Source organism: Pseudomonas sp. LFM046 (genome assembly GCF_000949385.2).
GTDB lineage: Bacteria > Pseudomonadota > Gammaproteobacteria > Pseudomonadales > Pseudomonadaceae > Metapseudomonas.
Genome location: NZ_JYKO02000001.1, coordinates 5160453 through 5274912 on the forward strand (window position 1 = coordinate 5160453; position 114460 = coordinate 5274912).

The window sequence follows — 114460 nt, forward strand, 5'->3', positions numbered from 1 at the left end:
ACTCGGCCTTCGACCAACTGAACGTCGGCGACAGCCGCACCGACACCTTCCAGGTGCTCAGCACCGACGGCACCGCCACCAGCGTCAAGGTCACCATCAAGGGCACCAACGACGCCGCTGTGCTGAGTTCCGCCGTCGTCGAACTGAACGAAACCAACGCTCCGCTGACTACCGGCGGCACCCTGACCATCAGCGACGTCGACAACCCGGCGACCTTCCAGGCCCAGACCAACAGCCCCGGCAGCTACGGCAAGTTCAGCATCGACGCCGCCGGCGCCTGGACCTTCACCGCCAACTCGGCCTTCGACCAACTGAACGTCGGCGACAGCCGCACCGATACCTTCCAGGTGCTCAGCACCGACGGCACCGCCACCAGCGTCAAGGTCACTATCAAGGGCACCAACGACGCGCCCACCACCGCCCCGGTGACCCTCGCCTCCATCGCCGAAGACAGTGGCCCCCGCCTCATCACCCAGGCTCAGTTGCTGGTCGGCGCGGGGGATGTCGACAGCGCCACCCTTACCGCCAGCAACCTGCAGATCGCATCGGGTGGTGGCAGCCTGATCAATAACAACAACGGCACCTGGAGCTACACGCCGGCGCTCAATGACGACACGTCCGTCAGCTTCACTTACACCGTCAGCGACGGCTCGCTCAGCACCGCCGGTAGTGCGTCACTCGACATCACCCCGGTGAACGACGCCCCGGTCAATACCCTGCCCGGCGCCCAGACCACCCCGAGCGGAACCACCAAGACCATCAGCAACCTGAGCGTCGCCGATGTGGACGCCGCCTCAAGCAACCTGACGGTGACGCTGCAGGTCGCTCACGGCACGCTCGCCGCGCAATCTGTCGTGGGCGGTGCCGCCATTGGGGGACTCAACACCTCGACACTCACCCTCACCGGAACGCTCGCCCAGATCAACGCGACGCTGGCGGCCAACGTCAACTATGTGTCCGCGCTCAACTTCAGCGGCAACGACACCCTGACCATGACCACCAACGACGGTGCCGCCAGCGACACCGACAGCCTGGCCATCGCGGTGACCTTGAGTAACCTGGCGCCAGTGGCGACGACTGACACGCTGATCGTGTCCGACGCCACCCATGTGGTCATTTCCGTCGCCACCCTGCTCGACAATGATTTCGATGTCGACGGCGCCTACCTGAGCATCACGGGCCTCGGCAGTGGCGGACTGCTCAATGCGACCAACCTGCGCTTTGTGGCAGGCAGCAACAACAGCCTGATCGAATTCGACACGGCCACTGATCAGACGAACTTCGGTAGCTTCACCTACACGCTGTCCGACAATAACGGTGGCCAGTCGACCGGGACCGTGAACTTGATCGGAAAGGACGTCCGCCAGAGCACCGACTCAGGAAACGAAAATGACGCGGTCAACCTCGCCGGTAATACCTACCAGGCGTCGTTCATCGATGGGAGAGCTGGCAACGATGGCATTACCGGTGCGGGAGGCGCGGTCGACCGCTTCATTGGTGGCATCGGCAATGACACCCTGATTGGAGGAAACGGCAACGACACCCTTCGTGGCGGCGCTGGCAACGACAAGCTGGACGGCGGCAATGGACTCGACATGCTCGACCTGTCTGATGCAACCAGCGGGGTCACCTTCACGCTGACTCAAAGCAGCAACGACACGTCGGCCGATCTTTCCAACTTCGGCCTGGACAAGGATTCCTACGCAAACATGGAGGGCGTGATTGGCTCCCGCTTCGCAGACGACCTTACCGGCAGCAGCGGCAACGACATCATTCGCGGCGGTGCAGGCAACGACACCCTGAATGGCGGTGACGGCGTCGACCTGCTCGATCTGTCCGATGCGACCGGCCCGGTCACCTTCACGCTGACTCAAAGTAACAGCGGCACGCTCGTCGATCTTTCCAGCGTGGGCCTGGGCACCGACATCTACCAAAACATGGAAGGCGTGATCGGGTCGATCTTCAGCGACACGCTGACGGGCAGCAGCGGCAATGACGTCCTGGTCGGCGGCCTGGGTGCAGACCAGCTCACCGGTGGCGGCGGCGCCGACGTGTTCAGGTTCAACAACCTCAGCGAGGGTGAGGACCGCATCCTCGACTACAGCGCCAATGACAAGCTTGATTTCTCGGCCCTGTTCACTACCGCACCGTCGGGGGATATCGCCAACTACGTCAAGGCGGTGCAGGTCGGTACGGACATCTCCGTGCAGGTGGATGTCGACGGCAGCGGAGCTGCGCCCTTCGTCGAGCTGGTCACCATCACCGGCGTTCAAACGCAGGTAACGGCCACGTTCGGAGGCGCCGACCACATCATTATTCCGAGCTGACGGTCTGCCCCCTCTCCCCGAAAGGGAGAGGGGGCTCAGGCTCGGCCCTTACTTCGCTCTCACCACCAGCTTTTCCGGCGCCTCGCCGAGTGCCTGCCAGTTCGGCCGGTACATGGACTCCACCGTGGGCGGCGGCACGCGGTAGGTGCCGGGGGTGACGGCGCGGGCCAGGTACAGCAGGTGCGTGGTGTTGTACTCGCTCACGTCCAGGGCGGCGACATAGCGGTCGTCGCGGAACTCCTGGTGCTTGATGGCGGCGTTCTGCATGGACTTCTGCCACTCCTTCACCGCACTGCTGGCGTCGTCCAGGCTGGCGGCGCTCTGGGCGAGGTTCTGGTTTTCCAGTTCCAGGCCCGCCGGCAGCAGGTCGACCACCAGGGCATCGGGCACCCGCTCCTTGGCTTCGACCGCGAGGTGCACCAGCACCAGCTCACCGCTTTCCAGGGCATTGAGGTCGAGACGCTGGCCATCCGCGCCGAGGAACTCGCGGTAGATGCTGAGGTTTTCGCCGCCGGCCGCCGGTGCCTTCAGCGGGTAGCCGGATAGCGTCAGTTGCTGGTAGATGGGCGCGTCACCGCCGGAGGCGACGCTCAGGGGCTCAGCCAGCAAGGCGCCGTCCAGTTTCAGGCCAGGCTGCTGATTACTCAGCCCGCGCTGCTGGTCGCCGGCAGTCAGTCGGGCGCTCCAGTTCGGCTCGGGCTTGCCCAGCAGGCCGCGCCCCGCGAGGAACAGGGAATTGCGCTCCTGGGTGGAAAGCCAGCGCTCGGCGGCCACCAGGTCGGACAGGTCGAACAGTCGCTGCTCGCGGGCACTGGCGGCCAGGTCGTGTTCCTCCAGCAGGGCGAGGATCAGGGCCTGGTCCCGCAGCGGGCTGCCGTAGTCGTCCAGCCATTCACGCGTGTCCCGATGCACCTGCAGGCCCAGTTCCAGGGCCTGGTCGGCGCGGGGCGCATCCCCCATCAGCTTGAAGGCCACCGCCAGTTGCACCAGGGGCAGGCCGGAGCGGGCGTCGGCGCGGCGTTCCCACAGGCTGCGCAGGGCACCGAGGGGCGCCTGCTGGCTGCGGGCGAGCACGTAGCCGGCATAGGCCTGCACGGCGAAGCGGGTGTGGTCGACGTACTGGCTGTAGCCGACTTCGATCAGGTTGCGCTCCTGCAGGTAGCGCAGCAGGCGTTCGCTGGCCTTCTTCAGGGCTTCCGGCGGCACCGCGAAGCCCTGGTCACGGGCCCGCAGGAGGAAGTCGGTGACATAGGCGGTCAGCCAGTACTCCTCCTCGCTGTCGGCACTCCAGAGGCCGAAGCTGCCGTTGTAGCGCTGCATGCCCAGCAGGCGTTCGATGCCGATCTCGATGGACCGGCGGCGCTGGTCGTCGGACTCCCCTTCCAACCCGAGGCGCTTCAGCGTGGCCGCGTCGGCGTAGAGCGACGGGTAGAGCCCGCTGGTGGTCTGCTCGGCGCAGCCGTAGGGATAGGCCTTGAGGGCACGAACCTGCTCGCCGAGGTTCAGCGGGGGGCGGCTGGAAAGTTGCAGCAGCGCTTCGCGGCCGCTCGGATCGAAGGCCTCCAGGGTGCCGGCTGGCAGGGTCCAGGGCTCACCCTTGAGCACGGCACGGAATTGCTTGAGCTGCGCCGGATAGGCCGGGCGCACGCCGAGGGTCCATTCACGGCTGAAGGGCGGCAGGTTTTCGCCCGGCAGTTCCAGGCCGTTGACGGTCACCTTGAAGCTGCCCTGGCCGTAGCCGCCCACCGCCCGCACCGGAATGCGCAAGGTGGTGCGCTGGCCATCGGCGAGCTGGATGGGCGCGGTCTGGGCGCCGCCGCTCTGGGTGAGATCGAGCTGGCCACCGCTCTGCAGTTCCACGTCCAGCCGCTGGGGCTTGCCGGAGAGGTTGGTCAGGTCGAGGGCCAGGGTGGTCTGGTCGCCGCCCGCGAGGAAGCGCGGCGCGGCCAGTTCCGCCACCAGGGGCGCGGCCACCACGGTCTTCGCCTCGGCCATGCCGTAGCGTTCGTCGGTCCAGGCCTGGGCCATCAGGCGCAGTTCGCCGTTGAAGTCGGGGATATCCAGGCTGACTTCGCCCTGGCCCTGGTCGTCCAGAGTCACCGGCGAGCTCTGCAACGCGACGATGGTCACGCTGGTCTGCGGGCGCTTGCCGCCGCCGGCCAGGGCCGCGTCACCACCGAACGCCAGGGTGGCCAGGCGCCCCTGCCCTGCTTCGATCAGTTGGCCGTAGACGTCGAGCTGGTCGGCGCCGTAGGCCTTGCGGCCGAACAGGGTGGCGAAGGGGTCCGGCGTGGCGTAACTGGTGATGTTGAGGATGCCCACGTCCACCGCGGCCACCAGCACATGCACCTGCTTCGGCGCGCTGCCATCGGCGTTTTTCGCCTGCACCTGGACCTTCAGCGGTTGCTTGGGCCGCATCTTCTCGGGGGCGGTAAGACTCAGGGCCAGCTTGCGCGGCGCCCGTTCCAGCGGCAGGTGCAGAAGGCCCACGGCACGCTTGGGCGTGACGCTGGCCTTGCGCTCGCCGGGGCGGATCACCAGGGCGCTGACGTAGAGGTCGTGGCGGGCCCAGTCGCTGGCCACGGGGATGTCGAAGCTCTTGCCTTCCGCCGGCACCTCGATGGGTTGCCACCAGAGCGGGCCCTCGGAGGATTCCACCAGCAGGTAGCCGCTGCCGGCACTGGGCGGTGTGACGGTGACCTTGGCGGTATCGCCGGCACTGTAGGCGGGCTTGTCCAGGGCCAGCTTGACCTGGTCCGGGCGCACCGCACCGCCTTCGGCGTTGTCCTGCCAGCGGTAGCCCGCCCAGAAGCGCAGGCTGCTGGTGATGCCGGTCTGCGGGTCTTCCACTTCCACGCGATAGGGGCCCCACTCCACCGGGAAGGCGACCTTGGCGGTGCCGCCGGCGGCCACCTGCACCTGCTCTTCGGAGAGGTTCAGGTACTTCTCGTTGTAGTGATAGGTCCAGCCGTCGTTGTCGGAGTAGTTCCAGTAATAGTCGCGGCGCTCGCGCACCAGGCGCACCTTGAGGTTGTCCGCGGCCAGCTTGTTGCCGGCCGGGTCCGCCACCAGCAGTTCGAATTCGGCGAGGCTGTCGGCGTCGGTTTCTTCACCGTCGAACAGCGGGCGCAGGCCGGGCAGGCGCTCGGCCGGCCACACCGGCTGCACCAGGCGGCGGGTGATCGGGCGGCCGCCGGATTCCTGCAGACTGGCCTGGAGGATCAGTTGCAGCGGCGACTTGGCGTCGGCCCAGCGGGACTCGATGTTCAGCTGGGTCTTGCCGTCGGCATCCAACTGGGTTTCATCCAGCTCGATGTCCTGCTTCAGTTCGTCCTCGGTGATGGAGCCGAACTGGTAGCCCGGCAGCGCCTTCACTGCGTCGCGCAGGGGGCGCACGTAGAGCTGGCCGGTGAGGCGGTTGCCGGAGGCCGGCGCGCCGTAGAGGTAGCGGCCTTCCACCTGGAACGTGGCGCTGTCGGCGGGGGCGAAGGGCTGGTCGCTGCCCTTGAGCTCCAGCGCCATGCGCTCGGGAAGGAAGTCTTCCACGAGGAATTCGTAGAGCTGCGGCTTGCCGTCGCCCAGGTCGAAGAGCAGTTGCCAGCGTCCGGTGGGGGCCTCTGCCGCGAGCGGCAGCTGGTACTGGTAGAAACCGCCCTCGTCAGCTTTCCAGACGAAGCGGCGGCTTACCTGTTCATCGGGTCGGCGGACTTCCACAGTCACCGGCTGATCCTTCACCGCGCGGCCGTCGGCATCCCGCAAGAGGCCGTTGAGCAGCACGGTTTCGCCCGGCCGGTAGAGGTCGCGGGGGCCGAACACGAAGAACTGCAGGGCATGGCTGGCCGGGCCGGCAATGTCGAATTCGGCCAGGTCCAGGGCGGGCGCGGAGAGGCGCAGCAGGCTGGTCTGCCCGTCCTTGCGGGCGAGCAGCACTTCCGCCTTGGGCGCCAGCGGCAGGTCGGCATGGCCCTTGGCGTCGGTCTTGCCCTCGGCGAGTACGCGACCCTCGGCGTTCAGCAGTTCCAGGGCGATATCGGATTGAGCGGCGCCGCCTTCCAGGGCCTGGGTGAAGATGTCCAGGCGGTCCTGGTAACGGTGGGCGGAGAGACCGATGTCGCTGAGGGTGAAGAGGGTCGCCGGGTTCGAATAGGCGTAGCTGCCGGCCTCTTTCATCACCGCCAGGTAGACGCCCGGTTGTTTCAGGGGGTCGAGATTGGCGATGGGCAGCAGCAGGGTCTCGCGGGTGTTGCGGGCGGGCTTGAGGTCGAAGCGGCCGGTGTAGACGAGGTCGGCCATCTTCAGCAGCTCGCGGGATTCCCACAGGTCGAGGGTGCCGCGCTTGCCCCAGCGGGCGAGCAGGTTGGGCAGCCCTTCGGCCTTCACGCGGAAGAAGTCCACATCGACCCGGTCGACGTTCAGTGCGATCACCGGCAGGCCTTCGGCGAGGCGGGTGGGCAGCAGCGAGCCGCGGCTGGCGAAGCCGACGGTGGCTTGCAGGTCGCGGGTTTCCAGGCGGGTGACGTGCTCCGCCGCCAGCTGCGCGTCATTCACCGCGCGCAGGCCGGGGTCGATGGTCAGCACCAGCTGGCGCTGGGGCTCCAGGTGGCGCAGGCGCAGCTCCATCAGGTTGTCGGAGAGCTCCCAGGCGCCATCCACCTTGCCGTCCTTGCTGTCCACCAGGTGCAAGCGCTCGGCGAATGGCTGATCCGGGTCCAGCGGTACGGAGAAGGTCACCGACAGCGTACTGGCGCCGTCGAGCTGGACCTCGGAAACGTCGATGACATTCAGTTCGCGGCCGGCGTAGCGCTTGGCCAGGGCGGCGGTGTCGACGGCCGGGCGGGCCGCCTGCTGGGCAGCAGCAGGTGGCGCTTTACTCGCCGGTTGCTCGGGGGTGGAGGAATCGCAGGCGCTGAGCAGGCTCAGCACCAAGGCCAGAAGCAGTCCTTTGTTCGGCATGGGGCACCCTGAGGGGGGGAAATGGGCAGTCGCAGAATATAGTCGAGCGTCCTTGGGCTGACGAGCGCGGCGGGGCGATCTGAGCACCGCCGCACGCTCTGCCTCAGCGGCTTTCCAGCGAGTGACTCGGTTCTTCGGCGCGGCCCTGGACGCTGGAGCGGCGCGGGGTGATAGCGCCACTGCGTTCCAGGATCGGGTAGGCCAGCGCGGTGACGTGGTAGTGGATGCGCCGGTAGTCGCGCAGCATGCGGTGGAACAGGTCGCCGGCGCAGAGGCGCACGATGATGAAGGGGTTGTTGAAGGCCTGCAGCAGTTGCACCAGGGCATGGGGCGGACGGTCGTGGGCCACCTCGTTGGGCCCATCCTGTTGCAGGCGGGCCCGGGCGTCGGCCTGGTCAAGGCCATCTTTGCGGCTGCGCACCTTGGACAGGGTGGTTTCCAGGCTGTTCTGCGCTTCGCGGGCTGCGCGCATGGACAGCCTGTCGCTGCGGCGTTCGGCGTCGAGCCGGGTGTCTTGCTGGGTCGCTACGCTCATGACTCGGGTCTCCTGTCGCGAGCTGCGCGACGGCGACACGAGTCAGCTACCGGTCAGGTGACGGGCAGCGGCGTGCCGGGTCGCGCGCCCGGTGAGAGCGGCGATCCCGGCGTCATTCGGCGTGCGTGTGGATCAACCGCCGGCGCTCGAGGCGGCCACTGGCGGGGCTGACCCGCCAGGCGAGCACCCTGTCCGGGACGGGAATCGAGACGCAGAAGGCGTGGGGAGTGCGGACGCGCATCCGCGCCACGAAGGCGGATACGCCGGGAGAAATCGAATGCTTGGAGTTCATCAAGCACCTGTACCCGGCGCGCCGGTCACAGGCGAGGAGCGCGGGATCAGCCCGGAGCGCCGCTCGACCGACCATCCCGTTGCGGGCTCCGTCGTGCTGAGGTTGTGTTCATCGACCCTGTCTTCGTGTGAACGGCCGGCCGGCATCTACCGGGCGTACTGTCCATGGCTCGCTTGATTGGGAAGCAGAAGTGCCCTTTGCGCAGGGCCGGCGTTTTATAGGTTCGGCCGCTGGGAGGGTCACTCCGGGAAACGGCGATCCCCGGCAATTCGGATGTTTCATTCAGCAACCCGACAACTTCCCTACACCCAATTACCGCCCGGCAGTCTGCGGCCGGCCCCCGCTATACTGCGCCGCCTGACTGGAGCCCTGCATGAGCCTGTTCCTCGACGCCTGGCGGCATTCCCCAACCCACCGGAAGGTTTGGGCCCTGGCCGCGCCCATGATCCTCTCGAACATTTCCGTGCCCCTGGTCGCCCTGGTGGACAGCACGGTGGCGGGCCACCTGCCCCATGCCCACCAGTTGGGCGCCGTGGCGGTGGGCAGCACGCTGTACATGCTGCTGCTCGGGGTGCTGGGCTTTCTGCGCATGGGCACCACCGGCTTCGCCGCGCAGGCGGCCGGTCGTGCGGATGGCGGTGCGTTGCGTCAGGTGCTGCTGCAGGGGCTTGGCCTTGCGCTGGGCCTGGCGCTGTTGCTGGGTCTGCTGGCGGTGCCCTTCAGCGACCTGGCGCTGGGGCTGATGAATCCCTCTGCGGAACTGGACTCGCTGACCCGTGAATTCTTCCACCTGCGCCTGCTCGGCCTGCCGGCGGCCCTGGCCAACTACGCCCTGGTAGGCTGGTTCCTCGGCACTCAGAACGCTCGCGCACCGCTGGCCATCCTGCTGGGCACCAACCTGGCCAACATCGCCCTGGCGCTGTGGTTCGTCCTCGGGCTGGACTGGGGCGTGGCCGGTGCAGCGCGCGCGGCGGTGATCGCCGAATGGAGCGGCGCGCTGATCGGACTGGCGCTCACCCGAGGGGCGCTGCGCCGCTATCCCGGACGCATCGACTGGCCGGCGCTGCAGCGGTGGCGCAACTGGCGGCCGCTGCTGGCGGTGAACCGCGACATCTTTATCCGCTCCCTGGCGCTGCAACTGGTGTTCTTCCTGCTGACGGTGCAGGGAACACGGATGGGCGACGCCACCGTGGCGGCCAATGCCCTGCTGCTCAATGGCCTGCTGGTGACGGCCTACGCCCTGGATGGCCTCGCCCATGCCGTCGAAGCCCTGTGCGGCCACGCCATCGGCGCCCGCGACCGCCTGACCCTGCACCGCTCCCTGCTGGTCGCCGGGGGCTGGTCGCTGCTCGCGAGCCTGGCCTTTGCGCTGTTCTTCGCCGTGGGCGGTGGGCTGTTCATCGACCTGCAGAGCGACATCGCCGCCGTGCGCGACGTGGCCCACACCTACCTGCCCTACCTGGCGCTGCTGCCGCTGATCGCGGTCTGGAGCTACTTGCTGGACGGCCTCTTCATCGGCGCCACCCGCGCCCGCGAGATGCGCGACGCCATGCTGGTGGCGGTGGTCCTTAGCCTGCCGCTGGGTTGGGGACTACAGTTTCTCGGCAACCACGGCCTCTGGCTGGCCTTCCTCGCCTTCATGGCGCTGCGCGGGCTCAGCCTCGGCGCCCTGGCCTGGAGGCTGCAGCGCCGGGATGGCTGGCTCGCCCCAGCCAACGCCTAGAGAGAAGCGTGAAACCGGGTGGAGCCCCTCCCCCGGCAGGGATGACCATAACCACAACGAACCTGATGACCTGAAGGAGTAACCATGGGACAAGCCGTCGCCGCGTACCTGCATTTCCTGTCGATTTTCGTGCTCTTCGCCCTGCTCACCCTGGAGCACCGTCTGTTCAAGCTGCCCCTGGACCTGGAGCGTGCCCGCACCCTGATGCGCATAGACATGGCCTATGGCGTGGCAGCCGGCGCGGTGCTGGTCACCGGCCTGGCGCGGGTGATCTGGTTCGACAAGGGGCTGGACTATTACCTGAACAACTCGCTGTTCCACGCCAAGATGGGGCTGTTCGCGTTGATCGCCCTGCTGTCCGGTTTTCCCACCTTCGTCTTCCTCAACTGGCGCAATGAGCTGAAGGCCGGCCAGGTGCCGCAGATCAGCCCGGTCAAGGCGAAGGCGGTGATCATGGTGATCCGCCTGGAGCTGTTGCTGGCGTTGATCCTGCCGTTGCTGGCGGTGCTGATGGCGCGGGGTTATGGCGTCATCGGCTCCTGAGCCTGCAACCCACCATTGGAGGTCAGCGTGGGCTAAAGCGGAGCGCCGCCCGGCCCACCCTAACCTCTTGGCAACAGCTGACAGGGGCATAGCCAATGAATTTGCCCCTACAGGATTACGTCCGGGAAGGGTTCGGGGGCGAATACCGGGTTGAAGGACAGCCGCTCGCGGGCCTGTTGCAGGACGGCGGCCACGGCTTCTTCGCCGTCGGCCAGGCCCTGCAGGTGGATGTACTCCACGTGGTGCAGGCCGATGATGCCCAGCACGTGGCGCAGGTACGGGGAGAGGAAGTCCATCTGCTTGGCCTTGGCCCCGAGGTAATGCCCGCCGGAACTCAGCACCACGAAGGTGGGCCGGTCTTCCAGCAGACCCACGCGCTGGCCGTTGTGGATCTCGAAGGAACGGCGGATGCGCACCACATAGTCCAGCCAGAGCTTCAGCGCCGCCGGCACCATGTAGTTGTGCATGGGCGTTGAGATCAGCAGGTAATGGCTGGATTCCAACTCGCCGATCAGTTGCTCGGAGAGGGCGAAATGCTCGTCCGAGCGATCCGCCTTGCCCACCACCGCCTCGGCATAGCCCGCAGAAAGCGGCGGCAACGGATCGCGCACGAGGTTGCGGACAATCACCTCGGCCTTTGGGTGGATGCGCCGGGCCATTTCCCGGGCCAGTTGGCCGCCGGGGGACGCCTGGTCATTGGGGCTGCATTCGAGCAGAAGGACGCGCGGCATGGTGGGGCTCCCGACAGGTTGAAAAGGCTGGAGGGAATGAAAGCGCCGGATGAGGGATTTTGCCAGGGAGTTGGTCGGGTCGTCGTAGGTTGGCGCCGAGCCGGCGCGGCCCAACGCGTAACGGACGCCAGCCGAAATGTTGGGCTTCGCTCAGCGCCAACCTACGGGACCGCTTTGCGGCCCATGAAAAAAAGCCCGGCGCGGGGCCGGGCTTCTTCGATCACCAGGGTGATCAGGACGACAGGTACGAGGAGCGGGTGAGCCCCAGACGCAGGGCATCGATGTAATGCGTGCGCTCGCGGGGGCTCAGCTTGGCGCTGGCCACCTTGTCGCGGTACAGGGCCATCAGCTCCTCGGGGGACAGGTGCACGTAGCGCAGCATGTCCTCGATGGTGTCGTGGGTCTCGATACCGGCGTGGTACACGCTGCCGTCGTCATGCTGGTAGACGTTCACCGAGTCGGTGTCGCCGAACAGGTTGTGCATGTCGCCGAGGATTTCCTGGTAGGCGCCCACCAGGAATACGCCCAGCAAGTAGTCCTCGCCGTCGCGCACTTCATGCACCGGCATGCTGGTCTCGATGCTCTGCTCGTCCACGTACTGGTTGATCTTGCCGTCGGAGTCGCAGGTCAGGTCCTGCAGCACGGCGCGGCGCAGGGGCTCTTCGTCCAGGCGGTGCAGCGGGATGATCGGCAGTACCTGGCCGATGGCCCAGGTGTCCGGCAGGCTCTGGAACACCGAGAAGTTGCAGATGTACTTCTCCGCCAGCTTGTCGTTCAGCTCGTCCAGCACCTGACGGTGGGAGCGCTGGTGCGCCTTGAGCTGGTTGTGCAGGCGGCGGCAGATGGCGAAGTAGGTCTGCTCGGCCAGGGCCTTCTCGGCCAGGCTCAGCTTGCCTTCGGCGTACTGGGCGGCGGCATCGCTCATGTAGTGGGTCGCGCGCCAGTAGGTTTCGGTGACCATCTCGGCGTCGGTCGGGGCGAGCAGTTCGGCCAGCCAGCGGACAACCTCGGGCAGTTCCTCGGCGTTGGCGATCTTCGGCACCTCATCGTTGTGGCGCTCGACGTCGGTCACCTGCATCACCAGCACGGCGTGGTGCGCGGTCATGGCGCGGCCGCTCTCGGAGAAGATGTGCGGATGCGGCAGGCCCTGGGCATCGCAGAACTCCTTGAGCATGCCCACCACCACGCCGGCATAGTCGTCCATGTCGTAGTTGATGGAGCTGGCGTTGCGCGAGTGGGTGCCGTCGTAGTCCACGCCCAGGCCGCCGCCGACGTCGATGTGATCGACCGGCAGGCCGAGGTTGCGCAGCTCGGCGTAGTAGCGGATGGCTTCCTTGAAACCGTGCTGGTAGTCGGCCAGGTTGGCGATCTGCGAGCCCATGTGGAAGTGCAGCAGGCGTACGCCCTGGTCCAGGCCGGCTTTGCGGAAGCGCTCGACCACCGAGAGGATCTGCGCCGCGGAGAGGCCGAACTTGGACTTCTCGCCGCCGGTGTCAGCCCACTTGGAGGACGCCAGGGACGACAGGCGCACGCGCAGGCCCACTTGAGGCGCGACCTTGAGTTCGGCGGCGACTTCGATGACGAAGTCCACCTCGGCTTCCTTCTCGATGACGATGAAGACGTTGTGGCCGAGCTTCTGGCCCATCAGTGCCAGGCGGATGAACTCGCGGTCCTTGTAGCCGTTGCAGACGATGGTGCCGCCCTTGGGCGCCAGGGCCAGCACGGCCAGCAGCTCGGGCTTGGAGCCGGCTTCCAGGCCGATGGAGACGTTCTGGGTGGCGATGATGTTTTCCACCACCGCTTCCTGCTGGTTCACCTTGATCGGGTACAGGGCGGTGTAGCGGTTCTGGTATTCCAGGCGCTCGATGTTGGCGTCGAAGGCGCCGGTCAGCTGGCGTACGCGGTCCTGCAGGATATCGGGGAAACGCACCAGCAACGGCAGGGACAGGCCCGCCTCGCGCAGGTCGCCGACGAGGTCGAAGAAGTCCACCGGCGCGCTGCCGGCGCCTCTCGGGCGCACGGCGACGCGCCCCGCCTCGTTGATGGCGAAATAGCCAGCCCCCCAGTGGCGAATGCCATAGACACTGCGGCTGTCGGCCACGGTCCAGCTGGTGCCATCGTCCTTGCGCGTGCGTCGTGCAGACATCGGTTTCCCCCTATGGGATAGAAAAGGGCCAGGCCGCCGGATCGTGCCGGGCGGGCTCGGACAGGTTAATTCGGTCGTGTGACGTTGGAGTGTTGACCGTTGCGATGACGGTCAGTTTAGAAAGCCGTGGCTCAGCCGCCGGATTTCTTCGCCTTGAAGCCGCGCTTGGCGAGTTCTTCAAGCAACAGGTCCACGTGGTCGCCCTGGATCTCGATCACGCCGTCCTTCAAGGCTCCACCGGTTCCACAACGACGCTTGAGTGCGCTGGCCAGTTCCTTCAGGGCGTCTTCGGCCAGCGGCACGCCGCTGACGGTGGTGACGGTCTTGCCGCCACGGCCCTTGGTTTCACGGCGCACACGGGCAATGCCATCGCCAGCAGGCACGGCGGCTTGCTTGCAGATGCAGGCATCGATGGGCTGGCGGCATTCCGGGCAGTGCCGGCCGCTGTCGGTGGAGTACACCAGGCCGCTGAGGGCGGCAAAGGACGAAGCTTTCTTGACCACCGGCTTTCCTCGTAGGGGTCAGGATAGCGACTGGTCGGCGGGGTGCCGACCGCGAAGCCCCACTCTGGCAGGGGCAGCGCAGCCTGGCCGGGAGGCCAGGGTTGAAAGGCGGCGAAATTTATCAGCATTCGCGGCGAATGCTAAGTACGAAAATGCGCCATTGATCGACAGATTAGCGACCTCGTGCAGCATCTCGCACGAAAGGGACTGGAATATTGCACAAACCCGCGCCGGGCGCGGGTTGCAGAGTCCCTCTGCTGCCAGGAGAAGCTACGTAGGGTGCGCTGTGCGCACCGGAACCTCCGTGCAGGATTGCCGGTGCGCACGGCGCACCCTACGGGAGATCGAGCCGAGGCCCGAACTGCCGAGTCACGACAGCGACGCCAGATACAGCCGCAGCGCCTTGAGGGAGTCCGGGCAGCAAGGGCTCTGGGCCAGGGCCTCGTCCACGGTCATGAAGCGCGCTTCCATCACTTCTTCCGGCTGCAGCTTCAGCGGCGCGTCGGAGACGGCGGAGAACACCGCACCCCAGAGGCGGTTGCCCGGCTCGTCGAAATAGAAGCGGCCGTGATCCCGCAGCGGCACGCCGGAAACGCCCAGTTCCTCTTCCAGCTCACGGGCGGCGGATTCGGTGTAGTCCTCGCCTTCCTGCACCATGCCGCCGGCGGCCACGTCCCAGTAGCCCGGGTAGAGGGCTTTGCTCAGGGTGCGGCGATGCACGCAGAGCTGGCCGGCGGAATTGAACAGCAGGATGAAGGTGCCCCGGGAGATCAGCCCGCGCTCGCGCAATTCGGCGCGGGGCAGGCCACCCAGGGGGCGGTCCTGCTCGTCGACCCAGGCCACCCGCTCGGCATCGGATGCCGCGCGGTGGGCCGCTTCGCGTTCATCCATGGCCATCAACCCTGCTCCAGCAGCTGACGCAGGTCGATCACCGCGGCGTTGGCGCGGGAGATGTAGTTGGCCATCACCAGCGAGTGGTTGGCGAGGACGCCGTAGCCGCTGCCATTCAGCACCATGGGGCTCCACAGCGGCTCCTGGGCGGCCTCCAGCTCACGGATGATCTGGCGCACGCTGATGGTGGCGTTCTTCTTCGCCAGCACATCGGCGAAGTCGACTTCGATGGCGCGCAGGATGTGGGACAGGGCCCAGGCCTGGCCGCGAGCCTCATAGAAGACGTTGTCGATCTGCAGCCAGGGGGTCTCGACGATCTCCTCGCTCACCGCCGGCACCTGGCCGGAGGCCGCGGCGGCTTCGGGGCTGATGTCGGTGTTCAGGCGTACCCGGCCGACGCTGGCAGACAGGCGCTGGGACAGCGAACCAAGGCGGGTGGCGACGTCGCCCAGCCAGTTGTTCAGGTTGTCGGCGCGGGTATAGAACTGCGCGTTGGGCTGGTTCGGGTTGGCCAGGCGGGCCAGGTAGCGGTCCAGGGAGCGGATGCCTTCCTGGTACTCGGACTCGGAGGCCGGCAGCGCCCAGCTCTTGTTGTCGAAGTTGAAGCGCGGCTCGGCCTTGGCCAGGTCCGGGTCCTCGGTGGACTGGGACTGGGAACGGGCAAAGTCCTTGCGCAGGGCACGGGACAGGTCGCGCACCTGGACCAGCACGCCGTATTCCCAGGCAGGCATGTTGTCCAGCCACAGGCCGGGCGGGGCCAGGTCGTTGGAGAGGTAGCCGCCGCTCTTGTCGAGCAGGGTCTGGGCGACGGTCTTGAGGGTTTCCACCGTGGTGTAGCCGCTGACCATCTGGCGGCCGGCGCGGTCGGCGGCGGCCTGGGCGTTCTGCTGCACGGGGAAGAGGTCAGGTTCCTGGCTCCAGTACCAGCCCACGATGACGCACGCGAGCAGGTAGACCACCAGCAGGCTGCCAAGGGCGCGGCTCAGCCAGATCCCTCCCAGGTAGCTGCGCACGTCATCTACCGAATCATCGACGCGATCGCGCGCCTCGCCCATACGCTTCTTCCAGTCCAGCATGGCAGTGTCCTTCAGATTTCGATCAGCACGGAAAAGGTTCGGCCACGCTCCGCAGCGGTCGTGGCCAGGTTCAGCACTATAAGGGAAGCGCGAGCGCGACGCAGTGGTCGCGAGCCAAACCATCATCCGGTGCGCGCGGCTCTCGAGGGGGACCGGCGACCTGCTGACGATCATTGCCGGCGAGATGACGCAAAACCGGGACAGATGGCACTGGCGTACCGTCTACAAGCTGATAGCATGGAGCCATCATCAAGATCGCCTTGAGGCGACACCCCCCACAAGAAGCCGGGCCATGACCGAGCACGACGACCCTAGCCGCGACCGACTCAAGAACCACTTTGCCCAACGGGTGATCTACCAGGCGCGGCACGTGCTGGAAATATGGCAGCGCCTGCAACGCAGCGAGTGGAGCGCGGCCTGCATGGCCGAGCTGGGGGAGGCCAGCCTCAACCTGCAACGCTATGCCGAACGCTTCGAGCAGACCGAACACAGCCGCCTGGCGGTGGCCATCGGCAACTGCCTGCGGGGCGTGGAGGAGAATCGCGGGCGGCTGTCCAGCGACCTGATCACCGAAATCAGCCTGCTGATGCAGCGTCTCTCCCGCACCGGGCTGCGACACGGCGACCAGTTCGAGCAGACCTTCCTGCCGCCCCTGCGCAAACCGGTATACCTGGCACTGCAAAGCGAGGACCGCGCCGGGCGCCTGATCCAGCAACTGGAGTTCTTCGGACTCAACGCCCAGCGCTACGTCAGTGCCAATGCGTTCCGTTCGGCCATGGCCGAGCGGCATCCGTCGGCCATCGTGCTGGAAGTGGACTTCTCCGGACCGGGCAAGGGCCTGGAACTGGCGCGGGAAGCCCAGGCGGGCCTGGAACAGAAGCTGCCGATCATTTTCTTCAGCCATGAAGAAACCGATGCGCCGACTCGTCTCGCCGCCGTGCGCGCCGGTGGCCAGGAGTTCTTCACCGGCGCCCTGGACGCCTCCAGCCTGCTGGAGAAGCTGGAAATCCTGACCCGCACCGCCCATTACGACCCGTTCAAGGTGCTGATCGTCGACGACTCCCGCGCCCAGGCCACCCATACCGAGATGGTGCTCAACTCCGCCGGCATCGTTACCCGGGCCATCACCGAGCCGGTGCAGACCCTGCAGGCCCTGGCCGAATTCCAGCCGGACCTGATCATCCTCGACATGTACATGCCCGAGTGCCTGGGCACCGAGTTGGCCAAGGTGATCCGCCAGCACGAGCGCTATGTCAGCGTGCCGATCATCTACCTGTCCGCCGAGGACGACCTGAACAAGCAGTTGGACGCCATGAGCGAAGGCGGCGACGACTTTCTCACCAAGCCCATCAAGCCGCGCCACCTGATCGCCACGGTGCGTACCCGCGCCAACCGCGCCCGCAGCCTGAAGGCACGGATGGTGCGCGACAGCCTCACCGGCCTGTTCAACCACACCCACACCCTGCAACTGCTGGAAGACGCCAGCTCCAGGGCCCGCCGGGACGGCAAGCCGCTGTGCTTCGCCATGCTCGACATCGATCACTTCAAGAAGGTCAACGACACCTACGGCCACCCCATGGGCGACCGGGTGATCAAGAGCCTCGCCCTCTTCCTCAAGCAGCGCCTGCGCAAGACCGACCACATCGGCCGCTACGGCGGTGAGGAATTCGCGGTGGTGCTGCCGGACACCGACCTGGAAGCGGCGCACCGGGTGCTGGAGGAAATCCGCCGGCGCTTCGCCGAGATCCGCTACCCGGCGCAGCCCCATGACCTGACCTGCACCTTCAGTTGTGGCATCGCCCAACTGACGAACGGCGTCGACATCAACCAACTCTCCAAGCAGGCGGACGAAGCGCTCTACGTCGCAAAGCGCAGCGGTCGCAACCGGGTGGAATTGCACCTGGACTGAGGCCCGGAGTCACAGGACTGTCATCAAACGGCAATATCATCTGGCCATCTCTCAGAGCCCGTTCACGCCCCCGCGACTGTCCAGAGACACCGCGCGCTCCGTGGTCAGGCTGATTGTCTGCCGAGGTCCAGATGCGCCTGAAACCGCTCACCAACCTGATTACCTTGCTGCTGGTCACTGTGTGCCTGGCACTGGGGGCCACCCTCTGGTGGTCACAGCGCGCCTTGGAGCGCCCTTACCAACTGATGGAGCAGTACCTGGAACTGGCCCAGCGCTTCCGGGGCGAGGTGGCGGACAACGTCCAGGCCTACCTCAACAGCGGCGACGCCCTGCGTCACAGCGCCGCCAGCCAGGGCATCGACAGCCTGGAGCAGCGCCTCGGCCAGCTTCCCGCCGGACTCACCGAGAACTTGCTGCCCAGCTTCAACGAACTGCGGGAATTCACCCGCGGCGAACTGCTGGCCGCCGGCAAGCTGGCGGGTGACCCCCAGGGCCTGCTGATCCAGGCCGAGCGGGAAATCGCCGGCTCCCTCGACCAGCTCGCCCAGTACGCCGCCTCCGCCAACACCCCGGCCGCCGGCGACTACCGCGCGCCACTGTTCGCCGCCGCCCAGCACCTCAATCGCCTCAGCCAGGCCCGCGCCAAGCTGGTGGCCAGCGGCCGCGATGAACTGGCTGCCGACGTCGAACGCGAACTGGAAGCCCTGGGCCGCGACAGCGCCCAGCTGGAACAACTGCCCCTGCTGGGCGTGGCCGACAGCGGCAGCTCCGCGTCCGACGACTTCGCCGCCATGATGGGCCTGGAAAGCAGCAGCGAATCCAGCCAGGCGGAAGACCGCGGCGTCACCCTCAAACGCGAGCTGACCGGCCTGCTCAAACGCTACCCCGGCGAGCTGACCCGCACCCGCGAACTGATCCAGCGCCGCGCCGAACTGACCGCCGCCACCGCCCAGCGGGTGGACGCCCTGCAGACCGCCCTCGCCGCCCTGGAGCCCCAGGTGCGCGCCGAGCACGGCCGCATCCAGGCCGAAGTCCGCGTTATCCAGGGCCTGATGATTGGCCTGATCCTGCTGATCGCCCTGTGCATCGACCGCATCCAGCGTCGCCTGACCCAAGTGCTGGGCCGACTGGTCAACGCACTGGGAGCCTGGGCAGCGGGTGATTTCAGCCAGCCCATCACCCTCGGCTCCAGAATCCACGACCTGCGCCTGATCGAGGACTCCCTCAACCGCCTGCGCGACTACCTGGGCGAACTGGTGGGCACCATCCGCCAGCACGCCGAACGGGTGGCGGGCAGCAGCAGCGCCCTGGCCGACCTGAACAATGGCCTGCATGCCGGCGCCGAACACCAGGCAGGCGGTACTGCACAGATCCGCGACGCGCTGGGCGAACTGGAGGCCACCATCCAGCAGGTGGCCGGCGACGCCACCCTGGCCGCCGATGCCAGCCGCGACGCCGGTCGCGCCGTGGAACAAGGCCAGGGGGTGATCGACCAGAGCCTGGCCGGCCTGCACCAACTGGTGGGCGAGGTGCAGAACAGCGCCCAGGCGGTGGAACGCCTGGCCGAGGAGACCGAGACCATCGACAAGGTGCTGACCGTGATTCGCGGCATCGCCGAACAGACCAACCTGCTGGCGCTCAACGCTGCCATCGAGGCGGCTCGCGCCGGCGAGATGGGCAGAGGCTTCGCCGTGGTGGCCGAGGAAGTCCGCTCCCTGGCCCTGCGCACCACCGGCGCCACCACCGAGATCCAGCAACTGATTGCCCGCCTGCAGCAGGCGGCGCGGCAGTCGGTGGATGCCATGCGCGTCCAGGTGGAGCACGCCGAGTCCAGCGCCGAGCAGGCCGAAGCCGCCGATGGCGCGCTGGTGGAAGTGGTCAGCGCCATCCGCACCATCGCCAGCATGGCCGAACGCATTGCCGACGCCACCGCCCAGCAGAGTTGCGCGGTCAGCGAAATCCGCGACCACAGCGAGCAGATCCACCAGTTGGGTGGCGACAACCTGGCGCGCATCGGCGAGAGCCGCAGCCAGGGCGAGCGCCTGATGCAACTGGGCGGGGAACTGCACACGGCGGTGAAGGCCTTCCGCGTGTGAGCCCCGGCGCGACCGATTGTCGCGCCTCGCCGCCGGCAGAGTGCTTCCGTGGGGTGGGCCTCAGCCCGCCATGAGGTCCCGCCCACTTCGCGACCTTCTGGTCATGGGACAAAACCGCTTACAGCCCGGAGCCTGCAGGAAGACGTCGGGGTCCGTTATGATGTGGGCATTTTCCGCTCAAGAGACACCCATGCGCCGCCTGCTGAGCCTGATCTTGCTGCTGGTGGCCCTGCCCGCTGCCGCAGGGTTGCTGGACAACCGCCCGAACCCGACCCTGGGTGCCCCCCTCAATAACAGCGGCGACTTCCTGCCCGTGCGCGAGGCTTTCCGCCTCAGCCTGGTAGAAAGCACGCCCACCTCGGTGAAGCTGCGCTTTACCAATGCCGAGGGCTATTACCTCTATCGCCACCGCTTCCAGTTCCGCGCCGAGCCCGCTGACAGCGGCCTGGGCCAGCCCGTCCTGCCTGCCGGCAAGCACAAGACCGACGACTACTTCGGTGATGTCGAGGTGTACTACGGCGTAACGGACATCAACCTGCCCGTGGACCCGGCGCGCAAGGCGCCCGCCCAACTGCGAGTGACCTACCAGGGCTGCGCCGACAAGGGCCTGTGCTATCCGCCGGAAACCGAAGTGCTGAAACTGGCCGACGGCGCCGCAAGCAGCGGCAGCACAGGCGGCGGTGAACTCGGCAACGCGGCAGGCAAGGCCTGGAGCTGGCATGAGCTGGCACTGTTCTTCCTCGCCGGCCTCGGCCTGACCTTCACCCCCTGCGTGCTGCCGATGCTGCCGATCCTTTCCGGCGTGGTGCTGCGCGGCCAGGCGGGCGGCAGCCGGGGCCTGGTACTGTCGCTGGCCTACGTAGTGCCGATGGCCGCCTGCTTCGCCCTGCTGGGCGCGCTGATGGGCGTGTTCGGTGCCGAACTCAACCTCCAGGCGCGGCTGCAATCGCCTTGGGTATTGGTGCCCTTCGCCGGCTTCTTCACTCTCTTCGCCCTGGCCATGTTCGGCCTCTATGAACTGCGCCTGCCGCGCTTCATCAGCGGCCCGCTGGACACCCTGGCGGGCAGCACCAAGGGCGGCTCGATCTGGAGCGCGGCCCTGATGGGCGTGCTTTCCAGCCTGCTGGTGTCCCCTTGCGTCTCCGCGCCCCTGGCCGGCGCCCTGCTCTATATCAGCGCAAGCGGCGATGCCCTGGGCGGCGGCCTGAAACTCTTCGCCCTCGGCCTGGGTATGGGCGCCCCCCTGGTGCTGTTCGCCACCGGCGGCGGCGCGCTGCTGCCGAAGGCCGGCCAGTGGATGGTGGTGGTGCGCAACGCCTTTGGCGTGCTGCTGCTGGCGGTGGCCGTGTGGATGCTCGAACGCGTTCTGCCCGGCCCGCTGACCCTGGGCCTCTGGGGCCTGCTGGCCGCTGGCGTGGCGCTGTTCCTCGGTGCCCTGGAGTTCATCCCCAAGACGCCCCGGGAACGCCTGACACAACTGGCCGGCCTGGTGCTGCTGGTCTACGCCGTAGCCGCCTGGGCTGGCGCCCTCCAGGGCGAATCCGATCCGCTGCGCCCCCTGGGCCGCACGCACCTCGCTGGTGCGCCGACCGTCGGACCGGCGGCCGGAGAGTGGCAGACCATCAAGACTCCGGCACAGCTCAGCACTGCCCTGGCCGACGCCAAGGCCGCTGGCCAGCCGCTGCTGCTGGACTGGTATGCCGACTGGTGCATTAGTTGCAAGGTGATCGAGCGTGAAGTCCTCACCGCCACGGAGGTTACCTCGCAACTGGGCGGCTACCGCCTGATCCGCTTCGACATGACCGAGAGCAACGCCGAACAGCGCGCCCTGCTCGACCGCTACAAGCTGTTCGGACCGCCGGCCGTCCTGTTCTTTAGCGGCAAGGGTGACGAATTGGCCGATCTGCGTGTCGTAGGTGAAGTCGATGCCAAGGCGTTCGCCGCTCGCCTGCAACAGGCAAGCGCATCGCGCTGACGTATGCAACGTCATATATTTGCCGCAATCACCGGGCATCTTGTCGACTATTGTTGACAACTGGACAGCCATTTCCGCTATCCGGCATAGTGCCGCCTGGCCTCCAACAAGGAACCATCAGCATGGCCACCCTGCTCGTTCTGCATGGCCCCAACCTCAACCTGCTGGGCACCCGTGAGCCCGACAAATACGGCGCCACCACCCTGGCCGAGATCAACCAGGACCTGGAGCGCCGCGCCCGTGCAGCCGGCCACCACCTGATGTACTTGCAGAGCAATGCCGAGTACGAACTGATCGACCGGATTCACGCAGCGCGTGGTGAAGGAGTGGACTTCATCATCATCAATCCTGCTGCTTTCACGCATACAAGTGTCGCCCTACGTGACGCATTGCTCGCAGTGAGCATCCCATTCATCGAAGTGCACCTGTCCAACGTGCACAAACGAGAACCTTTCCGCCATCACTCCTACTTCTCCGACGTTGCCGTGGGAGTGATCTGCGGTCTGGGTGCCACCGGCTACCGCCTGGCCCTGGACGCGGCGCTTGAACACCTTGAACGCCCCTGACCTCACCCCTTGGGAGTTGATGATTAATGGATATCCGTAAAGTCAAAAAACTGATCGAACTGCTGGAAGAATCCGGTATCGACGAACTGGAGATCCGCGAGGGCGAAGAGTCCGTGCGCATCAGCCGTCACAGCAACAAGGCCATGGCCGCCCAGCCGATCTACGCCGCCGCGCCCGCGCCGATGGCTGCCCCGGTTGCCGCTGCTGCTCCGGTTGCCGCCGAAGCCGCCGCTCCGGCTGCTCCGAAGCTGAACGGCAATGTCGTGCGCTCGCCGATGGTCGGCACCTTCTACCGCTCGCCGTCCCCGACCACCGCAGCCTTCGTCGAAGTCGGCCAGAGCGTGAAGAAAGGCGACATTCTCTGCATCGTCGAAGCCATGAAGATGATGAACCACATCGAGGCCGAGGCCAGCGGCGTGATCGAATCCATCCTGGTGGAAAACGGTCAGCCGGTTGAGTACGACCAGCCGCTGTTCACCATCGTTTGAACCGCGGAGAGCCTGCGATGTTGGAAAAAGTCCTGATCGCCAACCGTGGCGAGATCGCCCTGCGCATCCTGCGCGCGTGCAAGGAGCTGGGCATCAAGACGGTGGCGGTGCATTCCACGGCCGACCGTGAACTGATGCACCTGTCCCTGGCCGACGAGACCGTCTGCATCGGCCCGGCTTCGGCCGCCCAGTCCTACCTGAGCATCCCGGCGATCATCAGCGCCGCCGAATTGACCGGCGCTACCGCGATCCACCCGGGTTACGGCTTCCTCGCCGAGAACGCCGATTTCGCCGAACAGGTCGAGAAGTCCGGCTTCGCCTTCATCGGCCCGAAAGCCGACACCATCCGCCTGATGGGCGACAAGGTATCGGCCAAGGACGCCATGAAGCGCTCCGGCGTACCGACGGTTCCGGGCTCTGACGGCCCGCTGCCGGAGGACGAGGAAACCGCACTGGCCATCGCCCGCGAAGTGGGCTATCCGGTGATCATCAAGGCCGCCGGTGGTGGCGGTGGTCGCGGGATGCGCGTGGTCTTCGAGGAAGAAGAGCTGATCAAGTCGGCCAAGCTGACTCGTACCGAAGCGGGCGCGGCCTTCGGCAACTCCATGGTTTACCTGGAGAAGTTCCTCACCAACCCGCGCCACGTCGAAGTCCAGGTGCTCTCCGACGGCCAGGGCAACGCCATCCACCTGGGTGACCGCGACTGCTCCCTGCAGCGCCGCCACCAGAAGGTGCTGGAAGAAGCCCCAGCCCCGGGCATCGACGAAAAAGCCCGCGCTGAAGTGCTGGACCGCTGCGTCCAGGCTTGCATCGAGATCGGCTACCGCGGCGCCGGCACCTTCGAGTTCCTCTACGAGAACGGCCGCTTCTACTTCATCGAGATGAACACTCGCGTGCAGGTGGAGCACCCGGTCACCGAAATGGTCACCGGTATCGATATCGTCAAGGAAATGCTCAGCATCGCCGCCGGCAACAAGCTGTCGATCAAGCAGGAAGACGTGGTCATCCGTGGCCATGCGCTGGAATGCCGGATCAACGCGGAAGACCCGGACAACTTCATGCCCTGCCCGGGCAAGGTGTCCTACTTCCACGCCCCGGGTGGCAACGGCGTTCGCGTCGATTCCCACCTGTACAGCGGCTACGCAGTTCCGCCGAACTACGACTCGCTGATCGGCAAGCTGATCACCTACGGCAAGGACCGCGACGAAGCCATGGCGCGCATGCGCAATGCGCTGGACGAGATCGTGGTCGACGGGATCAAGACCAACATCCCGCTGCACCGCGACCTCACTCGCGACAAGGGTTTCTGCAAGGGTGGCATCAACATCCACTACCTGGAAAAGAAACTCGGCATGGACAAGCACTGATATCGGTGCCTGATCCACGACACAGGGGCTGCCATAGGGCGGCCCTTGTGTTTTTCCGGCCTGTGCTCAAGTAAGCTTGCGCGCCTGCCGCACGTGCACGCTGAATTCTCAAGAGGTCCCGCCATGCCCTGGTTACAAGTTCGTCTCGCCATCACCCCGGAACAGGCGGAAACCTATGAAGACGCCCTGCTGGAAGTGGGCGCCGTCTCCGTAACCTTCATGGACGCCGAAGACCAGCCCATCTTCGAGCCGGACCTCGGCACCACCCCGCTGTGGTCCCACACCCACCTGCTTGCCCTGTTCGAGGCTGATACCGACGAAGCCAACCTGGTGGCGCACCTGGAACTGCTCACCGGCGGCACGCTGCCTGAGCACCAGATCGAGCGCATCGAGGACCAGGACTGGGAACGCAGTTGGATGGACAACTTCCAGCCCATGCGCTTCGGCCGTCGTCTGTGGATCGTGCCAAGCTGGCACGAAGCCCCCGAGAAGGACGCGGTGAACCTGCTTCTGGACCCGGGCCTGGCCTTTGGCACCGGCACCCACCCGACCACCGCACTCTGCCTGGAGTGGCTGGACGGCCAGGATCTGGGCGGCTGCGAAGTGCTGGACTTCGGCTGCGGCTCGGGCATCCTCGCCATCGCCGCCCTGCTGCTGGGCGCGCGCCAGGCGGTGGGTACCGACATCGACCCCCAGGCCCTGGAAGCCTCTCGCGACAACGCCAGCCGCAACGGCATCGACCCGGTCCGTTTCCCGGTCTACCTGCCCGCCGACCTGCCGGCCAAACCCGCCGAAGTGGTGGTGGCCAATATCCTCGCCGGTCCGCTGGTGTCCCTGGCCCCGCAGATCACCAGCCTGGTGGCGAGCGGTGGGCGCCTGGCCCTGTCCGGCATCCTCGCCGAGCAGGCCGAGGAAGTGCGCGCCGCCTATGCGGGCGCCTTCGACCTCGACCCCACGGCTGAAAAAGACGGCTGGGTACGGATCAGTGGCGTGCGCCGCTGAAGCGCGGGAAACTCAGTGGATCGAGTAAAATAGCCTTTCGTTTCGACCGGATCGCCGCATGACCGACAGCTTCGTCACCCAGTGCCCACATTGCCAGACCAGTTTCCGCGTCAGCCGTGCCCAACTGGCGGTGGCCCATGGCGCCGTTCGCTGCGGGGCCTGTCTGCATGTCTTCAATGCGGCGCAACAGCTGCTGGCAGCCAAGGGCCAGTCCCTTGCCACCCCGGCCGAGAAACCCAGGCCTGCTGCCCCCGCACCGGCCGCGACATCCAAACCGGCACCCCAGGCACCGGCCACCCCAGTGCCCAGCGTCGCCACCGTGCTCAAGCAGCCGGCGGCAGCGCAGACACCGCCTCAGGACAAAGCGCCCACCAGCGACACCCTGTGGATCCACGACGACCTGGACCTCGACAGCCTCGACCTGGACGAGGAACTGGCCAAGCTGGAACAGGAAGAACAGCGTCTCTCCCGCGATCTGCTCGGTCCGAATGCCCCGCTGCGCAATGAACCGGCGCGCAACGAGCCGCAACCCGAGCCCCGGCATGACGAAGGCTGGGCCGAAGCCCTGCTGGAAGCCGAGGAGCACAAGCCCAGCCCCGAACCGGAACCGGAACCGGAGCCCGACTTCGACCTGCGCGCCGAGCCGGTGGTCGAACCGGTCAGCCGCACGCCTGTCGAGCCAGCCAAGGCCGCTCCGGCACCGCGCACCGAGCCCAGCCTGTCCATGGACCTGGTGGAAGACGAGCCCGGTCCGGACTTCAGCATCGGTCCGGCCCGTGACGACGCGGCCGACGAATTGAGCGACGAACTCGACGACGATCTGGACGAGCCGGAAGCCGTCGAGCCGCCGCGCCACCAGCACCAGCGCAACGAGCCCGCCCTGCGCGAGGAAGGCCTGCTCAACCTCAACGAAGAGCCGCTGCAACTGGACTGGCAGGAATCCAGGCGCCCCTGGGGCCGCTGGATCGGCTGGGCCCTGCTGAACCTGATCGGCGCCCTGGCCCTGGCCGGCCAGTACGTCTGGTACCACTTCGACGAACTGGCCCGGCAAGACCAGTACCGCCCCTGGTTCGAGCAGATCTGCCCGGAAATCGGCTGCAAGATGCCGTCAAAGGTGGATATCGACCTGATCAAGAGCAGCAACCTGGTGGTCCGCAGCCACCCCGAATTCTCCGGCGCCCTGGTGGTGGACGCGATCCTCTACAACCGCGCCGCCTTCGCCCAGCCCTTCCCGCTGCTGGAACTGCGTTTCGCCGACATTAATGGCCAACTGCTGGCCAGTCGTCGCTTCAAACCCGGCGAATACCTGTCCGGCGAGCTGGCCGGACAGGCGGAAATGCCTCCGCAGACCCCCATCCACATCAGCCTGAACATCCTCGACCCGGGCACCAAGGCCGTGAACTACAGCCTCAGCTTCCACTCCCCCGAATAAGCTGGAAGCGCCGGATTCCGGCGCTTCCAGGCATGGGCTTACCCCCAGCGATAACCGGGTGGCTGTTCAGAATTTGTTCAAAACAGCCTTTATCCAGTCATCGAGAGCGGGTATCATGCCCACCCTTTTTCGAACTCCCCCAAGACTCAACTGAGCAGGTCCCAACAGGGAAGACCTATGTCGTCGGTAAGCATTGGCCCTTATGCCTTGCCCAATCCGGTGATACTCGCCCCCATGGCGGGTGTGACCGACCGGCCGTTTCGTCTGCTTTGCCGCCGCCTCGGCGCCGGCATGGTGGTCTCTGAGATGGTCACCAGCGACGTGCGCCTGTGGAACAGCCGCAAGTCGCGGCTGCGCCTGCTCCACGAAGGGGACCCGGAGCCCCGCTCCGTCCAGATAGCCGGTGGTGATCCGGACATGCTGGCGGAGGCGGCCAGGGCCAATGTCGAACTCGGTGCGCAGATCATCGACATCAACATGGGCTGCCCGGCGAAAAAGGTCTGCAACAAGGCCGCTGGCTCGGCGCTGATGAAGGACGAGGCCCTGGTGGCCGAAATCCTCGACGCCGTGGTCAAGGCCGTCGACGTGCCCGTCACCCTGAAGATTCGGACCGGCTGGGATCGATCGAACAGGAACGGCGTCACAGTGGCGAAAATCGCCGAACAGGCAGGCATCCAGGCCCTGGCCGTCCACGGCCGGACCCGTGCCGACCTGTACACTGGCGAAGCCGAGTACGACACCATCGCAGCGATCAAGCAGGCGGTGTCCATTCCGGTGTTCGCCAACGGCGATATCGATTCGCCACAGAAAGCCAGACAGGTCCTCGACGCCACCGGCGCCGATGCCCTGCTGATTGGTCGAGCGGCCCAGGGGCGACCCTGGATTTTCCGCGAGATCACGCATTACCTGGAGACCGGCGAGCTGCTGCCGGCGCCAGGCTTGATCGAGGTGGAACGGATACTGCTGGAGCACCTTGCCGCACTGCACGCCTTCTATGGCGACGAGATGGGCGTTCGTATCGCCCGCAAGCATGTCGGCTGGTATCTGGCAACCCTGCCCGGCGCCAGGGAGTTTCGCGCCAAGTTCAATCGTTTGGAGTCCACGGACGCGCAGTGCGCCAACGTTCGGGAGTTCTTCGCCGAGCGTCACAACGAAGGGGAAAAGGCCGCATGACGACGATGACCGAGAATTTTTTTGATGGGGCAACACCCGTGAGCGACAACGCCAACCTGAAACAGCACCTGACGGCACCCACCGCAGAGGGCCAGACCCTGCGTGGCAGTGTCGAGAAGGCACTGCACAACTATTTCGCCCATCTTGAGGGCGCCGCCGTCACGGACGTGTACAACCTGGTGCTTTCCGAAGTGGAAGCGCCGCTTCTGGAATCCGTGATGAACTACGTCAAGGGTAACCAGACCAAGGCTTCCGAAATGCTCGGCCTCAACCGCGGCACGCTGCGCAAGAAGCTCAAGCAATACGACCTGCTCTGAAGGGCGGGAGCTGGAAGCCGGAAGCCTGAAGCGGGACAAGCCCCCGACGTTCACGCTTCCGGCTTCCAGTTTCAGGCCTACTCGCTAAATCCTCTCCCACTTGAATGGTTCCGAAATGACCGACCAGACCACCCGCCTTCCCGTTCGCCGCGCCCTGATCAGCGTTTCCGACAAGACCGGCATCGTCGAGTTCGCCCGTGAACTGGCTGCCCTCGGCGTGGAGATCCTCTCCACCGGCGGCACCTACAAGCTGCTCAAGGACAACGCCATCGCCGCCGTGGAAGTCGCTGACTACACCGGCTTCCCGGAAATGATGGACGGCCGCGTGAAGACCCTGCACCCGAAGATCCACGGCGGCATCCTCGGCCGTCGCGACCTGGACGGCGCGGTGATGGAACAGCACGGCATCAAGCCGATCGACCTGGTGGCGGTCAACCTGTACCCCTTCGAAGCCACCGTCGCCAAGCCTGACTGCGACCTGCCCACCGCCATCGAGAACATCGATATCGGCGGCCCGACCATGGTTCGCTCCGCCGCGAAGAACCACAAGGACGTCGCCATCGTGGTCAACGCCAGCGACTACGCCAGCGTCCTCGACGGCCTCAAGGCCGGCGGCCTGACCTACGCCCAGCGTTTCGACCTGGCCCTCAAGGCGTTCGAGCACACCTCCGCCTACGACGGCATGATCGCCAACTACCTGGGCACCATCGACCAGGCCCGCGACACCCTGTCTACCGAAGGCCGTGGCGCCTTCCCGCGCACCTTCAACAGCCAGTTCATCAAGGCCCAGGAGATGCGCTACGGCGAGAACCCGCACCAGAGCGCCGCGTTCTACGTGGAAGCGAAGAAGGGCGAAGCCAGCGTTTCCACCGCCGTGCAACTGCAGGGCAAGGAACTGTCCTTCAACAACGTGGCCGACACCGACGCCGCGCTGGAGTGCGTGAAGAGCTTCGTCAAGCCGGCCTGCGTCATCGTCAAGCACGCCAACCCCTGCGGCGTGGCCGTTGTGCCTGAGAACGAAGGCGGCATCCGCAAGGCCTACGACCTGGCCTACGCCACCGACACCGAATCCGCCTTCGGCGGCATCATCGCCTTCAACCGCGAGCTGGACGGCGAAACCGCCAAGGCCATCGTCGACCGCCAGTTCGTCGAAGTGATCATCGCCCCGAAAATTTCCGCCGACGCCCGCGCCGTGGTAGCCGCCAAGGCCAACGTTCGCCTGCTGGAGTGCGGTGAATGGCCGGCCGATCGCGCCCCGGGCTGGGACTTCAAGCGCGTCAATGGCGGTCTGCTGGTCCAGAGCCGCGACATCGGCATGATCAAGGCCGAAGACCTGAAGATCGTGACCCAGCGCGCGCCCAGCGAGCAGGAAATCCACGACCTGATCTTCGCCTGGAAAGTGGCCAAGTTCGTCAAGTCCAACGCCATTGTCTACGCCAAGAACCGTCAGACCGTCGGTGTCGGCGCCGGCCAGATGAGCCGCGTCAACTCCGCCCGCATCGCCGCCATCAAGGCCGAGCATGCCGGTCTCGAAGTGAAGGGCGCGGTGATGGCTTCCGATGCCTTCTTCCCCTTCCGCGACGGCATCGACAACGCGGCCAAGGCCGGCATCACCGCCGTGATCCAGCCGGGCGGCTCCATGCGTGACAACGAAGTCATCGCCGCCGCCGACGAAGCGGGCATTGCGATGGTGTTCACCGGCATGCGCCACTTCCGCCACTAAGCGGCACCAGGGCGGACGGCCTCATTCGTCCGCCCTGCCCCCGTTCCGGGCGCAATACCTTTCGTAGGGTGGATAACGCTCTTCCTATCCACCATTCGGGCTGCAGGCCCGCCTCCTCAAGGAGAACTCAATGAACGTACTCATCATCGGCAGCGGCGGTCGCGAACACGCCCTGGCCTGGAAAGTGGCCCAGGACCCGCGCGTTGCGAAGGTCTTCGTTGCCCCGGGCAACGCCGGCACCGCGACCGAGGCCAAGTGCGAGAACGTCGCCATCGACGTGCTGGCCCTGGAGCAACTGGCTGACTTCGCCGAGAAGAACGTCCAGCTCACCATCGTCGGCCCGGAAGCGCCGCTGGTGAAAGGCGTGGTAGACCTGTTCCGCAGCCGCAAGCTCGCCATCTTCGGCCCCACCGCCGGCGCCGCTCAGTTGGAAGGCTCCAAGGCCTTCACCAAGGACTTTCTGGCCCGCCACAAGATCCCGACGGCCGACTACCAGAACTTCACCGAAGTGGAGCCGGCCCTGGCCTACCTGCGCGAGAAGGGTGCGCCCATCGTGATCAAGGCCGACGGCCTGGCCGCGGGCAAGGGCGTGATCGTCGCCATGACCCTGGCCGAAGCCGAGGACGCCGTGCGTGACATGCTCGCCGGCAATGCCTTCGGCGACGCCGGTTCGCGCGTGGTGATCGAGGAATTCCTCGACGGCGAGGAAGCCAGCTTCATCGTCATGGTGGACGGCCAGAACGTGCTGCCCATGGCCACCAGCCAGGACCACAAGCGCGTCGGCGACGGCGACACCGGCCCCAACACCGGCGGCATGGGCGCCTACTCCCCGGCCCCGGTGGTCACCCCCGAGGTACACCAGCGTGTCATGGACGAAGTGATCTACCCGACCGTGCGCGGCATGGCCGAGGAAGGCAACGTCTACACCGGCTTCCTCTATGCCGGCCTGATGATCGACAAGAGCGGCGCGCCCAAGGTCATCGAGTTCAACTGCCGCTTCGGCGACCCGGAAACCCAGCCCATCATGGTGCGCCTGGAGTCGTCCCTGGTCCTGCTGGTGGAAGCCGCACTGGCCAAGGCCCTGGACAAGGTCGAAGCCACCTGGGACCCGCGCCCCACCGTAGGTGTGGTACTGGCCGCCGGCGGCTACCCGGGCGACTACGCCAAGGGTGACGTGATCGAAGGCCTGGACGCTGCCGCCGCCCTGGACGGCAAGGTGTTCCACGCGGGCACCGCGCTGAAGGACGGCAACATCGTCACGGCCGGCGGCCGGGTACTCTGCGCCACCGCCATCGGCGCCAGCGTGTCCGACGCCCAGCAGCAGGCGTACCGCCTGGCGGAGAAGATCCGCTGGAACGGCTGCTTCTACCGCAAGGATATTGGCTATCGAGCCATTGCCCGGGAACGCGGGGAAGGGTAAGTAGTCAATAGTTAGTGCTCACCAGGGCGGCCCAGTGGCCGCCTTGGTCATATTCCGCGCAGGAGGGGCTTGGCTATAATCCGGCCACTCACCCACGAAGGGACCTCGACCGTGCTCCGGCTCAGGATTGCCACAGGATTGATTGCCAGCCTGGTGCTGGCCCTGCTGTATCTGCTGCCCGCCCAGGCGGCCGAGGAACGGCAATGGAGCATGCTGCTCGATCCCGACGCGAGCTTGCAGCTCGATGACGTCCGCACCCAGCAAGCCCTCGCCCAATTCAGCCCCGCCGATCTCGAACAGCTCTACACCCCCGGTGGCGGCAGCGCCCTCTGGCTGCACTACCGCCTCCCGCCCAGCCAGCATGAACAGCTGCTGCGGGTCTTCGCGCCCTACCTCGCCTACCTCGATCTGTACGTCCTCAAGGGCGATGAACTGGTCGCACACACCCGCACCGGCAGCCGCCTGCCCTTCAGCGAACGCCCGCTGCCCAGCCGGGACTTCCTCCTGCCGCTCCCCGTCCAGCAGGAGCCCCTGGACCTCTACCTGCGCCTGGCCTCAGAACACGCCCTGCGCCCGACCCTGACCCTGCAGTCCTCGGCGATGATGGCCGCCGACGACACGCGCCCGCTGCTCTACGGCCTGCTGATCGGCGGCCTGGTCATGCTGGTCTTCTACAACCTGATGCGCTACGTGTACTCCCGCGCCGGCGTCAGTCTCTGGCTGGCCGCGGCCCAGAGCTGCCTGATCGTCACCGGCGTCAGCCTGCTGGGCATCAGCGCCCCCTGGCTGGGGGACTGGCAGAGCGCACAGCCGCAGATCGCCAACCTCGCCATGCTGATGGCCATGCTCTGCGCCCTGGCCTTCACCGCAGCCTTCTTCCACAAGGTCTGCCCGACCACGCCGCTGACCGGCCTGTTGCTAGGCGAGATCGTGCTGATCAGCCTCACCGCCGTCCTGCTGCTGATTGTCACCGAACTGCAGTTCAACCAGTTGGTGTACGTCCTGGCCGCCATCGCCAGCCTCAGCATGCTCTACATCTCGGTCCATCACCTGCGCGAGGGCTACCGCCCGGCAAGGTTGTTCTGCCTGGCGCTGGGCCTGTTCAGCATTGCCATCCTCGGTGCCCTGCCGGCCCTGTTCGGCTTCTGGCGCCTGCAGTCCGACTGGCTGGCCTACGCCCTGCTGGCGATCTCCGCCGTCAGCGGCGTCCTCCTCAGCATCGCCCTGAGCGAGCGCCAGCGGCGCATCCAGCACGAAGTCTTCAGCGCTAGCCGCGCCCTGGCCGCCAGTTCCGCAGAGCTCAAGGCCAAAGGTGAGTTCCTTGCCAAGATCAGCCACGAAATCCGCACGCCCATGAACGGCGTGCTGGGCATGACCGAGCTCCTGCTGGGCACCCCGCTGTCGGCCAAGCAGCGCGACTACGTGCAGACCATCCACAGCTCGGGCAACGAACTGCTCACCCTGATCAACGAGATCCTCGACATCTCCAAGCTGGAGTCCGGCCAGATCGAGCTGGACGACGTGCAGTTCGACCTCAATGCGCTGATCGACGACTGCCTCGACATCTTCCGCGCCAAAGCCGAGCAGCAGCGGGTCGAGCTCATCAGCTTCATGCAGCCACAGGTCCCGCGCGTGATCGGCGGCGACCCGACGCGCCTGCGGCAGATCCTCCTGAGCTTGCTGGACAACGCCTTCAAGCAGACCGACGAAGGCGAAATCCTGCTGGTAGTGGCGCTGGACAACAGCACCAGCGAACCGCGCCTGCGCATCGCCGTTCAGGACAGTGGCCGCCCCCTGGAAGCCAGCGAGCGCGACGCCCTGCTCAACGCCGAGCTGCAGAGCAGCGACCTCCTCGCGGCGTCCAAGCTCGGCGGCCGCCTGGGCCTGGTGATCGCCCGCCAGCTGGTGGGCCTGATGCAGGGCGAGTTCGGCATCCAGAGCGGCTCCGGCCAGGGCAGCACCCTGTGGCTGACCCTGCCCCTGGACAGCCAGCACCTGGAGCGCCCCGCCGCCGACCTCGACAGCCCGCTGGAAGGCGCACGCCTGCTGGTGGTGGACGACAACGACACCTGCCGCAAGGTGCTGGTGCAGCAGTGCAGCGCCTGGGGCCTGCAGGTCAGCGCCGTGCCCTCCGGCAAGGAGGCGCTGGCCCTGCTGCGCACTAAGGCGCACCTGCGGGAATACTTCGACGTGGTCATGCTGGACCAGGACATGCCCGGCATGACCGGCATGCAGCTGGCGGCCAAGATCAAGGAAGACCCCAGCCTCAACCACGACATCCTGATCATCATGCTCACCGGCATCAGCAATGCGCCGAGCAAGATCATCGCGCGCAACGCCGGCATCAAGCGCATCCTCGCCAAGCCGGTGGCCGGCTACACGCTGAAGACCACCCTGGCCGACGAGCTGAACCAGCGCCGCAGTGGCGGCGCCATCTCCCTGCCGGGTTCCCAGGTCAGCGAGCCGATCCACGTTCCCAGCGACTTCCGCATCCTGGTGGCCGAGGACAACAGCATCTCCACCAAAGTCATCCGCGGCATGCTGAGCAAGCTCAACCTCGAGCCCGACACCGCCAGCAACGGCGAGGAAGCCCTGAGCGCCATGAAGAACCAGCACTACGACCTGGTGCTCATGGACTGCGAAATGCCCGTGCTGGATGGCTTCACCGCCACCGAAATGCTGCGCCACTGGGAGAACCTGGAACAGCGCCCGCGCACCCCGGTGGTGGCCCTGACCGCCCACATCCTCAGCGAACACAAGGAACGCGCCCGCCTCGCCGGCATGGACGGCCACATGGCCAAGCCGGTGGAACTCTCGCAACTGCGGGAGCTGATCGAATACTGGGTCGCCGAAAAGGAAATGCGCGAACAGCACGCGATGCACAGCTGAGCGCCGGTGGACAACCTGTCATTGATTCGCGAAAGCGGAGCGTAGGTTGGCGCCGAGCGAAGCGAGGCCCAACGTCTAGCCGGACACGTCGTTCGTTGGGCTTCGCAGGCTCAGCACCAACCTACGGGGCCGTGCATGAGCATCACCCCCAGCGCACCGCAAAGATCGGCGGCAGGTGCCCGGCTACCTGGCTCCAGCTGTCCCCCTGATCCTCCGACGTCCACAGGTGCCCGGTGGTGGAACCCATCACCAGGCGCTGGCCAGTGCCATCCACGTCCAGCCCATGGCGGTACACCAGGTCGTAGCAGAGCTCCTGCGGCAAGCCCTGTTCCAGCACATCGAAGCTCTTGCCGCCGTCGCGGGTGCGGGTCACCCGCAGGCGCTGTTCGGCGGGAACGCGGCATTCGTCCTTCACCGCCGGCACGAACCAGGCGCAGTCCGGGTCGGCCGGATGCACCGCGACCGCGAAGCCGAAGGTGGAGGGGCCGGCCTGCTGGATCTCCCGCCAGTTCAATGCGCGATCGGAGCTGACGAAGATGCCGCTGTGATGCTGCACCCAGAGCCGCTCCGGGTCCCCCGGGCAGGCGACCATGCGGTGCGGGTCCTGGATATCCGGGTCCTCGGCGCGCTCCGGGGGCATGTAGGCGGCGCGCATGCCCCGCGTGCGGTGGTTCCAGCTGCCCCCCTCATCCTCGCTGTGCCAGATGCCGCCGCAGGACACCGCCAGGGTCAGGTGTCGGCTGTTGCGTGGATCGACGCAGATTGAATGGATGCCCGGATGGTCATAGCCACCACCAAACCAGTTGGCCCGTTCCGGGCGCTGCCAGAGGCTGTCCACCAACTCCCAGGAACTGCCATGGTCGCGGGACCTGAACAGTCCGCCAGGAATGGTGCCGGCCCACAGGGTGCCGGGCTGGTCAGCGCCACCCGGCTCCAGGCACCAGATCATCTCCACGGAAGGCCCCTCCGTTCCCTCGGCGGCCTGGGGGAAGGCCGGGGAGGGAATCTCCTCCCAGTTCTGCCCGCCGTCGGCGGAGCGCCACAGTTTGGGGCCGAAGTGGCCCAGGTGCAGGGCCGCATAAAGATGGCCGTCGCGGGGGTCGGTCAGCAGCATGCTCACCGGCTCGCCCAGGAAGTCCTGGCGCGCCAGGCGCCAGCCACCGCCTTCAGGTTCGAAACGCAGCAGGCCCTTGCGGGTCGCCACATGGATGCATCGGCTCATGCTCGTTCTCCTTGCGCCGGCTCAGCCGCCGGACAGGGCCTGGACGACGAAGATGTCGCTGGCCGGCCCCACCGGATCGGAAAGTCGGCGGCGGTCGTTCACTTGCTGGGCGTCGACGAAGATCGCCACATGGCGACGCAGGCGCCCCTGGTCGTCGAGCAGGTAGCTGCGCAGGCGCGGATTGGCGGTGAAGGCCTCCTCCAGTGCGGCAGACACGGTGGTGGCCGCGACGTCCAGCTCGGGGACATCGAGATGACGCTGCAGGTTGGGAGTGAAACTGATGTGCGCCATGAACGGCTCCCTGCGCGGCGAAACGCCCCAGTGGAAGAAGGTATAGCCGACCACCGGGGGACGGTTATAGTTGTGCGCCCAATGGCAGCACAGCCTCTACACTGAGCAGGCGGCCCGCCCTGGATGTAACGAACGGATGCCCCCACCATGCTTGAAAGCCTTTCCAGCCTTTACCTGAAGATGCTGGTGCTCTACAGCCCCTTCTTCGTGCTCTCCTGTTTCATCGGCCTGACCCGTGGCTACACGGTGAAGGAACGCAAAAAGCTCGCCTGGAAAGTGGCCCTCGGAACCCTGGTGTCCAGCGCCCTGCTCTACCTCTTCGGCCAAGGCATCTTCAACATTTTCGGCATCACCATCGACGCATTCCGCATCGGCGCCGGCGCCGTGCTGTTCATCTCCGCCCTCGGCATGGCCCAGGGCAAATCGGCGGTGCAGGCGGACAACGTCCAGCAGGACGTGACCATCGTGCCGCTGACCATCCCCCTCACCGTCGGCCCCGGCACCATCGGCGCCATGCTGGTGATGGGTGCGGGCCACGTGCAGTGGGACGACAAGCTCACCGCACTGATGGCCATCGCCATTGCCAGCGCCACCGTCGGCGCGGTGCTCTACCTCTCCGACCGCATCGAGCGCCTGCTGGGTGATCAGGGCCTGCAGATCGTCAGCCGCCTGATGGGCCTGTTCGTCTGCGCCCTCGCCGCGCAGATCATCTTCACCGGGGTGAAGAACTACATGGTGCCCTGACACCGCGCGAACCATGGCCCGGATGAAATCCGGGCACCTTCATGCGCCGTCCCCCGGCGTGCCGATATCCCCGCGCCTTCATCGCCAGCCAGCAGCGCCAGGCGCCGCCAACGAGGCTCAGCTCGAAGCACTGCAACGGTTCGGTCGCACCTGGATGGTGCAGCCGCGCCGGCAAGACAGCCCCGAAGTGTCGCGCCTGAACGAGGACTGCCATTACCCGCGGGTAGTAGCGGCGGGCCGTCGGCGAACACAAGTGCGAAGAGGCACAGCAATTGCTGAGGCCCCATATCGAGACCCGCAAGGCAGAAGTACGCAAGATCACCCGGCACCTGTTGCACAGCGCCCGGCATACGCCGCAGCCCGCCCGAGGGTGACGAGGAAGCCCCTTTGAAAACTGCCCGATACCAGACCAATAAACGCAGTTATTTCAAATACTTGTGAGAATGGAGACCGACCCATGCAACGTCGCAGCCTGATCAAGGCGTTCACCCTTTCCGCATCCATCGCCGCCATGGGCATGTCCTGGACCCTGCAGGCCGCCGAGACCATCAAGGTCGGCATCCTGCATTCGCTCTCCGGCACCATGGCGATTTCCGAGACCTCGCTGAAAGACATGGCGCTGATGACGATCGACGAGATCAACGCCAAGGGCGGCGTGAACGGCAAGCAGCTGGAACCGGTGGTGGTGGACCCGGCCTCCAACTGGCCACTATTCGCCGAGAAGGCCCGCCAGCTGCTGACCAAGGACAAGGTGGACGTGGTCTTCGGCTGCTGGACCTCGGTATCGCGCAAGTCCGTGCTGCCGGTGTTCGAGGAGCTGAACGGGCTGCTCTTCTACCCGGTGCAGTACGAGGGCGAGGAGCTCTCTCCCAACGTCTTCTACACCGGCGCCGCGCCCAACCAGCAGGCCATCCCGGCGGTGGAATACCTGATGAGCGAGGATGGCGGCAGCGCCAAGCGCTTCTTCCTGCTGGGCACCGACTACGTCTACCCGCGCACCACCAACAAGATCCTGCGCAGCTTCCTGCACAGCAAGGGTGTGGCCGACAAGGATATCGAAGAGGTCTACACCCCCTTCGGCCACAGCGATTACCAGACCATAGTCGCCAACATCAAGAAGTTCGCCGCCAGCGGCAAGACCGCGGTGATCTCCACCGTCAACGGCGATTCCAACGTGCCCTTCTACAAGGAGCTGGCCAACCAGGGCCTGGAAGCCACCGACGTGCCGGTGGTGGCCTTCTCCGTGGGCGAGGAGGAACTGCGCGGCATCGACACCAAGCCGCTGGTGGGTCACCTGGCCGCCTGGAACTACTTCGAGTCGGTGGATAACCCGGTCAACGGCAAGTTCGTCGAGCAGTGGAAGGCCTACGCCAAGGCCAGGAACCTGCCCAACTACCAGAGCGCGGTGACCAACGACCCGATGGAAGCCACCTACGTCGGCATTAACATGTGGGCCCAGGCCGTGGAAAAGGCCGGTAGCACCGATGTGGACAAGGTCCGCGAGGCGCTGGCCGGCCAGAGCTTTGCCGCGCCGTCGGGCTACACCCTGACCATGGACAAGACCAACCACCACCTGCACAAGCCGGTGATGATCGGCGAGATCCAGGAAGACGGTCAGTTCTCGGTGGTCTGGCAAACCGAAGGCCCGCTGCGCGCCCAACCCTGGAGCCCCTTCATCCCCGGCAACGACAAGAAGCCGGATTATGCGGTGAAGAGCAACTGAACCGAAAACAATCCGTACATGACCTGGCTTCCCTCACCCCCGGCCCCTCTCCCTCCGGGAGAGGGGCCGGGGGTGAGGGCTGTGTCCGTCGGCGCAGCACCACGCCCATGAACCAGGATCACCCAATGCCTAAAGCCCTCTACCGAATCCTCCTCGCCCTGGCCCTGCTGCTTCCCGTCGAAGCATTCGCCGGCGACGCCAACGACTTCGCCGCCGCCAATCCGGCGCAGCAGGCGAAGCTGCTGGAACGCTGGGCCGCAGAGCCCGACGCCGCACGCCAGCCCTTGCTCGATGCCCTGCAGCAGGGCCGCTTCGCCATTGACGCGAAACTCGCCTATATCGAACAGGGCGGCACCTTCCACGCCGCCGAAGGTAACGCCACCCCCGGCGCCGCACCGAAGAGCCTGCGCCTGAACAACCGCCTGCGCGGCCTGTTGATCGCCGCCCAGGCCAGCCACCAGCTGCTCGCCAGCGAGTCCGCCATCCGCCTGGAAGGTGCGCGCCAACTGCAGAAGAGCGCCAAGCCGGCGCAACTGGCGCTGTTCAACCAGCGCATGGTGGCCGAGGAGGACGCCGGCGTGCGCGACGCCCTCTCCCTCGCCCTGGCCAACCTGCAACTGGCCGATCCGAATCCGGCGATCCGCCTCAACGCCGTGCGCCTGCTCGGCGAAACCGGCGATCCGCTGGCCCGTACCCGCCTCGAAGCCCTGCTCGATCCGGCTGTAGAGACCGACGCTGCCGTGCGCACCGCCGCCGAAACCAGCCTGGTCCAGGTCAAGCGCCGGCTTCTGGTTGGAGAGCTGCTCGGCCAGGCCTTCAGCGGCCTGTCCCTGGGTTCCATCCTGCTGCTCGCCGCCCTCGGCCTGGCCATCACTTTCGGCCTGCTGGGGGTGATCAATATGGCCCACGGCGAAATGCTGATGCTCGGCGCCTACACCACCTACCTGGTGCAGCTGGGCTTCCAGCGCCTGGCCCCCGAACTGCTCGCCCTCTACCCGCTGGTGGCGCTGCCGGCGGCCTTCCTGGCCACCGCGCTGGTGGGCATGGCCCTGGAACGCGTGGTTATCCGCCACCTCTACGGCCGCCCGCTGGAAACCCTGCTGGCCACCTGGGGCATCAGCCTGATCCTGATCCAGTTGGTGCGGGTGATCTTCGGTGCGCAGAACGTCGAAGTGGCCAACCCGGCCTGGCTCTCCGGCGGTATCCAGGTGCTGCCCAACCTGGTGCTGCCCTACAACCGCATCGTGATCATCGGCTTCGCCCTGTTCGTCGTGGCCCTCACCTGGCTGCTGCTGAACCGGACGCGCTTGGGCCTGAACGTGCGCGCCGTCACCCAGAACCGCAACATGGCCGCCTGCTGTGGCGTGCCGACCGGCCGCGTGGACATGCTCGCCTTCGGCCTTGGCTCAGGGATAGCCGGCCTCGGCGGCGTGGCCCTGTCGCAGATCGGCAACGTCGGCCCGGACCTCGGCCAGGGCTACATCATCGACTCCTTCCTGGTGGTGGTCCTCGGCGGCGTCGGCCAGCTCGCCGGCAGCGTGATGGCGGCCTTCGGCCTGGGCGTGGCGAACAAGATCCTGGAACCTTCGATCGGCGCCGTGCTGGGCAAGATCCTGATCCTGGCGCTGGTCATCCTCTTCATCCAGAAGCGGCCCCAGGGCCTCTTCGCTCTCAAGGGACGGGTGATCGACTGATGACTCAACCACTCAACCAGACCCTGCTCGACCGCACCACCGCCACCCTCGGCCCGCGCACCTCGCTGGCCATCGGCCTGGCCGTACTCACGATCGTGCTGGCCCTGCCGCTGTTGCATCTGCTGCCGGCGGACAACCCGCTGCAGGTCTCGGCCTACACCCTGACCCTGGTGGGCAAGATCCTCTGCTACGCCATAGTGGCCCTGGCCCTGGACCTGGTCTGGGGCTACGCGGGGCTCTTGTCCCTCGGCCACGGGCTGTTCTTCGCCCTGGGCGGCTACGCCATGGGCATGTACCTGATGCGCGAGGCGGCGGGTGACGGCCTGCCGGCCTTCATGGGCTTTCTCGCCTGGACCGAGCTACCCTGGTACTGGGCCGGCACCCAGCACTTCCTCTGGGCGCTGTGCCTGGTGGTGCTCGCCCCCGGCCTGCTGGCCCTGGTGTTCGGCTTCTTCGCCTTCCGCTCGCGGATCAAGGGCGTGTATTTCTCGATCATGACCCAGGCCCTGACCTTCGCCGGCATGCTGCTGTTCTTCCGCAACGAAACCGGCTTCGGCGGCAACAACGGCTTCACCGACTTCAAGCGCATCCTCGGCTTCGAGATCACCGCACCAGGCACCCGCGCCGTGCTGTTCCTGGCCACCGTCGGCCTGCTGGTGGGCAGTCTGCTGCTGGGCTGGCTTCTCGCGCGGAGCAAGTTCGGCCGGGTACTCACCGCCCTGCGCGACGCCGAGAACCGCCTGATGTTCTGCGGCTACGACCCGCGCGGCTACAAGCTGTTCGTCTGGGTGCTGTCGGCGGTGCTCTGCGGCCTGGCCGGCGCCTTGTACGTGCCCCAGGTGGGCATCATCAACCCCAGCGAGATGTCCCCCACCAACTCCATCGAGGCGGCCGTCTGGGTCGCCCTCGGCGGACGCGGCTCCCTGGTCGGCCCGTTGCTCGGCGCCGGCCTGGTGAATGGCATGAAGAGCTGGTTCACCGTGGCCTTCCCGGAATACTGGCTGTTCTTCCTCGGCGCCCTGTTCATCCTGGTCACGCTCTACCTGCCCAAGGGCGTGATCGGCCTGGTGAGAAAGGGAGACAAGTAAATGCGCGCAGCCCCGGTACCCGAACTCATGCTCGAACCCGCCTTCGACCCCAACCGCGATGCCGGCAGCGGCCGCGACGCCCTGGGTGTCGGCCATCGCGCCGAAGCCGGCCTGGATGTGCGCCACGGCACCATCCTCACCCTGGAAGACATCAGCGTCAGCTTCGACGGCTTCAAGGCCCTGCGCGAGCTGAACCTCTACATCGGCGTCGGCGAGCTGCGCTGCATCATCGGTCCCAACGGCGCCGGCAAGACCACGCTGATGGATGTGATCACCGGCAAGACCCGTCCCGACACCGGCAAGGCCTGGTTCGGCGAGACCCTCGATCTCACCTGCATGAGCGAAGTGGAAATCGCCCAGGCCGGCATCGGCCGCAAGTTCCAGAAGCCCACGGTGTTCGAGGCGCTGACCGTGTTCGAGAACCTGGAGCTGGCGCAGAAAACCGACAAATCGGTGTGGGCCAGCCTGCGGGCCAGACTGTCCGGCGAGCAGAAGGATCGCATCGACGAAGTGCTGGCGGTGATCCGCCTGGAAGCCTCGCGCAATCGCCCGGCGGGCCTCTTGTCCCATGGCCAGAAACAGTTCCTGGAGATCGGCATGCTGCTGATGCAGGCCCCGCAATTGCTGCTGCTCGACGAGCCGGTGGCGGGCATGACCGATGCCGAGACCGAGTTCACCGCCGAGCTGTTCAAGGGACTCGCCGGCCGGCATTCGCTGATGGTGGTGGAGCACGACATGGGCTTCGTCGGCTCGATCGCCGACCACGTCACCGTGCTGCACCAGGGCAGCGTGCTGGCCGAAGGCTCCCTGGCGGACGTGCAGGCCAACGAACAGGTGATCGAGGTCTACCTCGGCCGCTGAAGACGAATCGTAGGGTGGATGACGCTTTTCTCATCCACCACGCAAGGTACGGTGGCTCGGTGAAGAGCGATCCACCCTACGCAGAGGACATCGACATGCTGACAGTCGACAAGCTTCACCAGTACTACGGCGGCAGCCATATCCTCCGCGGCCTGTCCTTCGAGGCGAAGGTGGGCGAAGTCACCTGCCTGCTCGGGCGCAACGGTGTGGGCAAGACCACCCTGCTCAAATGCCTGATGGGCCTGACCCCGGCCAGGGAAGGCACGGTGAGCTGGGAAGGCCGCGCCATCACCGGTTTCAAGCCGCACCAGCGGGTACACGCCGGCATCGCCTATGTGCCCCAGGGCCGCGAGATCTTCCCGCGCCTGACGGTGGAGGAGAACCTGCTGATGGGGCTGTCACGCTTTCCCGCGAAGGACGCCAGGACGGTGCCCGAATCCATCTACGAACTCTTCCCGGTGCTGCGGGACATGAAGCACCGCCGGGGCGGCGACCTCTCCGGCGGCCAGCAGCAACAGCTCGCCATCGGCCGCGCCCTGGCCAGCCAGCCGCGCCTGTTGATCCTCGACGAGCCCACCGAAGGCATCCAGCCGTCGGTGATAAAGGAAATCGGCGCCGTCATCGGCAAACTGGCGGGGCGCGGCGACATGGCCATTCTGCTGGTGGAGCAGTTCTACGACTTCGCCGCCGAATTGGCCGACCAGTACCTGGTGATGAGCCGGGGCGAGATCATCCAGCAGGGGCGCGGGGAAAACATGGAAGCCGAGGGCGTGCGCGGCCTGGTGACCATCTAGAATCGCGCGAACCAACAGCACCGCGCGGCTAACCCACCTGACAAGAACGGTCCATGAACGCACCTGCCGACACCGCCCTCTTCACCCCCAGCTGGCACGCCGAGCTGGAACTGGCCTATGCGCTGGATGGCGTCACCACACGCCCGGTGCAACGGCGCCACCGGGGTCCGCTGCGGGTGCAGAAACACCTGCACGCCGAAGGCCCGCAGGTGTGCCAGCACATCATCGTCCACCCGCCCGGCGGCATTGCCGGCGGTGATCGCCTGGACATTTGCGCACGGGTCGGCGAGGGCGCCTGGGCCCAGCTCACCAGCCCCGGCGCGGCCAAGTGGTACCGCGCCGCCAGCCCGGCTATCCAGGAAGTCGTGCTCAGCGTAGAGGCCGGCGCCACTCTGGAATGGCTGCCCCAGGAAGCCATCGTCTTTTCCGGTGCCCGCGCCGAACTGGCGACCCACATCGAGCTGGCCGGCGACGCCCGGCTGTTCTACTGGGACATGGTCGCCCTCGGCCGCCCGGCTGCCGGCGAGCGCTTTTGCGACGGCCACTTCCAGGCACAGCTGGATATCCGCCGCGACGGCACGCTGATCTGGCACGAGCGCCAGCGCATCGAAGGCGACGACCGCCTGCTGGACTCGCCCATCGGCCTCGCCGGGCAGCCGGTGTTCGCCACCCTGATCGCCACCGGCGAGATTGACGCCGACCTGCTCGAACGCTGCCGCGAACGGCCCTGCCCCCCTTCAGGCACAGTGCGCGGCGACCTGACCCAATTGCCCGGCCTGCTGGTGGCCCGCTGCCTCGCCCTTGAGGCGCTGCAAGCCCGCGCCTGGCTGATCGACCTCTGGCGCCTGTTGCGCCCGGCCTTGCTCGGCCGCAAGGCCTTGCCCCCGAGAATCTGGAGTACCTGAGATGGACTTGTCGCCCCGCGAGAAAGACAAACTGCTGATCTTCACCGCCGGCCTGGTGGCCGAACGGCGCCTGGCCCGTGGCCTGAAGCTCAACTATCCGGAAGCCGTGGCCTTGATCTCCGCCGCTCTGCTGGAGGGCGCCCGCGATGGCCGGAGCGTTGCCGAACTGATGCACTACGGCACCACCCTGCTCTCCCGCGACCAGGTGATGGAAGGCGTGCCGGAGATGATCCCGGAGATCCAGATCGAGGCCACCTTCCCCGATGGCACGAAACTCGTAACCGTCCACCAACCCATCGCCTGAGGCACGCCATGAGTCTTGTGATTCGCGATGCCGGCGAGGCTGACCTGCCCGGCATCCTCGCCATCTACAACGAGGCGGTGGAGCACACCACCGCGATCTGGAACGAAACCCTGGTGGACCTGGCCAATCGCCGCACCTGGCTGGCCGAACGCAATGCCGCCGGCTTCCCGGTACTGGTGGCGGTGAACGATGCCGGCGAGGTGCTCGGCTACGCCAGCTACGGCACCTGGCGGACCATCGAGGGCTTCCGCCACACCGTGGAGCACTCGGTCTACGTGCGCGGCGACCAGCGCGGCCAGGGCCTGGGCCCTGCGCTGATGCAGGCGCTGATCGAGCGTGCCCGCCAGGCCAGCTTGCACGTGATGGTCGCCGCCATCGAATCCGAGAACACCGCGTCCATCCGCCTGCACGAGCGCCTCGGCTTCGTCACCACCGGGCAGATGCCCCAGGTGGGCCGCAAGTTCGGCCGCTGGCTCGACCTGACCTTCATGCAACTGATCCTGGAGTGAATCGATGATCCCCGGCGAATACCAGATTCAGGACGGCGAGATCGAACTCAATGCCGGCCGCCGCACCTTGACCCTTTCCGTGGCCAACACCGGCGACCGCCCGATCCAGGTCGGCTCCCACTACCACTTCTTCGAAACCAACGGTGCGCTGGCCTTCGACCGCGACAGCGCGCGGGGCATGCGCCTGAACATCCCGGCCGGCACCGCCGTGCGCTTCGAGCCCGGCCAGAGCCGCGAGGTCGAGCTGGTGGAGCTGGCCGGCCTGCGCCGCGTGTTCGGCTTTACCGGCCAGGTGATGGGCGACCTGTAGCCCCCAGTTTGCGCAGGGTGGAAACGCCGAAGGCTTTTCCACCGTTCAAGTCTGCCGGTGGACAAAAAAGCGTTGTCCACCCTACGGAAGGACCGGAAGCGATGAAGATTTCCCGCCAAGCCTACGCCGACATGTTCGGCCCCACCGTCGGCGACAAGGTGCGCCTGGCCGACACCGACCTGTGGATAGAAGTGGAGAAGGACTTCACCACCTATGGCGAAGAAGTGAAGTTCGGCGGTGGCAAGGTGATCCGTGACGGCATGGGCCAGGGCCAGCTGCTGGCGGTCGATGTGGTCGACACCCTGATCACCAACGCGCTGATCCTCGACCACTGGGGCGTGGTCAAGGCCGACGTCGGTCTCAAGGACGGGCGCATCAAAGCCATCGGCAAGGCCGGCAACCCGGACATCCAGCCTGACGTCAGCATCGCCGTCGGCGCCAGCACCGAAGTGATCGCAGGCGAAGGCATGATCCTCACCGCCGGCGGCATCGACACCCACATCCACTTCATCTGCCCGCAGCAGATCGAAGAGGCGCTCATGAGCGGCGTCACCACCATGATCGGCGGTGGCACGGGCCCGGCCACCGGCACCAACGCCACCACCTGCACCTCGGGGCCGTGGCACATGGCGCGCATGCTCCAGGCCGCCGATGCCTTCCCGATGAACATCGGCTTCACCGGCAAGGGCAACGCCTCGCTGCCCGAACCGCTGATCGAACAGGTGAAGGCCGGCGCCATTGGCCTCAAGCTCCACGAGGACTGGGGCACCACCCCGGCGGCCATCGACAACTGCCTGTCGGTCGCCGATCAGTACGACGTGCAGGTGGCCATCCACACTGACACCCTGAACGAATCCGGCTTCGTCGAGACCACCCTGGGCGCCTTCAAGGGCCGCACCATCCACACCTACCACACCGAAGGCGCCGGCGGCGGCCACGCCCCGGACATCATCAAGGCCTGCGGCTTGGCCAACGTGCTACCCAGCTCCACCAACCCGACGCGCCCCTTCACCCGCAACACCATCGACGAGCACCTGGACATGCTCATGGTCTGCCACCACCTGGACCCAAGCATCGCCGAGGACGTGGCCTTCGCCGAAAGCCGTATCCGCCGCGAGACCATCGCCGCCGAAGACATCCTCCACGACCTCGGCGCCTTCAGCATGATCAGCTCCGACAGCCAGGCCATGGGCCGCGTGGGCGAAGTCATCACCCGCACCTGGCAGAGCGCCGACAAGATGAAGAAGCAACGCGGCGCCCTACCCGAGGACACCCCGGGCAACGACAACTTCCGCGCCAGACGCTACATCGCCAAGTACACCATCAACCCGGCCATCACCCACGGCATCAGCCATGAGGTGGGCTCGGTGGAAGTGGGCAAGTGGGCCGACCTGGTGCTCTGGCGTCCGGCCTTCTTCGGGGTGAAACCGAGCCTGATCCTGAAGGGCGGAGCCATCGCCGCCAGCCTGATGGGCGACGCCAACGCCTCGATCCCCACCCCGCAGCCGGTGCACTACCGGCCGATGTTCGCCAGCTACGCCGGCAGCTGCCACGCCACCAGCATCACCTTCATCAGCCAGGCGGCGTTCGACGCCGGCGTGCCGGAACGCTTGGGGCTGAAGAAGCGGATCGGTGTGGTAAAGGGCTGCCGCGACGTACAGAAAAAGGACCTGATCCACAACGGCTACACCCCGTCCATCGAGGTCGATCCGCAGAACTACCACGTGAAGGCCGACGGCCAACTGCTCTGGTGCGAACCGGCGGACGTGCTGCCGATGGCGCAGCGGTATTTCCTGTTCTGACGTCACACAGAGCGCGTGGGATGCAGGTTGGTCCGACCTATCGCAACTGACTGTCCTTGCTCCCCCGCCGGTTGTACCCGGTGAAGGCGGCGTTTTCCTTGTCATGCTCGGCCTGGCAATTGACGCACAGGCGCACGCCGGGGATGGCCTTGCGGCGGGCTTCGGGAATAGAGGCGTCGCATTCTTCGCAGTGCGTCAGGCTTTCGCCTTTCGGCAACTGGCTGCGCGCACGCTGGATCGCGTCTTCGATGGTGCTGTCGATCTGTTCCTGGACGGCGCCGTCGCCGGCCCAACCGCTTGCCATGCTGACCTCCTGATCGGTTCGGAACCCATGGAACCGATATGGGGTGATGGTCAGCGCTTTTGCAAGGGTGGGGGTCGGCAGGCGACAAGCGGATGTCGCGGTGGACTTATTCCTTGACGTCCATGAACTCCTCGGCCCAGACGATGTACTCCTCGGGCAGGGTGTACTTGTGGGTCAGCTCGGTGGCGGTGAGTTCCTCGCCGGTGGCGACCTGGCGCTGGTCGCGCAGGCAGTCGTAGGTGGCCTTGATGGCGGCGAAGTAGGCGGCGTGGCCGTTGACCACGATGCGCACGCCGAGGCGGGCGAGGCGCTCGTTGTCGCGCAGCTTGGGGTTGCCGTAGGTCACCAGCATCAACGGGATGCTCAGGTGCTCGGCGATCTTTTCCAGATGCTCGAAGTCCGCCACGCCGACCATGCAGATGCCGTCGGCGCCGGCGGCCTGGTAGGCCTTGGTGCGCTTGATCACTTCGTCCACCGCCAGCACCCCGGCATTGGTGCGGGCGATGATGGCGAGGTCCGGATCGACGCGCGCTTCCAGGGCCGCGCGGATCTTGCCGACGCCCTCTTCCACCGGGATCAGGTCGGTGGACTTGCGGCCGAACTGGGCTGGCAGCAGGGTGTCCTCGATGGTCAGGGCGGCGATGCCGGCGCGCTCCAGTTCGACCACGGTGCGCATCACGTTGAGGGCGTTGCCGTAACCGTGGTCGGCGTCGGCGATCACCGGCAGGCGGGAAACGCGGCCGATGCGGGTGGCCTGCTCGACGAATTCGCTGAGGGTGATCAGGGCGAAATCGGGCGCGGCGAGTACCTGCAGGGAGGCCACCGAACCGCCGAGAATGCCCACCTCGAAGCCGAGGTCGGCGGCGATGCGGGCGGACATGGGGTCGAACACCGAGGCGGTGTGGAAGCAGGAATCCGAATCCAGCAACGCACGGAAAGCCGTGCGCAACTCGTGATGAGAAGCTCTACGCATAGGGGCACCAAAAGTTCAGAGGGGGGTCAGGATCGAGCCGGCTCCACAACTCTGGCGCCGGCGCCCCCGTTTTTCCATTGTCAGACTGCGCCCATTCTAACGGATCAGTCTTTCAGTCCGCTAAAAGGCGCCTGCGCCTGGTCCGGCCCTTGGTCAGGCTACAAGTTGCCACCGACTTTGAGGGCTGGCCTTTGCGTGGGATTCAGGTACGTCTGGTGGACAAAGTGGCCTAGCCACCGCGACGAACTGCGCCGGACAACCTCGTCGTCCTCACGTACACTGCGCGGCCGTTTTTTTCGGAACACCCGCGACATGAGCAACGTCCTCCCCGCCCAGGCCCTGGGCATCGACTTCGGTACCTCCAACTCCACCGTCGGCTGGTGGCGCCCGGATGTGGAGCCGCTGATCGCCCTGGAGGACGACAAGTTCACCCTGCCCTCGGTGGTCTTCTTCAACACCGAGGAACGCCGCCCGGCCTATGGCCGCCAGGCCCTGCACGAGTACCTGGAGGGCTACGAAGGCCGCCTGATGCGCTCGCTGAAGAGCCTGCTGGGCTCGCCGCTGCTCAAGAGCGAGACCACGGTGCTGGGCAGCGCCCTGCCCTTCAAGGACCTGCTGGGCCTGTTCATCGGCCAGCTCAAGCAGCGCGCCGAAGCCACCGCTGGCCGTGAGTTCGAGCAAGTGGTGCTGGGCCGCCCGGTGTTCTTCGTCGACGACGATGCCGAGGCCGACCAGGAAGCCCAGAACACCCTGGTGGCGGTGGCAAAGAAGCTCGGTTTCAAGGACGTCTCCTTCCAGTACGAACCCATCGCGGCCGCCTTCGACTACGAGCGGGAAATCCAGCGCGAGGAACTGGTGCTGATCGTCGACATCGGCGGCGGTACCTCGGACTTCTCCCTGGTGCGCCTCTCGCCCCAGCGCCGTGAAATAGCCGAGCGCCAGGACGACATCCTCGCCACCGGCGGCGTGCACATCGGCGGTACCGACTTCGACAAGCAGCTCAGCCTGCAGGGCGTGATGCCGCTGTTCGGCTACGGCAGCCGGATGAAGAGCGACGCGCTGATGCCCACCAGCTACCACCTGAACCTGGCCACCTGGCACACCATCAACGCGGTCTACGCGCAGAAGTCCCAGCTGGCCCTGAAGAACATGCGCTACGACATCGTCGACACCACCGGCATCGACCGCCTGTTCAGCCTGATCGAGCAGCGCGCCGGCCACTGGCTGGCGATCCAGGTGGAAGACAGCAAGATCGCCCTGACCGAAACCGAGAGCCGCCGCATCGACCTGGCGCGCGTCGAGCCGGGCCTGGCCGTGGACCTGACCCGCCCGCTGTTCGAAGGCGCCATCGACGACCTGCTGGTACGCATCCGCGCCAGCGTCGACGCGCTGCTGACCCAGGCTGGCGTCAGCGCCGACCAGGTCGACACCCTGTTCTTCACCGGTGGCTCCAGCGGCATCCCGGCGCTGCGCCAGAGCGTGGCGGCCATGCTGCCCAACGCCCGCCAGGTGGAAGGCAACCTGTTCGGCAGCATCGGCAGCGGCCTGGCCATCGAGGCGAAAAAGCGTTACGGCTGACCGTTCATCGGTAAACCGGCCCGGCCCCGGCGGTCGGGCGTTCCCGGCGGACTAGGCTCAACTCCATCGCGGGTGAGCCCGCGTCAGTCAGGGAATACGCGCCATGAGCAAACATGGGTTGATGCTGGCCTGTGCGCTGACCGCAATGGCCGGATGCGCCAGCAAATACGAGAACCCCACGGACTACTACACCTACCGCGACGAGCCCCTGGTCAAACAGGTGGAAGAAGGCATGACCGAGCAGCAGGTGCGAACCATCGGCGGCCCACCGTCTTCCTCCGTTCGCCGAGTCGTCAGCAAAGGCGTCTGCAACAACTACGTCCTCAACAAGGACGGGCACCAGCAGGCCTATCACGTCAGCTTCGACGGCAGTGGCCGGGTCGAGGAACAAGGCTTCATGACCTGTGAGCAGCGGGAACAGGTCGAGCGCGAAAAGGCCGAGAAACGCCAGATCGGCGGAGGCGGCGGTTACTGAGTGGGGCAGTGACCGGGCGGTCAACATGGAATGAACAGAGCGTCGCCCTGGTGGCTCATCGACACATCGGCTGAAAGGCCCGTGCGGCGCGGTTTTCAGCCCTTCAGCCAGGCATTTCGCCAGCTGCTGGCGCAATGCCGTCCATCGCCTGGTTCACATCCTGGCGCTCTCGGGCGAACTCTCCCCACCTTCCGATGTTCCAAGCGCTGTATTTCAACTGCGTTAACCCACGAGGACCCATGATGTACAAGCAAGCGCTTGTCATGGCTTGTGCCCTGGCATCAATGGCGGGCTGCGCCAGCAAGATCGAGAATCCAACGGATTACATCACCTTTCGCAACCAGCCCCTGGTGAAGGAAGTCGAGCCCGGCATGAGCCGTCAGCAGGTGCTGATCATCGGCGGCCGCCCCTCCTCCGTTGTCCAGCGCAGTGTGCATCCGGGTTCCTGCAACAACTACATCCTCAATGAAGAAGGCCACCAGCAGCCCTACCACATCAGCTTCGACAGCACTGGCCGGGTGCGCCACAAGGGCTTCATGACCTGCGGCCAGCGCGAGCTGGTGGAGCGCGACCAGCTCTGAACCACACCTAGCGCTTGCGCATCTGGCTCAGCAACGGCGCGCAGGTATTGCCTTCCTCGCCGCCCGCCGCTGGCGCCACCAGTGCCAGCAGCGCCGCAGCCGGCGCTACCGCCACTCCAAGGGCCACCATGCCCGCGCCGCGCACCACCAGCGGTACCGTCTGCACCCCGGCCTGGGGCTTCTTGAAGGTCCCACGCACGTAGAGCGGCGAACGCAGCGAGAACACCCGCATCCCCTTTGATTCCGGATTGACGCTGAGGTCCAGCCGTTCGTTGCGGAAGTTCGCACTGCCGTCCACCCGCACCAAGGCATTCTCGGTATCGAAGACGAACAGACGCGGGGTCATCAGGCCGGATTTCAGCCCCATGTCCGCCACCGCGCAGTTGATCTTCACTTCCTCGTCACCGAACAGCCGCCCCACCACGTAGTTGCCCACATTGAGCCCGGCGATCTCCATCAGGTTGCGGCTGATGGTGCCGTCATTGACCAGCATCTGCAGGTCGCCGTTGGCCGTACCCAGCAGCGCTGCCACCGAGTTGCCGGTGCCGGACAGTTCCGCCGTGCCGTTCAGCTCGCCCAGGCTGCTGCGCATCGACTGGACGTTAGGGAACAGCTCCTTGAGCTTGAAGTGCTGCGCCTGCAGCCGCGCCTTGCCGGCAAGCGGGGCGCGACGGCCATCGAGCCGGACAGTGGCGTCCAGGTTGCCGCCAGCCACGCCAAAGCGCAGGGGCTCCAGGCTGAGCACGCCATCTTCCAGCACGACATGGGTCGATAGGTCGGTGAAGGGCAGTTTCTCGCTGTGCTGGATGCGCTTGCCGGCAAAGTTCACATCGGCGTCCATCACCCGCCAGCGCTCGGTGCGGAATTCTTCCACCGGCAGCACCTTGTCCGCTGGTTGGCGGCTGGCAACGCCACGGGCCTTCTGGCCCGCCTGGGAGTCTGCGCCGATCAGCGGCGCCAGATCGGCGAAACGCAGCTGCTCCGAGGTCAAGGTGCCGGACAGCTTGGGCCGGGGCTGGCTGGCGACGTAGGTGAGGTCACCATGGATATCGCTGCCGCCGATGTGGCCGTTGAACCCCTGGTAACGGAACTCCGCACCGCTTGGCTCCCGCAGCTTGGCCACCAGCCGGCCGTCGGTGGAATAGGCCGGGGTTTCCGGCAGGGTGACGCCGGTCAGCGGGTAGAGTTGCGCCAGGCTCTTGCCGGACAGCTGCAGCCGCAAGTCCAGGGCGCCCAGCGCGCGGGGATCCGTCAGGGTGCCCAGCAGGACGATGCGCGTGTCGCCGGCCCGGATGTCCGCCTGCAGGGGAAAGGGCAGGTCGGCGTTCTGCAAGGCCAGCAGCCCGCCCACCTTGCCGCTGCCATTCAGCGGCTGGCCCCGGTAGCTGCCCTTGGCCTGCCAGCCGAAGGCGTAGTCCTGGGCGCTGGCGGTGGCCGGCCTGAGGCCCTTGGCCGGGAGCAGTTCGCTGAAGGGGATGGGCTTGCCGAGCGGGTCGACCAGGATGTCGAGGCGCGTGCGGGTCTGGGCATCGTCCACCTGGATGCGTCCCTTGTCGAAACCGATGGTGCCGATATCGAGGGTCCAGCCGGAGGCCTCCTCGCCTTCCGGTTTGGCGGGCAGTTCGAAGGTCCAGTTGTTGCGACCGTCCTCCAGCCGCCGGACGCTGGCCTGGGGGCCGCTCAGGTCGATACGCGGGATGCTCAGTTGCTGCCAGAGCAGGGGCAGCGGCGCGATGCGGAACTCCACCCGCTGCAGGCTGACGAAATCCCCGCCCTTGGCCCACTCGGGATTGCCCAGGCGCAGTTGCTCAGCCACGAAATGGGGCCAGGGCACCAGCGCCCGCCAGCCACCCTCCCCGACTTCGCGCTGCCAGATCACGCTCAGCTCCCCCTCGATGGCGAAGGGCCGCCCCAGCTCGGCGGAAACCCGCTCGTTGAGCGCCGGCCGGATACGATTCCAGTCGAAGGTCGCCACCAGCGCCAGCAGGGCCGCCAGCAACAGCACCAGCGCCAGCAACGTCCTGGTCAGGATGCGTAGACCTCGTGTCATGCACTTCTCCCCTTTGCCCACGGCAGCCCCTTCCGGTGCGCCCTGATGTCCTTGCCTTATCGACCCGCTGATTGGCCGGGATACTCAGTCCAACCGTCGAATGCGGTTGGCCGAAACCCCGGAAGATGACTGGAGGATAAGCGCAAGACCTTGATTGTAAAGGGGTCCATGGACCATTAACGGCGTCGATGTTCTCTATCGCGTCTGTTCACTTTTTAATCGACGCCCCATCCGTAAGATTGGCTCCGTACCCAGTTTCCAGCCCCCCACGAGGAGCCCAGATCATGAAAACCCAAGCCTTCGCCGCCCTGTTCTTCGCCACCCTGACCAGCACTGCCTTCGCCCTGCCGTCCGACCCGCAGCCGGTGCTGGGCGAATCGAAAGACACCAGCCACATCCAGGTCATCGACCCGGTTGCCGCCGATGGCAGCTTCATGGTTCTGGACCGCGTCGCTGAAAGTGGTTCCGATCGCACCAACGGCATCCGTGTCGCCGAAAGCGGTTCCGACCGCACCAATGGAGTCCGCGTTGCCGAAAGCGGTTCTGATCGCACCAACGGCGTCCGTGTTGCCGAAAGCGGTTCTGATCGCACCAATGGCCTCCGCGTTGCCGAAAGCGGTTCTGATCGCACCAATGGCCTCCGCGTTGCCGAAAGCGGTTCTGATCGCACCAATGGCCTCCGCGTTGCCGAAGGCGACTTCATGGTTCTGGACCGTGTCGCTGAGAGCGGTTCCGATCGCACCCATGGCGTCCGCGTCGCTGAAAGCGGTTCCGACCGCACCAAGGCCTTCGACGTAGCCGAAGGTGGCGCCGACCGCACCAGCGCCAACCGCATCGGTTGATCCCAGAGGCCAATCAGAGGCAGGCAATCACGATGTATGCGACCCCTCTAACGGCAGAAGGCGCCACCTGTGGCGCCTTCAGTCTTTTTGGGGGGAGGAAGAACGGGCGGGCTGGACGCTGCCTCTCCTTTTGTTAGAGTGCGCCGCACACTCGCCAACGGCCGCGCCCCATGACCCCACGCTCGGAACAGAAGCAGCAGACCCGCCATGCACTGATGGATGCCGCGCGCCTCCTGATGGACAGCGGCCGCGGCTTCGGCAGCCTGAGCCTGCGGGAAGTGGCACGCACCGCCGGCATCGTCCCCACCGGCTTCTATCGGCACTTCACCGACATGGACCAGCTAGGCCTGGCCCTGGTGGAGGAAGTGGGCGAAACCTTCCGCGCCACCATCCGCGTGGTACGCCACAACGAGTTCGAGCTGGGCGGCATCATCGAGGCCTCGGTGCGCATCTTCCTCGACGCCGTGGCCGCCAACCGTGGCCAGTTCCTCTTCCTCGCCCGCGAGCAATACGGCGGCTCCCAGCCGGTGCGCCAGGCCATCGGTGCCCTGCGCCAGCGCATCACCGACGATCTGGCCGCCGATCTCAAGCTGATCAACCGCATGCCGCAGCTGGACGACGACGGGCTGGACCTTGTGACCGACCTGGTGGTGAAGACGGTGTTCGCCACCCTGCCCGAACTGATCGATCCGCCGGCGGATAACCTGCCGCCGCACCTGCTGCCCGCCGCCAAGATCACCCAGCAACTGCGCTTCATCATGATCGGCGGCAAATGCTGGCTGGGCCCTGGCAAGCCGGAAAGCTGACCGCCCCGCCAGGCCCCTCGCACCCGCCTGGTGCGCCACGCACCACTACGGACCATCCACACGCCCCGCGCATAGGCACGCCTGCACGCCAGCCCGCGGGATCAGGCGCCCGGCCATCTTGGCAAGGGCCTTGCTCTGCACCCGGCATTACTTCCTGCCGGAATCACGCGATGCTGGTCATCCACGAACGAATCGAAGCCCAGCCGACCTGGGACGAAGAGCTGCTGCTGACCTATGAGGCACGCAGCAAGAGCCGCCTGCGCTGCTTCACGGTGAAGGGCGAGGACGTCGGCCTGTTCCTCCAACGGGGCCAGCCGCCCCTCTGTGACGGCGATTGCCTGCGCAGCCAGGACGGCCGCGTGGTGCGCGTCTGCGCCCGTCCGGAGGCGCTGCTCCACGTCACCTGCGCCAATGCCTGCGAACTCACCCGCGCCGCCTATCACCTGGGCAACCGCCACGTGGCCGTGCAGATCGGCGACGGCTGGCTGCGCCTGCTGGATGACTATGTGCTGAAAGCCATGCTCGAACAGCTGGGCGCCAAAGTGGAAAGCATCGAGGCCGGCTTCCAGCCCGAGCAGGGCGCCTACGGCGGCGGCCACCACCACTCCCACCAGCTCGAGGCGGACTTCAGCTACGCCCCGCGCCTGCATCAGTTCGGTGGACGCACGTGAACAAGGCGTGGCAGCTGCTCCGGCTCGCCAGTCCCCAGTTGCCCATTGGCGGCTACAGCTACTCCCAGGGGCTGGAACTGGCGGTGGACAGCGGGCTGGTGCATGGCCCGGACAGCGCCGCGCGCTGGATCAGCGATCAGCTGCTGCTGAACCTGGCGCGTTTCGAGGCGCCCCTGCTGCTGGCCCATTGCGAAGCCGCGGCGCGCGACGACTGGAGCGAACTGAAAACCCTCGCCGAGCGCCATCGCGCCAGCCGCGAAACCCGCGAGCTGCGGCTGGAAAGCCGGCAGATGGGCTATTCCCTGCAGCAGCTGCTGGATGACCTGCCCGAGCAGGACGAGGCCGCCCGCGCCTTCCTCTCCACACTGAGCGAACCCAGCCTCGCGGTGGCCTGGGCACTGGCCGCGCGCGCCTGGTCCATCGCCCCGCAGGACGCCCTTGCCGCCTGGCTCTGGGGCTGGCTGGAGAACCAACTGGCGGTGCTGATGAAAACCCTTCCGCTGGGTCAGCAGGCCGCCCAGAGGCTGACCTCTGCCCTGCTGCCCTGCCTGGAGCAGGCACGGCACGCGGCCCGCGAACTCCCCCCGGCCCGCTGGGGCAGCGCCGCATTCGGCCTGGCCCTGGCGAGCATGGCGCACGAGCGCCAGTACAGCCGTCTGTTCCGTTCCTAGGAGATGCACAGCACATGAACAGCCAACCCCTGCGCGTCGGCATCGGCGGCCCGGTCGGTTCCGGCAAGACCGCCCTGACCCTGGCCCTCTGCCGCGCCCTGCGCGAGCGCTACAACCTGGCGGTGGTGACCAACGATATCTACACCCAGGAAGACGCCCAGTTCCTGGTGCGCAACGAAGCCCTGGCGCCGGAGCGCATCATCGGTGTCGAGACCGGCGGCTGTCCCCACACCGCCATCCGCGAAGACGCGTCGATCAACCTGGAGGCGGTGGATCAGCTCAACCGCCGCTTCCCCGGCCTGGACCTGATCCTGGTCGAATCCGGCGGCGACAACCTGTCCGCCACCTTCAGCCCGGAACTCTCCGACCTGACCCTCTACGTGATCGATGTCTCCGCTGGCGACAAGCTGCCGCGCAAGGGCGGGCCCGGCATCTGCAAGTCGGACCTGCTGGTGATCAACAAGGTGGACCTGGCACCCATGGTCGGCGCCTCCCTGGAGGTCATGGAGCGCGACGCCCGCAAGATGCGTGGCGAGCGCCCCTTCGTGTTCAGCAACCAGAAGGTCGGCCAGGGCCTCGACGAGATCATCGACTTCATCGAGAAGCAGGGCTTGCTGACCGCCTGACCAGCCCCCACGACAGGATTTACCTTCAAGGAGCCGTACCATGAACCTGCGCAAGTCCCTCGTCGCCATCGCCCTGTTCGTCACCCCGGCCCTGGCTTTCGCCCATGCCGGCCATGACCACTCCGGACTGATGGCCGGCATGGCCCATCCGGTCACCGGCCTCGATCACCTGCTGGCCATGCTCGCCGTCGGCCTCTGGGCCGCGCAGCAGCGGGGCGCCGCCCGCTGGGCGTTGCCGCTGACCTTCCTCGGCACCCTGTTGCTGGGCGGCCTCGCCGGGTTCGTCGGGCTGCAGATGCCGCTGATGGAAACCGGCATCGCCGGATCGGTGCTCGCCCTCGGCCTGCTGGTGACCGTGGCCGTGCGCCCACCGCTGTGGCTGGCCATGGGCCTGACCGCCCTGTTCGCCCTGGCCCATGGCCTCGCCCACGGCCTGGAGTTGCCGGAGCTGGCCAGCCCCTGGGGCTACGCCGCCGGCTTCGTCGCCGCCACCGCCGCCCTGCATGCAGCGGGTTACAGCCTGGTCCGCGCCCTGCCGCAAGCCGCCGCCCCACTGGTGCGCATCGCCGGTGGCGCCTCGGCCGGTGCCGGGGTCTGGCTGCTGGCGGGTTGATCGCCAGCCAGCACTTTCCTGTGGGGGCGAATTCATTCGCCCCCACAAGATCTGCCCCATCTCCCAACTCCGCGCACTCCCCCTCGCCCCTCCGTCACGTCTTTGTCATAGTCCCCGCGTTTGATTCGGCACGCACGTCCACACCCTACGGATAAGAACAACATGAAGCGTCTCGCCCGTTTCTTTCTCGCGCCCCTCTTTCTCATTGCAGTCACCCTGCTGGCGGTGGCCTTGACCAGCCAACCGGCGGAGCGCCCCAAGGTGCTCGCCGGCTTCGGCGACCAGCCCCTGGTGATCGCCCACCGTGGCGGCCGCGGCCTCTGGCCGGAAAACACCCTGTTCGCCTTCGAACGCGCCGCCGCGCTCAAGGTGGACATGCTGGAAATGGACATACGCCGTACCCGCGATGGCGAACTGGTGGTGCTCCACGACGCGCGAGTGGATCGCACCACCGATGGCAGCGGTGAAGTGGCCGGGCTGACGCTGGCCGAGGTGCAGGCGCTGGATGCCGGTTACCGCTGGACGGCCGATGGCGGCGAGAGCCATCCCTACCGTGGCCAGCGCATTCGCATCCCCAGGTTCGCCGAGGTGCTGGAACGCTTCCCGGAACAGCCCAAGGTGGTCGAGATCAAGGTGCCCGATGTGGGCATGGAGGAGCAGCTCTGCGCCCTGCTGGAGGAGCACGACCAGCTCGATCGGGTTCTGGTGGGGAGCTTCTACGAGCGCAGCCTGAAACGCTTCCGCGAAGTCTGCCCGGGGGTCGCCACTTCGGCCGGGCCGACGTCGGTGCGGCTGCTGGTGGCGCTGAACTGGATCGGCCTGGGCCGCCTGGTCAGCCCGACGTACCAGGCCCTGCAGATCCCCGAACGCAGCGGCGGCCTGCAAGTGGCCAGCGAGGACCTCATGCAGACCGCGCTGCAGCGCGGGCTGGCGGTGCAGATGTGGACCATCAACGAGCAGCCGGCCATGCGCCATCTGCTGGACATGGGCGCCAAGGGCCTGATCACCGACTACCCGGATCGCGCCCTGCAGTTGCTCGGGCGCTCCACGCGCATCACTTCGCTGAACGATCGATAGCGAAACCGGCCCAGGTCTGGCTCACCGGCATCAGTTCCAGGCTGTTGATGTTGATGTGGGCCGGCTGGTTCATGATCCAGAAGATGGTTTCGGCGATGTCTTCCGGCTGGATCGGTTCGGCGCCCGCGTAAGTGGCGTCGTACTTCGCCTGGTCGCCACCGAAGCGCACCAGGGAGAACTCGCTCTCGCACAGGCCCGGTTCGATGTTGGAGACACGCACGCCGGTGCCCACCAGGTCGTTGCGCAGGCTCAGGGAGAACTGGCCGACGAAGGCCTTGGTGGCGCCGTACACGTGGCTGCCGGGATAGGGCCAGTTGCCCGCCACCGACCCCAGGTTGACGATGCTGGCGCCCCGGCCGTGGGCGATCAATCGTGGCAGCAGCAGGCGGGTGCTGTACATCAGGCCCTTGATGTTGGTGTCGACCATGGTGTCCCAATCATCCAGGTTGCACTTGGGCGCCGGGTCGGCCCCCAGGGCCAGGCCGGCGTTGTTGATCAGCCCGCGGATCTTGTCGAACTTCGCCGGCAGGCCCTCGATGGCGGCTTCCATGGCTTTGCGATCACGCACGTCCAGCTCCAGGGTGTGCACATCGGTCAGGGCCGAGAGTTCATCCTTGATCGCCTGCAAGCGTGCGGCGCGGCGGCCGGTCAGCACCAGCGACCAGCCGGCCTGGGCGAAGCGCCGGGCGCAGGCTTCGCCGAATCCCGAGGTGGCACCGGTGATGAAAAGGGTGGAAGTCATGCTGTTCTCCTTGCTCCGGGGCGCGGCCCCTCTGCGAATTGACCGCCATAGGTTACGTCATCCACAAGGCCAGCCCACTGGCGAAAATTTCATCATGCCGATGAAAGCCCCGCCACGACTGGGGCGCAGCCTTTATTCCCAAGCTTATCCACAGTTTTCCACACAGCGGACGGGGAAAACTCGGGGCCAGAAGCGTGGCGGTGGATGGATGGAGTAAGCCACTGTTCTCGCGGGATAAATGTGGATTGATCAGTATTTGAGCGGACCGCTCGGCGCCGCGAAAACCGTGCTCTGGAGGCAGGTGCCACCAACTTATCCACAGACTGCTGCACAGAGAATGTGGGCACATCGCGGCCTGCGGTTCGTCGTGGGGGGGTGAATACATTCCCCCCTACGGCAAAGGTCCGCCGTTGTGGATATCTCTCATCGGACAAGCGGGCCAGCCCCTTTTCCCCACGGTCCTAGACTTCCCTGGCTACCCATAGAGGAGATCGGGCCATGGTCAAAGTCGCCTTGCTGGTACGCCTGGAATCCAAGCCAGGCAAAGTCGCCGAGGTGGAGGACTTCCTCCGCTCCGGCCTGCCACTGGTACAGGAAGAGCCCGATACCATCGTCTGGTTCGCGCTGCGAATGGGCCCGCACACCTTCGGCATCTTCGACGCCTTCGGCGGCGACGTCGGGCTCCAGGCGCACCTGGCTGGGAAGGTGGCAGCGACCTTGCTGGAGCGAGCCGGTGAACTCTTGAGCACACCGCCGCAAATCGAGCGGGTGGAGGTGCTGGCGGCGAAGCTGCCCTTCGTCGTGGAGGAAGAGGAGTTCTGAGAACCTGCAAAGGCGGATTCGTACATGAGTACGAATCCGCCTTTGCAGCACGCTCCCATCGTAGGGTGCGCCATGCGCACCGCTTCTGGGGCCAGGTCCAACCGCTGGTGCGCGCAGCGCACCCTACAAGTCGGCTCCGTTGCTTCATCCAGACGATGTGATTCACGCCAACAAGGCGTGCTACCCCGCGTTGGACAACAACAATTTTGCGGCGATCAGGTCCTCCAGGGCATAGCCCACGGACTTGAACAGGGTGATCTCGCTGTCGCCCTGGCGATGCCCACGGCCATGGAGCAGGTCGGCCAGTTCGAAGTGGATGTTCTGTTCTGTGATGGCACCTTCGGCGATGGCCAGGAGCAGGTCGCCGGCCTCTTCCAGGGCGCCAGCGCGGGTGTCGACGACAATGCGCGAGCGGGCCACGGCGGCGCTGTCGGTTTCCCGCATGGTGGGCAGGAAGGCGCCCACCAGGTCCAGATGGGTGCCCGGACGCAGCCAGTCGCCGAGGATCAGCGGCGAGGTGGAGGTGGTGACGCAGCTGATGCAGTCGGCCTGCTGGGCGCAGGTCTGCAAGTCGGGCGCCACGTGCACCGGATAGCCTTCGGCGGCGAGCTGGCGCACCAGTTCGGCGGTCTTGTCCGGGTGGCGGCCCCAGATATCCACACGCTGGTATTCACGTACCACGCTGTGGGCGCGGACCATGTGCGCCGCCAGGGTGCCGGTCCCCACCACCAGCAGCCGGCTGGCGTCCTGCCGTGCCAGCGCACTCGCGGCCAGGGCCGACGTACAGGCGGTACGGCGGGCGGTGAGTTCGGAAGCCTCCAGTACCGCACGGGGCTGGCCGGTGGCGTCGTCGAACAGGGTGAACAGCGCGGCGACCGAAGGCAGTCCCTTCTCGCCGTTGTGGGGGAACACGGTGACCAGCTTCACGCCGACGCCCTGCCCCTGCTGCCAGACCGGCATGCACAGGAGCGAAGCATCGTGTGGCAGGGCGTGGGAGGCGCGCACCGGCGCATCGGCCGGGGTGGCCAGGCCCTGGCGCAGAGCCTCGATCAGTTGTGGATAACCCAGCGCCGCAGCGACATCGGCGTTGGTGAAGAAACTCAGGGAGTGCATGGAAGTCTCCTTGACAGGATCTCGCGCAGAGCCGTCTTCCCTCTCCCGGAAGGGAGAGGGAAGACGCTCGGGGAGAAGGTGGAGACGGCGGGTCAGTGCCCGCCGAGGTAGGCGTTGCGGACGTCCTGGTTGCCCAGCAGTTCCTCGCCGGAGCCGCTCATGCGGATTTCGCCGGTGACCATCACGTAGGCGCGGTCGGAGAGGCGCAGCGCATGGTTGGCGTTCTGCTCCACGAGGAAGATGGTCATGCCGGTCTGGGCCAGTTCCCGCAGGGTCTGGAAGATCTGCTTGACCACGATGGGCGCGAGGCCCAGCGAGGGTTCATCCAGCAACAGCAGCTTGGGGCGGCTCATCAGGGCGCGGGCGATGGCGAGCATCTGCTGCTCGCCGCCGGACATGGTCATCGCGCGCTGGTTGCGCCGCTCCTTGAGGCGCGGGAAGAGGTCGAACATGCGCTCCATGTCCTCACTCGCGTGGTCCATGCCGATGGGGATGGTGCCCATCAACAGGTTCTCTTCCACGCTCATGTCGGGGAACACGCGGCGGCCTTCGGGCGACTGGGCGACGCCGTTGGAGGCCACGTAGTGCGCCGACTTGTGGGTGATGTCGGTGCCGCGATAGACGATCGCTCCGTTGGCTGCGCGGGGCTGGCCGAAGATGGACATCAGCAGGGTGGACTTGCCCGCGCCGTTGGCGCCGATCAGGCTGACCGTCTCACCTTCGTTGATGTGCAGGCTGACCTTCCTCAGGGCCTGGATGGGCCCGTAGAAGACGTCGACGTCCTTGAACTCCAGGAGGGGTGTGCTCATGCCACTTCCTCCTCTTCGGCGCCGAGATACGCGGCGATCACCTTCGGATCGTGGCGGATGTCGTGGGGGCCGCCCTCGGCGATCACTTCGCCGTGGTCCAGCACCACGATGTGGTCGGAAATGCTCATCACCATGCCCATGTCGTGTTCGATCAGCAGTACGGTCTGGTCGTGTTCGTCGCGCAGCTTGCGGATGATCCGGCTGAGCGCCTCGGTCTCGGCCGGGTTGAGGCCGGCGGCCGGTTCGTCGAGGCAGATCAGCTGCGGCCGGGTGCACATGGCGCGGGCGATCTCAAGGCGGCGCTGCTGGCCGTAGGAAAGCTCACCGGCCAGGCGGTTGGCACAGTCCACCAGGTCCACCACTTCCAGCCAGTAGAACGCGTGGTTGAGCGCGTCCTCCTCGGCGCGGCGGAAGCCCGGGGTGTTGAACACGCCGGCCAGCAGGTTGCGGTTGACCCACATGTGCTGGGCCACCAGCAGGTTCTCCACCACGGACATTTCCCGGAACAGGCGGATGTTCTGGAAGGTGCGCGCGAGCCCTGCGCGGTTCACCAGGTGGGTGCCGCCGAACATCTTGTAGTGCAAGCGGTTGGCGAATTGCGCCGGGTTGAAGAAATCGGTGGGCTGGAAGGGTTCGCCCAATATCTTGATCACGTCGGTGGTGCTGCCACGGGTGTTGAGGTGAATGCGCCCGCCGGTGGCCTTGTAGAAACCGGTCAGGCAGTTGAACACCGTGGTCTTCCCGGCGCCGTTGGGGCCAATCAGCGCGGAGATGGAACCGCGCTTGATCTTCAGGCTGACGTCGTTGAGCGCCTTGATGCCACCGAAGTGCATCATCAGGTGCTCGACGCTGAGGATGTATTCGTTGCTCATGGGGCGACTCCTTTACGCGGGGTGAAGCCGGCGCGGCTGATGCGAATCAACCCGCGCGGCCGCCAGATCATCATCAGCACCATGAGGACGCCGAACAGCAGCACGCGATAGTCGGCGAACGTGCGCAGCAGTTCCGGCGCAACGGTCAGGACGAAGGCGGCGATGACCACACCGACGGTGGAGCCCATGCCCCCGAGCACGACGATGGCGAGGATCAGCGCCGACTCGAAGAAGGTGAAGGACGAGGGGTTCACGAAGCCCTGGTAGCTGGCGAAGAACACCCCGGCCAGACCGGCGGTGGAGGCACCCAGCATGAACGCGGAAAGTTTCACCAGCACGTGGTTCAGGCCCATGGCGCGGCAGGCGATTTCATCTTCCCGCAGGGCTTCCCACGCGCGCCCCACGGGCATGCGGGTCAGGCGGTGCTTGATATAGAGCACCAGCAGCACGGTGAGGAAGAGCACCACGTAGATGAACAGGAACTTCAGGTTGGGGTTGTAGGCAACACCGAAGAACTCATGGAAGGGCACCCCGCCATCCTTCGCCCGACGGCCGAACTCCAGCCCGAAGAAGGTGGGCGAAGGCACCGACATGCCGTTGGGACCACCGGTGAAATCGAGCCAGTTGTTGAGGATCAGGCGAATGATTTCACCAAAGCCCAGGGTGACGATGGCCAGGTAGTCGCCGTGCATGCGCAGCACCGGGAAGCCCAGCAATGCGCCGGCCAGGGCGGCCATCAGGGCAGACAGCGGCAGCACGCTCCAGAAGCCCAGCCCCAGGTGCTCGTAGCCGAGCGCCAGGCCATAGGCACCGATGGCGTAGAAGGCCACGTAGCCGAGGTCCAGCAGGCCGGCGAGGCCGACCACGATGTTCAGCCCCAGCCCCAGCAGCACGTAGATCAGGCCGAGGATGACCACGGTCAGCATGTACTTGCTGGCGACGAAGGGGAAAAGCACCGCGGCGACCACGATCAGCGGGACGATCCAGCGCAGGCGGCTCTTGTAGTCGGGGGCACGTACGTGTACGCCGGAGCCGGGGGTTTCGAAGCGCTGCATCAGCACTTCGCCGCCCGCGGTCTGCATGTAGAGGCTCAGGGCGAAGCGACCGGTCATGACGATGGCGATCACCCAACCCACGCGGCCGAATTCCAGGTTGAAGCCGTAGCCGTCCAGCACCACGCCCATGATGGGGCCGAAGACGATGAGGGCGAGCAGACCGGCAACCACGGCGTCGATCAGGCTCTGCTTGATATCCAGGGGTTTCCTGGCGATGGCGGAAGTCATGGTTACACCTTCGCGACGTGCGGACGGCCCAGCAGGCCCTGGGGACGGAAGATCAGGATCAATACCAGCAGCGAGAAGCTGAAGACGTCCTTGTAGTCGGTGTTGACCATGCCGGAGAACTGCGCCTCGGCGATGCCGAGGATGATGCCGCCGAGCATGGCGCCGGGCAGCGAGCCGATGCCGCCAAGCACCGCTGCGGTGAAGGCCTTGATGCCGATGACGAAGCCGGCATAGAAGTCGAAGGTGCCGTAGTTCATGGTGATCAGCACGCCGGCCAGCGCGGCCATGGCGGCGCCGATGACGAACACGTAGGAGATGACCCGGTCGGTGTTGATGCCGAGGATCGAAGCCATCTTGCGGTCCTGCTGGGTGGCGCGGCACATGCGGCCGAGCTTGGTGTGCTGAATGATGTAGGTCAGCACCGCCATGCCCAGGAAGGCCGCCACCAGGATGAACACCTTGGTGTAGGTGAGCTGCACGAAGCCTTCACCCACATGGAACTTCAGTGCACCGTCGAGCAGGGTGGGCACGCCCTGCTGGCGGGCACCCTGGCTGAGCTGTACGTAGTTCTGCAGGATCAGCGACATGCCGATGGCGGAGATCAGGGGCGCCAGGCGGGTGGAGTTGCGCAGGGGCTTGTAGGCGATGCGCTCGATCACGAAGCCGTAAACGCCGGTCACCACGATCGTGATGATCAAGGTGCCGAGGATCAGCAGGGGGAACGATTCGAGTCCGAAGAAGGCCAGGATGGCCAGGGTGATCGCGGCAAGGTAGGCGGAGATCATGTACACCTCGCCATGGGCGAAGTTGATCATGCCGATGATGCCGTAAACCATGGTGTAACCGATGGCGATCAGGCCGTAGACCGACCCGAGGGTCAGCCCGTTGATCAGCTGTTGCAGGATAATACCGTCCATCACTCTGTCTCGTCTTTTGGAGGACCGGCCTTGGGTTCGGCCAAGCCCCCGCGAGTGGAATCAGACGGGCACCACTGAATTACCGTGTCAAATCGGGCGCATCCGCACCCGGCTCAAGCAGAAAAGGACTTCAGCAGTTTCCCGGAATACACCGACCAGCCAGGCGCGGGTGGCGTCTGGCTGGTCAGCCGAGCTAACGGTTCGCGCCCCTTTGCGGATGGCGCGAGCCGGTCATCACTGCTGGGCGTACTTGCCCTTGTCGTCCCACTCGTAGATCACATAGTCGGATTTTTTCAGGTCACCCTTGGCATCCCACTCCTTCTTGCCCATCACGGTCTGCACCGCATGGCTCTTCAGCCAGGCGGAAGCCTTGGCCGGATCGTTGGAGCCAGCGCCATTGAAGCCGGCCGCCAGGGCCTGCAGGGTGGCGTAGGCATACAGGGTGTAGCCTTCCGGCTCGAAGCCGTTGGCGCGGAACTTCTCGATCACGGCCTTGCCGTCCGGGATCTTGCGCGGGTCGGCGCCGAAGGTCATCAGCACACCCTTGGTGTACTGCGGGCCGCCAGCGGTGGTGACCAGTTCGTCGGTCACGATGCCGTCGCCGGAGAGGAACTTGGCGGTCAGGCCCTGCTCGCGCATCTGGCGAACCAGCGGGCCGGCTTCCGGGTGCAGACCGCCGAAGTAGACGACCTCGGCGCCGGTGGCGCGAATCTTGGTGACCAGGGCGTTGAAGTCTTTCTCGCCGCGGGTCAGGCCCTCGTACAGGACTTCCTTCACGCCGCGCTTGGCGAGTTCAGCCTTGGTGGCGTCGGCCAGGCCCTGACCGTAGGTGTCCTTGTCGTGGATGATGGCGACCTTGGTGGCCTTGAGCGTGTCGACGATGTAGTCGCCGGCAACGATGCCCTGCTGGTCGTCACGACCGCACATACGGAACATGCCGGACAGGCCGCGCTCGGTCACGGCGGGGTTGGTGGAACCCGGGGTCATCGCGATGATGCCCGCTTCGTCGTAGACCTCGGAAGCCGGGATGGTGGAGGAGGAGCAGAAGTGGCCCACGACGGCGATAGCCTTGTCCTGGTCCACCAGACGGTTGGCGACGGCCACGGCCTGCTTCGGTTCGCAAGCGTCGTCGGCCTTCACCAGTTTGATCTTCTCGCCGTTGATACCGCCGGCGGCGTTGAGGTCTTCGGCGGCCTGGGAAGCGCCGCGCCAGTATTGTTCCCCAAAGGATGCGTTAGCGCCGGTGTGCGGCCCGGCTACGCCGATAACAACATCAGCCTGAACTACGGAAGAAACACCCAGTGCGGCGGTAACCGCCAGGGCCAGAAAGCCTTTTCTGAAAATCTTCTGCGACATGGAGTTTTGCTCCTGAGGTTTTTAGGGTTAGCGCTCGTATTCAGCAAGTGGCGTGCCATTAATTCTTGTAGTTTTCCCGCGCCCTGAAAGGCCTTTCCCACCTCCTTTGTTTTTATTTTTCTTCTTATAAATCAACAACTTCCAAATCACTTTGAGAAAGCTGAAGACGTGTCTGCAAGCGGCTCGGCATCAGTGTGCCAGCACGTGCGGTAACAATAGACTCGCGCTACTCATTTGCACATTGCCGGTGCGCGAATATTCCCACTCCGCACTGTTACTGGGCTGCTGTCGTTACCTCCATCGTGCAAGAAACCACAATCTGCCTCAAAGATGTGCAGTGCAAGTTTTTTGCGATCTGCATCCCGTTTCACGGCGATTCATGGTTTGCAGGAAGGGTGTCGCTCAGCTCGACCCATCCTGCTTTTTGATTCCTCGAACTAGATCACCACGCGCAGGCACTGCCCTGCGTGGTAGAGCGAAAAACCCGCTTCGTAGAGCGAGCTTCTGAGGCCTACCGCCGCCACTGCGCGCATCGGCTGGAAGGGCATCGGCAGCACGTCCTCGTTGCCGCTCAGCAGGTAATTGGCGAATGCCTTGCCCACCACACTGCCGGTGGTGACGCCACGGCCGTTGTAGCCGGTGAACGCCAGCAGGCCGGGGGCCGGCTCGTAGAGGCGCATCAAGTGATCCGGGGTGAAGTCGATGCAGCCGGTCCAGGTGAATTCCCACTCCACCTTGCCGAGGTAAGGGAAGTAGTGACGCTGGACGCGGTCGGCCCAGGCCTTGAGGAACCAGGCCGGCTTGCGCGAGCCGTTGCCCAGGCTGCCGAGCAGCAAGCGGCCGTCGGCGTCGCGGCGAATACTGCTGAGCACCTGGCGGGTGTCCCAGGAGCCCTGCCCGCCCGGCAGGATGCGGTCAGCGGCAGTGCCGGCCAGAGGCGTCGACGCCACCTGGTAGTAGTAACCGGGGAAGAAATGGCGGCGTAGTTCAGTCCATTCGCCTTCGGTGTAGGCGTTTGAGGCGATCACCACCTGGGGGGCGATGGCCACGCCATGCTCGGTGACCACGCACCAGTTCACGCCCTGGCGCTCCAGGCGCTGCACCGGAGAATGCTCGAACAGATGCCCGCCGAGGGACTTCACCGCGCGCGCCAATCCACGGGTGTAGCCCATGGGGTTGAGGGTACCGGCGCGACGGTCGAGCAGCGCGGCCGCGATCTTGTCAGTGCCAGTGGCCTCGCGGCACGCGGCGCCGGTGAGCAGTTCCACCGGCGCGCCACGGCGCTGCCACTGTTCGCAGCGGCTGGCGAGGTCGGCCTGGCCACGGGCGTTGTGGGCCATGTGCAGGGTGCCTTCGCGGCGCAGCTGGCAGTCGATGTCGTAGCGATCCACCAGGGAGAACACCAGGGACGGCGCAGCCCCGAGGGTGCGATTGAGGCGCTCCCCAACCGTCCGGCCGAGACCGGCTTCGATCTCGTCCGGCGGAATCCACAGGCCGGCGTTGACCAGCCCGACATTGCGCCCGGAACCGCCATGGCCAGCGGTATGGGCTTCCAGCAGGCAGACGCGCTTGCCCGCTTCCAACAGGTGCAGGGCGGCGGAGAGACCGGTGAAACCGGCGCCGATCACGCACACGTCCACCTTGACCTCGCCGTGGAGCACGGGGCTTTCCGGCGGCTGGGGCGTCAGATATTCCCAGAGGCATTCCTGGCGCAGGGTCATTCGAATTCCTTAGGCACAGCCAGACGTAGATACCGTTAAGCCCCTCATCCCGCATCCGGGAGAGGGGCGCCAACCGCGAATCGCGGAATCATCAGTCGAAGGTGATGCCCTGGGCCAGCGGCAACTCGTGGGAGTAGTTCACCGTGTTGGTCTGGCGGCGCATGTAGGCCTTCCAGGCGTCGGAGCCGGACTCGCGGCCACCGCCGGTTTCCTTCTCGCCACCGAAGGCGCCACCGATTTCCGCACCACTCGGGCCGATGTTGACGTTGGCGATGCCGCAGTCACTGCCTACGGCCGACTGGAACAGCTCGGCCTCGCGCACATCGGTGGTGAACACGCAGGAGGACAGCCCCTGGGGCACGGCGTTGTTCAGGGCGACGGCGTCGGCGAAGTCGCTGTAGCCAATCACGTAGAGGATGGGCGCGAAGGTTTCGTGGCAGACCACGGCGCTCTGGCCCGGCATTTCCACGATAGCCGGCGACACGTAGTAGGCGTTCGGGAAGCTGTCCGCCAACTGGCGTTCGCCACCGAACACCTTGCCGCCTTCGGCGCGGGCCTGCTCCAGGGCGCGCTGCATGCCGTCGAAGCTCTGCTTGTCGATCAGCGGTCCCACCAGGTTGCCTTCCAGCGGGTGGCCGATGCGCACTTTGGAATAGGCGACTTTCAGGCGCTCGACGATTTCGGCCTTCACCGATTCGTGGGCGATCAGGCGGCGCAGGGTGGTGCAACGCTGGCCAGCGGTGCCGACGGCGCTGAAGAGGATGGCACGCACCGCCAGGTCAAGGTCGGCGCTGGGGGCGAGGATCATGGCGTTGTTGCCGCCCAGTTCCAGCACGCTGCGGGCGAAGCGGGCTGCCACACGGGGCGCCACTTCACGGCCCATGCGGGTGCTGCCGGTAGCGCTGACCAGCGCCACGCGCGAATCATCCACCAGGGCTTCACCGGCTTCGCGGGCACCGATCACCACCTGGCTGAGGTTGGCTGGCGCCTCGCTGAACTGCTTCGCCACGCGCTCGAACAGGGCCTGGCAGGCCAGCGCGGTGAGCGGGGTCTTCTCCGACGGTTTCCACACCACCGGGTTGCCGCAGACCAGCGCCAGCGCGGTGTTCCAGCACCACACGGCCACGGGGAAGTTGAAGGCGCTGATCACGCCGACCACGCCCAGCGGGTGCCAGGTCTCGCGCATATGGTGGCCGGGGCGCTCGGAGGCAATGGTCAGGCCGTAGAGCTGGCGCGACAGGCCGACGGCGAAGTCGCAGATATCGATCATTTCCTGCACTTCACCCAGGCCTTCCTGAGTGATCTTGCCGGCTTCCCAGGACACCAGTTCACCCAGATCAGCCTTGTGCTGGCGCAGGGCTTCGCCGTACAGACGGACCAGCTCGCCACGACGGGGAGCGGGCACCTTGCGCCAGGCCTGGAAGGCCTCGGCGGCGCGGGCGATTTTCTGCTCTACCTCGGCACGGCCCTCCAGGCGCACGGTGCCGATGCGGCTGCCGTCGATGGGCGAATGGACGGCGTGATCGCCCTGCTGGTAGAGGGACGGGTTTACACCGAGGCGGTCAAGCAGTGCGGCAACCATGGGAAGCTCCTTTCAAAAAAGCGGTTGAATCGTGAGGACTCCAGTAAAGCCGCGAAAAGGGCTTGCCAACAAACGACCTTTCCGACACATATCATTCCGTTAATTCATGACCCTGAATGTCGTTGAGAATCCCGATGCTGAAACGCCACATGCCATCGATCACCGCCCTGCAATGCTTCGAGGCGGTGGCCAGGCACCTGAGTTTCACCCGCGCGGCCGATGAGCTGAGCCTCACCCAGAGTGCGGTGAGCAAGCAGGTCGCGCAGCTGGAAGAAATGCTCCAGCACCTGCTGTTCCGCCGTGTGCGCCGCCGTCTGCAGCTGACGCCAGCGGGCTCGCTGTACCTGACCGAGGTGCAGAAGATCCTCGCCCAGGTGGAAATGTCCACGCACTACATGCTGTCCTACGGCGGCGACACTGAAGTGCTGCGAGTGGCCACCCCGCCCACCTTCGGCGCGCGCTGGCTGATCCCGCGCCTCAAGGGCTGGCGCGTGCGCCACCCGAACATCCACCTGGACCTGCGCAATGAACTGGAACCCACCGCCCTGGTCCAGGGCCGCTGCGATGTGGCGTTCTATTTCGGCCAGGGCGCCCTGCCCGGCGCCGAGTGCATCCGCCTGTTCAGCGAGGAAGTGGTGCCGGTCTGCGCCCCCGGCGTGATGCCCGAGCAGCCGTTCACCGAGCCCACCCAGCTCACCGACCTGGTGCTGCTGCAGAACGCCACCCGCCCGGAGGCTTGGCACGAATGGTTCCAGAGCCAGGACCGGCACACCGAGCACAGCTACCACGGGCCGCGTTTCGACACGTCGTACATGTGCATCCGCGCGGCCCAGGCCGGCTGCGGCGTGGCCCTGCTGCCGCGGTTCCTCGTGGAGGAGGAGCTGCAAGAAGGCAAGCTGGTGGTCCCCTGGGACCATCCGATGCCGAGCCAGAAAGCCTATTTCCTGGCCTATGCCGAGCACGCGGCGGAGGTGCCCAAGGTGCGGGATTTCGTGCGCTGGATGCTGAATCAGCTGGATCAGGAGCCGCTGTAGCGGAACGACTGCGGCCAGCTTCAGGAAAAAACGGAATGATGAATCGAGTAGGAGGTGGGGTCGCCCCCACCGTCCTCTCACACCACCGTACGTACGGTTCCGTATACGGCGGTTCAGGTCATACGGCTAAGCCGAGTCATCGTATCCAGTATCGACACCAGTCCAAGCGCGTCCCAGCACTTCTTCGGCAGCGCCTGCCGCAGGTGCAGGGCACCGGCGTTCCACCAGGGGCCGCGCCCGTTGGTGGCCGACTTCCAGGCCCGCTCCTCCGGTAAACCCAGGCGCATCAGCATGCGTGCCCGGGTAACCGGTCGCTTCCAGTGCCGCCACAGCACATTGCGCAGCAACCGCCGCACCCAGCCATCCAGCGCTTCCACGGGCCNTAGCACGCTGGCAAGCGCACAGATCTCCCAGGGTAATTCGCGCGACCTTCCGGCTTATGCCTGGCGGATTTACGTCGTAGCGTGCCGTGCAAGTACCGGGCTTTGACGATTTGGGCCGCCTCACCCCGCTACGCCGCCTCCATCCGCTTCCTGTTCGTCAGGCCAGCCATTTGCTTCCGGCTTCCTTCAGATTCGCAGTCACCCGCGACACCCTTGCCTTCCGCTAGCACTTCCCCTTGCCGGGCGTGCAGAGGACTTCCACCTCCAAGTCGTCCAGTTCACCACCACAGTGAACCGAACAGCGCCAGTCACGGCGCTACGCGCCATGCCTGGCGCACCCACAAAAAAGGCCGCTCCACGGAGCGGCCTTTTCGTGTTCACCCAGAAGGTCAGTCGACCAGGGCCAGGGTGCCCTTCATCATCGAAATGTGGCCCGGGAAGGAGCAGAAGAACTCGTAGCTCTCGCCGGCGGCCAGCTTGGAGACCTCGAAGGTGACGCTGGCGCTCTCACCGCCACCGACCAGCTTGGTGTGAGCGATGATGCGGGGGTCATCGGCCTTGACGTAATCCTTGTCGGCGCCGGCGGTCATGCCTTCGGTGGCGACGGCCTGGGCGTCGGCGGTCTTGCTCAGCACCCAGTTGTGGCCCATCACGTTCCTGGCCAGCTTGCCGGTGTGCTTGAGGTTGACGGTGAAGGTCTTGCAGCTCTTGCTGACCTTGATGTCCTTGGTGTCGAACGTCATCTGGTCAGTGCCTTGCACATCCACGCTACATTCAGCAGCCAGCAGAGGTGCACTGGCCAGGGCCAGCACGGATGCAACGACGAGCTTGCGAATCATGGGAGTCTCCTTGGCAGAATGGGCAAAAGGCCCAAGCAGGGAGACTGCACGATTCTCGGGCGAGCGCCCATGACCTGCGGCAACGAACCGCAACCCTGATTACAAGGGGATGACGGCGGCGGAGCTGATCAAGCTCGTCTGAGCTATCGACCTCATCGACACGTTCAACGGGCAGCCTGCAAAAAGCCGAACTAGGCTATGCGTCACCACTCACGAGGAGACGCGCCATGAAGTACCTCCTGCAAAGCCTGCTCGCTGCCTACGCTGCCGGTGCCTGTGGCGCCTCCGCCGACTGACCCCATCCCACTACCGTTCGGAAGCTGACCACTCGTACAGCTTGGAGCCCGAGGGCGAAGCCGGTACTCTTGCGCGCTTTTTTCGCTCCAGGAGTCCGACATGCCCTTGCGTTCCGTCTGCGTGTTCTGCGGTGCCAGCCCCGGTGCCAAGCCGATCTACCGTGAAGCTGCCGCCCTCCTGGGTCACACCCTGGCCGAACGCGGCATCACCCTGGTGTACGGCGGCGGTGCGGTCGGCCTGATGGGCACCGTGGCGGACGCAGCGCTGGCTGCCGGTGGCGAAGTCATCGGCGTGATCCCGCAGAGCCTGATGGACGCCGAAATCGGCCACAAAGGCCTCACCCGCCTGGAAGTGGTGGACGGCATGCACGCGCGCAAGGCGCGTATGGCCGAACTCTCCGACGCCTTCATCGCCCTCCCCGGCGGCCTGGGCACCCTCGAAGAGCTGTTCGAGGTCTGGACCTGGGGCCAGCTGGGCTACCACAGCAAGCCGCTGGGCCTGCTGGAAGTGAACAGCTTCTACGACAAGCTCACCGACTTCCTCGACCACCTGGTGGAAGAGCGCTTCGTCCGCGACCAGCATCGCGGCATGCTCCAGGTGGGTGGTCACCCGGAAACCCTGCTGGACCGCCTGGAAGCCTGGCGCCCCAGCAGCGCGCCCAAGTGGGTCGATCGCAAGCCGCACTGACCGCTTGCTCGTCCCGGATTTAAACTGTCCGGGACGAACCCACGGTCAGGAGCGATTCATGGAAGACGACACGCGGATCAAGGTCTACTACAACAGCGCCTGCCCGGTGTGCAAAGCGGGCATCGAAGGCCAGAAGGGCAAGACCACCGCCTGCGAGGTGGAGTGGGCCGATATCCACAAGGACAACGCGGCCGTGGGCGAGATTGGCGAGGACCTGGAATACGTTCGCGAACGCCTGCACCTGGTGGACGAGCAAGGCGTCAAGCGCATGGGGATGGATGCCTTCATCGTGCTCTGGCGCCACTCCCCGAAGGAACGCTGGAAGGCCCGGCTGTTCTCCCTCCCGCTGATCCACGGCCTGGCCCAACTGGGCTACAAGGCCTTCGCCCGCCTGCTCTACCGCTGGAACAAGGCCAAGCACCACTGGTAACGCGATGAAGCCCGACACGGAAATCCTCACCACCCTGTCCGCCACGGACCGCCAACGCCTGGTGGAGGTCTGGGAAGCCGCCGTGCGCGCCACCCATGACTTCCTCTCCGAGGACGACATTCAGTTCTTCAAGCCCCTGGTGCGCGACGCCTACCTGGATTCTGTGCGCCTCGCCTGCCTGCGGGATGCCGAAGGCCGCATCGCCGGATTTGTCGGCACCGTTGGAGAGAAGGTGGAAATGCTCTTCGTCGATCCGGCGCAGCATGGCCGAGGCATCGGCCGCGCCCTGATGGAACACGCCCTGGCGCAGGGGGCGAGCACGGTGGATGTGAACGAACAGAACCCCCAAGCGGTGGGCTTCTATCGCCGCCTGGGGTTCGTGCAATACCGGCGCTCGGAAGTGGATGGGGCGGGCAAACCGTTTCCCATCCTGCATCTGCGCAAGGGCTGAGTACCGCGCCCCTGGGCTTCGCCGGACGGTAGGTTGGCGCCGAGCGAAGCGAGGCCCAACGATCAAGGCCCGCTGCGAGCAGGCTGTTGGGCGTCGTTCCTCAGTAGCTTAGGGTGGATGTCGCTCTTCACATCCACCTTCTGCACCAGGCCCGAAGGTGGATCGGTGAAGCGTGATCCACCCTACCCATCCGGGCCAACCCTGCCTCCTGCCCTACGGCTGCTGCACGATGATGGTCTGTGCCGGCATGGGCGCCGGGAAGTCCGTGCCCAGGGCGTCCTTGATCACCCGGTTGCCATCGAAATACACCTGCCAGTAGTGGTCGTTGTGGCAGTACGGCCGCACCACCAGCACCGGGCCCACCAGGTTGAATTCGAGGATTTCCACATCCACCGCCGGGTCGGTGAGCACATTGGGAATGGCGGCGATGCGTTGCTTGAGCAGCGCCAAAGCGGCCTGGTAATCGGCGGCGCCGGAGAGCTGGGCCTTCAGTTCCACACGGCGGAACGCGTTGTGGCTGAAGTTCTGGATGGTGTCGCTGAAGATCTTGTTGTTGCCCACCAGGGTCAGCACGTTGTCCGGGGTGTTGATGACGGTGGCGAACAGGCCGATCTCCTTCACCGTGCCGGTCACGCCGCCGGCGCTGATGAAATCCCCCACCTTGAACGGCCGCAGGACGATGATGAAACCGCCCGCCGCCAGGTTCGCCAGAAGCCCCGACCAGGCCATGCCGATGGCCACGCCCACTGCCGCGATCAGCGCCGCCAGGCTGGTGGTCTGGATGCCGAAGAAACCGAGGATGCCCACCACCAGGAGGATGTTCAGGGTCACGGTGATGAACGAGCCGACGTAGCGCAGTACGGTCGGGTCGACCTTCTGCCGCTCCAGAGACCGCTGGACCAGCCCTACCGCAAAGTTGATGAGCCAGCGGCCGACGACCCAGAAGGCAATGGCCGCGAGAATCTTGACGCCGAAGGTGGTGGCGTACTGCGTGACGGTGTTCATGAACGCGCTGACCTTCTCGGTCCCGACGCTGACGATCGTTGTTTCATCCATGGCGAAGCACCTTGCACGAGGAAAGTGGCCTCGGAAAAGCTAGCACGGCGTCGGCAAAGTGCTTGTCAGGCCCCCCTCCGCAAGTTGGGCTGAGGTACGAAGCCCAACGATGCGTGGGCCCGACATCGCACGTCGGGCCTCAGACAGCCACTTCCCAGAGCGGCATGACGGTGACGCGCACCTCGGGATCGTGGCTGCCGCCGCCGAGGATCACGCCGCGCAGAGGCGAAACATCAGAGAAGTCGCGCCCCCAGGCCAGGGTGATGTGTTCCAGGTTGGGCAGGATGTTGTTGGTGGGGTCGAAGTCCACCCAGCCATGGCGCGGGCAGTACACCGAGACCCAGGCGTGGGACGCGTCGGCACCGATCAGGCGCGGCTGGCCGGGGGGCGGCTGAGTCAGCAGGTAGCCGCTGACGTAGCGCGCCGCCAGCCCACGGGAGCGCAGGCAGGCCAGCATCAAGTGGGCGAAGTCCTGGCAGACGCCACGGCGGCGCTCCAGCACTTCGGTCAGGGGAGTCGCCACCTGGGTGGCCTCGGCGTCGAAGGCGAATTCGCTGAAGATCTTTTCCATCAGGGCCGCCACGCCCAGCAGCAGCGGCCGCCCGGCGGGGAAGCAGCCCGCGGCGAACTCGGCGAACTGGCGCTTGATGCGCACGTAGGGCGACTCCACCCGGTAGCGGCAGGCGTCCAGCTCGACGGACGACAGGGCGCTGCCGGTATAGGCGAGGATGGCCAGGACCTGTTCCCAAGCCGGCGAGGCGGCCAGGTCCACAGGCCCGTGGGGCAGCACTTCCACCTGCAGCCGGGTGTTCACCTGCAATTCGTCATGGGGACGTTCGAAGGCCAGGCGCGTCAGCGGATTGCCAAAGACATCGGTGAGGTCCTGGCGCAGGGTGGGCTCCGGCTCGACCAGCAATTGCTGGCCGGTGCACAGCTGCCAGGGGCAATCGCGGGGCCACAGGTGCACCAACTGCTGGGACAGCGAAACCGGCGCGGAATAGCGATACCGCGTGTCGTGGAACACCTGGTAACGGGCACCCTGCACAGGGGCGATGGATTGGGCTTGCGCGCGCATCAGGTGGATACCGTTTGCTGGCTGACGTCGTCGACGTGGGCAAAATAGCGCAATCCGAGGCGGTCCGAGACCTGCCCGACGTGCAGTGCGATTTCCCGCAGCAGGCCGGCCAGTCCGGCCAGCACATCGTCCAGGCTTTCACTGCCGAACAGCGGGTCCTCCAGGGTGGCCAGGTCGAAGGCCAGCAGGCGCCCGATCAGGCCGCTCAGCACCAGTTCCTGGGGCGCGCCGAATTCCAGCTGCAGGCGCCCCAGGGAACGTTCCAGCGCCTGCAACTGGAAGCGCAGTGCATGGGGGTTCTGCTCGTGCAGCAGGAGCAGGTCGAGGACCGGGATCAACTGAGGCGACGCCAGGTAACGCGAACGGTAGGTAATCGTGCTGTTGCCCAGTTCCAGCAACCACTCCAGCGCCACCGGGTCCCAGGCGGCACCGCCCTCCAGGAAGCCGGCGATGCCATCGGCGTAGAACTGCACCCGCTCGATGCGCCGGCCGATCATCAGGAAGCGCCAGCCATCGTCGCGGGTCATGTCGTCCAGGGCGAAGCCGGACAGCGCAGCCAGGGACATCAGCAGGCGGTTGAGGAATTCCAGGGCCTCGCCCAGGTCGGTGCGTTTCGCATCCAGGGCCTGGGCCTCGCGGTGCAATTCCAGCACCGCGTGCCAGTTTTCCCGGGACAGGCGCCCGCGCACCTGGGCCGCGGCCCAGTGCAGGCGGCGCAGGTTGGCACTGACGCTGCTGGGCCAGCGCTCGTCCAGCAGCGCCGCCAGCAGGCGCTGTTCCAGGGGCTCATCACCCAGCGGCAACAGGCCGACGGCGCCAGCCAGGCGCAGCGCCGATTGCAGCGCCTGTTCGTCCCCGTCGGCATCCACATAGCGCGAAAGCACCACCCGCAGCAGGCGTGCGCCGTCTTCACAGCGCTCGCCGTAACGGCCGAACCAGAAGAGGTTTTCCACCACCCGCGACGGCAGGTAAGGGTCCTGGCGAATCAGGTCGCGCACGCCGAGGGTGCGCGGGCGCAACGGCTCGCCCGCCACCGGCAGGTCGGCCAGTACCCAGGTGTCCTTGCTCGCGCCACCGCGCTGCATGGAGACCACTTCGGCATCCGCCGCCGAGGCCACTCGCGTCAGGCCACCGGGCATCACCCAGTACCGGCCGTCGCTGCCGGCCACGGCGAAGACGCGCATGCCGATGGCCCGTGACTGCAATGCGCCCCGCGCCTCGTCCCCCTCCCAGACCGGCGCCTGGGACAACTGCGCCATGCGTTGGGCCACATAGGCATGGGGATGGACCTGCAGGCGCTTGCGCAAGGCCAGCAGGGCGCCGTCTTCCAGAGCGTGGCCGAACAAGGGTTCGAAGCTCTGGGACGGAAACGCCGGTTTGATCACCAGCCCCGCCAGCCCTTCCAGGGACTTGCCAATCCCCTGCCCCGTGCCGCACCACCAGGTGCCCACGGTGGGCAGCAGCAGGTCCTCACCCAGCAGGCGCTGGCTGACCCGTGGCAGGAAGCCGAGCAGGCCCGGGGACTCCAGCACGCCGCTGCCCAGGGCGTTGGCCACCAGCACCCGGCCGTGGCGCACGGCGTCCAGCAGACCGGGCACGCCCAGGGCGGAGTCGGTGCGCAGCTCCAGGGGGTCGCAGTAATCGTCGTCGAGACGGCGCAGCACCGCGTGGACGCGCTTCAGGCCGCCCAGCGTCTTGAGGTAGAGGGTGGCGTCGCGCACCGTCAGGTCATGGCCTTCCACCAGCGGGAAACCCAGCTGGCGGGCCAGGTAGAGGTGCTCGAAGTAGGTTTCGTTGAAACGCCCCGGCGTGAGCAGCACCACCAGCGGCGTCTCGCCGTCGCTGGGGGCCTGGCGGATCAGGGTTTCCTGCAGGGTGCGGAAGTAGCCGGCGAGGTACTGCACCCGCAGGTCGCGGTACAGCTCCGGCAGGGCGCGGGAAACGATCTGCCGGTTCTCCAGGGCGTACCCCGCGCCGGAGGGCGCTTGCGTGCGGTCGGCCAGCACGTGCCAGTGGCCGTCGGCATCGCGGGCCAGGTCCACCGCGTAGCAATGCAGGAAGATGCCGCCGGCCGGCCGCACGCCCTGGCAGGGCCAGAGGAAGTTGGGGTGACCGAAAACCAGTTCACTGGGCAGCAGCCCGTCGGCCAGCAGGCGCTGTTCACCGTAGAGGTCGGCCAGCACGGCATTGAGCAGGCGTGCGCGCTGCGCCACCCCGGCAGCGATGGGTTGCCATTCTTCGGCCGAAAGCAGGTTGGGCAGCAGGTCCAGCTCCCAGGGCCGGTCGGTGCCCTTGGGGTCGGCGTAGACGTTGTAGGTGACACCGTTTTCCTGAATCTGCCGGGCCAGCAATTCCTGGCGTTGCTGCATCTGCGCCGGCGTGGCGCGCTCCAGCTGCTGGAACAGGCGCTGCCAGTGAGGACGCACCTGGCCTTCGGCATCCAGCAGTTCGTGGTAGGCCGTGGCGGTCAGGGGGTAGTGGGCTAGCAGTTCGGACATCCGGGAACTCGTCAGGTGGGCAGCAGGGAAACTGTAGCGGACGGCGCGGCGCCCGGTCGCCGTGGCGCCGACCGGGTCGCCCCTTGCACCGTCTAGCGGCGGCGCAGGTCCAGGGTCATGGGCAGTTCGTCATCGACCACAGGCGCGCCGACCAGCAGCTTGCCCGGCGTGTGCCCATGGCGGAAGAAGCGCGCCAGGCGCCGGCTTTCGGCTTCGTAGGCGTTGACCGGGAAGCTGTCGTAGCTGCGCCCGCCAGGGTGCGCCACATGGTACTGGCAGCCGCCCAGGGAACGTTGCATCCAGGTATCCACCAGGTCGAACACCAGGGGCGCCTGCACGCCGATGGTGGGTTGCAGGCAGGAAGCCGGCTGCCAGGCGCGATAGCGCACCCCGGCGACGAACTCGCCGCCCCGCCCGGTGGGCCGCAGCGGCACCGGCTGGCCATTGCAAGTCAGCACGTAGCGGTCCGGCGCCATGCCGTTGACCTTCACCTGCACCCGCTCCAGGGAGGAATCCACGTAGCGCACGGCGCCTCCGGTGGCGCCCTCCTCCCCCAGCACGTGCCAAGGTTCCAGCGCCTGGCGCAGCTCCAGGTCGATGCCCTTGACCTGATAGTCGCCGTACTTGGGGAAACGGAACTCGAAGTGCGGGGCGAACCATTCGCTGCGCAGCGGATAACCCTCGGCGTTGAACTCGTGGACCACATCGTCGAAGTCCTGCTGGACGAAATGCGGCAGCAGGAAGCGGTCGTGCAGTTCGGTGCCCCAGCGCACCAGCTTCGGTGGCTGGTAGGGCTCATTCCAGAAGCGCGCCACCAAGCCGCGCAGCAGCAGTTGCTGGGCCAGACTCATGCGCGCGTGGGGCGGCATCTCGAAGGCGCGCAGCTCCAGCAGGCCGAGGCGGCCGGTGCTGCTGTCCGGCGAGTAGAGCTTGTCGATGCAGAACTCGGCGCGGTGGGTGTTGCCGGTGACATCCACCAGCAGGTTGCGCAGCAGCCGGTCCACCAGCCAGGGCGGGCAATCGGCGCCGGGTTCTGGCATCTGGCGGAAGGCGATTTCCAGCTCGTAGAGGGCGTCGTTACGCGCCTCGTCCACCCGTGGCGCCTGGGAGGTCGGACCGATGAACAGGCCGGAGAAGAGGTAGGACAGCGACGGGTGGTTGTGCCAGTAGCTGATCAGGCTGCGCAGCACGTCCGGCCGGCGCAGGAAGGGCGAATCCGACGGGGTGGCGCCGCCGAGAACGAAGTGGTTGCCGCCACCAGTGCCGACGTGTCGGCCGTCCACCATGAACTTCTCGCTGGACAGGCGGCTCTGCCGCGCCGCTTCGTAGAGGAACTCGGTGCGTTCCACCAGCTCGTCCCAGTTGTTCGAGGGGTGGATGTTCACCTCGATCACGCCCGGGTCGGGGGTGACGCGGAAGTGGGTCAGACGCGGGTCGCTGGGGGGCTCGTAGCCTTCCAGCAGCACCGGGCAGTCCAGTTCGCCGGCGGTGGCTTCGATGGCGGCGACCAGCTCCAGATAGGCTTCCAACTCATCCAGCGGCGGCATGAAGAGGTAGAGCCGTCCCTCACGAGGTTCGGCGCACAGGGCCGTGCGGGTAATACCGCTGGCAGACTGATGCAGGCCCGGCTCGCGGGCATCGCCCCGGCTTGTGGGGGCACCGTCGCGCAGTTGCTGGCGAATCAGCGCCGCGCGGCGCAGCGGCGGGAAGGCCTGGCTGGGGTCAGCCGGGTTCACGTAGGGGTAATCGGCCTCGCTGACCCAGGGTTGAGAATCCAGCGGCAGTCGGTAGCCGAGCGGCGAGTCGCCAGGTATCAGCCGGCAATGCTCGTCCCGCAGGAACCAGCGGCCACTTTCCCAGGCGTCTCCCGCCGCGCTGCGCGCCAGCGGCAGCACATGGCCGATGACCTCGCCCAGACCGCGCTCGAACACCCGGCGCAGGCGCTCGCGCTCCAGCGGGTCGGCCAGGCGGGCGTCCTCCGGGGTGACGTTGGCGGGCAGCTTGCGCTCGCGCCAGAGGTAGTAGAACCAGTCCTCGAAGGCGGGAAACTGGTTATCCACAGGCACACCGAGGCGATTGGCCACACGGCCGAGGAAGCGCGAGGCAAGGTGGGCATCGGCGCCATAGCTGCGGCCCTCGTTCGCGTAGAGGGCGGGTTCCTGCCAGATGGGCTCGCCGTCCTTGCGCCAGAAGCAGTTCAGCGACCAGCGCGGCAGCTGTTCGCCGGGGTACCACTTGCCCTGGCCGAAGTGCGCCAGCCCCTGGGGCGCGTAGTGCGCACGCAGGCGATGGAACAGGTCGGCGGCGAGGCGGCGCTTGTTGGGGCCCTGGGCCGTGGTGTTCCACTCCGGGTCGTCGGGGTAGTCGATGGCGATGAAGGTGGGCTCACCGCCCATGGTCAGGCGCACGTCACCGGCCACCAGGTCGGCGTCGATGTGCGCCCCCAGCTCGCGGATGGCCTGCCACTGTTCCTCGCTGTAGGGCTTGGTCACGCGCGGCGCTTCCCACACGCGCTCGACGCGCATGTCATGGGAGAACTCGCACTCGCACTCATCTACCCCGCCGCTGATGGGCGCCGCCGAGGACGGCTCCGGGCTGCAGGCCAGGGGAATGTGACCTTCGCCGGCGAACAGGCCGGAGGTGGGGTCCAGGCCGACCCAGCCGGCGCCGGGCAGGTAGACCTCGCACCAGGCGTGCAGGTCGGTGAAGTCCACTTCGGTGCCGCTGGGTCCGTCGAGGGACTTCTGGTCGGCGGTGAGCTGGATCAGGTATCCGGAGACGAAGCGCGCCGCCAGTCCCAGGTGGCGCAGCAGTTGCACCAGCAGCCAGGCCGAGTCGCGGCAGGAACCGGAGGCCTTTTCCAGGCTCTCCTCCGGGGTCTGCACACCCGGCTCCATGCGGATCAGGTAGCGGATGTCACGGGACAGCTGTTGGTTCAGCGCCACCAGGAAGTCCACGCTGCGCCTGGGCGTGAGATCGATGCGCGCGAGGTAGTCGGCGAACAGCGCCGTGGCCGGCAGGCGGCTGAGGTAAGGCGCCAGTTCACGCTGGTCGTCGGCGGTGTAGCTGAAGGGGAACTCCTCGGCGTAGGGCTCGAGGAAGAAGTCGAATGGATTGAACACCGCCATCTCGGCGACCAGGTCCACCTCCACCTTCATCTCCCGGGTCTTGTCCGGGAACACCAGGCGCGCCAGGTAGTTGCCCTGGGGGTCCTGCTGCCAGTTGATGAAGTGTTTGCCGGGCGCCACCTTCAGCGAATAGCCGAGGATGCGGGTGCGGCTGTGGGGCGCCGGCCGCAGGCGGATGATCTGCGGACCGAGCTTGACCTCACGATCGTAGCGATAGTGGGTGACGTGGTGCAGTGCGACATGGATCGACACGGCGTGCCTCCTGCGAGCCTGGGCGATACCGGGAGCGCGCAAGACTTGTGCCAGCCCCCGAACCACGGAATTCGGCCCACCGGAGCACCGGAATCGGGCCACCTTCGCACCCGGATGGCACGGCCGCACAAAAATGGTTCGCGGACGGGCCGACGGGTGCCCCTAGCCTAGCGGTGGAAGATGAAGGAGAAAGGAATTCGTGATGAGGTAGTTAGGTTGATTGGGCATAAGCATCTGCTCGGCGGACAGGGGCAATGTTCTTTGTAGGGGCGAATTCATTCGCCAAGGGCAGCGCAGCTGCTCCCCTGAGCCTCCAAAGGCAGTCCTTCGGCCTGCTTGGCGAATGAATTCGCCCCTACAGGGAGAGCGACTGCCGTCCCCGTCAGCATCCCCCCGGCAGACCGGCGATCCAGCGGGTCAGTACTTCCAGCCCCTCGTGGTGGACGGTGGAGCGGCCCAGCTCCGGCATCATCACGCTGGGGTCGGTGCTTTCGACCCGGTAGATCAGCACCGAGGCGTCGGGCTGGCCGGGGTGGATATCCACCAGGCGGTCGCCAGAGCCCTTGCCGGCGGCCACCGGTTGCTTGCACAGGCCGGAAGGAATGCCCAGCGGCGTGGCCGGGTCGAGGTAGAGCCCGGACGTGCGTGCCGGTCCCTTGGGGTTGTGGCAGTGGGCGCAGTTGATATCGAGGTAGCTGCGGGCCTGCTGCTCCAGCCCTTCCCCGGTGCGAGGGGCAGCGACCAAGGCATTGCGCGGCACGCTCTCCAGCTTCGGCAGGCCAGCCAGCAGGCCTTGGCGCTGCCAGCGTTGCAGCTGGTTTTCCACAGCCTCCGGATAGGCCAGGTCGCGATTCAGATGGCGGGCCTTGGGGCCCAGGGGCTGGACGCCCTCGCCATGGCGTTCCTCATGGCAGCCGGCGCACTGGTTGGCGTCGGGCACTTGATAGTCCACCGCAAGGGTTCCGCCCTGCTCGTCCCGCAGCGCCAGCGACGCACTGGCGCCCGCCCATTCCAGGATCGCGTCCTGCTGGGTTTCGTCCCACACATAGGGCAACGCCACCCAGCCCTGCTGCTGGCGCACCAGCACTCGGGTTTCCATCAGGCGCACCTTTGCCAGGTCCAGGCCGCTGGCCGGGTCACGGTCATCGCGGGTGTTCTTCAGCAGGCGGCCGTGGTCGTCCTTGGGGTAATAGAAGGTCTTGGTCAGCACGGTGCCGACCGGGAAGTCGAAGCGTTCTTCGCCGTAGCGGGCGGTCTGGCCCGGCGGCATCCAGACGGTGCGCAGCTTGTGGGCGTAGTCGCTGAACAGCGGGGTGTTGAGGTCATAGGCCAGGGCCTGGGCGGCCGGCTGCAAGTGTCCGTCAGCCCGGCGCAGCATGCCCCAATCGCTGAGCCTTTCCGGATAGGCCTCGCCCTCGGGCAAGTAAAGCGGCGCCGGCTGCCGGTCGCAGCCGACCAGCAGCAGCAGCGCCAGGCAGAGTACGAGCCTCATGAACCCTTGTTCTCCCCCGCGCTGGTCAGCACCACTTCGGGTAGCGGCGGCAGCGTGCAGCGGTGGGCGCTCATGTCGGTGCTGATGTTCTTGAAGTTGTTGGGCGCGTCGACGTTCACCAGGCTGGCCGCACCGTTATCGACGCAGATGCCCAGCTCCGCCGGGAGCTTGCCGTCCACCGCCTTGGCGGGGTTGAAGTAACCGTCCCAGAGGATGTCCGGCAGTCGACCATTGAGGCCGAACTGGGCGATCTTGAGGGCCTTCAGTTCCAGGTGGTCCGGGCTGTCGCCACCGGGGCCGAAGCGGTTGCCGTGGATGGCGATACGCTCCGGGTACGGATCGAAGTCCTGGTGGGTGGAGAGGCCGCTGTAGCCGGTGCTGAAATAGCTGCTGACGATGATGTTGGCGGTGCGGTGGTTGCCGATGTCGTTGTCGAAGATTTCCATATCGTCGTTGGAGTTGATCACCACCCCGGAACCGGCCGGCACGCTGGCCACCGGCGTGCCCTTGTGGCCGAAGTTGTCGTGGTTGTTGCCCTCGATGCGGTTGCGGTAGACGCGGGTACCGTGGCCCGGCTGCTGGAGGTTGGGCATGTTGAAGACGAGGATGCCGCCGGTGTTGCCGGTGGCGACGTTGTCGTAGACGTCGGCGCCGATGGTGTTCTCGATCTCGATGCCGGCGACGTTGCGCTCGGCGCGGCTGTTGCGCACCACCACGTTGCGCGATTGGCCGACGTAGATGCCGGCGTCGGAAGCGCCGATCGCCACCGCGCCGTCGATCAGTGTGTTTTCCGTCTGCACCGGGTAGATGCCATAGGCGCCATTTTCGGTGGCCGGGCCGTTGGTCCATTCGGTGCGGACGTTGCGGATGACGATGTTGCGGCCGCCCACCACCTTGAGGGCGTCACCCTTGGTGTCCTCCAGGGCGAGGTCCTGGAGGGTGAAGTCGGAGGCGTCCACCAGTAGCCCTTCGGCGCCGGCCTTCTGACCCTTGAAGTTGAGGATGGTCTTGTCCATGCCGGCGCCCTTGAGGGTCACCCCGCTGACCTTGAGGCTGAGTCCCCGGTCCAGATGCCAGGTGCCGGCGGGGATTGCGATGACGGTGCCGGGCTTGGCCTTGATCAGACGGGCCTGGAGGTCTTTCTGGAAATCGGCGTGGGCAACGGGGGACTCGGTCTGGTCACCGCAGCCGGCGAGCAGGATGGCGAAAGCCAGGAGGGAAAGGGGGCGCATAGCGGCTACCGGATTCTTGTTGTGATTGCTGGCACTATAGTGCCAATAATCATTTTGTTAGGAAGAGTCCGACAAACGATCGCTCCCACAAGGCATGCCGCAGAAAGAAAAACGCCAGCCCGAAGGCTGGCGTTTTCATTAGCGCGGCGCCACAGGGCGCTTGGCCGGCTTCTTCTTGCCGCCGCCCTTCTCGGCTGCGGCTGCCTTGTTTTCGGCTTGCTTGCGAGCAAAGGCTGCGGCCTTGGCCTGCTCGCGCTTGTCCCAGGGCTTGCTGCCGTCGCTGGCGCGGGGCGGCAGGCCGGTGTGCTGGGTCAGCATCTTGCCAGCGCCACCGACCTTCTTGCTGCCGGCCGGCGTGGAGTTCTTGCGGCGTGCGCTGTGGTACTCGTCCGTGGCCGGTTGATAGGCCGGGATCAGTTGGTGCTTGCCGTTGCCGATCAGGTCGCCACGGCCCATGCGCTCCAGGGCCTCGCGCAGCATCGGCCAGCCCTTGGGATCGTGGTAGCGCAGGAACGCCTTGTGCAGGCGGCGCTGTTCCTCGCTCTTGACGATCTTCACCCCTTCGCTCTTGTAGGTGACCTTGCGCAGCGGGTTCTTGCCCGAGTGGTACATGGCGGTGGCGCTGGCCATGGGCGACGGGTAGAAGGCCTGCACCTGGTCGGCACGGAAACCGTTGCGCTTGAGCCAGAGGGCGAGGTTCATCATGTCCTCGTCCGTGGTGCCGGGGTGAGCCGCGATGAAGTACGGGATCAGGTACTGCTCCTTGCCCGCTTCCTTCGAGTATTTCTCGAACATTTGCTTGAAGCGGTCATAGCTGCCGATGCCCGGCTTCATCATCTTGTCCAGCGGACCGCGCTCGGTGTGTTCCGGGGCGATCTTCAGGTAGCCGCCGACGTGGTGGGTCACCAGTTCCTTGACGTACTCGGGGGATTCCACGGCCAGGTCGTAGCGCAGGCCGGACGCGATGAGGATCTTCTTCACCCCCGGCAGGGCGCGGGCCTTGCGGTACAGCTCGATCAGCGAGCTGTGGTCGGTGTTGAGGTTCTCGCAGATGCCGGGGAACACGCACGACGGCTTGCGGCAGTGCTTCTCGATCTCCGGGCTCTTGCAGGCGATGCGGTACATGTTGGCGGTGGGGCCGCCAAGGTCGGAGACCACGCCAGTGAAGCCCGGCACCTTGTCGCGCATCTCCTCGATCTCACGCAGGATCGATTCGTGGGAGCGGTTCTGGATGATCCGGCCTTCGTGCTCGGTAATCGAGCAGAAGGTGCAGCCGCCAAAGCAGCCACGCATGATGTTCACCGAGAAGCGGATCATCTCGTAGGCCGGAATCTTCTCCTTGCCATACGCCGGGTGCGGGACGCGGGCGTAGGGCATGCCGAAGACGTAGTCCATCTCCTCGGTGCTCATCGGGATGGGCGGCGCATTGAACCAGACGTCCACCTCACCGTGGCGTTGCACCAGGGCGCGGGCGTTGCCGGGGTTGGTCTCCAGGTGCAGCACGCGGTTCGCGTGGGCGTAGAGCACCGGGTCGTTGCGCACCTTCTCGAAGGACGGCAGGCGGATCACGGTCTTGTCGCGGGTCAGGCGCGGGTTGGGCAGCAACTCCACGACCTTGGCCTCGTTGGGGTCTTCGACCGGGCCCTTCTCCTGCTCGATGGCGCAGGCCTGCAGGTCCTGGGTGTTGACGTAGGGGTTGATGATCTTGTCGACGTGGCCCGGACGATCGATGCGGGTGGAATCGATCTCGAACCAGTCGGCGGGTGTGTCGCGGCGGATGAAGGCCGTGCCGCGCACATCGGTGATGCTCTCGATGCTCTCGCCCCAGGACAGGCGCTGGGCGATTTCCACCACGGCGCGCTCGGCGTTGCCGTAGAGCAGGATGTCGGCGGTGGCGTCCATCAGGATCGAGCGGCGCACCTTGTCCTGCCAGTAGTCGTAGTGGGCGATGCGGCGCAGGGACGCCTCGATGCCACCCAGCACCACCGGCACGTGGGTGTAGGCCTCTTTGCAGCGCTGGCTGTAGACCAGGCTGGCGCGGTCCGGGCGCTTGCCGGCGACGCCGCCGGGGGTGTAGGCGTCGTCGGAACGGATCTTCTTGTCCGCGGTGTAGCGGTTGATCATGGAGTCCATGTTGCCCGCCGCCACGCCGAAGAACAGGTTCGGCTCGCCGAGCTTCATGAAGTCGTCCTTGGAGCGCCAGTCCGGCTGGGCAATGATGCCCACGCGGAAACCCTGGGCTTCCAGCAGGCGGCCGATGATGGCCATGCCGAAGGACGGGTGGTCGACGTAGGCGTCGCCGGTCACGATGATGATGTCGCAGGAATCCCAGCCGAGCTGATCCATCTCTTCCCGGCTCATCGGCAGGAAGGGTGCGGGACCGAAACACTCGGCCCAGTACTTCGGATAGTCGAACAGCGGCTTCGCAGCTTGCATATTTTTTGACCAGCGGGCTTTTTTACGGGGCGCGGAATATAGCACAAATTTTGAGCAAATCCGACGAGCACACTGGGTTTCTGCTGGGCAGGACACAAGCTTGTAGGATTTTGCTTACAGACTGATCACAGAATCTCCAGATCGCTATACTCCTGCCGACACGAATACCGCCAGGCCGCAGTCGTACAAAACATACAAGGAGCATGTGCGGTGCCTCGCTCGACCCTGATTTTCTTCCTGCTTCTCTGCTGGCTGGGCGTCACCCTGCCCGCCCAGGCGGCCTTCGAGTTGACCCCGCAGAGCAGTGGCGCGCCCCTCAATGGGCAGATCGACCTGTTGGAGGACCGGGACGGCAAGCTGGATATCCAGGACATGGCCAACCCCGAGGTGCAACAGCGCTTCACCCCGGCCAACGGCCGCGCCAGCGTGGGCCAGAGCCGTAGCGTCTGGTGGGTACGGGTGCAGCTCAGCCGCAACAGCGACGCACCCAGGCAGTGGTGGCTGGAGAACTCCGGCATTACCGTCTATCGGGTCAGCCTCTTCCTCCCGGATGGCAACGGCGGCTGGACCCGCAAGGAATCCAGCGAGGCCTTGCCTTTCGCCGAAACCCGCGACTACTCCTACCGGCGCATGCTGTTCAAGCTGCCGGATATCGGCGCCGAACCGCTCACCCTGTATTTCCGCAGCTATGACCCGGCGGGCAACTCCTTCCCCCTGAAGATCTGGCAGCTGGATGACCTGAAAGAGCTGAAATCCACCGAAAACCTCGGCTTCGGCCTGATCTACGGGGTGATCCTCGCGCTCTTCCTCTACAACCTGTTCATCCTGATAGCACTGCGCGACCCCGCCTACCTCTGGTACGTACTGGCCACCGCCTCGGCGCTGGTGTTCATCCTCAGCATGACCGGGCACGGCTTCCAGTACTTCTGGCCGGATGCGCCGGTGCCGGTGTGGCTGGACCGCATCACCCTGCCGGCAGCCTGGGGCATCTTCGTGATGCGCTTTACCCAGGAGCTGCTGTTCACCCGCCGCGGCCTGCGCTGGGCGGACCGCCTGTTCCACGTGGCCTGCGCGCTCTACGCGATCGCCATCCTGATCAACGCCTTCGGCTATCGCGCCGAGGGCGCCATCCTGATCGCCATCACGCCCATCGTGACGGTGCCCACCGCCCTGATCAGTGCGGTGGTGCGCTGGCGCCAGGGCTTCATTCCGGCGCGCTTCTACCTCATCGGTTACGGCACCGTGCTGGTGAGTACCGCAGTGCTGGTCATGCGCGCCGCCGGCATCATCCAGCCGACCAACTTCACTGCTTACATGTTCCCCATCGCCATCGCGGCGGAGTCGATCCTCTTCTCCTTCGCCCTGGCCTACCGCATCCAGATGCTCAAGCAGGATCGCGCCGCCGCCCTGGAGCAGGCCGACCGCGAGAAGGCCGCACGCCTGGCGCAGATGCAGGCCAGTGCCGACGAGCTGCAGGCCGCCGTCACGATCCGTACCGCTGAGCTGGCTGCGGCCAACGTGCGCCTCAGTGAGCGGGAACGCGAGCTGGAGCACGCGGCTTTCCACGACTCGTTGACCGAACTGCCCAACCGCCGCTACCTGATCGAGCGCACCGAATCGGCCCTGGCCAGCGCCAAGCGCCATGAGCATCCGCTGGCGCTGATGCTGATCGACCTCGACCACTTCAAGCCGATCAACGACCGCTTCGGCCACGATGCCGGCGACGAAATGCTGCGCACCATCGGCCGCCGCCTGCGCGAGCACGTGCGGGGCGGCGATGCCGTGGCGCGCCTGGGGGGCGATGAGTTCGCCGTGCTGATCTGCGGGCCGGACGCCGAAGTCCAGGCCGGCGAACTCGCCCGACGCCTGCTGGAGGAGTTGGCCATACCGATGCACTACGGCGCGGAACAGCTGTCGGTGAGCATCAGCATCGGCATCGCCCTCTTCCCGCAACATGCGCGGAATTTCTCCGGGCTCTACCAGACCGCCGACCAGGCCCTGTACAAGGTCAAGGCCCGCGGTCGCTCGGGTGTGGTGATATTCGGTGAGGATGGCGAGCTGTCCAACGAAGCCAGCCTGCAACTGGATGTGCTGAAGATTCGCAGCGGACTGCTGTAGCTCTATTTGCGTAGGAGCGAGCTCTGCTCGCGAACGGGACCACTTCGCGAGCAGAGCTCGCTCCTACTGGATTCTCAGGCTGGGCGGTTGGGCTTCGCTCAGGCCAGGTAGCGGCGCGGCACCCGCGCGGTGACCTTGGTGAGCAATTCGTAGCCGATGGTGCCGCAGGCCTGGGCCAGCTCGTCCACCGGCAGTTGAGCGCCCCAGAGCTCCACCGGATCGCCTACCCGGGCCTCCGGCATGTCGCTGAGATCCACCGCCAGCATGTCCATGGAAACCCGACCGGCCAGCGGCACGCGGCGGCCGTTCACCACCACCGGGGTTCCACTGGGAGCATGGCGCGGGTAGCCATCGGCGTAGCCGCAGCTGACGGTGCCGATGCGCGACGGCCGGCTGGCTTCCCAGGTGGCGCCGTAGCCCACGGTTTCCCCTTCCGCGATTTCCCGCACGGCGATCAGTTGGGCGCTAAGGCTCATGGCCGGTTTCAGGCCCAGGTCAGCGGCGCTGAGGTCGGCGCAGGGCGAGGCGCCATAGAGCATGATGCCGGGGCGCAACCAGTCCATATGAGACGCCGGCATGGTCAGGATGGCGGCGGAATTGGCCAGGCTGCGCTGGTCGAAGTCGAGGTCCAGCAGGTCGAGGAAGGCTTCCAGTTGCACCTCATTGAGGCTGTGGCCACGCAAGTCGGCGCAGGCGAAGTGGCTGATCAGGTTGAGCTCGGCCACCTGGGGAGCGGCCCGCAGGCGGGCGTGCCAGTGACGCAGCGCATCCGCGTCGAACCCCAGGCGGTGCATGCCGGAATCCAGCTTGAGCCAGACATTGAGCGGTCGTGGCAGCCCGGCGGCCAGGAGCGCCTCCGCCTGCTCAGGCCCCTGCACCACCAGGTCCAGGCCCAGTTGGGCAGCCAACGGGTATTCCACCGGCTCGAAGCAGCCTTCCAGCAGCAGCACCCGTGCCTCGTCGTCGAGGGCGCGCACTTCGGCCGCCTCTTCCAGGCAGGCCACGGCAAAGCCATCAACCTCGCCGCGCAGGCTGGCGACCACTTCGCGCACACCGTGGCCGTAAGCATTCGCCTTGACCACCGCGAAGGCCTGCCGGCCAGGCGCGCAGCGCTTGGCCAGAGAGTAGTTGTGGCGGATGGCGGAAAGGTCGATGGCGGCGATCAGCGGGCGCATTGAGACGGGCTCATGAACGAAAACGGGCGCCCATCATACCGCCTGGGCGCCCGTGTTCATTGATCTGGAGCTTATTCGTCGTCGAACTGGTAGGCACCCGGCGCGAGGTTCTCGAAGCGCGAGTACTTGCCGAGGAAGGCCAGCCGCGCAGTTCCCAGCGGGCCGTTACGCTGTTTGCCGATGATGATCTCGGCCACGCCCTTGAATTCGGTCTCGGGGTGATACACCTCGTCGCGGTACACGAACAGGATGATGTCGGCGTCCTGCTCGATCGCCCCGGATTCGCGCAGGTCGGAGTTGATCGGGCGTTTGTTCGGACGCTGTTCGAGTCCCCGGTTCAACTGGGACAAGGCAATCACCGGGCAGTTGAACTCCTTGGCCAGGGCCTTGAGCGAGCGGGAGATTTCAGAAATCTCGTTCACCCGGCTGTCGCCGCTGGAACCGGGAATCTGCATCAGCTGCAGGTAGTCGACCATGATCAGGCCGATCTCGCCGTGCTCGCGCGCAAGGCGGCGGGTACGGGCGCGCATTTCGGAGGGCGAAATGCCGGCGGTGTCATCGATGAACAGCTTGCGGTCATTGAGCAGGTTGACCGCGGAGGTCAGGCGCGGCCAATCGTCGTCGTCCAGGCGACCGGCACGGACCTTGGTCTGGTCGATACGGCCGAGGGACGCGAGCATACGAATCACGATGGACTCGGAGGGCATCTCCAGGGAATACACCAGGATGGCCTTGTCGCTGCGCATCAGGGCGTTTTCCACCAGGTTCATCGCGAAGGTGGTCTTACCCATGGAGGGACGGCCGGCGACGATGATCATGTCCGCTGGCTGCAGGCCGCTGGTCAGGTTGTCCAGATCGGTGAAGCCGGTGGACAGGCCGGTGATGGCGTCGCCGGCATTGAAAAGCTCGTCGATGCGGTCGATGGCCTTGACCAGGATGTCATTGATGCCCACCGGGCCGCCGGTCTTGGGCCGCGCTTCGGCGATCTGGAAGATCAGGCGCTCGGCTTCGTCGAGGATCTCTTCGCCGGTGCGGCCCTGGGGCGCGTAGGCACTGTCGGCGATCTCGGTACTGATGCCGATCAGCTTACGCAGGGTGGCGCGCTCGCGAATGATCTGGGCGTAAGCCTTGATGTTGGCGACCGAAGGCGTGTTCTTCGCCAGTTCGCCAAGGTAGGCCAGGCCGCCAACCTGGGGCAGTTGGCCTTCCTTGTCCAGTTGCTCGGACAAGGTCACCACGTCGAAGGGCATGTTGCGTTCGGCCAGCTTGAAGATGGCGCGGAAGATCAGCCGATGATCGTGGCGATAGAAGTCGCCGTCGGACACCTGATCGAGCACGCGCTCCCAGGCATTGTTGTCCAGCATCAGGCCCCCGAGGACGGCCTGCTCGGCCTCGATGGAGTGCGGCGGCACCTTGAGCGCGGCGGTTTGCAGGTCGAACTGTTCCGGGACGGTGATTTCGTTCATAGGCTCGGAAAATTCTTGGGCTGGAAAGACATCGGGCACGTCACCGCTTTCGCAATGACGTGCCCGATGTTAGCGAGCCGGCACCTGAGTGCAAGCTCACTTCGACGGCTTGCTTAGCCGGCAATCACGATCAGCTTGACCGCGGCTTCGACGTCGGTGTGCAGGTGCAGAGCAACGTCGTACTCGCCAACTTGGCGAATGGTGCCGTTCGGCAGGCGGACTTCGGCCTTGGCAACCGGAACGCCAGCGGCGGTCAGGGCGTCAGCGATGTCGTGGGTGCCGATGGAACCGAACAGCTTGCCTTCGTCGCCGGCGCTGGCAGTGATGGTCACTTCCAGTTCGGACAGCTGGGCAGCGCGCGCTTCGGCAGCAGCCTTCTTGTCGGCAGCCTGCTTTTCCAGCTCAGCGCGGCGAGCTTCGAACGCAGCAACGTTCTCGGCGGTAGCAGCGGTGGCCTTGCCTTGCGGCAGCAGGAAGTTACGGCCGTAGCCGGCCTTTACGTTCACCTTGTCGCCCAGGTTGCCCAGGTTGGCGATTTTTTCGAGCAGGATGACTTCCATTTGAGTCTTACCTCTTAACTTTTAACCTTCACCGTTCGCAGGGCCGGCGCCGTTCTTGCGCGCCTTGCGTCCGCGAAAATCAATCAGACTGTCGACGATGGCCAAGACCACCAGCAACGGATAGATCAGTTGCATGAACAGCAGCAGCGACACGTACAGCCCCACCAGCCAGAAACCGGCGGTTCTACCCTGCTTCACCAGACCATGCACCAGGGCCAGGCCGGCAAAAGCCAGCGGCACGCTGCAGATCGGCGTCAGCATCGCCAGCTCCAGACCCAGGTTGGGGCCCAACAGCATGGCGACCAGCAGGCCGAAAGCCAGTGCCGGCGACAGTCTCAGCGCGCGGAACTCGCTGCCGAAACCATCGGGGTTGTACAAGGCTGCCTGCCAGTAGCGGCCGAGCATCAGGCTCAGCACGCTGACCAGCTGCAGCAGCGCCGCGATCAGGCCGGTCAGGACCGGCGCGACCATGGCTCCCAGACGCGCTCGCTCGTCATCCGCCAGTTGCGAATAGACGTTGCCCATCACCTGCGGCATGAGCTTCTGCAGCTCACCCGCCATGGCGGTTATGGGCTCGCGGAACACCGCGCCCAGCACCAGGCCGTACAGCAGACCAAGCGCTACGCTGATCATCAGCACCCGCGTCCAGGACACGCTGGAACGCAGCACCAGGGCCAACCCCAGCGCGCCAAGCAACACCATCAGGGTGCGTGGCTCGCCGAAGTACCACCAGCCAAGAGCTGGCAGCAGGGCCCAGGCAATGATGCCGAGAGCATCGTTCACACCACGCCGCAGCAGCACCAGGCTGCCAGCGGCTGCGCTCAGCCAGAACATCAGGGGCAGGGCCGCTGCACCAACCACCACCAGGGTGGCCTGCATGCGACCGCGCATGATGAACTCCGCCAGAGCGCGCATTACGTTCTATCCCTTACCCAGGTCGACCGACCTGAATCAACGGCCGTGGCTGTCGGTGTAGGGCAGCAGGGCCAGGTAGCGGGCGCGCTTGATAGCGGTAGCCAGCTGACGCTGATACTTGGCTTTGGTGCCGGTGATACGGCTCGGAACGATCTTGCCGGTTTCGGAGATGTAGGCCTTCAGGGTGTTGAGATCCTTGAAGTCGATCTCTTTCACGCCTTCAGCGGTGAAACGGCAGAACTTACGACGACGGAAGAAACGTGCCATGAACTTGGCTCCTCAATAGATCCGTGGATTACTCGTCAGCGTTGTCGCTGTCTTCGCCTTCGGCGGCAGCGTCAGTCTCAACGCGCTCACGGCGCTCACGGCGCTCGTTGCGGTTTTCCTCGGCCTTGAGCATCTCGGACTGGCCAGTGATGGCTTCGTCGCGACGGATGACCAGGTTACGGAGGACGGCGTCGTTGTAGCGGAAGTTGTCTTCCAGCTCGGCCAGGGCCTTGCCGCTGCACTCAACGTTCAGCATCACGTAGTGAGCCTTGTGAACGTTGTTGATGGCGTAGGCCAGCTGGCGACGGCCCCAGTCTTCCAGGCGGTGAACCTTGCCACCGTCTTCTTCGATGAGCTTGGTGTAGCGCTCAACCATGCCGCCAACCTGCTCGCTCTGGTCCGGGTGAACCAGGAAGATGATTTCGTAATGACGCATAAATGCTCCTTACGGGTTGTAGCCTGCCAACATCGTGGTCAGGCAAGGAGTGAATATCTCGTTTTGGCTTGCCGGGTCGGGGACGTGCACGAGCCTGCCCCCACGGCAAGGGGCGACATTCTAGAGAAGGGCGAAATGCCGCGCAAGGAAATCTGGCGATATTTTGAACAGACCGAAGGCCGAGCGAATCTCGTCGCCCGGCCTTTCGCGCCAAGCGCCTTTATTGGCGCTTTGCTTTCCGCTGGCGGACTGCCTCGAACAGGCAGACCCCGGTGGCCACCGAGACGTTGAGGCTGCTGACGCTGCCGGCCATGGGCAGCTTCACCAGGTAGTCGCAGTGCTCACGGGTCAGGCGACGCATCCCCTTACCCTCGGCGCCCATGACCAGCACGGTCGGACCGGTCATGTCCTGGTCGTAGACTTCCTGCTCCGCCTCACCGGCGGTCCCCACCACCCACAGACCTTTTTTCTGCAGCTTTTCCAGGGTGCGCGAGAGGTTGGTCACTGCCACCAGCGGCATCACCTCGGCCGCGCCGCAGGCCACCTTGCGAACCGTGGCGTTGAGGGTGGCGGACTTGTCCTTGGGCACGATCACCGCCAGCACGCCCGCGGCGTCGGCGGTGCGCAGGCAGGCCCCGAGGTTGTGCGGGTCGGTGACACCATCCAGAGCCAGCAGCAGCGGGGCTCCAGGGGTGCGTTCCAGCAGCTCGTCGAGCATGTTCTCGCCCCAGACCTGGCTGGGACTGACCTCGGCCACCACGCCCTGGTGGACGCCTTCGGCCCACTCGTCCAGCTCGTGACGGTCCTTGTGGCCCACCGCGATGCGATGCTGCCCGGCCAGGTCGACCAGGACCTGGACTCGAGGGTCATGCCGGCTCTCGGCCAGCCACAGCTGCTTGACGCGTTTGGGGTGATGGCGCAGCAGCGCTTCCACGGCATGCACGCCGTAGACCTTTTCCAACTGACTCATTTCTTGACCTTGTTACCGGGCGCCTTGGGCTTGGGCGGCCCTTTGCGGTGTTTCGTGGGTTTGTTCGCGGCTTTTGCCTTGGCTGCCTTGGCCTTCTTCTTCGGCGGCTTGGCCTCCGAATTCGCCTTACCCCTGGCCGGCTTGTCGAGGGGAGCCTGGGCCGGGCGGGTGCCCTTGCTGGCCTTGGCGCCCTGGCGCGCCTCGCTGAGCAGGGCCTGCTTGAGGGCGCGACTCCTGTTCACATCGGTATTGCCGAGCATTTCTTCGGCCTGGGCCAGCATCTCAGGTGGCACGGCCGGCAGCGCCTGGACCTTGCCGGAACGGTGCCGACGTGACGTCACCGCCGCCTGGGGTTCATGCCAGGGTTTCTCCTGGACAGCGGCACGCGCGACGGCCTTGGCACCACGACTCCGTCCCTTGCCGACACGGGGCTCGGCCACGGCTTTGGTCTTGGCCTTGGCGGATACGGGTTTGTCCGCACCACGATTCTTGCGACCGACAGGCGCAGTCAGCACGTTTTCCGAGAGCTCGAAGTCGATCTTGCGTTCGTCCAGATCGACGCGCGCCACCACCACTTCCACCTCGTCGCCCAAGCGGAAGCTGCGGCCGCTGCGCTCGCCGGAAAGGCGATGGTGAATAGGATCGAAGTGGTAGTAGTCGCCCGGCAATGCCGTGACATGCACGAGGCCTTCTACATAGATGTCGATCAGCTCGACGAAGATGCCGAAGCCGGTCACCGCCGAGATCACGCCCGGGAAGGTCTCACCCACGCGGTCACGCATGTACTCGCACTTCAGCCAGTTGGTGACATCGCGGGTGGCCTCGTCGGCACGGCGCTCGGTCATCGAGCACTGCTCGCCAAGCTGCGCCAGGCGCGGCTCATCGTAGGGATAGATGCGCGCCTTGGGCATGGCTGCCGCTCCGGCCCTGCGCACGTGGTCGCTGGCCCGCTTGGAGCGGATCAGGCCACGGATGGCACGGTGCACCAGCAGGTCCGGGTAGCGGCGGATGGGCGAGGTGAAGTGGGTGTAGGCGTCGTAATTGAGGCCGAAGTGCCCTTCGTTATCAGGGCTGTACACCGCCTGACTCAGGGAGCGCAGCATCACCGTCTGGATCAGGTGGAAGTCGGGGCGATCACGGACCGTCTCCAGCAGCGCCTGGTAGTCGCTGGGGGTCGGCTCGCTCTTGCCACGATTGAGGGTCAGGCCAAGCTCGGCCAGGAATTGCCGCAGCTTGTCCAGTCGCTCGCTGGGCGGACCGTCGTGGACACGGTAGAGCGCCGGGATCTCATGCTGCTGGAGGAAACGCGCGGTGGCCACGTTGGCGCACAGCATGCATTCCTCGATCAGCTTGTGGGCATCGTTGCGCTGGGTCGGCAGGATCTCGGAGATCTTGCGATCGGCACTGAATACGATGCGGGTTTCCTGGGTCTCGAAGTCGATGGCGCCACGCACCTGGCGGGCAGCCAGTAGCACCTTGTAGAGCTTGTAGAGCTGCTGGAGCGGCTTGACCAGGTGGGGCAACTGCTCGCCGAACAGCTTCGCTTCGGTGGAGTCCGGGGTTTCCAGGAACTGGCTGACCTTGGTGTAGGTGAGCCGCGCATGGGAATGGATGACCGCCTCGTAGAACTCGTAGCCCGTGAGCTTGCCGGCGCGGGAGAGGGTCATGTCGCAGACCATCGCCAGGCGATCGACCAGCGGGTTCAGGGAGCAGAGGCCGTTGGAGAGCACCTCCGGCAACATCGGAATGACCTTCTCCGGGAAGTACACCGAGTTGCCGCGATTGGCCGCTTCCTCGTCCAGGGCCGAACCCACCTTTACATAGTGGGAGACGTCGGCGATGGCGACAATCAGGCGCCAGCCACCGCCCTTGCGGGCCTCGGCGTAGACGGCGTCGTCGAAGTCGCGGGCGTCCTCGCCATCGATGGTGACCAGCGGCAGGTCGCGCAGGTCGATGCGCTTCTCCTTGTCCTTCTCGGCCACTTCGGGCTTGAGCTTGGCGGCTTCCTTGACCACGGCGGCGGGCCACTCGTGGGGGATGTCGTAGCTGCGCAGGGCGACTTCGATCTCCATGCCCGGCGCCATGTAGTCGCCCAGCACCTCAACCACTTCACCCTGAGCGAGGCGGAAATTGCTCGGCCATTGCTCGATCTTCACCTGGACGAATTGACCGTGGCTGGCGTCGCCCTGCTTGCCATGGGGAACCAGGACTTCCTGCTGGATCTTCGGGTTGTCGGCAACCACACGGGCAATGCCGCTCTCCTCGAAGAAGCGACCCACCAGGGTTTCATGGGCGCGCTCGATGATCTCCACCAGGGCGCCTTCGCGACGGCCACGGCGGTCGACGCCGGATACCCGGGCCAAGGCGCGGTCGCCATCGAACACCAGACGCATTTGCGCCGGACTGAGGAAGAGGTCTTCGGAGCCATCGTCCGGGATGAGGAAGCCGAAGCCGTCGCGGTGGCCACTGACGCGGCCGCAGATGAGGTCGAGCTTGTCCACCGGTGCGTAGGTGCCTCGACGGGTATAGATAAGTTGACCGTCGCGCTCCATGGCGCGGAGGCGGCGGCGCAGGGCCTCCAGCTGTTCATCGCTGGTCAGGCCGAATTCTTCTACCAACTGTTCCCGGCTGGCCGGCGCGCCCCGCTCGTCGAGGCGCTGCAGGATCAGTTCGCGACTGGGGATGGGGTTTTCGTATTTTTCCGCCTCGCGAGCGGCCTCGGGGTCGAGGTTCTGCCAATCGGCCATCAGGGGTTGATCACCTTTTTATCCATAGAGGGATTTGTCATCTGTCTTATTGAAGCGCGAATTCCGATTATCGGTCAGCTTTGCCTGAAGAATAATTTTTTTACGTTCAGGGGTTTACAACACAAAAGTCGGCTCGTATAGTTCGCGCCCACAGCGTCGCTGAGACGTTGTAGCCGGAAGCTGGTGAGCAATCATCGCATCCAGTGCCCAGGTGGCGGAATTGGTAGACGCACTAGGTTCAGGTCCTAGCGGTGGCAACACCGTGGAAGTTCGAGTCTTCTCCTGGGCACCATTTTCAGAAACCGAGCCGCAAAGCTCGGTTTCCTGTTTAACGGATCGTACGGTTCCGTGTCGTTCAACGATGAACACCGTATAAGTCGATGAGCAATCATCGCAATGTGCCCAGGTGGCGGAATTGGTAGACGCACTAGGTTCAGGTCCTAGCGGTGGCAACACCGTGGAAGTTCGAGTCTTCTCCTGGGCACCACTCTTAAACAAAGCCGAGCTCTGCTCGGCTTTGTGCTTTCCGGCTTCCGGAAGTCCGCTGCATCCCCAGCAATAAAGGAAGGGCCTACGCCCTCCCCTCATCACGACACCCTCTACGCCCTGAACTGACCCAGGCTGGCCTTGAGCTGATCGGCCAAGCCGGCAAGCACTCGCCCGCTGCTGGCGGTGGCGGCAACCGCCTCGGCCGCCAGACTGGCCTCGGCATGGATCACATCCACCCGCCCCCGCACGCCGTCAGCCCCGGCCGCCTGATGCTCGGCAGCACGAGCAGCTGCCTGCACCGCGCCATGGACCTGTTCCACGGCCTGCTGCACGCTGTGCTGCAGACGCTCGCTGTCGCGCAGAGCCTCCAACCCTTCCACGGCACGCTCGCGGGCCTGGGAAATGGCCGAAACGGCCTCACGGGCCCCGGTCTGCAGGGCCGCGATATGCTCCTGGATATCGCCGGTGGACTGCTGGGTCTTGCTGGCCAGGGCCCGGACTTCGTCGGCTACCACCGCGAACCCGCGACCGCTCTCTCCTGCCCGCGCGGCCTCGATCGCAGCATTCAGCGCCAGCAGGTTGGTCTGCTCAGCAATACCGTGGATGACCGACAGCACCATCTCGATCTGTTCGCTCTGCCGCGCCAGCCGCTCGATCACCTCGGAGCCGTTCTGCACGCGAGCCTCCAGGGTTTCGATCAATCCGCCCACCTTGCGCGCAATGGCCGCATTGTCCTGGGCGGCCTGGCGGATTTCGCCCACCTGGCGCAAGGCATCCTGCATCGCCTGGCTCTCGGCCTGGGCCTCGGCCACCATGCCCGCCAACGCACTGAGGCTGCCTTCCACTTCGCTGCGCTGACGATGGGCCGCCGCCTCAGCGGACTGGCTGCGCTCGGAGAGCGCCTTGATTTCCAGGCCGGTACGCTGCGCCACGTCGCCTGCTTCGCGGACGATGGGCTGCAGCTTGTCGACGAAGCGGTTCACCGCCGCGGCCATTTCACCCACCTCGTCGCGGCTGTCCAGTTTGACCCGACGGGTCAGATCCCCTTCCCCGGCAGCCAGGTCGTTCAGGGCATCGATCAGCAGGCGCAGGCGCACCACCACGCGACGCCCCAGCACAACCGCCAACACCAGCAACACGCCAAGCCCTACCAGCGCAAGCCCCAGGCCGATGCGCCAGCGCAGCTCACCTGCCGCCGACTCCACCGCCTGACGGGTGCCAACACTCATGCTGACGGCCGTCTCACGCGCCGACTGCAGCCGCGCAGTCAGCGCCGCACTGCTCTCGGTAGCGGCGCCGGCGAGGCTTTCGCCCACCAACTCACCACCACTGGCAATCAGAGCCGAGAAGCGCTGGTCCAGCGCCTTGAGTTGCTGCTCCACGCCGGCAGTGGAAACGCCCATGCGTACCTTGCCGATCTCCACGCCATTGGGACTGATGGAAGCCTCCACCAGGTAGACGGACGAATCATTGGCCGCCGCGCTCAGCACCTTGTCCAGCGCCCGATCACCCTGCCCCTTGGCCAGCAATGCCTTGATCTGCGGGTTCTCGCGATTGAGGTAACGGGTCAGGTGCTGGCCTTGGGCATCGTCGTAGACGACAAAGAGCACATTGGGATTGCGCTGGGCACGCCGCGCGAACTCGGACAGGGTGGGTACGTCGTTGTCCCACATTGCCCGCGGCGCCACGGCAGCGAGCAGTTGGGCCAGGTCATTGGCCGACTCCTTGAGATTCTGCTCGAGGGTCTGGCGCAACTGACCCTGCTCCTGCTGAAGACGCTCGGTGAGTGCGCTACTCAGGCGCTCGCGGGTCTTGGTGGAGAGCGCACCCAGGCTACCGGACACTTCCTGTCCTGCCTGCTCCAGATCCCCCGCTAGACGCTGGGTATCGCCTCCCAGGCGCACACCTAATTCATCCACCAGGGAATTCACGGTGCCCCGGGTCAGGGCGACGGCCACCATGACCTGCACCAGCAGGGCAATGCCAAGGGCAACGAAGACCGGACGCAGCAGACGGCTTTGCAACAGGGACAGAATGGCTGACACGACGAGCGACTCCTCTACAACCGTTACCTCTGTAACGGCGACAACGCGGATTTATAAAGGCCAGCAAAGTGCGTGCCGATCAGCCGTGCGACATTTGGAACCACTGAAACGACGAAGGGCCGCTCTAGGCGGCCCTTCTGGGGGAGTCACGGGACTCAGGCGTACGGGTGACGCAGGATGATGGTCTCGTTACGGTCCGGACCGGTGGAGATGATGTCGATGGGCGCGCCCACCAGCTCTTCCACACGCTTGATGTAAGCCACGGCATTGGCCGGCAGCTCGTCCAGGCTCTTGGCGCCGACGGTGGATTCGCTCCAGCCCGGCATTTCTTCATACACCGGCTGCAGGCCGATATAGCTGTCGGCGTCGGTCGGGGCATCTTCCAGCAGTTCGCCATTGGCGCCCTTGTAGCCGGTGCAGATACGGATGGTTTCCAGGCCGTCGAGCACATCCAGCTTGGTCAGGCAGAGGCCGGAGAGGCTGTTGATCTCGATGGCGCGACGCAGGATCACGGCGTCGAACCAGCCGCAACGGCGGGCACGGCCAGTGGTGGAACCGAACTCGTGGCCACGCTTGGCCAGGTAGGCGCCGGTGTCGTCAAACAGCTCGGTCGGGAACGGGCCGGAACCCACACGAGTGGTGTAGGCCTTGGTGATACCGAGGATGTAATCCAGGTACAGCGGACCGAAGCCGGAACCCGTAGCGGTACCGCCAGCGGTGGTGTTGGAGCTGGTCACGTAAGGGTAGGTGCCGTGGTCGATGTCCAGCAGCGAGCCCTGGGCGCCTTCGAACATGATGTAGGCGCCTTGCTTGCGCAGCTGGTGCAGGCGCGCGGCGACGTCGGTCATCATCGGCTTGAGCAGCTCAGCGTAGGCCAGAGCCTCGTCCAGCGTCTTCTGGAAGTCGACCGCCGGCTCTTTGTAATAGTGCTGCAGGACGAAGTTGTGGTAGTCCAGCAGCTCGCCCAGCTTGGCGGCGAAGCGCTCGCGGTGGAACAGGTCGCCGATGCGCAGGCCGCGACGAGCGACCTTGTCTTCATAGGCCGGGCCGATACCGCGACCGGTGGTACCGATCTTGGCGTCGCCACGGGCCTTTTCACGCGCCTGGTCCAGGGCTACGTGGTACGGCAGGATCAGGGTGCAAGCCGGGCTGATGCGCAGGCGCTCGCGCACCGGTACGCCTTTCTCTTCCAGCTTGGTGATTTCGCGCATCAGCGCATCGGGAGCGACCACCACGCCGTTGCCGATCAGGCACTCGACGTTCGAGCGCAGGATGCCGGACGGGATCAGGTGCAGCACGGTCTTCTCGCCATCGATCACCAGGGTGTGGCCGGCGTTGTGGCCGCCCTGATAACGCACGACGGCGGCAGCCTGGTCGGTCAGCAGATCGACGATCTTGCCCTTACCCTCATCACCCCACTGGGTGCCCAGGACTACGACATTCTTACCCATAACACTTGTCCTCTTCGCAGAAGCTCGATGCCGGCAGCCGCCGGCGGAAAACACGGAAACTCGTTTGGGGCCGGCCCTTCAGCACCGGCCTTGAAGCCACTTCCTCAGGAAAGCGCCGCCACCTGCCAGCGCCCGTCACGCAGGACCAGCTGGCGATCGCATTCAGCCTCCCGCGCACTCGCAACTTCCTGACCCGGCAGGGCCTGCACCACGCGCTGGCCATCGGCGCGCAGGCGCTTGACCTCGTACCAAAGGTAGGGGTCGTGGCTGTCCGGTGCCCAGATGCCGGGAACCGGCTGATCCAGAACCATGTTGCCCAGGGTCACCAGGGTCTTCAGGTCGGTGGAGAAGCCGGTGGCGGGGCGGGCGCGACCGAAGTCGGCGCCGATGTCGTCATAGCGACCGCCTTGGGCAATGGACTGCCCGACGCCCGGCACGAAAGCCGCAAAAACCACTCCGGTGTGATAGTGATAGCCGCGCAGCTCGCCCAGGTCGAAATAGAGCGGCAGCTCGGGATAGCGCAGCTCCAGCGCGTCGGCGATGGCGATCAGCTCATCAAGCGCGCGGTGCACTTCGGCGGGCGCATCCATCAGGACACCCTGGGCCAGATCCAGCACCTCTCGGCTGCCGCAGAGCTCGGCCAGGGAGCGGAGCATGGAGGCCAGCTCATGGGGCAGGTCGTCAGTGAGCTCGGCCACCTCGTCCACCGCCTTGCGCTGCAGGGCGTCGAACAGGCTGCGCTCGACTTCGCCGGACAGGCCGGCGGCCTGGGCCAGCCCACGGTAGATGCCGACATGACCGAGGTCCATGTGCACATCTGGCACGGCGGCCAGATCGAGCATTTCCAGCATCAGACTGATGACTTCCACGTCGCTGGCCGGGCTGGCGTCGCCGTACAGTTCAGCACCCAGCTGGATCGGACTGCGCGACGTGGACAGCGCACGCGGTTGGGCATGCAACACGCTGCCGGCGTAGCACAGACGATTCGGGCCTTCACGGCGCAGGGTATGCGCGTCAATACGCGCCACCTGCGGCGTGATGTCCGCGCGAAAACCCATGAGGTGGCCCGACTGCGGGTCGGTCACCTTGAAGGTCCGCAGGTCGAGGTCCTGACCGGCACCGGTCAGCAGGGACTCGAGATATTCGATATGCGGAGTGACCACGAAGTCGTAGCCCCAACGCTGGAACAGGTCCAGCACCTGGCGGCGGGCTGCCTCGATGCGTGCCGCCTCGGGCGGCAGTACTTCTTCGATACCGTCTGGCAGCAGCCAGCGATCTACCGTTGCCATTTCGCCAATCCCCTCTCAGCCGGGCGGCAAGCCATCAGTGAAGCAGATACAGGAGGCCAGTCCCCAGCAACATGCTGGACAGGCCCATCAGGCGGAGATGGCGGTCCTTGAACTCCGCCAACCCAAGTACCGCGGTGCGCCAACGGCGCGGATAGAGGAAGGGCAGGATGCCTTCCAGCACCAGCATCAGACAAAACGCAATGCCGAGTTCCTGCCACATGATTCCCGCGGACGCAAAAAAGCCGGGATTTCCCGGCTGACCCATGATAACACGTTTTCCCTGACGGTCACCCCGGCGGACGATGAGCGTCCGCCGGGAGGGGATCGATCAGCGTGCGGCCTTGTCCAGATAGCGGAAGAATTCGCTATTGGGGTCCAGCACCATCACGTCGCTCTTGTTGCCAAAGCTTTCGCGATAGGCCTGGAGGCTGCGGTAGAAGGCATAGAACTCCTGGTCCTGACCGTAGGCCTTGGCGTAGATCGCAGCAGCTTTGGCGTCGCCATCACCGCGAGTTTCTTCGGCCTCGCGATAGGCCTCGGCCAGCAGCACACGGCGCTGACGGTCGGCGTCGGCGCGAATGCCTTCGGCCAGCTCCGAACCCTTGGCGCGGTGCTCACGAGCTTCACGCTCACGCTCAGTGCTCATGCGCTCGAAGACGCTGCGGTTCACTTCCTTGGGCAGGTCGATGGCCTTGACCCGCACGTCCACCACCTCGATGCCCAGCTCCTTGCTGGCCATGCGGTTGAGGGCCGCCGTGATGTCAGCCATCAGCGCGTCGCGCTCGCCGGACACCACCTCGTGCAGGGTGCGCTTGCCGAACTGATCGCGCAGGCCTGCTTCGAGACGACGGGACAGACGCTCGTCGGCGATCTGCTTCATGCCGGAAGTCGCGGTGTAGAAACGCTCAGCATCAGCCACGCGCCACTTGGCGTAGGCATCCACCATCACCGCTTTCTTCTCCAAGGTGAGGAAGCGCTGGGTCGGGGAATCCAGGGTCAGCAGGCGGGCGTCGAACTTGCGCACCTGGTTGACGTACGGAATCTTGAAGTGCAGGCCTGGCTGTACGTCAGCCTCGACGATACGGCCGAACTGCAGCAGGACTGCCTTTTCGGTCTGCGACACGATGTACAGGCTGCTCCACAGAAGCAGGGCCGCTACCACGCCACCGATCAGGGCAAACAGCGATTTATTGCTCATCAGCGACTCTCCCTGGAACGCGAATTGCGCTGCTGCAAATCAGAGGCAACGCGCGAGCCGAGATCGCTGCCGCTTGCGGCAGCCGATGCGGCCGGTGCTACCGGCGCGGGGCTGGCGCCACGGTTGTCGATCATCTTGTCCAGCGGCAGGTAGAGCAGGTTGCTCTGACCATCCTTGCCGGACACCAGCACTTTGCTGGTATTAGCCAGCACGTCCTGCATGGTTTCCAGATACAGGCGCTGACGCGTGACTTCCGGTGCCTTATGGTACTCGACGAGCAACTTGCTGAAGCGGTCGGCCTCACCCTGGGCGCGAGCGATCACTTCATCGCGGTAGCCGTTGGCATCTTCGATGATGCGCTGGGCCTGGCCACGAGCCTCGGGCACCACGGCATTGGCGTAGGCCTCAGCCTGGTTCTTGGCGCGCTGCTCGTCTTCGCGAGCACGAATCACGTCGTCAAAGGCTTCCTGCACTTCACGCGGGGCAGCCGCGCTCTGCACGTTGACCTGGGTGACGGTGATACCGGTGCGGTAGTTGTCGAGGAAGCGCTGCAGGCGCTCCTTGATCTCACTGGCCATCAGCTCGCGGCCTTCGGTCAGCACCTGGTCCATCTCAGTGGAGCCGACCACATGCCGCAGTGCGCTTTCGGTGGCGTGCTGCAGGCTGACCTCAGGCTGGTCGACATTCAGCACGAAGTCCTGGAGATTGCTGATCTTGTACTGAACAGTGAGCGGCACTTCGACGATGTTCTCGTCCTCGGTGAGCATCTGACCCTGCTTGCTGTAGGCACGCTCGCGGGTGACGTTCTCCTGGAACTTGCGGTCGAATGGCGGGAAGTAGATGTTCAGGCCAGGGCCGACGGTCTCGTAGTACTTGCCAAAGCGCAGCACCACAGCCTGCTCCTGCTCGTCCACCACATAGACGGCGCTGTACAGCCAGACCACGGCAAGCAGGGCAATACCGATACCAAGCAGGCCGAAACCGCCCGACCGGCCGCCATCCTCGTCGCCGCCGCCACGTTTCTTGCCGCTGCCGAACAATCCGTTCAGGCTGTCCTGCAGCTTGCGGAAGGCCTCGTCCAGGTCCGGTGGCCCTTTGCGGTCGCCACCGCGGCGTCCGCCCCAGGGGTCCTGGTTATTCGAGTTGCCACCCGGCTCGTTCCAAGCCATAGCGCTCTCCATACTGATAAAGCAAAGACGCGCCCACGGCGCGCCCGCCCATGCTACCCAAGCCAGCAGCCCGTCGCAAAACCACCTAAACGGGCTTTATTGCAAAGTGTGTTGCTCGAGGAACTCGCTGGGCTGCCAGCCCTCGCGACTGACCAGCCGATTCAGTTCGACGCGCGGCAAACGCACGGCCAAGAGGATGTCCCCGGCCTCATTGTGATCTTCGGTCTGCACCGCACCCAACGCGAAGAACTGGGCCCGGAGCCGACCGAAACGCTGCGGCAAGCGCAGGGTACCCACGAACAGGTCATCGCCCAGCAACTCGGCCACCGCCTGCTCCAGCAGCTCGAGGCCACTGCCATCGCGCGCCGAAAGCCAGACCCGCTCGGGCTTGCCTTCCTCATCACGCTGGATGTGCGGCTCGACGCTCTCCAGCAGGTCGACCTTGTTGTAGACCTCCAGCATCGGCAGGCCTTCGGCACCGATCTCACCCAGCACCGCCAGCACTTGTTCGATTTGCGCCATGCGCTCGGGCTCGTGCGCGTCGATCACATGCAGCAGAAGATCGGCGTTGGCAGATTCCTCAAGGGTAGCCCGGAAGGCCTCCACCAGCTTGTGTGGCAGATGGCGAATGAAACCTACGGTGTCGGCCAGCACTATCGGCCCCAGATCGTCCAGCTCAAGCCGGCGCAAAGTAGGGTCGAGGGTGGCGAACAACTGGTCGGCCGCATACACCTCGGCGGTGGTCAGCGCATTGAACAGTGTGGACTTGCCGGCGTTGGTATAGCCCACCAGGGAAACAGCCGGGATGTCTGCACGCTTGCGCCCGCGACGAGCCTGCTCGCGCTGGCTGCGGACCTTTTCCAAGCGTTGCTTGATCTGGCGTATGCGCACACGCAGCAGACGGCGGTCGGTTTCAAGCTGGGTTTCACCCGGGCCACGCAGGCCGATGCCGCCTTTCTGGCGCTCAAGGTGGGTCCAGCCACGCACCAGGCGCGTGCTCATGTGATTGAGCTGGGCCAGTTCGACCTGCAGCTTGCCTTCATGGGTACGGGCGCGTTGGGCGAAGATATCGAGAATCAGACCAGTACGGTCGAGCACCCGGCACTCCAGGGCGCGCTCGAGGTTGCGCTCCTGGCTGGGTGTGAGGGTGTGGTTGAAGATGACCAGTTCGGCCTGCTCGGCCTTGACCAACTCGTGCAGCTCGTCGACCTTGCCGCTACCGATCAGGTACTTGGCCGTTGGCTGGTGACGGGAAACGGAGACGAATGCCACCGTGTCCGCACCGGCCGAACGAGCAAGTTCCACGAACTCCTGCGGGTCTTCGCGCGCCTCGGGATCTTGACCTTCCAGATGAACCAGGATGGCCCGTTCACCACCACCAGGGCGTTCGAAAAACAATGCAGTCTCCTATCAGGCGTTACCCGGCTCAGGCTGCTCTTGCTCGGAAGCGCTGGGCAGACGTACCGGACGACTCGGTACAACGGTGGAGATGGCGTGCTTGTAGACCATCTGGCTGACAGTGTTCTTCAGCAGAATCACGAACTGGTCGAAGGATTCGATCTGGCCCTGCAGCTTGATGCCGTTGACCAGATAGATGGAAACCGGTACGCGCTCCTTACGCAGGGTATTGAGGTAAGGGTCTTGTAGCGAATGCCCTTTTGACATGTGCCGCACTCCTTTAGGGATCAATCGTTTTAGTTTTCAAATGACAGAAAAGATGAATGGTGGCCGCCCTACCCCCAAGGATAGACGGTAACCAATAAGGCCTCAGTCCAATATGGAGACCGACCTCAGGTATTTCAAGGTACGCGGCAGATTGTCGCAAGCCAGGCTGTCCAACCAGTGAAGATCGGACCAACTGCGTAACCAGGTGAACTGCCGTTTGGCCAGTTGGCGGGTGGCGATGATGCCTCGCTCCTCCATCTCGGAGCGGGTCAACCCTCCATCCAGGTATTCCCACACCTGGCGATAGCCGACCGCCCTGATAGACGGCAGTCCTGAATGCAAGTCACTTCTGCTGCGCAGCGCTTCGACCTCTTCGATGAAGCCCTGTTCCAGCATCAGGCGAAAACGTTGCGCAATTCTTTCGTGTAGCACCTGCCGCTGCGTGGGAGCGATGGCAAGGTGGGCGACATTATAAGGCAAATGCGCCGAGCCGGGCGCGTTACCGGCCAAATTTTGTGCAGCCTGCCGCTGCCGATGGGCCGTCATGGTAAGGCCGCTGACCTTGAAGACTTCCAGCGCCCGGGTCAGCCGCTGGGGGTCGTTGGGATGGATGCGCGCGGCGGATTCCGGGTCCACCGCCGCCAGCTCCTTATGCAGAGCCTCCCAACCCTCGCGGGCGGCGCGAGCTTCCAGCTCGGCGCGCACCTTGGGGTCGGCGCAGGGCATGTCCGCCAACCCCTCAAGCAAGGCCTTGTAATAAAGCATGGTGCCGCCGACCAGGAGCGGAATTCTGCCCTTGGCGCTGATTTCCGCCATGGCGGCCAGGGCATCGGAGCGGAACTCCGCCGCCGAGTAGCTCTCGGCCGGGTCGCGGATATCAATCAGACAATGGGGGAATTCGGCCAGAGTGGCCTTGTCCGGTTTGGCGGTACCGATGTCCATGCCACGGTAGATCAGCGCCGAATCGACGCTGATCAGCTCGCAAGGCAGGGTTCTTGCCAGCTCCAAGGCCAAGTCGGTCTTCCCGGCAGCCGTGGGGCCCATGAGAAAGATGGCGGGGGGAAGTCGGGACATTGTCGAACTCGAATGACGGGCTTGGAAACTGAATGAAAAGCACCAGCGCCAGGCAGCCTCAGGCCACCAGCGCTTTTGTCAGCTGCTCTATTACCGTCCCCGCAGGAACAGCTTGTCCAGGTCATCCATGCCCAGCTGGGTCCAGGTCGGACGCCCATGGTTGCATTGGCCGCTGCGCTCGGTGTGCTCCATGTCGCGCAGCAGGGCGTTCATTTCCGGCTGAGTGAGCCGGCGATTGGCGCGCACTGCACCATGGCAGGCCATGGTGCCCAGCAATTCGTTCAGGTGGGCCTGGATACGATCGCTGGTGCCGTACTCCAGCAGGTCGGAGAGCACGTCACGCACCAGTTGCGAGGCCTCCGCCTGCTTCAGCAAGGCGGGAATCTGGCGGATGGCCAGAGTTTCCGGGCCGAGACGCTGCAGCTCGAAGCCCAAGCGACGGAACCACTCACCATGCTCCTCGGCGCAATCGGCCTCGCGCTGGCTGACGGCAATGGACTCCGGTACCAGCAACGGCTGACCCTTGAGACCTTCACTGGCCATCGCCAGTTTCAGGCGCTCGTAGGTGATGCGTTCATGGGCCGCGTGCATGTCCACCAGCACCAGGCCCTGGGCGTTTTCAGCCAGGATATAGATGCCCTTGAGCTGGGCCAGCGCGTAACCGAGGGGCGGCACATCGCCCTGGGATTCAGGCAGCGCAGCAGGCGCACTGGCTCCGGGCAACGGCGCGAAGAACTCGCGATAGGCACCCTGGGCTTCGGCAATCGGCACGACAGGCTGCGGACGGGGGGCCTGGTAGCCGCCGGACGACGGGCGCAACACAGGTTCGGCCGCTGGCTGCTCCAGCACATTGGCGGCCAGACTCATCTCCCCTTGGGGGCCGAACTCGCCGGCGGCGAGGCCGGTCGGACGCACGACCGCGTCAGTGGCAGCCGGCGCGGCCAACTGGTCCTCGGGGCGCACTTCGCCCAGGGCGCGATGCAGCGTCCCATAGAGGAAGTCGTGGACCATGCGGCTATCGCGGAAGCGCACTTCGTGCTTGGTGGGGTGCACGTTGACGTCCACCACTGCCGGGTCCACCTCGAAAAACAGCACAAAGGTGGGATGACGGCCGTTGTAGAGCACGTCGCGGTAAGCCTGGCGCACGGCGTGGGCTACCAGCTTGTCACGCACCATGCGGCCGTTGACATAGAAGTACTGCAGATCCGCCTGGCTGCGGGAGAAGGTAGGAAGGCCGACCCAACCCCAGAGATGCAGGCCATTGCGCTCCACCTCGATAGGCAGCGCCTGCTCCAGGAAAGCCGGACCGCACACGGTAGCGACGCGGCGGGCGCGGGCGATCGCGTCCTGAGCTTCATGCAAGGCGAAAATGGTCTTGCCGTTGTGCCGCAGATGGAAGGCCACATCGAAGCGGGCCAGGGCCAGGCGCTTGATGACTTCCTGCAGGTGATCGAACTCGGTTTTCTCCGCCCGCAGGAACTTGCGTCGCGCCGGGGTATTGAAGAAGAGGTCGCGTACTTCAACCGAGGTGCCCACGGGATGGGCGGCCGGCTGAACCCGAGCCTCCATGTCGCGGCCTTCGGTTTCCACCTGCCAGGCCTGGTCGGCGTCGGCGGTGCGCGAAGTCATGGTCAGGCGTGCCACGGAGCTGATGGAGGCCAGGGCCTCGCCCCGGAAGCCCAGGCTCATGACCCGCTCCAGGTCTTCAAGGTCGCGGATCTTGCTGGTGGCATGGCGAGCCAGCGCCAGAGGCAGGTCGTCGGCCGGGATGCCACCACCGTCGTCGCGCACCCGCAGCAGTTTGATCCCGCCCTGCTCCACCTCGACGTCGATGCGCCGGGCGCCGGCGTCGAGACTGTTCTCCAGCAACTCCTTGATGACGGAGGCGGGACGCTCGACCACCTCGCCCGCGGCGATCTGGTTCGCCAGCCGCGGACTCAGCAGCTGGATGCGGGGCAGTGTGCTCATGGCTGAGCCGCCAGGGTCGCGGCTGGGATGTTGAGCGTCTGGCCGACCTTGATGTTGTCGCTGCTCAGCGAGTTGGCCTTGCGCAGGGCCGACGTGCTTACCTCATAGCGCTGGGCGATCAGGGCCAGGCTTTCGCCGGAAGTGACCACATGCTCACGCGGGCCAATGGCGATCTTGCCCTGGTCACGCAGCCAGGCGATGTAGGTGCCGGGCGGCGGATTCTGCTGGAAGAATTGCTTGACGCCGGTCTTGATGGAACGGGCCAGGGCCTGCTGGTGACCCGGACTCGCCAGTTTCTGGGATTCGTTGTGGTTGGAGATGAAGCCAGTCTCCACCAGGATGGAGGGAATGTCCGGCGACTTCAGCACCATGAAGCCCGCCTGCTCCACCCGGCGCTTGTGCAGCGAGGTGACCTTGCCGACGTTGGACAGCACCTTCTGCCCCACATTGAGGCTGGAGGACATGGTCGCGGTCATCGACAGATCCAGCAGTACACCGGCCAGCATGCGGTCCTTGTCATCCAGGCTGACACTGCCATCACCGCCGATCAGGTCGGAGCGGTTTTCGTTGTCAGCCAGCCAGCGCGCGGTTTCCGAAGTGGCACCACGGTCCGACAAGGCGAACACCGAGGCACCGAAGGCGCTGCGGCTGGGCGCGGCGTCGGCGTGAATGGATACGAAGAGATCGGCGCCCTTCTTGCGAGCGATCTCGGTACGCTTGCGCAGCGGGATGAAATAGTCGCCGGTGCGCACCAGCTCGCCACGGAAGCCTTTTTCCTGGCTGATCTGACGCTGAAGCTCCTTGGCAATGGCCAGGGTCACGTTCTTCTCATGCTGGCCCTTTGGCCCGAGGGCGCCCGGGTCCTCGCCGCCGTGGCCGGCGTCGATGGCGACCACGATGTCGCGCTTGCCGCCCGGAACCGGCGGCAGTTTGCTGGGGGCGGGTTGGGTAGGAGTCACCGGAGGCTGGGGCGTGCTTGGCGCGCTGGCCACTTGGGGTGCGCTGGCCTCGGCAGCAGCGGCGTCCTGGTCAAACAGGTCCACGACCAGGCGGTTGCCGTACTGCTGATTGGGCGCCAGGGTGAAGCTCTTGGGCGTCACGGTGGCGGAAACGTCGATCACCACCCGCACGTCGGTCGGCGTGCGTTGGGCGGAGCGAACGGCTGTGATCGGCGTATTGCTGAGAGACAGCTGCTCCAGCTTGGTCGCCAGCTGGGCCCCATTGATGTCGATGACGATGCGGTTGGGCGCGGTCAGGGTAAAGACCGAATGCTGCACCGGACCGGACAGATCAAAGACCAGACGGGTATTGTCAGGTGCGCGCCAAAGCCGCACTCCGCGGACCTCCGCGGCAGCCAGGACATCAGCGGCGAACGCCGCAAGCAGTACCCCAATCCCGGCAAACAGTGCGCGCGAGCGCATACCCCACCCCATCTTTGTTTTCATGCTCCCAAGGCCAGGGCGGCACACCATGCTTCGCCACGTTCGGTGTGTGGCGAAAACCGCAGCGAACGGCCGCCCGCTTGCGGCGTAATGTTAATGTCCAGGTCGGCCTTTGGCAAAATGCCTTCCCCTCGTTGAGGCCACTCGATCAGGCACAGGGCGTCGCCCTCGAAGTAGTCGCGGATGCCCATGAACTCCAGTTCTTCGGGGTCCGCCAGACGATACAGATCGAAATGGAATGCGCGCATTTCGCCGATCTCGTAGGGCTCCACCAGGGTGAAGGTGGGGCTCTTCACCGCTCCGGCATGGCCCAGCCCACGCAGGATGCCGCGAGACAGCGTGGTCTTGCCCGCTCCCAGGTCCCCATGCAGGTACAGAACGCCGCGACCGCCGGTCAGGGCTGCCAGGCGGGCGCCCAGGGCAAGCATGGCCTCCTCGCCTTCGGCATTCAGGATCACTTCAGGCACGGTGCAAACTCCTCGAGCAACTGACGAATGGTCGGAATCAGGTCACTGGCTGCCAGGCCCCTGCCCTCCCGGGACAGGGCTTCGCCGGCGCAGGCATGCAGCCAGACGCCCAGGCAGGTGGCGGCAAAGCCGTCCATGCCCTGGGCCAACAGGGCGCCGATCAACCCGGCGAGGACATCACCCAGCCCGGCCCCGGCCATTACCGGGTGACCACGATCGCAAAGCGCCAGACGGCCGTCGGGGGCCGCCACCAGACTGCCGGCGCCCTTGAGCAGGACGACGGCGTTGAATTTCTGCGCCAGGGCCAGCGCGGCGCGAGGCCGGTCGGACTGGACCTCTACAGTGGAAACGGCCAGCAGCCGCGCGGCCTCACCGGGGTGCGGGGTGATGACGCAACCGGCGGGCAAGCACACCTTCTCCGCCGCCAGCAGATTCAGGGCATCGGCGTCCCAGACCTGCGGCACCGTCAGACCGGCCACGGCACTGAGCAGGCTACGGCCCCAGGCGCCCTGGCCGAGGCCAGGACCGACCACCAGCACGTCGGCCTGCTCGGCCAGCCCCAGCAACTGATTGGCGGAACTCACCCCGGCACACATCACCTCGGGACGACGCGCCAGCGCGGCAGGCACGTGCTCCGGCCGGGTCGACAGGGACACCAGCCCGGCGCCACTGCGCAGCGCACTTTCTGCCGAGAGCAGGGCCGCGCCACCCAGGCCGCGATCGCCCCCCACCACCAGCAGATGCCCGAACTGTCCCTTGTGGGCAGTTCGCGGGCGCGGCGCCAGGCGCTCCAGGCTGCCAACAGCCATGCGTTCAGCCACCCGAGGCGTCAGGGCAACCAGGGCCGGATCGGCCTGGAGATCGTCGAACACCAACTCGCCCACCCGGTCGGGAGCATCTGCCGTGAACAGGCCGACCTTGAGCCCGATGAAGGTCACCGTCAGATGGGCGCGCACGGCCACACCCAGCACGCGACCGGTGTCGGCGCAGAGGCCGGAGGGGATATCGATGGCCAGCACCGGGAGGCCGCTGGCATTGAGCAGGCGGATGGCCTGGGCATAAGGCTCACGCACCGCGCCAGACAGGCCGGTACCCAGCAGGGCATCCACCACCACGCCTTCGAGGGACGCGCATTCGCTCCAGGGCTGGATGGCGATGCCAGCAGCGACCGCTTCATCCCGCGCCAGGGCGGCATCGCCGGTCAGGGCGTCTGGCGCGCCGACTGCCAATACGTTCACCCGCCATCCCGCCCGCTGGGCCAGCGCCGCCACCAGATAACCGTCACCGGCGTTGTTGCCGCGACCGGCCAGCACGCTCAGGCAGCCCGCTTCCGGCCAGCGCCGGCGCAAGGCGCGCCAAGCCGCGTGGGCCGCACGCTGCATCAGTTCAAAGCCCGGGGTGCCGGCGGCGATCAGGCGCGCGTCGAGGTCGCGCACCTGGGCGGCGGAATGGAGCGAAAGAGGCAGGTCGTCGCGGGAGGGAAGCATCGGATTCGGCTGTGGCTGCGAGGTCTGGCAGAATTATATCCACCTCGCCACCGGTTTCCCGCCCCAGCATGACCCTTTCCACGCAAGATCTCGCCTCGCTCGCCCAATCCATCAAGGACTGGGGGCGCGAACTGGGCTTCCAGCAAGTGGGCATCGCCGGCGTCGACCTGGGCGAGCACGAGGCCCACCTGCAACGCTGGCTGGACGCCGGCTACCAGGGCGAGATGGACTACATGGCCGCCCACGGCAGCAAGCGCTCCCACCCGGAAGAACTGGTGCCTGGCACCCTGCGGGTGATTTCCCTGCGCATGGACTACCTGCCCGGCGACACCCGCATGGCGCAGCTGCTGGGCCAGCCGGAGAAAGCTTATGTCTCGCGCTATGCCCTGGGCCGTGACTACCACAAGCTGATCCGCAAGCGCCTGCAGCACCTGGCCGAGCGCATCGAGCAGGCCATCGGCCCGTTCAGCTACCGCGCCTTCGTCGACAGCGCGCCGGTGCTGGAAAAGGCCATTGCCGAACAGGCGGGCCTGGGCTGGATCGGCAAGAACACCCTGGTGCTCAACCGCAAGGCTGGCAGCTACTTCTTCCTGGGTGAACTGTTCGTCGATGCTCCCCTACCGGTGGACCCGCCCCACGGCAGCGAGCATTGCGGACGCTGCTCCGCCTGCCTGGACATCTGTCCCACTGCCGCCTTCGTCGGCCCGTACCAATTGGACGCGCGGCGCTGCATCTCCTACCTGACCATCGAGTTCAAGGGCAGCATCCCCGAGGACCTGCGCCCACTCATCGGCAATCGGGTATTCGGCTGCGACGACTGCCAGATCGTCTGCCCCTGGAACCGCTTCGCCCGCCCCTCGGGCGAAGGCGATTTCCAGCCGCGCCATGGCCTGGACAATGCCGAACTGGCCGAGCTGTTCCGCTGGAGCGAGGAGGAATTCCTCAGCCGCACCGAGGGCTCCCCCCTACGTCGCGCCGGCTACGAGCGATGGCTGCGCAATCTGGCGGTGGGGCTGGGTAATGCGCCGACGAGCATTCCCGTGCTGGAAGCCCTGCGCCTGCGCCGCGAGCATCCGTCGGCGCTGGTGCGTGAGCATGTGGAGTGGGCGCTTGCCCGCCACGGGGCAAGCGCGGCCTGATTCAGGCTTTGATGAAATGCTCGCGATAGTGCCGCAACTCGGCGATCGAATCGCGGATATCGTCCAGGGCCAGGTGGCTGCTGCTCTTCTTCACCCCGTCGCGCACGCTGGGCGCCCAGCGTGCGGCCAGTTCCTTGACAGTGGAGACGTCCAGGTTGCGGTAGTGGAAGTAGGCTTCCAGCTGCGGCATGTGGCGGAAAAGGAAGCGGCGGTCCTGGCAGATGCTGTTGCCGCAGATCGGCGACTTGCCCTTGGGCACCCACTGTTCCAGGAAGGCCAGGGTCTGGGCTTCGGCTTCGGCCATGCTGATACGACTCTCGCGCACCCGCTGGGTCAGGCCGCTCTGACCATGCTGGCGGGTATTCCACTCGTCCATGCCGGCGAGGATCTCGTCGCTCTGGTGGATGGCGATCACCGGGCCTTCGGCCAGCGTGTTGAGTTCGCTGTCGGTGATGATGGTGGCCATTTCGATGATGACGTCCGTGTCCGGGTTCAGGCCGGTCATTTCCAGATCGATCCAGATCAGGTTCAGGGCATTCTGCATGTTCGGTCTCCAGGGCGGGGCGCGCATTCTAGCTTAGAGCCTGCTGCTGCGGGCTGCGTGCTAAACTCGCGCGGTTTTTTTCAAGCGGACCCACCATGGCCAAACGCCAACTGACCCGCCGGCAAAGCTGGCGCATCGAGAAGATCCAGGAAGAGCGCGCGGCTCGCGCGGCCAAGCGGGAGACCCGCGCCCTCGAAGAACTCGAAGGCGGCGACCTCGGCCCCGAGCAGACGGGCCTGGTGATCGCTCACTTCGGCGTCCAGGTGGAAGTGGAAGCCCTG

Annotated in this window: 98 protein-coding genes, 2 tRNA genes and 1 pseudogene (2 of these 101 only partly in view); 48 read left to right on the top strand and 53 right to left on the bottom strand. The window is 65.8% G+C overall.

Going from position 1 to position 114460, the window contains the following annotated elements:
* Together TQ98_RS23800 and TQ98_RS23805 are read left to right on the top strand one after the other, a co-directional pair.
* Positions 1 to 21, top strand: partial view of a VCBS domain-containing protein gene (locus TQ98_RS23800; protein WP_103103075.1) — the 3' end only. Its footprint begins 1086 nt before the window's first position; 21 of the gene's 1107 nt are visible here — the last part of the coding sequence; its start codon lies off the left edge, out of view; the stop codon is at positions 19 to 21.
* Positions 22 to 53: 32 nt separating this feature from the next.
* A complete protein-coding gene (locus TQ98_RS23805) occupies positions 54 to 2327 on the top strand; it encodes a cadherin-like domain-containing protein (RefSeq protein WP_103103076.1) in 2274 nt (757 codons plus the stop codon).
* Positions 2328 to 2375: 48 nt separating this feature from the next.
* Here the strand turns inward: TQ98_RS23805 and TQ98_RS23810 are convergent, their stop codons facing one another.
* The 3 genes from TQ98_RS23810 to TQ98_RS23820 all read right to left on the bottom strand — a co-directional run bounded on the left by TQ98_RS23810 (position 2376) and on the right by TQ98_RS23820 (position 8107).
* Positions 2376 to 7280, bottom strand: a complete 4905-nt coding sequence (locus tag TQ98_RS23810) for an alpha-2-macroglobulin (RefSeq protein ID WP_044873913.1) — start codon at positions 7278 to 7280, stop codon at positions 2376 to 2378.
* Between the two features lie 103 nt (positions 7281 to 7383).
* Entirely contained in the window at positions 7384 to 7815 is a 432-nt protein-coding gene (locus TQ98_RS28205) for a cation-transporting P-type ATPase (protein WP_044873912.1), read from the bottom strand.
* Between the two features lie 112 nt (positions 7816 to 7927).
* Positions 7928 to 8107: a hypothetical protein gene (locus tag TQ98_RS23820; RefSeq protein WP_044874138.1), complete on the bottom strand. Its 180-nt coding sequence runs from the start codon at positions 8105 to 8107 to the stop codon at positions 7928 to 7930.
* 373 nt (positions 8108 to 8480) lie between these two features.
* Here TQ98_RS23820 and TQ98_RS23825 point away from each other — a divergent pair, with 373 nt between their 5' ends.
* Complete coding sequence (locus tag TQ98_RS23825; protein ID WP_044873911.1) at positions 8481 to 9830, top strand: MATE family efflux transporter; 1350 nt, start codon at positions 8481 to 8483, stop codon at positions 9828 to 9830.
* An 84-nt stretch (positions 9831 to 9914) separates the two neighbouring features.
* Complete coding sequence (locus tag TQ98_RS23830) at positions 9915 to 10373, top strand: DUF2214 family protein (protein WP_044873910.1); 459 nt, start codon at positions 9915 to 9917, stop codon at positions 10371 to 10373.
* 107 nt (positions 10374 to 10480) lie between these two features.
* Here the strand turns inward: TQ98_RS23830 and TQ98_RS23835 are convergent, their stop codons facing one another.
* From TQ98_RS23835 to TQ98_RS23855, 5 genes are all read right to left on the bottom strand, one after another.
* Entirely contained in the window at positions 10481 to 11104 is a 624-nt protein-coding gene (locus TQ98_RS23835; RefSeq protein ID WP_044873909.1) for an NAD(P)H-dependent oxidoreductase, read from the bottom strand.
* Positions 11105 to 11336: 232 nt separating this feature from the next.
* Positions 11337 to 13250 carry an arginine decarboxylase gene (speA, locus tag TQ98_RS23840; RefSeq protein ID WP_044873908.1) on the bottom strand — a complete coding sequence of 638 codons (1914 nt, stop codon included), beginning with the start codon at positions 13248 to 13250 and terminating at the stop codon, positions 11337 to 11339.
* A gap of 131 nt (positions 13251 to 13381) precedes the next feature.
* Entirely contained in the window at positions 13382 to 13753 is a 372-nt protein-coding gene (locus TQ98_RS23845; RefSeq protein ID WP_044873907.1) for a translation initiation factor Sui1, read from the bottom strand.
* A gap of 369 nt (positions 13754 to 14122) precedes the next feature.
* Complete coding sequence (yfcD, locus tag TQ98_RS23850) at positions 14123 to 14650, bottom strand: NUDIX hydrolase YfcD (RefSeq protein WP_044873906.1); 528 nt, start codon at positions 14648 to 14650, stop codon at positions 14123 to 14125.
* Positions 14650 to 15720 carry a DUF2333 family protein gene (locus TQ98_RS23855; protein WP_044873905.1) on the bottom strand — a complete coding sequence of 357 codons (1071 nt, stop codon included), beginning with the start codon at positions 15718 to 15720 and terminating at the stop codon, positions 14650 to 14652. The genes yfcD and TQ98_RS23855 overlap by 1 nt, the downstream gene beginning before the upstream one ends.
* Before the next feature lie 292 nt (positions 15721 to 16012).
* Here TQ98_RS23855 and TQ98_RS23860 point away from each other — a divergent pair, with 292 nt between their 5' ends.
* The 13 genes from TQ98_RS23860 to TQ98_RS23920 all read left to right on the top strand — a co-directional run bounded on the left by TQ98_RS23860 (position 16013) and on the right by TQ98_RS23920 (position 34077).
* The gene (locus tag TQ98_RS23860) at positions 16013 to 17629 is read left to right on the top strand and encodes a PleD family two-component system response regulator (protein ID WP_044873904.1); all 1617 of its coding nucleotides are present in this window, start codon (positions 16013 to 16015) and stop codon (positions 17627 to 17629) included.
* Between the two features lie 131 nt (positions 17630 to 17760).
* Positions 17761 to 19725 carry a methyl-accepting chemotaxis protein gene (locus tag TQ98_RS23865; RefSeq protein WP_044873903.1) on the top strand — a complete coding sequence of 655 codons (1965 nt, stop codon included), beginning with the start codon at positions 17761 to 17763 and terminating at the stop codon, positions 19723 to 19725.
* A 190-nt stretch (positions 19726 to 19915) separates the two neighbouring features.
* Positions 19916 to 21700 carry a protein-disulfide reductase DsbD gene (locus tag TQ98_RS23870; protein WP_044873902.1) on the top strand — a complete coding sequence of 595 codons (1785 nt, stop codon included), beginning with the start codon at positions 19916 to 19918 and terminating at the stop codon, positions 21698 to 21700.
* A 122-nt stretch (positions 21701 to 21822) separates the two neighbouring features.
* Complete coding sequence (gene aroQ, locus TQ98_RS23875) at positions 21823 to 22266, top strand: type II 3-dehydroquinate dehydratase (RefSeq protein ID WP_044873901.1); 444 nt, start codon at positions 21823 to 21825, stop codon at positions 22264 to 22266.
* Between the two features lie 26 nt (positions 22267 to 22292).
* The gene (accB, locus tag TQ98_RS23880; RefSeq protein WP_044873900.1) at positions 22293 to 22754 is read left to right on the top strand and encodes an acetyl-CoA carboxylase biotin carboxyl carrier protein; all 462 of its coding nucleotides are present in this window, start codon (positions 22293 to 22295) and stop codon (positions 22752 to 22754) included.
* A 17-nt stretch (positions 22755 to 22771) separates the two neighbouring features.
* A complete protein-coding gene (accC, locus tag TQ98_RS23885; RefSeq protein WP_044873899.1) occupies positions 22772 to 24121 on the top strand; it encodes an acetyl-CoA carboxylase biotin carboxylase subunit in 1350 nt (449 codons plus the stop codon).
* A 123-nt stretch (positions 24122 to 24244) separates the two neighbouring features.
* Positions 24245 to 25123 carry a 50S ribosomal protein L11 methyltransferase gene (prmA, locus tag TQ98_RS23890; protein ID WP_044873898.1) on the top strand — a complete coding sequence of 293 codons (879 nt, stop codon included), beginning with the start codon at positions 24245 to 24247 and terminating at the stop codon, positions 25121 to 25123.
* Between the two features lie 58 nt (positions 25124 to 25181).
* Positions 25182 to 26555: a DUF3426 domain-containing protein gene (locus TQ98_RS23895; protein ID WP_044873897.1), complete on the top strand. Its 1374-nt coding sequence runs from the start codon at positions 25182 to 25184 to the stop codon at positions 26553 to 26555.
* 177 nt (positions 26556 to 26732) lie between these two features.
* On the top strand, positions 26733 to 27728 hold the full coding sequence (gene dusB / locus TQ98_RS23900) for a tRNA dihydrouridine synthase DusB (RefSeq protein WP_044873896.1): 996 nt from the start codon (positions 26733 to 26735) through the stop codon (positions 27726 to 27728).
* Positions 27725 to 28045 carry a DNA-binding transcriptional regulator Fis gene (fis, locus tag TQ98_RS23905; RefSeq protein WP_028630726.1) on the top strand — a complete coding sequence of 107 codons (321 nt, stop codon included), beginning with the start codon at positions 27725 to 27727 and terminating at the stop codon, positions 28043 to 28045. The genes dusB and fis overlap by 4 nt, the downstream gene beginning before the upstream one ends.
* Positions 28046 to 28160: 115 nt before the next feature.
* On the top strand, positions 28161 to 29768 hold the full coding sequence (gene purH, locus TQ98_RS23910; protein WP_044873895.1) for a bifunctional phosphoribosylaminoimidazolecarboxamide formyltransferase/IMP cyclohydrolase: 1608 nt from the start codon (positions 28161 to 28163) through the stop codon (positions 29766 to 29768).
* A 130-nt stretch (positions 29769 to 29898) separates the two neighbouring features.
* Entirely contained in the window at positions 29899 to 31188 is a 1290-nt protein-coding gene (gene purD, locus TQ98_RS23915) for a phosphoribosylamine--glycine ligase (RefSeq protein WP_044873894.1), read from the top strand.
* A gap of 111 nt (positions 31189 to 31299) precedes the next feature.
* Positions 31300 to 34077 (top strand): hybrid sensor histidine kinase/response regulator, encoded by a 2778-nt coding sequence (locus TQ98_RS23920; protein ID WP_044873893.1) that lies wholly within the window; start codon positions 31300 to 31302, stop codon positions 34075 to 34077.
* Between the two features lie 142 nt (positions 34078 to 34219).
* On the opposite strand, the gene TQ98_RS23925 is transcribed toward TQ98_RS23920, so the two are convergent.
* Positions 34220 to 35299: a sialidase gene (locus TQ98_RS23925; protein WP_044873892.1), complete on the bottom strand. Its 1080-nt coding sequence runs from the start codon at positions 35297 to 35299 to the stop codon at positions 34220 to 34222.
* A 21-nt stretch (positions 35300 to 35320) separates the two neighbouring features.
* Positions 35321 to 35590 (bottom strand): MoaD/ThiS family protein, encoded by a 270-nt coding sequence (locus TQ98_RS23930; RefSeq protein ID WP_044873891.1) that lies wholly within the window; start codon positions 35588 to 35590, stop codon positions 35321 to 35323.
* 147 nt (positions 35591 to 35737) lie between these two features.
* On the opposite strand from TQ98_RS23930, the gene TQ98_RS23935 reads away from it, so the two are divergent.
* From TQ98_RS23935 to ureC, 11 genes are all read left to right on the top strand, one after another.
* Positions 35738 to 36334 (top strand): MarC family protein, encoded by a 597-nt coding sequence (locus TQ98_RS23935; RefSeq protein ID WP_044873890.1) that lies wholly within the window; start codon positions 35738 to 35740, stop codon positions 36332 to 36334.
* Between the two features lie 457 nt (positions 36335 to 36791).
* Positions 36792 to 38057: an urea ABC transporter substrate-binding protein gene (gene urtA, locus TQ98_RS23940; RefSeq protein WP_044873889.1), complete on the top strand. Its 1266-nt coding sequence runs from the start codon at positions 36792 to 36794 to the stop codon at positions 38055 to 38057.
* Between the two features lie 125 nt (positions 38058 to 38182).
* Positions 38183 to 39751 (top strand): urea ABC transporter permease subunit UrtB, encoded by a 1569-nt coding sequence (gene urtB, locus TQ98_RS23945; protein ID WP_044873888.1) that lies wholly within the window; start codon positions 38183 to 38185, stop codon positions 39749 to 39751.
* On the top strand, positions 39751 to 40839 hold the full coding sequence (urtC, locus tag TQ98_RS23950) for an urea ABC transporter permease subunit UrtC (RefSeq protein ID WP_044873887.1): 1089 nt from the start codon (positions 39751 to 39753) through the stop codon (positions 40837 to 40839). The genes urtB and urtC overlap by 1 nt, the downstream gene beginning before the upstream one ends.
* Positions 40840 to 41700, top strand: coding sequence for an urea ABC transporter ATP-binding protein UrtD (gene urtD / locus TQ98_RS23955; protein ID WP_044873886.1), 861 nt, complete (start codon positions 40840 to 40842; stop codon positions 41698 to 41700).
* 95 nt (positions 41701 to 41795) lie between these two features.
* The gene (urtE, locus tag TQ98_RS23960) at positions 41796 to 42494 is read left to right on the top strand and encodes an urea ABC transporter ATP-binding subunit UrtE (protein ID WP_044873885.1); all 699 of its coding nucleotides are present in this window, start codon (positions 41796 to 41798) and stop codon (positions 42492 to 42494) included.
* A 53-nt stretch (positions 42495 to 42547) separates the two neighbouring features.
* Positions 42548 to 43399 (top strand): urease accessory protein UreD, encoded by an 852-nt coding sequence (locus TQ98_RS23965; RefSeq protein ID WP_044873884.1) that lies wholly within the window; start codon positions 42548 to 42550, stop codon positions 43397 to 43399.
* A 1-nt stretch (position 43400) separates the two neighbouring features.
* Complete coding sequence (gene ureA, locus TQ98_RS23970) at positions 43401 to 43703, top strand: urease subunit gamma (RefSeq protein WP_044873883.1); 303 nt, start codon at positions 43401 to 43403, stop codon at positions 43701 to 43703.
* 8 nt (positions 43704 to 43711) lie between these two features.
* The gene (locus tag TQ98_RS23975; RefSeq protein WP_044873882.1) at positions 43712 to 44212 is read left to right on the top strand and encodes a GNAT family N-acetyltransferase; all 501 of its coding nucleotides are present in this window, start codon (positions 43712 to 43714) and stop codon (positions 44210 to 44212) included.
* A 4-nt stretch (positions 44213 to 44216) separates the two neighbouring features.
* Complete coding sequence (locus TQ98_RS23980; RefSeq protein WP_044873881.1) at positions 44217 to 44522, top strand: urease subunit beta; 306 nt, start codon at positions 44217 to 44219, stop codon at positions 44520 to 44522.
* 101 nt (positions 44523 to 44623) lie between these two features.
* Positions 44624 to 46324: an urease subunit alpha gene (ureC, locus tag TQ98_RS23985; RefSeq protein ID WP_044873880.1), complete on the top strand. Its 1701-nt coding sequence runs from the start codon at positions 44624 to 44626 to the stop codon at positions 46322 to 46324.
* 37 nt (positions 46325 to 46361) lie between these two features.
* Here the strand turns inward: ureC and TQ98_RS23990 are convergent, their stop codons facing one another.
* The gene (locus tag TQ98_RS23990) at positions 46362 to 46628 is read right to left on the bottom strand and encodes a DksA/TraR family C4-type zinc finger protein (RefSeq protein WP_044873879.1); all 267 of its coding nucleotides are present in this window, start codon (positions 46626 to 46628) and stop codon (positions 46362 to 46364) included.
* Between the two features lie 106 nt (positions 46629 to 46734).
* Positions 46735 to 47601 carry an oxaloacetate decarboxylase gene (locus TQ98_RS23995; RefSeq protein WP_044873878.1) on the bottom strand — a complete coding sequence of 289 codons (867 nt, stop codon included), beginning with the start codon at positions 47599 to 47601 and terminating at the stop codon, positions 46735 to 46737.
* A gap of 312 nt (positions 47602 to 47913) precedes the next feature.
* Between TQ98_RS23995 and TQ98_RS24000 the strand changes: the two genes are divergently transcribed.
* The 3 genes from TQ98_RS24000 to osmE (TQ98_RS24010) all read left to right on the top strand — a co-directional run bounded on the left by TQ98_RS24000 (position 47914) and on the right by osmE (TQ98_RS24010) (position 50235).
* Positions 47914 to 49179 (top strand): Hsp70 family protein, encoded by a 1266-nt coding sequence (locus TQ98_RS24000; RefSeq protein WP_044873877.1) that lies wholly within the window; start codon positions 47914 to 47916, stop codon positions 49177 to 49179.
* 103 nt (positions 49180 to 49282) lie between these two features.
* The gene (gene osmE / locus TQ98_RS24005; RefSeq protein WP_044873876.1) at positions 49283 to 49654 is read left to right on the top strand and encodes an osmotically-inducible lipoprotein OsmE; all 372 of its coding nucleotides are present in this window, start codon (positions 49283 to 49285) and stop codon (positions 49652 to 49654) included.
* A 242-nt stretch (positions 49655 to 49896) separates the two neighbouring features.
* Positions 49897 to 50235 carry an osmotically-inducible lipoprotein OsmE gene (osmE, locus tag TQ98_RS24010; protein WP_044873875.1) on the top strand — a complete coding sequence of 113 codons (339 nt, stop codon included), beginning with the start codon at positions 49897 to 49899 and terminating at the stop codon, positions 50233 to 50235.
* A gap of 7 nt (positions 50236 to 50242) precedes the next feature.
* Here the strand turns inward: osmE (TQ98_RS24010) and TQ98_RS24015 are convergent, their stop codons facing one another.
* Positions 50243 to 52285 (bottom strand): AsmA family protein, encoded by a 2043-nt coding sequence (locus tag TQ98_RS24015; protein ID WP_044873874.1) that lies wholly within the window; start codon positions 52283 to 52285, stop codon positions 50243 to 50245.
* Positions 52286 to 52569: 284 nt separating this feature from the next.
* Here TQ98_RS24015 and TQ98_RS24020 point away from each other — a divergent pair, with 284 nt between their 5' ends.
* The 7 genes from TQ98_RS24020 to TQ98_RS24050 all read left to right on the top strand — a co-directional run bounded on the left by TQ98_RS24020 (position 52570) and on the right by TQ98_RS24050 (position 57591).
* Positions 52570 to 53127, top strand: a complete 558-nt coding sequence (locus TQ98_RS24020; RefSeq protein WP_044873873.1) for a hypothetical protein — start codon at positions 52570 to 52572, stop codon at positions 53125 to 53127.
* Between the two features lie 170 nt (positions 53128 to 53297).
* Positions 53298 to 53933: a TetR family transcriptional regulator gene (locus tag TQ98_RS24025; protein WP_044873872.1), complete on the top strand. Its 636-nt coding sequence runs from the start codon at positions 53298 to 53300 to the stop codon at positions 53931 to 53933.
* Between the two features lie 170 nt (positions 53934 to 54103).
* The gene (gene ureE, locus TQ98_RS24030; RefSeq protein WP_044873871.1) at positions 54104 to 54604 is read left to right on the top strand and encodes an urease accessory protein UreE; all 501 of its coding nucleotides are present in this window, start codon (positions 54104 to 54106) and stop codon (positions 54602 to 54604) included.
* Positions 54601 to 55275, top strand: coding sequence for an urease accessory UreF family protein (locus TQ98_RS24035; RefSeq protein WP_103103077.1), 675 nt, complete (start codon positions 54601 to 54603; stop codon positions 55273 to 55275). The genes ureE and TQ98_RS24035 overlap by 4 nt, the downstream gene beginning before the upstream one ends.
* A 14-nt stretch (positions 55276 to 55289) precedes the next feature.
* Positions 55290 to 55901 carry an urease accessory protein UreG gene (gene ureG / locus TQ98_RS24040; protein WP_044873868.1) on the top strand — a complete coding sequence of 204 codons (612 nt, stop codon included), beginning with the start codon at positions 55290 to 55292 and terminating at the stop codon, positions 55899 to 55901.
* A gap of 40 nt (positions 55902 to 55941) precedes the next feature.
* Positions 55942 to 56514, top strand: a complete 573-nt coding sequence (locus TQ98_RS24045) for a HupE/UreJ family protein (protein WP_044873867.1) — start codon at positions 55942 to 55944, stop codon at positions 56512 to 56514.
* A gap of 162 nt (positions 56515 to 56676) precedes the next feature.
* Positions 56677 to 57591, top strand: coding sequence for a glycerophosphodiester phosphodiesterase (locus TQ98_RS24050; RefSeq protein ID WP_044873866.1), 915 nt, complete (start codon positions 56677 to 56679; stop codon positions 57589 to 57591).
* Here TQ98_RS24050 and TQ98_RS24055 read toward each other — a convergent pair.
* Positions 57569 to 58333 (bottom strand): SDR family oxidoreductase, encoded by a 765-nt coding sequence (locus tag TQ98_RS24055; protein WP_044873865.1) that lies wholly within the window; start codon positions 58331 to 58333, stop codon positions 57569 to 57571. The two genes, TQ98_RS24050 and TQ98_RS24055, sit on opposite strands and share 23 nt — an antisense overlap.
* Before the next feature lie 498 nt (positions 58334 to 58831).
* Between TQ98_RS24055 and TQ98_RS24060 the strand changes: the two genes are divergently transcribed.
* Positions 58832 to 59155, top strand: a complete 324-nt coding sequence (locus tag TQ98_RS24060) for an antibiotic biosynthesis monooxygenase (protein WP_044873864.1) — start codon at positions 58832 to 58834, stop codon at positions 59153 to 59155.
* A gap of 180 nt (positions 59156 to 59335) precedes the next feature.
* Here TQ98_RS24060 and TQ98_RS24065 read toward each other — a convergent pair whose 3' ends face one another.
* The 8 genes from TQ98_RS24065 to TQ98_RS24100 all read right to left on the bottom strand — a co-directional run bounded on the left by TQ98_RS24065 (position 59336) and on the right by TQ98_RS24100 (position 68808).
* Positions 59336 to 60268, bottom strand: a complete 933-nt coding sequence (locus TQ98_RS24065; protein WP_044873863.1) for an ornithine cyclodeaminase family protein — start codon at positions 60266 to 60268, stop codon at positions 59336 to 59338.
* A gap of 92 nt (positions 60269 to 60360) precedes the next feature.
* A complete protein-coding gene (locus TQ98_RS24070) occupies positions 60361 to 61077 on the bottom strand; it encodes an ABC transporter ATP-binding protein (RefSeq protein ID WP_044873862.1) in 717 nt (238 codons plus the stop codon).
* Positions 61074 to 61949, bottom strand: a complete 876-nt coding sequence (locus TQ98_RS24075) for an ATP-binding cassette domain-containing protein (protein ID WP_044873861.1) — start codon at positions 61947 to 61949, stop codon at positions 61074 to 61076. Before TQ98_RS24075 ends, TQ98_RS24070 begins: the two co-directional genes overlap by 4 nt.
* On the bottom strand, positions 61946 to 63232 hold the full coding sequence (livM, locus tag TQ98_RS24080) for a high-affinity branched-chain amino acid ABC transporter permease LivM (RefSeq protein ID WP_044873860.1): 1287 nt from the start codon (positions 63230 to 63232) through the stop codon (positions 61946 to 61948). The genes TQ98_RS24075 and livM overlap by 4 nt, the downstream gene beginning before the upstream one ends.
* A 2-nt stretch (positions 63233 to 63234) precedes the next feature.
* Positions 63235 to 64149 carry a branched-chain amino acid ABC transporter permease gene (locus TQ98_RS24085; protein ID WP_044873859.1) on the bottom strand — a complete coding sequence of 305 codons (915 nt, stop codon included), beginning with the start codon at positions 64147 to 64149 and terminating at the stop codon, positions 63235 to 63237.
* A gap of 234 nt (positions 64150 to 64383) precedes the next feature.
* The gene (locus TQ98_RS24090; protein WP_044873858.1) at positions 64384 to 65505 is read right to left on the bottom strand and encodes a branched-chain amino acid ABC transporter substrate-binding protein; all 1122 of its coding nucleotides are present in this window, start codon (positions 65503 to 65505) and stop codon (positions 64384 to 64386) included.
* A 437-nt stretch (positions 65506 to 65942) separates the two neighbouring features.
* Positions 65943 to 67226: an FAD-binding oxidoreductase gene (locus TQ98_RS24095; RefSeq protein ID WP_044873857.1), complete on the bottom strand. Its 1284-nt coding sequence runs from the start codon at positions 67224 to 67226 to the stop codon at positions 65943 to 65945.
* Between the two features lie 91 nt (positions 67227 to 67317).
* Positions 67318 to 68808, bottom strand: coding sequence for an aldehyde dehydrogenase family protein (locus tag TQ98_RS24100; RefSeq protein ID WP_044873856.1), 1491 nt, complete (start codon positions 68806 to 68808; stop codon positions 67318 to 67320).
* 134 nt (positions 68809 to 68942) lie between these two features.
* Here TQ98_RS24100 and TQ98_RS24105 point away from each other — a divergent pair, with 134 nt between their 5' ends.
* On the top strand, positions 68943 to 69842 hold the full coding sequence (locus TQ98_RS24105) for a LysR substrate-binding domain-containing protein (protein WP_044873855.1): 900 nt from the start codon (positions 68943 to 68945) through the stop codon (positions 69840 to 69842).
* A 113-nt stretch (positions 69843 to 69955) separates the two neighbouring features.
* Here the strand turns inward: TQ98_RS24105 and TQ98_RS24110 are convergent.
* Positions 69956 to 70222, bottom strand: a pseudogene (locus tag TQ98_RS24110) (group II intron reverse transcriptase/maturase); the annotation flags it as partial.
* A gap of 392 nt (positions 70223 to 70614) precedes the next feature.
* The gene (gene azu / locus TQ98_RS24115; RefSeq protein ID WP_044870795.1) at positions 70615 to 71064 is read right to left on the bottom strand and encodes an azurin; all 450 of its coding nucleotides are present in this window, start codon (positions 71062 to 71064) and stop codon (positions 70615 to 70617) included.
* A 396-nt stretch (positions 71065 to 71460) separates the two neighbouring features.
* Here azu and TQ98_RS24120 point away from each other — a divergent pair, with 396 nt between their 5' ends.
* Genes TQ98_RS24120 through TQ98_RS24130 form a run of 3 tightly spaced genes read left to right on the top strand, consistent with a single transcriptional unit; the run spans position 71461 to position 72929 of the window.
* A complete protein-coding gene (locus tag TQ98_RS24120; RefSeq protein WP_044870794.1) occupies positions 71461 to 72048 on the top strand; it encodes a TIGR00730 family Rossman fold protein in 588 nt (195 codons plus the stop codon).
* A 58-nt stretch (positions 72049 to 72106) separates the two neighbouring features.
* Positions 72107 to 72478 (top strand): DUF393 domain-containing protein, encoded by a 372-nt coding sequence (locus TQ98_RS24125; RefSeq protein WP_044870793.1) that lies wholly within the window; start codon positions 72107 to 72109, stop codon positions 72476 to 72478.
* Positions 72479 to 72482: 4 nt separating this feature from the next.
* Complete coding sequence (locus TQ98_RS24130) at positions 72483 to 72929, top strand: GNAT family N-acetyltransferase (RefSeq protein ID WP_044870792.1); 447 nt, start codon at positions 72483 to 72485, stop codon at positions 72927 to 72929.
* A gap of 213 nt (positions 72930 to 73142) precedes the next feature.
* On the opposite strand, the gene TQ98_RS24135 is transcribed toward TQ98_RS24130, so the two are convergent.
* From TQ98_RS24135 to TQ98_RS24165, 7 genes are all read right to left on the bottom strand, one after another.
* On the bottom strand, positions 73143 to 73985 hold the full coding sequence (locus TQ98_RS24135; protein WP_044870791.1) for a mechanosensitive ion channel family protein: 843 nt from the start codon (positions 73983 to 73985) through the stop codon (positions 73143 to 73145).
* 139 nt (positions 73986 to 74124) lie between these two features.
* Entirely contained in the window at positions 74125 to 75060 is a 936-nt protein-coding gene (locus TQ98_RS24140; protein ID WP_044870790.1) for a transglutaminase family protein, read from the bottom strand.
* Complete coding sequence (locus TQ98_RS24145) at positions 75060 to 77558, bottom strand: circularly permuted type 2 ATP-grasp protein (RefSeq protein ID WP_044870789.1); 2499 nt, start codon at positions 77556 to 77558, stop codon at positions 75060 to 75062. The genes TQ98_RS24140 and TQ98_RS24145 overlap by 1 nt, the downstream gene beginning before the upstream one ends.
* A 92-nt stretch (positions 77559 to 77650) precedes the next feature.
* Positions 77651 to 80938, bottom strand: coding sequence for a transglutaminase family protein (locus TQ98_RS24150; protein ID WP_044870788.1), 3288 nt, complete (start codon positions 80936 to 80938; stop codon positions 77651 to 77653).
* 382 nt (positions 80939 to 81320) lie between these two features.
* A complete protein-coding gene (locus tag TQ98_RS24155) occupies positions 81321 to 82430 on the bottom strand; it encodes an SO2930 family diheme c-type cytochrome (RefSeq protein ID WP_044870787.1) in 1110 nt (369 codons plus the stop codon).
* The gene (locus TQ98_RS24160; RefSeq protein ID WP_044870786.1) at positions 82427 to 83662 is read right to left on the bottom strand and encodes a parallel beta-helix domain-containing protein; all 1236 of its coding nucleotides are present in this window, start codon (positions 83660 to 83662) and stop codon (positions 82427 to 82429) included. The genes TQ98_RS24155 and TQ98_RS24160 overlap by 4 nt, the downstream gene beginning before the upstream one ends.
* A 138-nt stretch (positions 83663 to 83800) precedes the next feature.
* Entirely contained in the window at positions 83801 to 86098 is a 2298-nt protein-coding gene (locus TQ98_RS24165) for a YgiQ family radical SAM protein (protein ID WP_103103078.1), read from the bottom strand.
* Positions 86099 to 86308: 210 nt separating this feature from the next.
* Between TQ98_RS24165 and TQ98_RS24170 the strand changes: the two genes are divergently transcribed.
* A complete protein-coding gene (locus tag TQ98_RS24170) occupies positions 86309 to 88216 on the top strand; it encodes a diguanylate cyclase (protein WP_044870783.1) in 1908 nt (635 codons plus the stop codon).
* A gap of 98 nt (positions 88217 to 88314) precedes the next feature.
* Here the strand turns inward: TQ98_RS24170 and alr are convergent, their stop codons facing one another.
* From alr to rnr, 8 genes are all read right to left on the bottom strand, one after another.
* Positions 88315 to 89391 (bottom strand): alanine racemase, encoded by a 1077-nt coding sequence (alr, locus tag TQ98_RS24175; RefSeq protein WP_044870782.1) that lies wholly within the window; start codon positions 89389 to 89391, stop codon positions 88315 to 88317.
* Between the two features lie 71 nt (positions 89392 to 89462).
* Entirely contained in the window at positions 89463 to 90857 is a 1395-nt protein-coding gene (gene dnaB / locus TQ98_RS24180) for a replicative DNA helicase (protein ID WP_044870781.1), read from the bottom strand.
* Between the two features lie 113 nt (positions 90858 to 90970).
* Entirely contained in the window at positions 90971 to 91417 is a 447-nt protein-coding gene (gene rplI / locus TQ98_RS24185) for a 50S ribosomal protein L9 (RefSeq protein ID WP_044870780.1), read from the bottom strand.
* 21 nt (positions 91418 to 91438) lie between these two features.
* Complete coding sequence (locus TQ98_RS24190; RefSeq protein ID WP_044870779.1) at positions 91439 to 92332, bottom strand: hypothetical protein; 894 nt, start codon at positions 92330 to 92332, stop codon at positions 91439 to 91441.
* A gap of 36 nt (positions 92333 to 92368) precedes the next feature.
* The gene (gene rpsR / locus TQ98_RS24195; protein ID WP_003452992.1) at positions 92369 to 92599 is read right to left on the bottom strand and encodes a 30S ribosomal protein S18; all 231 of its coding nucleotides are present in this window, start codon (positions 92597 to 92599) and stop codon (positions 92369 to 92371) included.
* A 28-nt stretch (positions 92600 to 92627) separates the two neighbouring features.
* Complete coding sequence (gene rpsF, locus TQ98_RS24200) at positions 92628 to 93035, bottom strand: 30S ribosomal protein S6 (protein WP_044870778.1); 408 nt, start codon at positions 93033 to 93035, stop codon at positions 92628 to 92630.
* Positions 93036 to 93255: 220 nt separating this feature from the next.
* On the bottom strand, positions 93256 to 94005 hold the full coding sequence (gene rlmB, locus TQ98_RS24205) for a 23S rRNA (guanosine(2251)-2'-O)-methyltransferase RlmB (protein WP_044870777.1): 750 nt from the start codon (positions 94003 to 94005) through the stop codon (positions 93256 to 93258).
* Positions 94002 to 96752, bottom strand: a complete 2751-nt coding sequence (rnr, locus tag TQ98_RS24210) for a ribonuclease R (protein WP_044870776.1) — start codon at positions 96750 to 96752, stop codon at positions 94002 to 94004. Before rnr ends, rlmB begins: the two co-directional genes overlap by 4 nt.
* Before the next feature lie 205 nt (positions 96753 to 96957).
* Here rnr and TQ98_RS24215 point away from each other — a divergent pair.
* A tRNA-Leu gene (locus TQ98_RS24215) sits at positions 96958 to 97044 on the top strand.
* A 108-nt stretch (positions 97045 to 97152) separates the two neighbouring features.
* Positions 97153 to 97239, top strand: a tRNA-Leu gene (locus TQ98_RS24220).
* 112 nt (positions 97240 to 97351) lie between these two features.
* On the opposite strand, the gene TQ98_RS24225 is transcribed toward TQ98_RS24220, so the two are convergent.
* From TQ98_RS24225 to TQ98_RS24285, 13 genes are all read right to left on the bottom strand, one after another.
* Entirely contained in the window at positions 97352 to 99286 is a 1935-nt protein-coding gene (locus TQ98_RS24225) for a methyl-accepting chemotaxis protein (RefSeq protein ID WP_044870775.1), read from the bottom strand.
* 155 nt (positions 99287 to 99441) lie between these two features.
* On the bottom strand, positions 99442 to 100737 hold the full coding sequence (locus TQ98_RS24230; RefSeq protein WP_044870774.1) for an adenylosuccinate synthase: 1296 nt from the start codon (positions 100735 to 100737) through the stop codon (positions 99442 to 99444).
* A 104-nt stretch (positions 100738 to 100841) separates the two neighbouring features.
* Entirely contained in the window at positions 100842 to 102026 is a 1185-nt protein-coding gene (locus TQ98_RS24235) for an ATP phosphoribosyltransferase regulatory subunit (protein ID WP_044870773.1), read from the bottom strand.
* Between the two features lie 34 nt (positions 102027 to 102060).
* The gene (locus tag TQ98_RS24240) at positions 102061 to 102246 is read right to left on the bottom strand and encodes a DUF2065 family protein (protein WP_044870772.1); all 186 of its coding nucleotides are present in this window, start codon (positions 102244 to 102246) and stop codon (positions 102061 to 102063) included.
* A 108-nt stretch (positions 102247 to 102354) separates the two neighbouring features.
* Positions 102355 to 103224, bottom strand: a complete 870-nt coding sequence (gene hflC, locus TQ98_RS24245; RefSeq protein ID WP_044870771.1) for a protease modulator HflC — start codon at positions 103222 to 103224, stop codon at positions 102355 to 102357.
* A complete protein-coding gene (gene hflK, locus TQ98_RS24250; protein ID WP_044870770.1) occupies positions 103224 to 104393 on the bottom strand; it encodes an FtsH protease activity modulator HflK in 1170 nt (389 codons plus the stop codon). The genes hflC and hflK overlap by 1 nt, the downstream gene beginning before the upstream one ends.
* 96 nt (positions 104394 to 104489) lie before the next feature.
* Positions 104490 to 105791: a ribosome rescue GTPase HflX gene (hflX, locus tag TQ98_RS24255; RefSeq protein WP_044870769.1), complete on the bottom strand. Its 1302-nt coding sequence runs from the start codon at positions 105789 to 105791 to the stop codon at positions 104490 to 104492.
* 12 nt (positions 105792 to 105803) lie between these two features.
* Positions 105804 to 106058, bottom strand: a complete 255-nt coding sequence (hfq, locus tag TQ98_RS24260; protein ID WP_003453015.1) for an RNA chaperone Hfq — start codon at positions 106056 to 106058, stop codon at positions 105804 to 105806.
* A 102-nt stretch (positions 106059 to 106160) separates the two neighbouring features.
* On the bottom strand, positions 106161 to 107132 hold the full coding sequence (miaA, locus tag TQ98_RS24265) for a tRNA (adenosine(37)-N6)-dimethylallyltransferase MiaA (protein ID WP_044870768.1): 972 nt from the start codon (positions 107130 to 107132) through the stop codon (positions 106161 to 106163).
* A 90-nt stretch (positions 107133 to 107222) separates the two neighbouring features.
* Positions 107223 to 109100, bottom strand: coding sequence for a DNA mismatch repair endonuclease MutL (gene mutL, locus TQ98_RS24270; protein ID WP_044870767.1), 1878 nt, complete (start codon positions 109098 to 109100; stop codon positions 107223 to 107225).
* Positions 109097 to 110533, bottom strand: coding sequence for an N-acetylmuramoyl-L-alanine amidase (locus TQ98_RS24275; protein WP_103103079.1), 1437 nt, complete (start codon positions 110531 to 110533; stop codon positions 109097 to 109099). The genes mutL and TQ98_RS24275 overlap by 4 nt, the downstream gene beginning before the upstream one ends.
* A gap of 8 nt (positions 110534 to 110541) precedes the next feature.
* Complete coding sequence (tsaE, locus tag TQ98_RS24280; protein WP_044870764.1) at positions 110542 to 111009, bottom strand: tRNA (adenosine(37)-N6)-threonylcarbamoyltransferase complex ATPase subunit type 1 TsaE; 468 nt, start codon at positions 111007 to 111009, stop codon at positions 110542 to 110544.
* On the bottom strand, positions 110997 to 112496 hold the full coding sequence (locus TQ98_RS24285; RefSeq protein WP_044870763.1) for a bifunctional ADP-dependent NAD(P)H-hydrate dehydratase/NAD(P)H-hydrate epimerase: 1500 nt from the start codon (positions 112494 to 112496) through the stop codon (positions 110997 to 110999). Before TQ98_RS24285 ends, tsaE begins: the two co-directional genes overlap by 13 nt.
* 68 nt (positions 112497 to 112564) lie before the next feature.
* On the opposite strand from TQ98_RS24285, the gene queG reads away from it, so the two are divergent.
* Positions 112565 to 113635: a tRNA epoxyqueuosine(34) reductase QueG gene (gene queG / locus TQ98_RS24290; RefSeq protein WP_044870762.1), complete on the top strand. Its 1071-nt coding sequence runs from the start codon at positions 112565 to 112567 to the stop codon at positions 113633 to 113635.
* A gap of 1 nt (position 113636) precedes the next feature.
* Here queG and orn read toward each other — a convergent pair whose 3' ends face one another.
* Positions 113637 to 114179, bottom strand: a complete 543-nt coding sequence (gene orn / locus TQ98_RS24295) for an oligoribonuclease (protein ID WP_044870761.1) — start codon at positions 114177 to 114179, stop codon at positions 113637 to 113639.
* A gap of 95 nt (positions 114180 to 114274) precedes the next feature.
* Between orn and rsgA the strand changes: the two genes are divergently transcribed.
* Positions 114275 to 114460, top strand: partial view of a small ribosomal subunit biogenesis GTPase RsgA gene (rsgA, locus tag TQ98_RS24300; protein ID WP_044870760.1) — the 5' end (the start) only. Its footprint extends 846 nt past the window's final position; the window shows 186 of its 1032 coding nt (coding positions 1–186); it begins with the start codon at positions 114275 to 114277; its stop codon lies off the right edge, out of view.

Excerpts from the sequence above, each read along its gene's own strand:
- TQ98_RS24025 (WP_044873872.1), top strand. The coding sequence starts at position 53,298 with ATGACCCCACGCTCGGAACAGAAGCAGCAGACCCGCCATGCACTGATG.
- speA (WP_044873908.1), bottom strand. The coding sequence starts at position 13,250 with ATGTCTGCACGACGCACGCGCAAGGACGATGGCACCAGCTGGACCGTG.
- urtB (WP_044873888.1), top strand. The coding sequence starts at position 38,183 with ATGCCTAAAGCCCTCTACCGAATCCTCCTCGCCCTGGCCCTGCTGCTT.
- TQ98_RS23965 (WP_044873884.1), top strand. The coding sequence starts at position 42,548 with ATGAACGCACCTGCCGACACCGCCCTCTTCACCCCCAGCTGGCACGCC.
- TQ98_RS23895 (WP_044873897.1), top strand. The coding sequence starts at position 25,182 with ATGACCGACAGCTTCGTCACCCAGTGCCCACATTGCCAGACCAGTTTC.
- TQ98_RS24165 (WP_103103078.1), bottom strand. The coding sequence starts at position 86,098 with ATGCAAGCTGCGAAGCCGCTGTTCGACTATCCGAAGTACTGGGCCGAG.
- aroQ (WP_044873901.1), top strand. The coding sequence starts at position 21,823 with ATGGCCACCCTGCTCGTTCTGCATGGCCCCAACCTCAACCTGCTGGGC.
- TQ98_RS24135 (WP_044870791.1), bottom strand. The coding sequence starts at position 73,985 with ATGGATGAAACAACGATCGTCAGCGTCGGGACCGAGAAGGTCAGCGCG.
- accC (WP_044873899.1), top strand. The coding sequence starts at position 22,772 with ATGTTGGAAAAAGTCCTGATCGCCAACCGTGGCGAGATCGCCCTGCGC.
- urtE (WP_044873885.1), top strand. The coding sequence starts at position 41,796 with ATGCTGACAGTCGACAAGCTTCACCAGTACTACGGCGGCAGCCATATC.
- TQ98_RS23925 (WP_044873892.1), bottom strand. The coding sequence starts at position 35,299 with ATGAGCCGATGCATCCATGTGGCGACCCGCAAGGGCCTGCTGCGTTTC.
- orn (WP_044870761.1), bottom strand. The coding sequence starts at position 114,179 with ATGCAGAATGCCCTGAACCTGATCTGGATCGATCTGGAAATGACCGGC.
- hflK (WP_044870770.1), bottom strand. The coding sequence starts at position 104,393 with ATGGCTTGGAACGAGCCGGGTGGCAACTCGAATAACCAGGACCCCTGG.
- TQ98_RS24075 (WP_044873861.1), bottom strand. The coding sequence starts at position 61,949 with ATGAGCAACGAATACATCCTCAGCGTCGAGCACCTGATGATGCACTTC.
- TQ98_RS24155 (WP_044870787.1), bottom strand. The coding sequence starts at position 82,430 with ATGAGGCTCGTACTCTGCCTGGCGCTGCTGCTGCTGGTCGGCTGCGAC.
- TQ98_RS24125 (WP_044870793.1), top strand. The coding sequence starts at position 72,107 with ATGGAAGACGACACGCGGATCAAGGTCTACTACAACAGCGCCTGCCCG.
- TQ98_RS23930 (WP_044873891.1), bottom strand. The coding sequence starts at position 35,590 with ATGGCGCACATCAGTTTCACTCCCAACCTGCAGCGTCATCTCGATGTC.
- TQ98_RS24275 (WP_103103079.1), bottom strand. The coding sequence starts at position 110,533 with ATGGGGTGGGGTATGCGCTCGCGCGCACTGTTTGCCGGGATTGGGGTA.
- TQ98_RS24050 (WP_044873866.1), top strand. The coding sequence starts at position 56,677 with ATGAAGCGTCTCGCCCGTTTCTTTCTCGCGCCCCTCTTTCTCATTGCA.
- osmE (WP_044873875.1), top strand. The coding sequence starts at position 49,897 with ATGTACAAGCAAGCGCTTGTCATGGCTTGTGCCCTGGCATCAATGGCG.
- TQ98_RS23935 (WP_044873890.1), top strand. The coding sequence starts at position 35,738 with ATGCTTGAAAGCCTTTCCAGCCTTTACCTGAAGATGCTGGTGCTCTAC.
- urtD (WP_044873886.1), top strand. The coding sequence starts at position 40,840 with ATGCGCGCAGCCCCGGTACCCGAACTCATGCTCGAACCCGCCTTCGAC.
- TQ98_RS24120 (WP_044870794.1), top strand. The coding sequence starts at position 71,461 with ATGCCCTTGCGTTCCGTCTGCGTGTTCTGCGGTGCCAGCCCCGGTGCC.
- livM (WP_044873860.1), bottom strand. The coding sequence starts at position 63,232 with ATGACTTCCGCCATCGCCAGGAAACCCCTGGATATCAAGCAGAGCCTG.
- TQ98_RS24145 (WP_044870789.1), bottom strand. The coding sequence starts at position 77,558 with ATGTCCGAACTGCTAGCCCACTACCCCCTGACCGCCACGGCCTACCAC.
- TQ98_RS24285 (WP_044870763.1), bottom strand. The coding sequence starts at position 112,496 with ATGCTTCCCTCCCGCGACGACCTGCCTCTTTCGCTCCATTCCGCCGCC.
- mutL (WP_044870767.1), bottom strand. The coding sequence starts at position 109,100 with ATGAGCACACTGCCCCGCATCCAGCTGCTGAGTCCGCGGCTGGCGAAC.
- TQ98_RS23810 (WP_044873913.1), bottom strand. The coding sequence starts at position 7,280 with ATGCCGAACAAAGGACTGCTTCTGGCCTTGGTGCTGAGCCTGCTCAGC.
- TQ98_RS24100 (WP_044873856.1), bottom strand. The coding sequence starts at position 68,808 with ATGGTTGCCGCACTGCTTGACCGCCTCGGTGTAAACCCGTCCCTCTAC.
- TQ98_RS24240 (WP_044870772.1), bottom strand. The coding sequence starts at position 102,246 with ATGTGGCAGGAACTCGGCATTGCGTTTTGTCTGATGCTGGTGCTGGAA.
- TQ98_RS24070 (WP_044873862.1), bottom strand. The coding sequence starts at position 61,077 with ATGAGCACACCCCTCCTGGAGTTCAAGGACGTCGACGTCTTCTACGGG.
- TQ98_RS24055 (WP_044873865.1), bottom strand. The coding sequence starts at position 58,333 with ATGACTTCCACCCTTTTCATCACCGGTGCCACCTCGGGATTCGGCGAA.
- TQ98_RS24045 (WP_044873867.1), top strand. The coding sequence starts at position 55,942 with ATGAACCTGCGCAAGTCCCTCGTCGCCATCGCCCTGTTCGTCACCCCG.
- hfq (WP_003453015.1), bottom strand. The coding sequence starts at position 106,058 with ATGTCAAAAGGGCATTCGCTACAAGACCCTTACCTCAATACCCTGCGT.
- TQ98_RS24140 (WP_044870790.1), bottom strand. The coding sequence starts at position 75,060 with ATGCGCGCGCAAGCCCAATCCATCGCCCCTGTGCAGGGTGCCCGTTAC.
- TQ98_RS23855 (WP_044873905.1), bottom strand. The coding sequence starts at position 15,720 with ATGCTGGACTGGAAGAAGCGTATGGGCGAGGCGCGCGATCGCGTCGAT.
- rlmB (WP_044870777.1), bottom strand. The coding sequence starts at position 94,005 with ATGAGTCAGTTGGAAAAGGTCTACGGCGTGCATGCCGTGGAAGCGCTG.
- TQ98_RS24235 (WP_044870773.1), bottom strand. The coding sequence starts at position 102,026 with ATGGCAACGGTAGATCGCTGGCTGCTGCCAGACGGTATCGAAGAAGTA.
- dusB (WP_044873896.1), top strand. The coding sequence starts at position 26,733 with ATGTCGTCGGTAAGCATTGGCCCTTATGCCTTGCCCAATCCGGTGATA.
- ureA (WP_044873883.1), top strand. The coding sequence starts at position 43,401 with ATGGACTTGTCGCCCCGCGAGAAAGACAAACTGCTGATCTTCACCGCC.
- prmA (WP_044873898.1), top strand. The coding sequence starts at position 24,245 with ATGCCCTGGTTACAAGTTCGTCTCGCCATCACCCCGGAACAGGCGGAA.
- TQ98_RS24130 (WP_044870792.1), top strand. The coding sequence starts at position 72,483 with ATGAAGCCCGACACGGAAATCCTCACCACCCTGTCCGCCACGGACCGC.
- TQ98_RS24230 (WP_044870774.1), bottom strand. The coding sequence starts at position 100,737 with ATGGGTAAGAATGTCGTAGTCCTGGGCACCCAGTGGGGTGATGAGGGT.
- purH (WP_044873895.1), top strand. The coding sequence starts at position 28,161 with ATGACCGACCAGACCACCCGCCTTCCCGTTCGCCGCGCCCTGATCAGC.
- urtA (WP_044873889.1), top strand. The coding sequence starts at position 36,792 with ATGCAACGTCGCAGCCTGATCAAGGCGTTCACCCTTTCCGCATCCATC.
- rplI (WP_044870780.1), bottom strand. The coding sequence starts at position 91,417 with ATGGAAGTCATCCTGCTCGAAAAAATCGCCAACCTGGGCAACCTGGGC.
- TQ98_RS24060 (WP_044873864.1), top strand. The coding sequence starts at position 58,832 with ATGGTCAAAGTCGCCTTGCTGGTACGCCTGGAATCCAAGCCAGGCAAA.
- TQ98_RS23830 (WP_044873910.1), top strand. The coding sequence starts at position 9,915 with ATGGGACAAGCCGTCGCCGCGTACCTGCATTTCCTGTCGATTTTCGTG.
- urtC (WP_044873887.1), top strand. The coding sequence starts at position 39,751 with ATGACTCAACCACTCAACCAGACCCTGCTCGACCGCACCACCGCCACC.
- TQ98_RS24160 (WP_044870786.1), bottom strand. The coding sequence starts at position 83,662 with ATGCGCCCCCTTTCCCTCCTGGCTTTCGCCATCCTGCTCGCCGGCTGC.
- TQ98_RS28205 (WP_044873912.1), bottom strand. The coding sequence starts at position 7,815 with ATGAGCGTAGCGACCCAGCAAGACACCCGGCTCGACGCCGAACGCCGC.
- TQ98_RS24090 (WP_044873858.1), bottom strand. The coding sequence starts at position 65,505 with ATGTCGCAGAAGATTTTCAGAAAAGGCTTTCTGGCCCTGGCGGTTACC.
- TQ98_RS24190 (WP_044870779.1), bottom strand. The coding sequence starts at position 92,332 with ATGCGCGCTCTGGCGGAGTTCATCATGCGCGGTCGCATGCAGGCCACC.
- TQ98_RS24015 (WP_044873874.1), bottom strand. The coding sequence starts at position 52,285 with ATGACACGAGGTCTACGCATCCTGACCAGGACGTTGCTGGCGCTGGTG.
- osmE (WP_044873876.1), top strand. The coding sequence starts at position 49,283 with ATGAGCAAACATGGGTTGATGCTGGCCTGTGCGCTGACCGCAATGGCC.
- rpsF (WP_044870778.1), bottom strand. The coding sequence starts at position 93,035 with ATGCGTCATTACGAAATCATCTTCCTGGTTCACCCGGACCAGAGCGAG.
- purD (WP_044873894.1), top strand. The coding sequence starts at position 29,899 with ATGAACGTACTCATCATCGGCAGCGGCGGTCGCGAACACGCCCTGGCC.
- TQ98_RS23975 (WP_044873882.1), top strand. The coding sequence starts at position 43,712 with ATGAGTCTTGTGATTCGCGATGCCGGCGAGGCTGACCTGCCCGGCATC.
- fis (WP_028630726.1), top strand. The coding sequence starts at position 27,725 with ATGACGACGATGACCGAGAATTTTTTTGATGGGGCAACACCCGTGAGC.
- rpsR (WP_003452992.1), bottom strand. The coding sequence starts at position 92,599 with ATGGCACGTTTCTTCCGTCGTCGTAAGTTCTGCCGTTTCACCGCTGAA.
- TQ98_RS24065 (WP_044873863.1), bottom strand. The coding sequence starts at position 60,268 with ATGCACTCCCTGAGTTTCTTCACCAACGCCGATGTCGCTGCGGCGCTG.
- TQ98_RS23980 (WP_044873881.1), top strand. The coding sequence starts at position 44,217 with ATGATCCCCGGCGAATACCAGATTCAGGACGGCGAGATCGAACTCAAT.
- TQ98_RS23820 (WP_044874138.1), bottom strand. The coding sequence starts at position 8,107 with ATGAACTCCAAGCATTCGATTTCTCCCGGCGTATCCGCCTTCGTGGCG.
- azu (WP_044870795.1), bottom strand. The coding sequence starts at position 71,064 with ATGATTCGCAAGCTCGTCGTTGCATCCGTGCTGGCCCTGGCCAGTGCA.
- TQ98_RS24095 (WP_044873857.1), bottom strand. The coding sequence starts at position 67,226 with ATGACCCTGCGCCAGGAATGCCTCTGGGAATATCTGACGCCCCAGCCG.
- hflC (WP_044870771.1), bottom strand. The coding sequence starts at position 103,224 with ATGAGCAATAAATCGCTGTTTGCCCTGATCGGTGGCGTGGTAGCGGCC.
- yfcD (WP_044873906.1), bottom strand. The coding sequence starts at position 14,650 with ATGGCCATGGATGAACGCGAAGCGGCCCACCGCGCGGCATCCGATGCC.
- TQ98_RS23870 (WP_044873902.1), top strand. The coding sequence starts at position 19,916 with ATGCGCCGCCTGCTGAGCCTGATCTTGCTGCTGGTGGCCCTGCCCGCT.
- miaA (WP_044870768.1), bottom strand. The coding sequence starts at position 107,132 with ATGTCCCGACTTCCCCCCGCCATCTTTCTCATGGGCCCCACGGCTGCC.
- TQ98_RS24105 (WP_044873855.1), top strand. The coding sequence starts at position 68,943 with ATGCTGAAACGCCACATGCCATCGATCACCGCCCTGCAATGCTTCGAG.
- TQ98_RS23995 (WP_044873878.1), bottom strand. The coding sequence starts at position 47,601 with ATGCGTAGAGCTTCTCATCACGAGTTGCGCACGGCTTTCCGTGCGTTG.
- TQ98_RS23860 (WP_044873904.1), top strand. The coding sequence starts at position 16,013 with ATGACCGAGCACGACGACCCTAGCCGCGACCGACTCAAGAACCACTTT.
- TQ98_RS23990 (WP_044873879.1), bottom strand. The coding sequence starts at position 46,628 with ATGGCAAGCGGTTGGGCCGGCGACGGCGCCGTCCAGGAACAGATCGAC.
- ureG (WP_044873868.1), top strand. The coding sequence starts at position 55,290 with ATGAACAGCCAACCCCTGCGCGTCGGCATCGGCGGCCCGGTCGGTTCC.
- TQ98_RS24020 (WP_044873873.1), top strand. The coding sequence starts at position 52,570 with ATGAAAACCCAAGCCTTCGCCGCCCTGTTCTTCGCCACCCTGACCAGC.
- TQ98_RS23865 (WP_044873903.1), top strand. The coding sequence starts at position 17,761 with ATGCGCCTGAAACCGCTCACCAACCTGATTACCTTGCTGCTGGTCACT.
- ureE (WP_044873871.1), top strand. The coding sequence starts at position 54,104 with ATGCTGGTCATCCACGAACGAATCGAAGCCCAGCCGACCTGGGACGAA.
- alr (WP_044870782.1), bottom strand. The coding sequence starts at position 89,391 with ATGCGCCCGCTGATCGCCGCCATCGACCTTTCCGCCATCCGCCACAAC.
- rnr (WP_044870776.1), bottom strand. The coding sequence starts at position 96,752 with ATGGCCGATTGGCAGAACCTCGACCCCGAGGCCGCTCGCGAGGCGGAA.
- TQ98_RS23825 (WP_044873911.1), top strand. The coding sequence starts at position 8,481 with ATGAGCCTGTTCCTCGACGCCTGGCGGCATTCCCCAACCCACCGGAAG.
- ureC (WP_044873880.1), top strand. The coding sequence starts at position 44,624 with ATGAAGATTTCCCGCCAAGCCTACGCCGACATGTTCGGCCCCACCGTC.
- queG (WP_044870762.1), top strand. The coding sequence starts at position 112,565 with ATGACCCTTTCCACGCAAGATCTCGCCTCGCTCGCCCAATCCATCAAG.
- TQ98_RS24000 (WP_044873877.1), top strand. The coding sequence starts at position 47,914 with ATGAGCAACGTCCTCCCCGCCCAGGCCCTGGGCATCGACTTCGGTACC.
- TQ98_RS24085 (WP_044873859.1), bottom strand. The coding sequence starts at position 64,149 with ATGGACGGTATTATCCTGCAACAGCTGATCAACGGGCTGACCCTCGGG.
- TQ98_RS23835 (WP_044873909.1), bottom strand. The coding sequence starts at position 11,104 with ATGCCGCGCGTCCTTCTGCTCGAATGCAGCCCCAATGACCAGGCGTCC.
- dnaB (WP_044870781.1), bottom strand. The coding sequence starts at position 90,857 with ATGAACGAAATCACCGTCCCGGAACAGTTCGACCTGCAAACCGCCGCG.
- accB (WP_044873900.1), top strand. The coding sequence starts at position 22,293 with ATGGATATCCGTAAAGTCAAAAAACTGATCGAACTGCTGGAAGAATCC.